The sequence below is a fragment of the Crateriforma conspicua genome (assembly GCF_007752935.1).
GTDB lineage: Bacteria > Planctomycetota > Planctomycetia > Pirellulales > Pirellulaceae > Crateriforma > Crateriforma conspicua.
The window spans coordinates 1,153,427-1,268,769 of sequence record NZ_CP036319.1 but is presented as its reverse complement, the minus strand read 5'-3'; the positions used below and the strand labels follow the sequence as shown (position 1 = coordinate 1,268,769).

The 115,343-nt window shown below is 59.4% G+C and carries 80 protein-coding genes and 1 riboswitch (2 of these 81 running past the window's edge); of the genes, 47 read left to right on the top strand and 33 right to left on the bottom strand.

Translation table 11 applies throughout. The features are described 5' to 3' along the window. The 5 genes from Mal65_RS04600 to Mal65_RS04585 form a co-directional block, all read right to left on the bottom strand. Window positions 1-1,052, bottom strand: the 5' portion of a protein-coding gene (locus Mal65_RS04600; protein WP_145294130.1) for a DUF1559 domain-containing protein. It extends 130 nt beyond the left edge of the window; the window shows 1,052 of its 1,182 coding nt (coding positions 1-1,052); its start codon is at window positions 1,050-1,052; its stop codon lies off the left edge, out of view. 224 nt (window positions 1,053-1,276) lie between these two features. Further along, window positions 1,277-1,447, bottom strand: coding sequence for a hypothetical protein (locus Mal65_RS26345; protein WP_165701066.1), 171 nt, complete (start codon window positions 1,445-1,447; stop codon window positions 1,277-1,279). Between the two features lie 254 nt (window positions 1,448-1,701). Then, the gene (locus tag Mal65_RS04595) at window positions 1,702-2,274 is read right to left on the bottom strand and encodes a DinB family protein (protein WP_196784563.1); all 573 of its coding nucleotides are present in this window, start codon (window positions 2,272-2,274) and stop codon (window positions 1,702-1,704) included. 193 nt (window positions 2,275-2,467) lie between these two features. Further along, window positions 2,468-3,259: an alpha/beta hydrolase gene (locus Mal65_RS04590; protein WP_196784562.1), complete on the bottom strand. Its 792-nt coding sequence runs from the start codon at window positions 3,257-3,259 to the stop codon at window positions 2,468-2,470. 50 nt (window positions 3,260-3,309) lie between these two features. After that, window positions 3,310-5,283 carry a sigma-54-dependent Fis family transcriptional regulator gene (locus Mal65_RS04585; protein ID WP_196784561.1) on the bottom strand — a complete coding sequence of 658 codons (1,974 nt, stop codon included), beginning with the start codon at window positions 5,281-5,283 and terminating at the stop codon, window positions 3,310-3,312. A gap of 346 nt (window positions 5,284-5,629) precedes the next feature. Between Mal65_RS04585 and Mal65_RS04580 the strand changes: the two genes are divergently transcribed. The 8 genes from Mal65_RS04580 (at window position 5,630) to Mal65_RS04545 (ending at window position 14,743) form a co-directional block, all read left to right on the top strand. Then, window positions 5,630-6,472: an enoyl-ACP reductase FabI gene (locus tag Mal65_RS04580; protein ID WP_145294125.1), complete on the top strand. Its 843-nt coding sequence runs from the start codon at window positions 5,630-5,632 to the stop codon at window positions 6,470-6,472. A 104-nt stretch (window positions 6,473-6,576) separates the two neighbouring features. Beyond that, on the top strand, window positions 6,577-7,170 hold the full coding sequence (locus tag Mal65_RS04575) for a thioredoxin family protein (protein WP_145294123.1): 594 nt from the start codon (window positions 6,577-6,579) through the stop codon (window positions 7,168-7,170). 133 nt (window positions 7,171-7,303) lie between these two features. Next, entirely contained in the window at window positions 7,304-8,293 is a 990-nt protein-coding gene (locus Mal65_RS04570; protein ID WP_145294120.1) for a prenyltransferase/squalene oxidase repeat-containing protein, read from the top strand. Continuing rightward, complete coding sequence (locus tag Mal65_RS04565) at window positions 8,283-8,987, top strand: ABC transporter ATP-binding protein (RefSeq protein ID WP_145294118.1); 705 nt, start codon at window positions 8,283-8,285, stop codon at window positions 8,985-8,987. The genes Mal65_RS04570 and Mal65_RS04565 overlap by 11 nt, the downstream gene beginning before the upstream one ends. Window positions 8,988-9,169: 182 nt before the next feature. Continuing rightward, complete coding sequence (locus Mal65_RS04560) at window positions 9,170-11,956, top strand: leucine-rich repeat domain-containing protein (protein ID WP_145294115.1); 2,787 nt, start codon at window positions 9,170-9,172, stop codon at window positions 11,954-11,956. Continuing rightward, entirely contained in the window at window positions 11,956-12,216 is a 261-nt protein-coding gene (locus Mal65_RS04555) for an RNA-binding S4 domain-containing protein (protein ID WP_145294112.1), read from the top strand. The genes Mal65_RS04560 and Mal65_RS04555 overlap by 1 nt, the downstream gene beginning before the upstream one ends. A 180-nt stretch (window positions 12,217-12,396) precedes the next feature. Further along, a complete protein-coding gene (locus Mal65_RS04550) occupies window positions 12,397-13,047 on the top strand; it encodes a hypothetical protein (protein WP_196784560.1) in 651 nt (216 codons plus the stop codon). Window positions 13,048-13,414: 367 nt separating this feature from the next. Continuing rightward, a complete protein-coding gene (locus Mal65_RS04545) occupies window positions 13,415-14,743 on the top strand; it encodes a tetratricopeptide repeat protein (protein ID WP_196784559.1) in 1,329 nt (442 codons plus the stop codon). 30 nt (window positions 14,744-14,773) lie between these two features. On the opposite strand, the gene Mal65_RS04540 is transcribed toward Mal65_RS04545, so the two are convergent. After that, the gene (locus tag Mal65_RS04540) at window positions 14,774-16,552 is read right to left on the bottom strand and encodes a hypothetical protein (RefSeq protein WP_145294109.1); all 1,779 of its coding nucleotides are present in this window, start codon (window positions 16,550-16,552) and stop codon (window positions 14,774-14,776) included. A 320-nt stretch (window positions 16,553-16,872) separates the two neighbouring features. Between Mal65_RS04540 and Mal65_RS04535 the strand changes: the two genes are divergently transcribed. Both Mal65_RS04535 and Mal65_RS04530 read left to right on the top strand, forming a co-directional pair. Beyond that, window positions 16,873-18,594 (top strand): BBP7 family outer membrane beta-barrel protein, encoded by a 1,722-nt coding sequence (locus Mal65_RS04535; protein ID WP_145294106.1) that lies wholly within the window; start codon window positions 16,873-16,875, stop codon window positions 18,592-18,594. A 579-nt stretch (window positions 18,595-19,173) separates the two neighbouring features. Beyond that, on the top strand, window positions 19,174-24,243 hold the full coding sequence (locus tag Mal65_RS04530) for an Ig-like domain-containing protein (RefSeq protein ID WP_145294103.1): 5,070 nt from the start codon (window positions 19,174-19,176) through the stop codon (window positions 24,241-24,243). A 39-nt stretch (window positions 24,244-24,282) separates the two neighbouring features. On the opposite strand, the gene Mal65_RS26340 is transcribed toward Mal65_RS04530, so the two are convergent. The 3 genes from Mal65_RS26340 to Mal65_RS04510 all read right to left on the bottom strand — a co-directional run bounded on the left by Mal65_RS26340 (window position 24,283) and on the right by Mal65_RS04510 (window position 27,771). Next, window positions 24,283-26,256 (bottom strand): DUF4129 domain-containing protein, encoded by a 1,974-nt coding sequence (locus Mal65_RS26340; RefSeq protein WP_165701065.1) that lies wholly within the window; start codon window positions 26,254-26,256, stop codon window positions 24,283-24,285. A gap of 234 nt (window positions 26,257-26,490) precedes the next feature. Further along, window positions 26,491-26,715 carry a DUF4339 domain-containing protein gene (locus Mal65_RS04515; RefSeq protein ID WP_174820133.1) on the bottom strand — a complete coding sequence of 75 codons (225 nt, stop codon included), beginning with the start codon at window positions 26,713-26,715 and terminating at the stop codon, window positions 26,491-26,493. Between the two features lie 282 nt (window positions 26,716-26,997). Beyond that, window positions 26,998-27,771, bottom strand: a complete 774-nt coding sequence (locus Mal65_RS04510; protein ID WP_145294097.1) for a DUF6690 family protein — start codon at window positions 27,769-27,771, stop codon at window positions 26,998-27,000. 201 nt (window positions 27,772-27,972) lie between these two features. Between Mal65_RS04510 and Mal65_RS04505 the strand changes: the two genes are divergently transcribed. Further along, window positions 27,973-29,241: an SAM-dependent methyltransferase gene (locus Mal65_RS04505; protein ID WP_165701064.1), complete on the top strand. Its 1,269-nt coding sequence runs from the start codon at window positions 27,973-27,975 to the stop codon at window positions 29,239-29,241. 179 nt (window positions 29,242-29,420) lie between these two features. Next, the gene (locus Mal65_RS04500; RefSeq protein ID WP_145294092.1) at window positions 29,421-32,177 is read left to right on the top strand and encodes a hypothetical protein; all 2,757 of its coding nucleotides are present in this window, start codon (window positions 29,421-29,423) and stop codon (window positions 32,175-32,177) included. Window positions 32,178-32,219: 42 nt separating this feature from the next. On the opposite strand, the gene Mal65_RS04495 is transcribed toward Mal65_RS04500, so the two are convergent. Beyond that, entirely contained in the window at window positions 32,220-32,966 is a 747-nt protein-coding gene (locus Mal65_RS04495; RefSeq protein ID WP_145294090.1) for an SDR family NAD(P)-dependent oxidoreductase, read from the bottom strand. Window positions 32,967-33,645: 679 nt separating this feature from the next. Here Mal65_RS04495 and Mal65_RS04490 point away from each other — a divergent pair. Beyond that, window positions 33,646-33,969 carry a hypothetical protein gene (locus Mal65_RS04490; protein ID WP_145294087.1) on the top strand — a complete coding sequence of 108 codons (324 nt, stop codon included), beginning with the start codon at window positions 33,646-33,648 and terminating at the stop codon, window positions 33,967-33,969. Window positions 33,970-34,145: 176 nt separating this feature from the next. Continuing rightward, on the top strand, window positions 34,146-35,456 hold the full coding sequence (locus Mal65_RS04485) for a hypothetical protein (RefSeq protein ID WP_196784558.1): 1,311 nt from the start codon (window positions 34,146-34,148) through the stop codon (window positions 35,454-35,456). Here the strand turns inward: Mal65_RS04485 and Mal65_RS04480 are convergent. Beyond that, window positions 35,450-35,686: a hypothetical protein gene (locus tag Mal65_RS04480; RefSeq protein WP_145294084.1), complete on the bottom strand. Its 237-nt coding sequence runs from the start codon at window positions 35,684-35,686 to the stop codon at window positions 35,450-35,452. The two genes, Mal65_RS04485 and Mal65_RS04480, sit on opposite strands and share 7 nt — an antisense overlap. Between Mal65_RS04480 and Mal65_RS04475 the strand changes: the two genes are divergently transcribed. Together Mal65_RS04475 and Mal65_RS04470 are read left to right on the top strand one after the other, a co-directional pair. Next, the gene (locus Mal65_RS04475) at window positions 35,685-36,998 is read left to right on the top strand and encodes a beta-ketoacyl-[acyl-carrier-protein] synthase family protein (protein WP_145294081.1); all 1,314 of its coding nucleotides are present in this window, start codon (window positions 35,685-35,687) and stop codon (window positions 36,996-36,998) included. The two genes, Mal65_RS04480 and Mal65_RS04475, sit on opposite strands and share 2 nt — an antisense overlap. A gap of 411 nt (window positions 36,999-37,409) precedes the next feature. Next, window positions 37,410-39,005 carry a SpoIIE family protein phosphatase gene (locus Mal65_RS04470; RefSeq protein ID WP_165701063.1) on the top strand — a complete coding sequence of 532 codons (1,596 nt, stop codon included), beginning with the start codon at window positions 37,410-37,412 and terminating at the stop codon, window positions 39,003-39,005. Window positions 39,006-39,107: 102 nt separating this feature from the next. Here Mal65_RS04470 and Mal65_RS04465 read toward each other — a convergent pair whose 3' ends face one another. From Mal65_RS04465 to Mal65_RS04455, 3 genes are all read right to left on the bottom strand, one after another. Continuing rightward, window positions 39,108-39,989, bottom strand: coding sequence for a PEP-CTERM sorting domain-containing protein (locus Mal65_RS04465; RefSeq protein ID WP_165701062.1), 882 nt, complete (start codon window positions 39,987-39,989; stop codon window positions 39,108-39,110). 252 nt (window positions 39,990-40,241) lie between these two features. Further along, window positions 40,242-42,257 (bottom strand): ATP-dependent helicase, encoded by a 2,016-nt coding sequence (locus Mal65_RS04460; protein WP_145294072.1) that lies wholly within the window; start codon window positions 42,255-42,257, stop codon window positions 40,242-40,244. A gap of 114 nt (window positions 42,258-42,371) precedes the next feature. Next, on the bottom strand, window positions 42,372-42,998 hold the full coding sequence (locus Mal65_RS04455) for a hypothetical protein (protein WP_145294070.1): 627 nt from the start codon (window positions 42,996-42,998) through the stop codon (window positions 42,372-42,374). 175 nt (window positions 42,999-43,173) lie between these two features. Between Mal65_RS04455 and ispD the strand changes: the two genes are divergently transcribed. Continuing rightward, the gene (gene ispD, locus Mal65_RS04450) at window positions 43,174-44,037 is read left to right on the top strand and encodes a 2-C-methyl-D-erythritol 4-phosphate cytidylyltransferase (protein ID WP_196784557.1); all 864 of its coding nucleotides are present in this window, start codon (window positions 43,174-43,176) and stop codon (window positions 44,035-44,037) included. Window positions 44,038-44,122: 85 nt separating this feature from the next. Further along, the gene (tyrS, locus tag Mal65_RS04445; RefSeq protein WP_196784556.1) at window positions 44,123-45,400 is read left to right on the top strand and encodes a tyrosine--tRNA ligase; all 1,278 of its coding nucleotides are present in this window, start codon (window positions 44,123-44,125) and stop codon (window positions 45,398-45,400) included. A gap of 9 nt (window positions 45,401-45,409) precedes the next feature. On the opposite strand, the gene Mal65_RS04440 is transcribed toward tyrS, so the two are convergent. Further along, entirely contained in the window at window positions 45,410-46,390 is a 981-nt protein-coding gene (locus Mal65_RS04440; RefSeq protein ID WP_145294064.1) for a hypothetical protein, read from the bottom strand. 397 nt (window positions 46,391-46,787) lie between these two features. Here Mal65_RS04440 and Mal65_RS04435 point away from each other — a divergent pair, with 397 nt between their 5' ends. Together Mal65_RS04435 and yidC are read left to right on the top strand one after the other, a co-directional pair. Continuing rightward, window positions 46,788-48,104 (top strand): amidohydrolase family protein, encoded by a 1,317-nt coding sequence (locus Mal65_RS04435; RefSeq protein WP_145294061.1) that lies wholly within the window; start codon window positions 46,788-46,790, stop codon window positions 48,102-48,104. A 217-nt stretch (window positions 48,105-48,321) separates the two neighbouring features. Beyond that, window positions 48,322-50,880 (top strand): membrane protein insertase YidC, encoded by a 2,559-nt coding sequence (yidC, locus tag Mal65_RS04430; RefSeq protein WP_145294059.1) that lies wholly within the window; start codon window positions 48,322-48,324, stop codon window positions 50,878-50,880. A gap of 28 nt (window positions 50,881-50,908) precedes the next feature. Here the strand turns inward: yidC and Mal65_RS04425 are convergent, their stop codons facing one another. After that, complete coding sequence (locus Mal65_RS04425) at window positions 50,909-51,988, bottom strand: aldose epimerase family protein (RefSeq protein WP_145304654.1); 1,080 nt, start codon at window positions 51,986-51,988, stop codon at window positions 50,909-50,911. 511 nt (window positions 51,989-52,499) lie between these two features. Here Mal65_RS04425 and Mal65_RS04420 point away from each other — a divergent pair. From Mal65_RS04420 to thrS, 13 genes are all read left to right on the top strand, one after another. Beyond that, window positions 52,500-55,529 carry a PSD1 and planctomycete cytochrome C domain-containing protein gene (locus Mal65_RS04420; protein WP_231131280.1) on the top strand — a complete coding sequence of 1,010 codons (3,030 nt, stop codon included), beginning with the start codon at window positions 52,500-52,502 and terminating at the stop codon, window positions 55,527-55,529. A gap of 9 nt (window positions 55,530-55,538) precedes the next feature. Continuing rightward, window positions 55,539-56,984, top strand: a complete 1,446-nt coding sequence (locus Mal65_RS04415) for a DUF1501 domain-containing protein (RefSeq protein WP_145294053.1) — start codon at window positions 55,539-55,541, stop codon at window positions 56,982-56,984. A 274-nt stretch (window positions 56,985-57,258) separates the two neighbouring features. Further along, window positions 57,259-59,064 carry a tetratricopeptide repeat protein gene (locus tag Mal65_RS04410; protein ID WP_165701060.1) on the top strand — a complete coding sequence of 602 codons (1,806 nt, stop codon included), beginning with the start codon at window positions 57,259-57,261 and terminating at the stop codon, window positions 59,062-59,064. A 232-nt stretch (window positions 59,065-59,296) separates the two neighbouring features. Further along, on the top strand, window positions 59,297-60,430 hold the full coding sequence (carA, locus tag Mal65_RS04405) for a glutamine-hydrolyzing carbamoyl-phosphate synthase small subunit (RefSeq protein WP_145304652.1): 1,134 nt from the start codon (window positions 59,297-59,299) through the stop codon (window positions 60,428-60,430). A 70-nt stretch (window positions 60,431-60,500) separates the two neighbouring features. Beyond that, window positions 60,501-61,199: a futalosine hydrolase gene (gene mqnB, locus Mal65_RS04400; protein WP_145294047.1), complete on the top strand. Its 699-nt coding sequence runs from the start codon at window positions 60,501-60,503 to the stop codon at window positions 61,197-61,199. A gap of 113 nt (window positions 61,200-61,312) precedes the next feature. After that, the gene (locus Mal65_RS04395; protein WP_145294044.1) at window positions 61,313-62,188 is read left to right on the top strand and encodes a 1,4-dihydroxy-6-naphtoate synthase; all 876 of its coding nucleotides are present in this window, start codon (window positions 61,313-61,315) and stop codon (window positions 62,186-62,188) included. Between the two features lie 87 nt (window positions 62,189-62,275). After that, the gene (locus Mal65_RS04390) at window positions 62,276-65,848 is read left to right on the top strand and encodes an FtsX-like permease family protein (protein ID WP_174820131.1); all 3,573 of its coding nucleotides are present in this window, start codon (window positions 62,276-62,278) and stop codon (window positions 65,846-65,848) included. Between the two features lie 4 nt (window positions 65,849-65,852). Continuing rightward, window positions 65,853-66,596, top strand: a complete 744-nt coding sequence (locus Mal65_RS04385) for a lipoate--protein ligase family protein (protein ID WP_196784555.1) — start codon at window positions 65,853-65,855, stop codon at window positions 66,594-66,596. 129 nt (window positions 66,597-66,725) lie between these two features. Next, complete coding sequence (locus Mal65_RS04380) at window positions 66,726-68,126, top strand: UTP--glucose-1-phosphate uridylyltransferase (RefSeq protein WP_145294040.1); 1,401 nt, start codon at window positions 66,726-66,728, stop codon at window positions 68,124-68,126. Between the two features lie 486 nt (window positions 68,127-68,612). Next, a complete protein-coding gene (locus tag Mal65_RS04375) occupies window positions 68,613-70,379 on the top strand; it encodes an HlyD family efflux transporter periplasmic adaptor subunit (RefSeq protein WP_145304648.1) in 1,767 nt (588 codons plus the stop codon). Beyond that, window positions 70,376-71,209 (top strand): ABC transporter ATP-binding protein, encoded by an 834-nt coding sequence (locus Mal65_RS04370; RefSeq protein WP_145294037.1) that lies wholly within the window; start codon window positions 70,376-70,378, stop codon window positions 71,207-71,209. Before Mal65_RS04375 ends, Mal65_RS04370 begins: the two co-directional genes overlap by 4 nt. 24 nt (window positions 71,210-71,233) lie before the next feature. Continuing rightward, window positions 71,234-72,565: an ABC transporter permease gene (locus Mal65_RS04365; protein ID WP_145294035.1), complete on the top strand. Its 1,332-nt coding sequence runs from the start codon at window positions 71,234-71,236 to the stop codon at window positions 72,563-72,565. A 275-nt stretch (window positions 72,566-72,840) separates the two neighbouring features. Next, the gene (gene thrS / locus Mal65_RS04360) at window positions 72,841-75,051 is read left to right on the top strand and encodes a threonine--tRNA ligase (RefSeq protein WP_145304646.1); all 2,211 of its coding nucleotides are present in this window, start codon (window positions 72,841-72,843) and stop codon (window positions 75,049-75,051) included. 239 nt (window positions 75,052-75,290) lie between these two features. On the opposite strand, the gene Mal65_RS04355 is transcribed toward thrS, so the two are convergent. The 3 genes from Mal65_RS04355 to Mal65_RS04345 all read right to left on the bottom strand — a co-directional run bounded on the left by Mal65_RS04355 (window position 75,291) and on the right by Mal65_RS04345 (window position 78,975). Then, entirely contained in the window at window positions 75,291-76,733 is a 1,443-nt protein-coding gene (locus tag Mal65_RS04355) for a trypsin-like peptidase domain-containing protein (protein ID WP_145294032.1), read from the bottom strand. Window positions 76,734-77,191: 458 nt separating this feature from the next. Further along, window positions 77,192-78,043, bottom strand: coding sequence for a glycerophosphodiester phosphodiesterase family protein (locus Mal65_RS04350; protein WP_145294029.1), 852 nt, complete (start codon window positions 78,041-78,043; stop codon window positions 77,192-77,194). Beyond that, complete coding sequence (locus Mal65_RS04345) at window positions 78,040-78,975, bottom strand: hypothetical protein (protein WP_165701059.1); 936 nt, start codon at window positions 78,973-78,975, stop codon at window positions 78,040-78,042. Before Mal65_RS04345 ends, Mal65_RS04350 begins: the two co-directional genes overlap by 4 nt. Window positions 78,976-79,205: 230 nt before the next feature. Between Mal65_RS04345 and leuC the strand changes: the two genes are divergently transcribed. The 3 genes from leuC (at window position 79,206) to Mal65_RS04330 (ending at window position 82,727) form a co-directional block, all read left to right on the top strand. Continuing rightward, the gene (leuC, locus tag Mal65_RS04340) at window positions 79,206-80,627 is read left to right on the top strand and encodes a 3-isopropylmalate dehydratase large subunit (protein ID WP_145294023.1); all 1,422 of its coding nucleotides are present in this window, start codon (window positions 79,206-79,208) and stop codon (window positions 80,625-80,627) included. Window positions 80,628-80,737: 110 nt separating this feature from the next. After that, on the top strand, window positions 80,738-81,331 hold the full coding sequence (leuD, locus tag Mal65_RS04335) for a 3-isopropylmalate dehydratase small subunit (protein ID WP_145294019.1): 594 nt from the start codon (window positions 80,738-80,740) through the stop codon (window positions 81,329-81,331). A 7-nt stretch (window positions 81,332-81,338) separates the two neighbouring features. Then, window positions 81,339-82,727 (top strand): BNR repeat-containing protein, encoded by a 1,389-nt coding sequence (locus tag Mal65_RS04330; RefSeq protein WP_145294017.1) that lies wholly within the window; start codon window positions 81,339-81,341, stop codon window positions 82,725-82,727. 49 nt (window positions 82,728-82,776) lie between these two features. Here the strand turns inward: Mal65_RS04330 and Mal65_RS04325 are convergent, their stop codons facing one another. Further along, complete coding sequence (locus Mal65_RS04325) at window positions 82,777-83,775, bottom strand: adenosine kinase (protein WP_145294014.1); 999 nt, start codon at window positions 83,773-83,775, stop codon at window positions 82,777-82,779. Window positions 83,776-84,071: 296 nt separating this feature from the next. Between Mal65_RS04325 and Mal65_RS04320 the strand changes: the two genes are divergently transcribed. From Mal65_RS04320 to Mal65_RS04295, 6 genes are all read left to right on the top strand, one after another. After that, a complete protein-coding gene (locus Mal65_RS04320; protein ID WP_145294011.1) occupies window positions 84,072-84,398 on the top strand; it encodes a prepilin-type N-terminal cleavage/methylation domain-containing protein in 327 nt (108 codons plus the stop codon). Window positions 84,399-84,542: 144 nt separating this feature from the next. Next, window positions 84,543-85,043, top strand: a complete 501-nt coding sequence (locus Mal65_RS04315) for a GspH/FimT family pseudopilin (RefSeq protein WP_231131278.1) — start codon at window positions 84,543-84,545, stop codon at window positions 85,041-85,043. After that, complete coding sequence (locus Mal65_RS04310; protein WP_145294005.1) at window positions 85,040-85,483, top strand: hypothetical protein; 444 nt, start codon at window positions 85,040-85,042, stop codon at window positions 85,481-85,483. Before Mal65_RS04315 ends, Mal65_RS04310 begins: the two co-directional genes overlap by 4 nt. Continuing rightward, window positions 85,480-86,016 carry a hypothetical protein gene (locus Mal65_RS04305; RefSeq protein WP_165701057.1) on the top strand — a complete coding sequence of 179 codons (537 nt, stop codon included), beginning with the start codon at window positions 85,480-85,482 and terminating at the stop codon, window positions 86,014-86,016. The genes Mal65_RS04310 and Mal65_RS04305 overlap by 4 nt, the downstream gene beginning before the upstream one ends. Before the next feature lie 10 nt (window positions 86,017-86,026). Next, window positions 86,027-86,407 (top strand): hypothetical protein, encoded by a 381-nt coding sequence (locus tag Mal65_RS04300; RefSeq protein WP_145293999.1) that lies wholly within the window; start codon window positions 86,027-86,029, stop codon window positions 86,405-86,407. 192 nt (window positions 86,408-86,599) lie between these two features. Next, complete coding sequence (locus tag Mal65_RS04295; RefSeq protein WP_145293997.1) at window positions 86,600-88,057, top strand: sulfatase family protein; 1,458 nt, start codon at window positions 86,600-86,602, stop codon at window positions 88,055-88,057. Between the two features lie 37 nt (window positions 88,058-88,094). Here the strand turns inward: Mal65_RS04295 and Mal65_RS04290 are convergent, their stop codons facing one another. Then, window positions 88,095-89,945, bottom strand: a complete 1,851-nt coding sequence (locus Mal65_RS04290; protein ID WP_145293994.1) for a UbiD family decarboxylase — start codon at window positions 89,943-89,945, stop codon at window positions 88,095-88,097. Between the two features lie 213 nt (window positions 89,946-90,158). Here Mal65_RS04290 and Mal65_RS04285 point away from each other — a divergent pair, with 213 nt between their 5' ends. Beyond that, the gene (locus Mal65_RS04285) at window positions 90,159-91,634 is read left to right on the top strand and encodes a leucyl aminopeptidase (RefSeq protein WP_145293991.1); all 1,476 of its coding nucleotides are present in this window, start codon (window positions 90,159-90,161) and stop codon (window positions 91,632-91,634) included. A gap of 14 nt (window positions 91,635-91,648) precedes the next feature. Here the strand turns inward: Mal65_RS04285 and Mal65_RS04280 are convergent, their stop codons facing one another. After that, the gene (locus tag Mal65_RS04280; RefSeq protein ID WP_165701056.1) at window positions 91,649-92,257 is read right to left on the bottom strand and encodes a TetR/AcrR family transcriptional regulator; all 609 of its coding nucleotides are present in this window, start codon (window positions 92,255-92,257) and stop codon (window positions 91,649-91,651) included. Window positions 92,258-92,442: 185 nt separating this feature from the next. Here Mal65_RS04280 and Mal65_RS04275 point away from each other — a divergent pair, with 185 nt between their 5' ends. Both Mal65_RS04275 and Mal65_RS04270 read left to right on the top strand, forming a co-directional pair. Continuing rightward, window positions 92,443-94,131, top strand: coding sequence for an efflux RND transporter periplasmic adaptor subunit (locus tag Mal65_RS04275; protein WP_145293986.1), 1,689 nt, complete (start codon window positions 92,443-92,445; stop codon window positions 94,129-94,131). Further along, entirely contained in the window at window positions 94,128-97,499 is a 3,372-nt protein-coding gene (locus tag Mal65_RS04270; RefSeq protein ID WP_145293983.1) for an efflux RND transporter permease subunit, read from the top strand. The genes Mal65_RS04275 and Mal65_RS04270 overlap by 4 nt, the downstream gene beginning before the upstream one ends. A gap of 4 nt (window positions 97,500-97,503) precedes the next feature. On the opposite strand, the gene Mal65_RS04265 is transcribed toward Mal65_RS04270, so the two are convergent. The 5 genes from Mal65_RS04265 to Mal65_RS04245 form a co-directional block, all read right to left on the bottom strand. Further along, window positions 97,504-98,730, bottom strand: coding sequence for an AAA family ATPase (locus tag Mal65_RS04265; RefSeq protein WP_145293980.1), 1,227 nt, complete (start codon window positions 98,728-98,730; stop codon window positions 97,504-97,506). A gap of 83 nt (window positions 98,731-98,813) precedes the next feature. Further along, entirely contained in the window at window positions 98,814-100,382 is a 1,569-nt protein-coding gene (locus Mal65_RS04260; RefSeq protein WP_174820130.1) for a secretin GspD/PilQ domain-containing protein, read from the bottom strand. 179 nt (window positions 100,383-100,561) lie between these two features. Beyond that, window positions 100,562-101,611: a Flp pilus assembly protein CpaB gene (gene cpaB, locus Mal65_RS04255; RefSeq protein ID WP_145293975.1), complete on the bottom strand. Its 1,050-nt coding sequence runs from the start codon at window positions 101,609-101,611 to the stop codon at window positions 100,562-100,564. A 366-nt stretch (window positions 101,612-101,977) separates the two neighbouring features. Beyond that, window positions 101,978-102,535, bottom strand: coding sequence for an A24 family peptidase (locus tag Mal65_RS04250; protein ID WP_145293972.1), 558 nt, complete (start codon window positions 102,533-102,535; stop codon window positions 101,978-101,980). A 365-nt stretch (window positions 102,536-102,900) separates the two neighbouring features. After that, complete coding sequence (locus Mal65_RS04245) at window positions 102,901-103,080, bottom strand: Flp family type IVb pilin (protein WP_145293969.1); 180 nt, start codon at window positions 103,078-103,080, stop codon at window positions 102,901-102,903. A 175-nt stretch (window positions 103,081-103,255) separates the two neighbouring features. Next, a riboswitch (cyclic di-GMP riboswitch) is annotated at window positions 103,256-103,365 on the bottom strand. Between the two features lie 263 nt (window positions 103,366-103,628). Here Mal65_RS04245 and Mal65_RS04240 point away from each other — a divergent pair. Beyond that, window positions 103,629-107,033, top strand: coding sequence for a hybrid sensor histidine kinase/response regulator (locus Mal65_RS04240; RefSeq protein WP_145293966.1), 3,405 nt, complete (start codon window positions 103,629-103,631; stop codon window positions 107,031-107,033). Window positions 107,034-107,060: 27 nt separating this feature from the next. On the opposite strand, the gene Mal65_RS04235 is transcribed toward Mal65_RS04240, so the two are convergent. The 5 genes from Mal65_RS04235 to Mal65_RS04215 form a co-directional block, all read right to left on the bottom strand. Next, window positions 107,061-109,064 (bottom strand): hypothetical protein, encoded by a 2,004-nt coding sequence (locus Mal65_RS04235; protein WP_145293963.1) that lies wholly within the window; start codon window positions 109,062-109,064, stop codon window positions 107,061-107,063. Between the two features lie 76 nt (window positions 109,065-109,140). Next, entirely contained in the window at window positions 109,141-110,409 is a 1,269-nt protein-coding gene (locus tag Mal65_RS04230) for a M16 family metallopeptidase (RefSeq protein ID WP_145293961.1), read from the bottom strand. Window positions 110,410-110,512: 103 nt separating this feature from the next. Then, window positions 110,513-111,772, bottom strand: a complete 1,260-nt coding sequence (locus Mal65_RS04225; protein WP_145293958.1) for a M16 family metallopeptidase — start codon at window positions 111,770-111,772, stop codon at window positions 110,513-110,515. A gap of 80 nt (window positions 111,773-111,852) precedes the next feature. After that, a complete protein-coding gene (gene miaB, locus Mal65_RS04220) occupies window positions 111,853-113,298 on the bottom strand; it encodes a tRNA (N6-isopentenyl adenosine(37)-C2)-methylthiotransferase MiaB (RefSeq protein ID WP_145293955.1) in 1,446 nt (481 codons plus the stop codon). Next, entirely contained in the window at window positions 113,295-113,486 is a 192-nt protein-coding gene (locus Mal65_RS04215) for a hypothetical protein (protein ID WP_165701055.1), read from the bottom strand. The genes miaB and Mal65_RS04215 overlap by 4 nt, the downstream gene beginning before the upstream one ends. Before the next feature lie 204 nt (window positions 113,487-113,690). On the opposite strand from Mal65_RS04215, the gene Mal65_RS04210 reads away from it, so the two are divergent. Then, entirely contained in the window at window positions 113,691-114,512 is an 822-nt protein-coding gene (locus tag Mal65_RS04210) for a carboxylesterase family protein (RefSeq protein WP_145293949.1), read from the top strand. 43 nt (window positions 114,513-114,555) lie between these two features. Here Mal65_RS04210 and Mal65_RS04205 read toward each other — a convergent pair whose 3' ends face one another. Further along, on the bottom strand, window positions 114,556-115,343 hold the 3' portion of the coding sequence (locus tag Mal65_RS04205; protein ID WP_165701054.1) for a vWA domain-containing protein. 238 nt of this gene lie beyond the right edge of the window; only the last 788 of its 1,026 coding nucleotides appear in the window; its start codon lies beyond the right edge, outside the window; the stop codon is at window positions 114,556-114,558.

Here is a 115,343-nt window from a genome sequence, read left to right as displayed (position 1 = left end):
GTCTGATCCCCCGCATCAATGGTGTCGCTGATGAAGTGGACGGATCCATCGGCCATGACCACGTGACAACCACCGGGGTGGCGGCTGCCGGCGGTGTAAATCCCAAACGTGCCGGTTCCGTTGCCAAGGCAACTTGGTCCATTGGGTGCCATCACGGTGTTGAAGCCGCTGAAGTGCGGCAGCCCATCATTCCACTGCAAGCCACGGGCGGTCCCCTGGTCGACGCCACTACGCTGCACGGTCGCCAGATAGAACTGTGGACGTTGCGGGTCCACCACCTCATCACGACAGGTTTGCGGAATCGTCCGCGATGCCAAACCAGAGACACGAATGGCGGCCCCGGCGTTGACTTCGCGGATGCCGGCGTCGGTTGCAAATTCGGCGATCGCGATCACATTGCTGGTACCATCCAGCATGTCACGGAACTTGTGCCAGTAACGACAACGGAAAAAGCCGCGGTTCCGTTCATCGCCCCAACCACCGTGGGTCCCGCGAACCGCGTCGCCGACACAGCCGGCGTAATTCAAGCGGGCACGTTCGTTACCACGCTGTGCACCGGAGTCGGTGGGACAGCGATAGGTGCTGACCTGCGTCCGCCATGGTTCATAGTGACCAACCCAGGACCGCGGCCCCATCGCGGGCCAAATGTTGTTCGGCGGCGGGTTTCCACCAGGATTCGCATCTTGATACGGCTGTGAGATTTGATCCCACAGCGGTTGCTGTTCCATGAATGGCAACAACGTGACCGTCCACGACAATCGCAAAGCGTTGTGGGTCCAGTTTGCACCACCGGTGTGCCCGTTGCCAAACGTCGTGTTTTTCTTTCCGGATGTCCCGTGGGACATGCTGGGAAAACCTTTGAACGCAGAATGATAGTTGTGCAACGCAAGCCCGATTTGCTTGCAGTTATTGCTACAACTCATTCGACGAGCCGCCTCGCGTGCGGACTGCACCGCAGGCAACAACAGCCCGACCAAAACACCAATGATGGCGATGACCACCAAAAGTTCGACCAGCGTGAATCCGCCGGCTGACGCGTTTTTGGAACGCATAAGAAAACCTTTTGGATAAGGAAAAAAGGAGGCCGAATCGGCCGAAAACAAAAAACTCGCTACACACCGCCGACCCAATTGGAAAAGCAAACCAAGATGCATGACGCTGATGAACACCTTGGAAAAACGCGGGCAGGTTCGCCGATCCACTTGGACGCTCGTCGCGACGTGGCGTCGATCAGTCCACAAAAAAACGGTCCCCGTTTGGGGACCGTTGTGGTGACTTAGCGTTCGCTGGGATCTTCCATCAGTGCTTCGTTTTCCATCTCTTCCTGATTGATCCTGGCCTCCTCCTCGGCCGTGGGTTCAGGCATCACTTGTGCCTCCGGTTCGCTGCAACCGACGGCAAACGCGGTCAGACAAGCTGCCGCACACAGACAGAAAAACTTCCGCATGAATCTAAACTCCGCTGAATAATTACGTTGCGGCCGGCACGATTCCGGGACCGCTAATGACCCATCGATGGACAGCGGTACCGACCACCGATCGGGCGGCTTGATCAAACCGCTAATCATCGAACCTAACGGCTACCGGAACCGCAAACAACGAAATCAGGGCGTGGACTCAAGATTTTTTGATGAAAACAGAATCAGCGACACAAAAACGACTTGCCAAATAGCCCAGCAGTGATTTCCGCCACTACCAACACTCAAAAACCACCCGTCTTGGCTTCGTCGTCGGGCGAAGCGACGTCACCGCGTTGCCGGACAATCTTGAAATGGTGGTCCATGTGGGCGGCGCAAACCCAGGCCAGACCTCGCACCGTGATCGGGCTGCCCCCGACATTGCCCCGCTGGTCCCATGCCTTGGGCGTTAACCGTCGCAGCAGCAGCAAATTTGCTTGCCGAAGGTGGCCGAGTTCGGTAACCAGTTGCCCGAAATTGCCCAGGCCGAATCGAGCGTCGGCGTAAGCATCCTGGTCCCAGGACGGCAAATCCGTGCGATCACCCGCCGCGACCCGCAGCATCCGATCGCCGAAGATGCGTTCGGCATCGACCAAGTGAGCAAACATCTGGCGGAGCGTCCATCGATAAGGCGGATCGACGGTGTCCAAGCGATCGGTCGACAAAACGCTGGCCAATTCACACATCTCGTGCAATTGTCCGGACATCAATTCCATCACGCACTGACCAGAAAAACCTTCGACCAAGTCGCGGTGGGCTTGGAGATCCAGATCGCCGTCGATCGGACGGCCCGATGTCACCGGTCTTTGACGATTCATCGTGTTCATTTCTTCGGCCCGAAAATTCATCGATCAGCCATTCGGCTGGAAATAGAAGCTAGCCCGTCACGGATCGGCCCGGGTGACATGAGCCCGAGTTATAAGGACCCGAATCATACGGCCCGAGTGTTACGAGCCCGAGCGATGGCGGTGTTCCCAGCGACCACGCCAATGCTGGCGTCTGATCCAATGCTTAGCGGCCGACCAAGTCCGCCAAGGCGACGGCCGACTGAGCCACCGCATCGATGTCGATCGTGTGGGGCCCATCAAAGGAATGCAGTGTCGCCGTGACATCGGCACCGGCCAACATTTCATGCAACGCCTGGGCACCTTGGAACGGCAGAATTGGATCCATGCGACCGTGCGACTGCAATACGCGACTTGCGTTCAGGCGGTCCAGGTGCTGGGTCCACTGTGGACGACAAATCAATGCCCCACTGAACTGTAGCAACAGTGGCGGTGGACCGACGTCCGATCGCAGGGCCGTGTCCATGGTCAGCATGGCTCCCTGGGAAAACCCGCCCAGCGCCCAAGGCCGGCCCGCGTCGCTTTGGATCGATTTGAAAACCTCCGCCAGCGTTTGGGCCAGTGCGTCGCGTGCTTGATCGATTCCCGGCGGGATTTCGTCGTACAGTCCGTCCAGACTGGTCGCCCCGGCCAGCTGTTGCAGACGGGCCATGTTCAGTGGCCACCACGCACGTCCGTCGGGCATCCCCATTTCGGCCAGCGTCAACGGAGCGGCGGGAAAGACGAACCGAAAATGGCCGCCGCGATCCCCCAACAAATTCAACCATTCCACAGAAAGCGAAGCCAAATCGTGCCCGGGCGCGCCATACCCATGACACAAAACGACCGGGATCGAAGGTTTCGGGCCACCATCAACCACGATGCAGTCCAGCGGTCCCAGCCGTTGCGGCTTCGGCTGGGGTGATGGAAACTTGGGGGCGATGGGTTCAGACGCGGAATCGTCAGCCGGTGAAGACACAGATCGATGCCGTTAAATCGTGTGGGGCGTGTGATGAAGGCCCCGCGAGTTTAGCCGCCCGAGGTCGACATGCCGAGCTGGCGCATCTTTCGGTACAGGTTGGATCGGTGCAGCCCCAGCTTTTCCGCCGCGGCGGTCATGTTGCCTCCCACCGATTCGATGACCCCGTTGATGTGACGAATCTGGAATTCCCGCGTCGCTTCGGTCAGCCGATCCAGTTCGCCATTTCCGGCATCCAACAGGCGGTTCATGCTGCTGCCGCCGCGGGAATTGATTTGACCGCCCCGTAACCCCAAATCGGGCAGCGAAATTTCGTCGCCGGTCGACAGATAGCACGCACGTTCCATCGCGTTGCGAAGTTCGCGAACGTTGCCAGGCCAACTGTAACGCAACATGCCGACCTTGGCGTCGTCGGCTAGCTTCAGATCGACGCGGCCTGCTTCGTAGCGGAACTGTTTCAAAAAGTGTTCCGCCAAAATCAGTACATCTTCGCCACGGTCGACCAATCGCGGCAGATTCATCGGAACCACGTTCAAGCGAAAGAACAAATCCTCGCGGAAACGCTGATTGCGGATCAAATCTTCCAGCGGCTGATTGGTGGCCGCGATGACACGGACGTCAACGGGGATGGTTTGGGTGCCGCCGACACGGACGATGACCTTTTCTTCCAACACCCGCAGCAATTTGGCCTGTCCGGCCAGGGACATGTCGCCGATTTCGTCCAGGAACAGGGTGCCGCCGCTGGCCGCTTCGAATTGACCGACTCGAGTCCGCCGGGCATCGGTGAACGCCCCTTCCTCGTGGCCGAACAATTCACTTTCCAACAACGATTCGACCAAGGCCGCACAATTGACCGCGATGAAGGGGCCTTCGCGACGTTCGCTTTGGAAGTGGATGTTTCGGGCCACCACTTCTTTACCGGTGCCGTTGTCGCCGCGGATCAGAACGGCCAAATCGCTTTGGGCGACTTTCGACGCATTTTCGCGGACCGCCCGAATCGTGGCATGCTGGCCGATCATCACCGAGGACGACGCGGCGTCCTTCAGCAATCGATCGCGGCTCTTAGCCAACTTCGTTTTCACTCGCAGTGATGTGATGGCGACAGCCGCGTGAACCGCCAAATCGGTCAACAAGGCCGCATCGGCGTCGGCAAAGGAGTCGTGTTGGTGATTGATGACCTCGAAAACACCCAGCACTTGGTCGCGTTCACCGACCATCGGGACGGCCAGCAACGATCGGGTCTGAAAGTTCAACGAAGCATCGATGTTGCGATTGACCCGGTTTTCCTTGTCCGACTTGTCGGTCCAGAAACACGGCTTTCGCGTCCGTAAAACTTCGCCGACGATGCCCGCATTGTCGGGGACTTCCAAGGTTTGCCCGTTGATGCCCAGGGCGGGACGCCCGACCAATACGCCGCGTCGCCGGTCCCACAAAAAGATGCTGGCGCGTTCACAGTGCAGCAATTGACAGGCGGTGTCGGCGATGGCCTTCAGCAGGGCTTCGTCCGATTCGGACTGTTGCCAGCGGGCGGACGCCTCCAGAACCAGATTCTGTTGCTCGATCCGTCGTCGGTGATTCTGGGATGCCTCGACATGAACCAGCATGCGACTCATCCAAGCCGCGGCGTCACCGATCATGTCCTGTCGCGCCCGATCGATCGCGCCATGAATGACCAGGGCGGCGGACTGGCGGGCGGAATCGGGCCCTTCGGACAGTGGGACCACACAGACGTCATCGTCGACTGAGATCCGCCCGGTATCCACGGCTTCGGAGATCTGGGTCAGGGGCAGGGTGTTGGCCAACGAACGCATCGAATCACCCGATTCGACGGTCGTCCCCGCGGTCGCGTCGACTTCCCAGCGTCCGTCGCGTCCGAGGACCAACGTGACGCTTTGGACCGCGAAAAAATCGCGAAATCCCGTCAGCACGTTCGAAAGGTACCGCGACCGCGCGTCTTGCGTGTCGGGAATATCCAGCAGGGCACCCAAAAGGTCTGCTGCGCCTTCAGCATTCACAAGTGACATAGATCGGCCTGCACGATGGGGTTGGCCACCTTGGGGATGTCCGCCGGCGCCGTCGGTCCGCAACAATCGCGAGCGGTGAGCGGCGAAATCGCTGGCCGCCATGGGGGCAGAAGCCGGTGTGGCGATTCGATCACGCATAGCAATGAGGAGCCAAGAAAAGGGAGCCTGAGACGACCGAGGATGGCCTAGTCGCGACAAGGATTGATTCGATTGCAACAATCTGGACCGGTTTTCCGATTCGCTCGGATGGTCGAGACCGACATCGGATCGGTATGTTGTTGAACCACCGCGAGGCCCGATGAGGCCGAGATCCATCGAATTTTCAGTTTGCCGGGACGTTTAATTAATGCAATTTCAAGGGAAAAAAGGACTGATTCTGGGGGTAGCCAACGACCATTCGATCGCTTGGGCTATCGCAAAACGGATCATGCAGCAGGGCGGCGTTTGTGGATTTACCCACCTGCCCGATCGCCCCGATGACGACCGTCAGCGAAACCGACGTCGGGTCGCCCAGTTGACCGACCCGGAGGAGAACGCGGCTTTCCTGCTGCCGATGGACGCGACAAAGGACGAGGACATCCGCACAGTTTTCGACGAAACGAAGGAGCGGTTCGGCAAAATCGATTTCATGCTGCATTCGATCGCTTTCGCCGACCGCGACGACTTGGCACGTGACACGATCAACTCCAGTCGCGACGGCTTCAAACTGGCGATGGACGCCAGTGTATATACGTTGATTGCGTGCGCCCGGGCGGCGCGACCTTTGATGACCGAAGGCGGCGCCATTGCGACGATGACATACTATGGGGGTGAAAAATGCGTCCCCGGCTACAACGTCATGGGTGTGTGCAAAGCCGCCTTGGACGCAACGGTCCGTTACCTGTGTTATGAATTGGGTCCTGACGGGATCCGCGTCAACGCATTGTCGGCCGGTCCGGTACGCACCTTGGCCGGTCGCGCCGCAGGTGTCGACGGAATGCTGCAGATGTACGAGCAGATCGCGCCGATGGGCCGCAACATCACGCACGAAGAAGTCGGCCGCACCGGCGCATTCCTGCTTAGCGATGACAGCGACGGCATCAGTGGTGACATCTTGCACTTGGACGGCGGATTCCATGCGATGGGAACGCCCGGACGATTGTTGTACCGCGTCAAGGAAATGCAGGATCAACTAGGTAGTCAGCAATAGTCCCCATGCACCGGGTGACCCAGCGTTGCTCCGGTGCGACGATTTGTTTCATTGACTTCGTATCGCCCGTTCGTTTCCTTCTGACCTTCAAGAGTTTCACGACGATGGTTCGCACCGCAAGCACGATGTTGCCGCTGGGAACAGCGGCCCCTGACTTTACGTTGCCCGAATGTGATGGCGGCACGGTCAGCCTGTCAGATTTTGCCGACAGCAAAGCGTTGTTGGTCGTGTTCATGTGCAATCACTGCCCCTATGTCAAACACGTCGCCGATGGCTTGAAACAATTGGCCGACGACTATTTGGGCAAGGGCGTGGGCGTCGTCGCGATCAGCAGCAACGACGTGGAAGCACATCCGGATGATTCCCCCGAGGCGATGAAGGCGGAAAAAGCCAATCGCGGCTACGCATTCCCGTATGCCTACGACGCCGATCAGTCGGTCGCCAAGGCTTATGCGGCCGCCTGCACGCCTGATTTTTTTGTCTTCGATGCCGATCACAAGTTGGTCTATCGCGGACAAATGGATGACAGCCGGCCGGGATCCGACGTGCCGGTGACCGGGCGTGATTTGCGGGCCGCCCTTGATGCGGTGCTTGCCGGCCGGCAACCCGATGCCGACCAAAAGGCATCGCTGGGCTGTAACATCAAGTGGAAGGAAGGAGCCGCCCCAGACTATTTCAACCCACAGGGTTCGGCTTAGGGCCCCGGCATCCAATAAGATCGGTCCCGCATCGTCCATTCACGGCGGCCGAAATGTCGGCGAACCTTTGACGACGACGCCACAGTCGCCCGGCCCGATCTGATCAAAACTTCCTCTGCTGATCGACCGCGTTTTGTCCAGCCCCACGTCGACCTATCTGCACGAACTGACGCTGCGACTTGCCTTGGGTGCCGCAAACCTGGACGCATCGCTGCGAAATCGCCATGCCGACTGGCTTGTCCGCCAACAACAAAGCGATGGCGGGTTCGGCGGTCGCGAAGGCGAAAGCGATCCCTATTACACCGCATTCGCGGTTCGTTCACTATGGATCCTGGGGCGTTTGGACGAAGCGATCGGATCACGTTGCGGGGAATTTTTGCGCGGACGCTTGGCCGGTCGCGAAGGGATCGTGGATCTAATCTCGCTGATCTTCGCCGCGGCGGTACTGGAACTGGCTTCCGGCGTGGTCGTCATCGATGACGATGATGACACATGGCGAAACAACGTCGATCAATTGCTGTGTCAATTGCGGACCAGTGACGGTGGCTTCGCCAAGAGCCCCGAAGGCCGCGCCGGCAGCACGTATCAAACGTTCCTGTCCGTGCTCTGTTACCAACTGTTGCAGCGCCCGGTCCCCGAATCCGACCGGGTGATCGACTTCATCCATTCACAGCATCATCCCGACGGCGGCTTTCTGGAGATTCGCGCGGCGAAACGAGCCGGTGTGAACCCGACCGCTGCCGCGATCGGAACGTTGAAGGCGTTGGACTCGCTTGAGGTCGCCGATCATGGGGACACGTTTGAATTCTTGGCCCAGCAACAATCCGACGAAGGCGGCCTGGCGGCCAATACCCGCATCCCGTTTGCGGATCTGCTGAGCACCTGCACGGGGCTGATCACGTTGATCGATCTGGGGCTGGATCCCGCCCGGCATCGCAACCTGATATCACTATCTAGAATCAACGCCTACGCATTGTCGATGCAGGCCGAAGGCGGATTCCACGGTTTCGCCTTGGATCAAACCGCCGACGTTGAATACACGTTCTATGGTCTGGCCACGTTATCGTTGGTCGCGATGACAGGGCTGGATTCCCAATCCGCCGAGGACCGGAATGTCCAATGACCCCACAACGACGCGGACGACATCCGAACTTGTCGTCCGCGATCTGTGCAAGAGCTATCCGACCCCCAGTGGTCCGCTGCATGTCTTGAAAGACTTATCGATGCGGCTGGATGCTGGTCAATCGGTTGCCGTCGTTGGGCCCAGTGGAAGCGGAAAAAGCACGCTGCTGCAAATCCTGGGCACGCTGGATCGTCCGGATTCAGGCGAGTTCCTGATCGCCGGCCGCGCACCCTTGGAATTGTCGCCGCGCCCTTTGGCGGCATTCCGAAACCAAAACATCGGCTTTGTTTTCCAAGACCACCATTTGTTGCCGCACCTGAATGTGATCGAAAACGTCTTGGTGCCGACACTGGCCGCCGGGCGCGTCGACGATACGCGGCAAACCAAGGCGATTGAGTTGCTGGATGCGGTCGGACTGGCCGATCGACGGGGACACTTGCCCGGTCAGTTAAGCGGCGGCGAGCGCGAGCGTGTGGCGATCGCCCGCGCGTTGCTGATGGAACCGTCGTTGATTCTGGCCGATGAGCCCACCGGGAACCTGGATCGGCGGACTGCGGAAACCATCACCCGGCTTTTACTGGATCTTCAAAAAGCCAGCGGAGCCATTCTTGTGACCGTGACTCACAGCGAAAAACTGGCCGAATCCATGGACAGCCAGATGGAATTGGTCGACGGACGGCTGGTCAGCCTTTGAGCCGGCGTCACAATCGTCACAGGCCGAAAGTTCGCACGAACGAACGCACCAGGAACCCCATCAATCCCCGACTACCCCGGTCGAGGTAAGTCGCGATGAATTAAGCTGCCGGACGATCCGCAGCCAGAGCGACAAGGGACGCGGCCGTTGCAGCCAAGAAAATGGGGTTTAAATAATTAGCGATGAGTAGTCGACGCAGCCGTCGCCGCAGGAGCCGAGGTTCCAGTCTATTTCGTTGGCGCCGCTGGAAGAATCCGATCCGGTTCGACCCGTCGGCCAGCGATTATCAGAAGGCAGCTTTCGAGATTGCTTTGGCCGTCACACTGGCACTGTTGGTGATTTTGAACTTGCCGTTCCAGCACGTCGCCGTGTTGACCGAAGGCCAGTACGACGCATCGGCCATCGAGTTTCCGATCAATGTCAGCACGCTGGAACCACCGTCCAAAGCGGGCTGGCCGTTCTCGTTCTATTCGGGTCACTCCTTCGGCGCCCAATCGATCGGTAAATGGAACCTGTTGAAACTGGCCGCTGATTTTTTGGTGGGCGTCGCACTGATGGTCGCCGTCGGTTTGTATTTTTGGCCACGGCGTCAACACCTACGACGCGCCAAACGATGGAAACGCAAAGCCACCTATTCCGTGGCCACCGCAGCCGCGGCGATCGCCATCTTTGCCTATTTTGCGGTGCTGCACGCCCATTACCTGTCCGATCAATCGGCCGCCAAGAAGTTGCGAGAACGCGGGCAAGTGGTCCAAATGGCATTTTTGCCAAGGATCGTCGCTCCGATCACTCCGGACTTTCTGGCACGTTCACGAATGCGGATCGTCTTGGCCAGTTTGGCCAAGCCGGATGACGACCTGCTGGACTTGGCTTTGCAGCAAAATGAATTGCGTTCGCTGCGGTTGTTCAGCGGCACCTATGACGAAGCCAAGCTTCGAAGGCTGCCGACACTGCGTTACCTGCAGGACCTGTCGGTTCGAAAACATGGCATTGCACCGGAGACGCTGGAGACTTGGGCGAATTGTCGAATCCTTTCGCAGATCAATTTGTCCGACTGTCCGGTTAGCGACGATTCGCTGCGTCCGTTAAGCCAGATCGAACGCATCAGCCGCCTGTGCTTGCTGGGGACCGACACGACCTACGGCGGCATCGGCGACGTCAAATCGTTGCGTCGCCGGATTCGTGAACTGATTCTGGAGTGCCCCGAATACGGCAGCGAGATCATTCAGGTCCGTGAATGGAGCAACCTGCGTCGCATCGCGCTTTTGCGGCGAAAAAATGGCACCAACCCCGATGTGCTTTCGATGTCCGTGGCGGACTGTCCGACGTTGGAATCGATCCTGGTTTCGCCTCGACAAAGAATCAGTTTTAGCGCCCGTGATCTGAGCGTTTTCCGTGGCGTCTACGCGGTCGACGACGTCGATTTGGGCAAGATCGTCCGATTCCGTGGCCCCAGCGGTCCGCCGGAGATCACGACCGCCGGATCCGATGGCAAACCATCACGCCCGCTGGCCCCCTGGGTCACCAACACATCGCTGTTCGACTGTGACGGATTGGAATCGCTGGTCTTGGACGCAAAATCGATCGGGATCTTCACAATCGAAAAGTGCAAAGATTTGAAATACTTGGTTCTGCTTGGATCCAAAGCGGGCTTGAGTCGCGACGCGGATGTTCCGCCGATCGATCGTGACGTTCGGCAAAAACTGCTGCAATCGTTGGCCGAGTTCAAGGATCCCGAACAGGTCGCGCTGCCGGGAATGAAACTGGACGACGTCAAGCTGGAACCGCTGACCTACAACGTCAACATCAAGCGGCTGGATTTGACCGGCGCCCAAATCGATTTGGCCAGCATGCGAACGCTGGAATCGATGATCGGGCTACAAGAGTTGAATCTGACCGCTGTTCCGTTGACTCCGAAAACGTTTGCCTGGATCAATCACGCATTCGCCAGTTTGGTCCGGCTGACGATCAGCCCCGAAGCGGCCAACGCCCTGGCATTTTCCGATCACGAGCATTTGGCCGAGATCCGCATCGGGGATTTCCAATCCATGCCGACACAGGTTTTGGGTTTGGTGCGTTTGCCGCGTTTCCGAACGCCGATGCTGTTGTCCGACCAATCACGCGAAGTCCGCATCAAGGACGTTCCGGAGCTTGGCGGGCTGGGCATCCCGAACCAGTGCGAATGCGAAATTTCCGGTGTCAAAGGTTTGCAGTGGTTCGCCAGTGGCGGCACCAATTGCGATGACACGTCGGTGTCCGAAGTTTTGCAGGCCGATCAGATGAAACGGCTGGCGATCATTCGTCCGGTCGCTGCGGCGGATTCGTTTGGCGGCATGAAGCAGATGAAACTGCTGCGTCAGGTTGACATCACGGGCTGTCCGCTGGGCGATGAATTTTTGAATTCGTGGGACGTCCCGGCATCGTTGAACACGCTGGTGCTGGATGAATGCCTGATCAGCGATGCCGCGATTCCCAACCTGTTGTCTTGTGGACAGTTGCAGGGCCTGGGACTGGCCAAGACCGATCTGTCGGAATCCATGCTTCAAGCACTGGGACGATTGGAACGTTTGAAGGCTCTTGGATTAAGCGGATTGGATCTGGACGGGATCGACGAAGCGGGGCGTCCCATCGGATCACCCGCATTGGAAAGCTTTGCGGGATTGGAAGAATTGCGTTATCTGGACCTTAGCGAATGCAAGTTGCCGTCCAACGCGATCGACGTCTTGGCGAAGTATCCGGCGCTGCGGGTGGTCAATTTGCGGGGTTGCGGTTTGTCCGAAGAAGCCTTGCAATCACTGCGTCTAGCGAAGCCGGACCTGTTGCTGGACGACGCTTTGGAATCGCACGACTTCTTGCGGCTGCTGCATCGTCCCGACGATCGCGACGATTCAGTGCCCGGATATTCCATGCCCGATTTGGACCGATCCCAGTTTCCCGCGCGGGATGCGTCGGATCGTGATGACAGCTGATGCCCGATTCTGATGACACCCCACGGTCCGATCCGCCCGAAACCACACCGGTGCCCCCGGCCGGCATCATTCGGCTGGACGACGTGCTGAAACGCAGCGGGTTGGTCGGCACCGGTGGCGAAGCGAAACAGTTGATCCAATCGGGCGATGTCACGGTCAACGGCGAAGTCGAAACACGTCGACGTAAACAGTTGTCGATCGGTGATGTCATCGAATTCTTTGACCAACGCATTGTCGTCACGCCACTGGAAGACATGTGAACGCCTCGTCCGCAGGCCCCCATCTGGGAAACTGTGCCGATTGACTACGACTTTTCGCTCGGGCAACCGGATCGTGGTTTCAGAATTTCGATTGTTAGAAAAGGTAGCCACCCGCGCCGGTCGATTGCTTGAACGTAGGTGATTGGACCCAACCCACCCCTCGAACGGAATCGATGCGGTATGAAAACCCAGTTCTCCGCCAAAGCCGCCGTCTTGACGCAACGATTCGGACGGATCGGATTGACCCGCCGCACAGTGCGTGTCTTGTTGCCGCTGACGCTGATCGTGCTGGGTGCATCCACCGCGTCGGCGGATTGGCACAGTTTCTGGCACAGCTTCCACATCAAATACGCCCGCAACCGTGCCTGGCCTGAACCGTTCACCGAAGTCGACGCGGCACAGACGATGGCACCGTTTGAGGTGATGAAACACAACGGGTGGCGGGCCCACAATACGATCGGACACGACCTGTTCCGACGGGGTGATGGTGCGTTGTTGGCGGCCGGACGCGAGCGTATCAAGTGGATCGCGACCCAGGCCCCCGAGCAACGCCGCGCGGTGTACGTCTTGCAAGGTGAAAACGATCAAGAAACGCAAGCCCGCGTGACTTCGGTCCACGACATGTTGCAGCGTTTGCACTTCAACGGTGCACCGCCACGAGTCATGGTGACGCACATCGAACCGCCGTCCGCTCCCGGACCTTGGGCGGAAAAGATTCACCGCGAATGGCTCAATCGCTTGCCCGCACCTGTCCTGCCGTCGACCACGGCGGCGGGAACATCGGGCATCACCACGGCCTCCGGTGCAAGTGGTGGTTCATCCGGCCCGTGATCGCGTGACGGGTTCAACCAAGACGTCTTGATCGGACGACCATGGCCGCGGCCGCGTTTCCCAGTTTTGGTAACGCGGTCGCGGCCTTTTTGGGTTTGTGTGGATGTTTCACGCGGTGCGCCCGTCGATGCTGTGTTTCCACGGCCCACCCCGCTGGGTGACGGTTCGGCATGACCGTGCGGGCGGTGGACGCGCAGACGGCGTGATCAAACCGCAGGAAAATTCTCACGCGTCTTGGCACAAAGAACCCGTTCAGGCTGAAGAATCAATCTGATTGCGTCGATTCCTACCAACGGTACAAATCGCGCCACGTTATCCAGGATGGGCAGCGTTCGCGGTGACGCGTCGCCCGGGGAATCGAATTCGCATGAAGAAGACTATTGCAACCAAACGCAGCACCGGCGTTCGCCGTGCGTGGCTGGCCTGTCTGTTGGCTTGTGGCACGGTGGCAAGCACCGGGTGTTCGACCGGCGGCATGTCGCTGGCATCGATGAACCCGTTTTCGCGAAAAGACACCACCGGTGCACCCCCGGTCGGATTCGACGGCAGCGAAGCGATTGCCAAGAAAGAGGAAAAGAACGTCTTTTCGACGGTCAGTTCGTCGACGCGGAATGCATTGAGCAAGACCGGACAATCGATCACCGGTGTGTTCACCCGCGATCAGGCCGAGGCCAATGGTGAAACGATTGCCGAAGACGATCCGCTTAGCCTGACCAACGAGCCGGACGATATCAGTTCGGAAGTCTATGTGGCCAACGGTCAGCTTTGGGAATCGACGGGGAACTTCCAGCGTGCGATGGAAGCGTACGACCGAGCCTTGGAAACCGATCCCAAGGATGCGGCGGCTCTGGCCAGCGTTGCCCGGCTGCATTTCCGGCAAAACAACCACACCGAAGCGGCCAAACACTTTCACCAAGCGATTCAGCAGAACCCCAAGGACGCCGGGCTGTACAACGATTTGGGGCTGACCCTTAGCCGGTTGGGCCAGCACGGCCCCGCGGTCCAAACGCTGCAACAAGCCTTGAATCTGGCACCGGGAACGTCGCGATACGTGAACAACCTGGCCAGCGTCCAGTTCGAATCAGGCGATCCCGCAGCCGCCATGAAGACGTTGGCGGAAGCCAATCAACCGGCCGTGGCCCACTTCAACATGGCGTACCTGTTTTATCGCAAGGGGCAAGTGCCCCAAGCAACCCAACAGTTGAATCTGGCGATGAAGTACGAGGCGGATCAGTCGGCTGACCCGTCCACGCGAAAGGCCGTCGAGCGTTCCAAGGAAATGCTGGCCCAGATCCAGCGTGGAACAACGCCCGGCAACACTCCCGCACAGCCGGGACAGCCGTCATGGCCGGGAGCCAGCGATCCGGAAACGCGTATTGCTGCGGCACCCGCGACGCCCACGGCGACCGCGCCCGCCGCACCTGCCCAGACGGTTTCCGCGCCGAAAACCGATGCGACAGGCCAATTGCCGACGTACCGGATTTCGCCCTACGGCGTGACGACGGTCCCGGCATCGGCCACCACGCCATCGCCGCAGCCAGCGGCCGCCCCGACGGCACCGGCTCAAGCTCCGACGACTCAAGCGGCACCGGCTCCGACCACGCCGACCGCGAACACTCAGGCGCCGCCGGCCGCATCGCAACCGTCGCCCGCCACTGGTGGGACCGAAGGCGGATTCGCTTTGCCACCGGGCTGACCGTCTGCTGTTGGGTCGGCACGGACCAGGCTACTGGGTCGTCAAGATTTCGCCCTGGCTGCCCGTCACACGGACGTCAATCTTCGCTTCGGCGGCGACGTCATGGACCAGCGTGACCAGCTTGGCAACGCGGTCACCCAAGTCACTGATCCGCTGCGACGCCTGCTTGACGGTGTCGCGTCGTTGCCGGATCTCCGCTCGCTGGCTGCCCGATAGCGACGACATTTCGATGCGATCAATCTGGGCCAGAAACCGGTCCAGCTGCACCGCTTGGCTGGCCACCGTTGCGGCATAAGCCTCCATCTGGCCGGTGGTCACTTCCAGCCACGGCGTCATCGGCCCCAGCCGAACGGCATACCGTGTCCGCACACTCATCTTGCTGCCGGTTCGGACATCCAGCCTGACCGCCAGCACGGGAAAGCCGAACCCGGCGGCCGGCAGGACTTCGGCATCGCTGGGGAATAAAGCCACCACACCACGGCAACGCCGGGGCGAAGCGTCTGCGATGGGCATCACCCAATGCGGGCTGACCGAATCGGGGGTTCGCACTTGGATTTCCAGCGTGGTTTCACGATCCAGATCCGCGGTGGAAATGTCAAAAGCATGCGTCTGGTCGGTCGAATCCAGCACGACGGCGATCGGATCGACGGGTTCGGCATCGCCTCCGGTCGCAGCGACGGGCAGATCGTCGGCGGAATCCTGTGGCATCTCATCGCCGTCGTCGACACCGGATTCTTCATCCCAGTCCGGCGGCAATGCCGTGGGATCGGCGACCGATTCACCCATCGTTTGGCCCATGTTTCCCGGATCGGGCAACACGTCGCCGCTGGACGACAGATTGGGACCGGTCAACAGGGGATCGTTCAGCCCCATGGTGTCGGCCGGGTCTGGCGGCGTTGCGGTGTCGTCGCCTTCGGCTGTCGGAGTGGAACTCAATGCGGGCGGCGTTAGATCCAATCCCGGTATCGGGCCGCCTGCCAGCAATTGCCCGGTCAAGTCGTCATCGTCACCGGGCACATCGGCCGAGTCCAAAGTTCGTGGGACGGCCGCTGGTTCGTCAAAGGATTCGACCAGCTCCATCGATTCCTGCGGCTCCGGCCCAGGGTCGGTCGAATCGATCGCGTTGGTCGACGCCCGGGCATCGGCCGGTTGCGTTTGGGAATCCGACGTCGGCGATGCGGGTCGTGTGGCGACGTAGCCCACACCGGCGATCACCAGCGTCGCCGCCGCAGCAGCCCCCCACTTCCCGGCGGACGATTTTCGGCGTTTTCCAGGCGATTCACTGTCCGTAACATCGGTCGTTGGCGTCGTTACGTCACCCGACTGAGCGAACGTCCAGGGCAGGGCATCGTCGGTGCCGGCCGAGTTTTCGTCACTGGCATCCGACGCGTCGTCGTCCGTCGGAAATGCAACGTCAGCCGGCTTGGTGTCTGCGGACAAGCGTTCCGCCGATCCGGCCGTTGAAATCGGTGTCGCATCCCCCGCGGAGTCGGCCACGCCCAGCGATTCGGCGAGCTTTTGCAACCACAGCCCGGAATCGGCAGCATCGATCGGACGCTGCGTGTCGGCCGGACCATCCAGGTCGGCGGAGACCGACAGCCGGCCGTCGCGCCGGATCGCCAAGTGGTCCCACGCATCTTTACCCGGCGGATGAATCGCGAAAACGGGATCCGATCGGTCGCGATCGGCCAGATCGCGGACCCACCGCTGAGCGACCGCTGGTGGCGGCGGCCCGAGCCGATCGATGGTCTGACGCAGGGTTTCGCGGGCACCGTTTTCGGCGGGACGGAGCGGATCAGAACGGGTCATCAAGCAGCTTGTTTCCAGGCGAAATTTCAGACCAGCCGCACTTCGCCCCGGCGGCGGGCGGTAACGATTTTAACGGCGGGCGACAAGAGCGATTGGCAGGACCGGAAAACTTTTCCCACCCGGATCTCGCGGAATAACCGAATCTCGGGGTCAGTTCGTGCCGATAAGTCCGCCTGAAGCGATTATTCGGCAACCGCCGCGACGTGCACCCACAGGACGTGGGTCTGTGCTCGGCGTCCCTGTCGTCAGTCGTATGGAAAAGCCTTCCGGATTTCGGGGGCTTCGCCAAGGGGGGAAACATTCGTGACGACCTGTGTCACGTGAGCATCGCTGAACGGATTCGGCGACGCCCGCGTGGCCGGTGCATGCTGCGACGTGATTCTCTGCTGGGCGAAGACGTGACCGGGCGCACATTTGTGGCGGCGGTGGCCGCGGAGACGTTTGCGATGCAACGAATGACTCAACAGAAACGATTAAACAGAGTGGCGAAGCCGAAACGGATTCGTCGTTGGTTGGGCGGCGGGATCATGGCGGTCATCGCCGTGGCTTGCTTTAGCACCGCAACGGCGTCACATCCGTCCGACCCGTCATCCGAAGTGGACTTCCTGGGCAGCGGATTCGCCAGCCCGGCCGGCTTGATGATGGCCCCTGGTGCTCCCAGCGGTGTCATGACGGCGGGAGGCATGCAGCCCATGGGACCGGCGGGCGTCCGCCAAGTCGGATTGCTTCAGGGCGGCCCCGGCTGGCTGAACTCCGGCTGCGATTCCTGTGATTCCATGGGATGCCAAAGCTGTGCCGGCGGCCCGATGATGGGCTGTGGCATGTGCGGCGGCGGCGGTTGCGGTGCCTGTGGCGGCGGCATGGGGTGTGGCCCCATGGGTTGCGGCCCGATGGGCGGCGGCTGTGGCATGTGCGGCGGTGCAGGCTGTGGTGCCTGTGGCGGCGGGGCATGCGGGCCGGGCGGCTTGATGGGCAATATCCCACGCTGCAACACCAGCACTTGGGACGCCCTTCGGTACCACTTGGGAACGTTCAATCCGGCCGCGGTTGTGGCTTGGATGGCCCCCTACACCGACGGCGGTTGCTGTTCGCAACGCTGGTACGACGTGTCGGTCGAAGCCCTGTTCCTGGGACGCAATACCAGCAGCCTTGGCAACGGCGGCGTGATCACGCGGCAAGGTGCCGGCCTGGGCGGCCCCGCCGTGTTGACCACCGACAACCTGGATGGTGGCGACCTGGAAGCCGGCATTCGCATCAGCGGTGCTTGGATCTTCGGCCCCGGCGGTAACTTGGAATTGACCTACATGGGCGGCCAAGAATGGGGCGGCTACGCACAGGTCAACGGAACCGACTTGTACAGCTACATCACCGATTTTGGCACCGACCCGCCCGGCGGTCTGGACGATGTCGACCGATCGACCATGCAGGCGGCTTCGTCGTGGGGCGATTTCCACAGCGGTGAATTCAACTACCGTCGTCGCACCGTCGGACCCTACTGTCGCTTCCAAGGATCGTGGCTGTTCGGTCTTCGCTACCTGCGATACGACAACGGCCTGGGCATCAACACGCTGAACGCCTCCGCATCGCCCAACGACTTCTTCAACGGCAGCGACGCCGTGAAGAACAATCTGTTCGGAGCTCAGATCGGCGGCGACTTGTGGTGGATGGTCATGCCGGGCGTCAGCCTGGGCATCGAAAACAAGTTTGCCTGGATGAAGAACGATATCGATTCGCAACTGACCGTCAGCTCCAATTCGCTGAACAACGGTGGTGCGGGCACCCAATCGTTCGCCCGCAGCGTCGACAAGGGCACCCTGGCGTACGAATTCCAGACCAAGTTGGTCTATCGATTCAGCCACAGCTGGTCCTTCCGATCGGCTTATTACCTGATCGCCATCGACGACGTCGGCCGGGCAGCGCTGGACGGCGACTATCTGCAGAACTTCGCCGTCACGCCCATCGCCAGCGGCGTGGACCCCGGCATGGACATCGGTTCGGTGGTCGTCCAGGGCTTCTCCTTCGGTACCGAATACATCTGGTAGCAACGGAAAACCGTCCGACGCTCCCCGACGTCGACGAACCGCCGACACCAACCAACGACGCGGCCGCGGGTTTTCCCGTCGCCGCGTCTTTTTTATTGCCACGACGCGTTGCCGCCGCGGATTAGACTGGCCCCCGTATTCGTCAGTGCCGCGGCATGTCCTGCAGCGTCTGGCCCAAAGATGCCCCACGACGGGGAGCATTCCCGCACCCCGATCCACCGGGTCCGAACCCCGGCGGGGGTGTAGGTTGTGACGAATTCACCGATTTAGCGGTGGATCGGGGAACTTTGGCCGGCCGACTACGTCGGACTTCAGGCTGTTCGTTGACACTAATACGGGTGCAACTAGAATCGCCCTTACCGCTTTTCTATCCACTGCATCTACCCCAAAGTGCCACAGTCGCTCAGTGATTCGATGTCACTGGTCACTCTGTTTCCCTTACCGGGACTGATCGACGCCGCACTCCGGGCCTATCCCCCTTCCACACAATCGCGACCCGATCGGCAAATCCGGTTCACCGGCCCCCACGAAGCCGCCGTTGAATCCGATCCTTGCCGTGACGCTTGGTAGAGACCCTCGATGATCAAACGAAGTGATTCGAAAATGCTGTCCGACAACACTTCTCGGCGAATCAATAAGAAGCGTCGCCGGGCCAAGGCGACCGGCAGCCAAGCGTCGGTGCGATCACGACGATTGTTAATGGAAGGATTGGAACAGCGTCAACTCTTGGCGGCGGAAGTCGTCGACATCCCGACGGTCGACCCCGCCTTGTTCGCGCCGCAAACGCCGATGAACGTGGGGACGGTTCCCGCCTTTACGGTGAACGAACCGGAACACCTGGGCGGTGCATCGAACGACTCCTTCGCCAGTGCGACCTTGTTGCCATTGGGCACGCTTCCCGGACAAGAACCGGTGATCGATGTCCAAGGATCCTTGCCGGTTTCGGCGACGGTCCAGGGCAACACGACCACGGACATCGATTTCTACGCGGTTGACTTGCGTGCCGGTGACATTTTGGACATCAGCGTCCTGGGTGCCGCGGGCCGTTTCAACGTGTTCTATGACAACGGCGCCCTTTGGTTCGGTTCCACCACCCAGCGATTGGGCGGCCCGGACAATTCACCGCTGATGACCCAGGGCAATGCGGTCGCCGCACAAGTGGTGCCGGAAGACGGACGCTATTACATCCAGATTTCGCCGTCCAGCACGATGTCGTCCTACGACGCGGGGCTGCGTGTCCACCGGCCGATCTCCGAAAGCTTGCCGGTCGGTGCGCAACAGATTCTGTACCTCGATTTCAACGGTGGCTATTTCCCTGGCACCATGTTCGGGCTGGGGACGCCCAACTTGATCGATCTGCCGGGCCTGCCCGAATCCGCCCCGCTGTTGAACATTGACATCCGTGACATCGATTCGCAAAACGAGTTGATCGATGGTGTTTTGGCGGAAGTCGAACGCGGCCTGGGTACGATCGCGACCAACGGAGGCAACGGCGACTTCAATGAAACCGGAGTCCCGGGCCAATACGCCGTCACCGTGCTGAACAGTCGCGACCACGCCGACCCCGGCTTTGACAACCCGTTGGTGACTCGAATCATCGTGGGTGGTGATTCGACCAGCAGCGGTTTTGCCACCATCGGCCTGGCCCAGTACGCCGACGTCGGCAACTTCGATCTCAGCGACACCGGCTTTGTCTTGCTGGACCAAATCTACGCCGCCGCCACGGCCTTTACGGTGGCCCCAACGGCCAGCGAATTGGACGTCGTCGCCCAGTATCTTGGGTTTGTGGTCACTCACGAAGCAGGCCACCTGTTCGGGTTGGAACACACCAATGGTGACAACCTGATCGGAAGTATCTCGGATGAAGGCCCAGGATCCTTCAGCGCCGAAGTCGCCACCGGTGTGGGACCGGACCAAATTTACGGCACCATCGATGACACCACGTTCGGCTTTGTCACCGACCAATTCAGCACCACCGAAGGCATCCTGATCGGTTATCAGCGTTCGGCCGAAGCGTTGGCCCACACCGTGGTCACCGGCACTCAGGGTGGAAGCATCACCGGCACTGTCTATAACGACCAAAATCGTAACGGATCGCTGAACAACGAACCCGGAATCGGCGGCGTGCCGGTCTTCGCCGACATCGACGGCGACGGTGAACGTGATGAACTGGAACCGTTGACGGTCACCGCCGCGGACGGGACCTACAGTCTGTTTGTGTCCCCCGGCACGTACAACGTCACGGCACTGATCCCTGACACCTTGGCTCCGATCACTTCACCCGCCCGATCGGTCAGCGTTTCGTTGAACCAGTCGGTCGGTGGCGTGAACTTTGGCGCCGTTCCGGTGGGCGAATCGTTCACCGGCCGCGTGTTCTATGACGACAACGGAAACGGCCAACTGGACGACGGCGAACGAGCTTTCCCCGGTGTCTATGTCTATGCCGACTTGGACGGCGATGACCGTCCCGACCTTGGCGAACCGCACGCCAAGAGCGGCGCCGACGGGACTTACACGCTGAACTTCCCCGCCGCGGGCACCTACACGGTCCGTGCCGTTGCCGAACCCGGTTTGGAATTGACCTACCCGGCCGACGGCGAACACGAAGTCACCTTCAACGGCTTGGTGACCAACGGAAGCAATTTCGATTTCGGTTATCGTCAATCGCTTGACTACAGCGACGCGGCTGCCAGCTATGGCACCGCCGCCCACGGTTTGATCAGCGGTATGAACCTGGGCGACTTGGTCGACCGTGACTTCAGCGTCTTCCAAACCGCATTGGCCAACGGCGACGACTTGGACGGCGCCGATGACGAAGACGGCGTGTCGCTGAACGGACCGATCAGTCCGGGCAACCAAGCGTCGATCACCGTCGACGTGACGAACACCACGGGACTGGCTGGCTATCTGCATGCTTGGGTCGACCTGAACCAAGACGGCGATTTTGCCGATGCCAATGAAAAGATCGTCAATGGCGTGCAACTGGCCGACGGTGCCCACACGCTGACCTTTGACGTGCCCAGCAGCATCGCTGTTGGCAGCACCACGGCACGGTTCCGCTACGCGACCGAACCCACCTTGGGACCGACCGGGACCTCGGCCGGTGGTGAAGTGGAAGATTATGTCTTTGACGTGATCCAAACCAGCGGCGTTGCCGTCGATGACGCGTTCAACGTGCCTCGTAACAGCAACGCGTTCCCGCTGGACGTGCTGGCCAACGATTTCCAAACCGCCAGCAACCCGCTACAGATCGTCAACATCAACACCGCCGGTACCCAGGGCACGGTGGTGGTCGCCGGCGATGGCCAATCGATCTTCTACAGCCCCCAAAACGGATTCCTGGGCCAGGAAGAATTCACCTACACCGTGCGTGACAGCTTCGGCAATATGGAGACTGCCAATGTCACCGTGAACGTCACCTTCCAATCGGACGTTCCGATCGCCGTCGATGATACGTTCGAAGTCCCACAAAACAGCAGCGATCGCCCGCTGAACGTCCTGGCCAACGACTTGGCCAGCACCGCCGGCGGACTGACGATCACCGGCGTCACCCCCGGTTCGGCCGGCGGTATCGTTTCGATCATCAGCGGCGGCCTGTCGATTCGATACACCCCGCAGCCTGGTTTTGCGGGCACCGAAGAATTCACCTACACGGTGCAAGACCCCTCGGGCAACCTGTCGTCCGCCACGGTGACCGTCAACAGCATGCCGGGTGCCCTGAACGACGATGTGGTCGACTTCACCTTGGTCACCTCCGGCTTGAACGGTGATCCGATCACCGACATTCAGGTCGGCGAAGAATTCAACCTGACCGTCTTCGTCGAAGATCTGACCAACCCGGTCGCGGGTGATCCCGAAGGTTTGGCTTCGGCATTCTTGGACGTGCTTTACAACGATCAACTGGTTTCGGTGATCGAAGAAGCCGGCATCATTTATGGTCGTCCGATCTTCAGCAATCCCAATGGCACCGGATCATTCACCCAAGGTGACTTTGATACACCGGGATTGATGAACGAAATCGGCGCGGTTCAAACCGATCTGAACCTGCAGACACACGACGAAGCCGTCCCGCTGTTCACCGTGCGTTTGAAAGCCGTCGCGCCCGGCGTGGCCGACTTTGTGGCAAACCCCGCCGATGAACTGACCAGCGAAACTGTGTTGGTATTCAGCGACACCGCCGTTCCGGTTCGCCAACAACGTCTGGGATCGACCAGCCTGAACATCGTCAGCGACGGCCAGCCGTTTGCGACCGCGGTGGACGATGCCTTCCTGGCCCAGTTGAACGACCAAGGCGGTATCCAAATCGCCAAGGACAGCATCAATGCGGACATCGTCGCAGGTGCGACCAACCGCTTGAATGTCTTGGCCAACGACAGCTTCGGTTCGACGGATTCGCTTCAAGAATTGACCATCGAAGCGGCTCCTGGACAGGGCATCGTCAGCATCAATGACAACGGCACGCCGGGCGACCTGACCGACGATTACATCCTTTACACCTCCAACACGAATGCGTCCGGCTTCGATTCATTCGTCTACGGATTTGTCGCCGGCGACGGCGTCCGCAGCACCGCACGTGTCGACCTGACGGTCGGAACGATCAATGCGAACGACCTTTTGGTCGGTGTCGATCTGGCGATCGTGGATATCGACGGCAACCCAATTGCATCGGACGAATCGGTCGAGGTAGGTGACGTGTTCGGCGTCCAAATTGACGTCGATGACTTGCGATCCGCCCTGGATTCGACGTTCGTCTTTGCCGCCTACACCGATTTGCTGTACAGCCAAAGACTGGTCACTCCGGCAACGGACCCCGCTGACTTTGCCGGTCAGACGGACATCGATTTCCGACTGGGCTTTGCGGTCCGCTACGGCGATGAAGACGGTAACCCGTCAACCGGATTCAGCAGCACCGCGGCGACCGGCTTTATCGATCGCCCGGGCGTGATTGATGAATTCGGCACCAGCGACCAAGACAACAACCCGTCGCCCAGCAGCTTCACCGATCCGCGTCGTCTGGCCACGCTGTTCTTCGAAGCCACCGCTGATGGCACGGCAACCTTCACCAGTTCGCCTGCCGATTCGTTCCCCTTCAGCGACACGCTGTTGTTCCGACGCGATAATCCCGTCCCGACGACCCAGATCGCGTTTGATTCGACTTCGATCACAATTGGCGGAGGCGAGGGCGAATCGCCTCGCCAGAACTCGACGATGCCTGTCGATGTCAATGATGACGGCTATGTGACCGCCATCGACGCCCTGTTGGTGATCAACGAAATCAGCCGCGGCTCATCCAGTGCCGAAGGCGAATCGGCTGGTTTGGCCAGTCGCTACTTCACGGACGTGACCGGCGACAATCGCATCACCGCTTTGGACGCCCTGCGAGTCATCAACCACCTGAATCGCACACCGCAAAGTGGTTCGGCCGAAGGCGAAGCCGCTCCGCGGACCGCATCAGTCGTCACGCCTGCATCGGAATCCGACAACGACGCAGTCTTCAGTGAACTGGGCGGATCGACTCGCGTGGTCGGTGGCGGCGAAGCCAACGATAACTCCGTTGCCGTCCCGCAACTGACTTCCGACAACGCATCGGATGGCGATGACGACGATGATTTGATCAGCGTCTTGGCGAACGACTTGGGCCAGTTCTGATTCGCTGAAGCATTGGGTCGGCGTCGACCGCCGGCCAATCTATCTCAGGTGCATCCACAAGTCACGCGCGGCTTGAACGTCATCGGCGTTCGGCCGCGTTTTTGCATACGCCAGTCGGTTGTAGGCATCGACGATTCGGCCGAACGGCCCGACCAAGGGTGCCAGTCTCGCGTCCCGGGATGCCTGTTGGCGCAAGCGATGTGCAAATTCGCTGGGCGTTTCGTCATCACGACGGGGCGAGACGTTTTCACGCATCCAAGCGTCGGCCGCGCCGAAGGTGGTGGCGATGATACGCTCGGCATCATTGTCGCGGCCCAGAGGATTGCGAAACTCTGAAAATCGACGCGGCGGTTCGAGCGAAGCCGTCGGGTCGTTGATCAGCAATTGCTCCAACGCGTCAGGTGCGTCCGATCGGCCAGCGAAAAGGGATGTCAACCAATCCCAAAAACGACGCCCATGCCGCAGCAGATAGAAGCCCACAAAGGCCAACAGCGCTAGCGGTAGCAACCACCGCACGGCATCCAAAAGTCCACGCACCATCGAGGTGACGCCGCCAAACGATTGGCTGGATCCGCTTTGGCCGGACGAAGACGATTCGTTTGAATCACTCGCCTCCCGCTGATTTGCATCTGCCTCCGCCGACTCTTCTCCACCTGACTCTTCTCCACCTGACTCTTCGCCACCTGACTCTTCGCCACCTGACTCTTCGCCACCTGACTCTTCTCCACCTGACTCTTCTCCACCTGACTCTTCTCCACCTGACTCTTCTCCACCTGACTCTTCTCCACCTGACTCTTCTCCACCTGACTCTTCGCCACCTGACTCTTCGCCACCTGACTCTTCGCCACCTGACTCTTCGCCACCTGACTCACCGTCACCTGAATCCCCGTCACCCGACTCCCCGTCACCCGATTCCCCGTCACCCGATTCCCCGTCACCCGATTCCCCGTCACCCGATTCCCCGTCACCCGATTCCCCGTCACCCGATTCCCCGTCACCCGATTCCCCGTCACCCACCTTTCCCGCCGGCGCTCCTTTCTCTGGCCGCTGGCCGCCCACTTCCTTTTCCGGATCTTGATCTTCGGATGTCGATGCGTTGCCTTCGGTTGATTTCTTCGCGGCTTCCTTTCCCCAGCCGAACCGACTGGCGGCGAAGTCCTTTGCTTCGGCAAGCGAGATGGGCGGGTCGCCTCCCGTGATGATTCGCCCCGGCGTGGGCAACAGGAACGCGGTGGCCACGATCGCAGCCACCAGCAAGGCACCGCCGCCAAGCCACCCCACCGTGACATCGACGGGCATGTCCACCCCGCGTTGTCGCAGGTAACGCCGTAATCCCAAGAAGCTGGTCGTCATCAGTAAAGCCAACGCGGCAAACAGATAGACGCCCAGGAATGTCTGCGCCGATGCGGAGGCTTGCGGATCCGAAATCCACACTTGGCCCAACCCGAACAACGGCAACGCGGCCAGGGCCAAGTACATGACGGTCCGCCCGGGTTGGTGCGTGCGTCGTTTCTTTCGTTGATTCGGTTGGGTGGCGACGGAAGATTTCGGATCCTTCTTGGCCGAATCGCTACTTTGAAAAAACAGTCGCCCGCTATCGATCAGCCCTTCGCCGCTGCTGTCTTTGGATTCGTCGATCAGTGTGCAATCGAAGACAATGCGGTCGCTGAGATAGACGATCAGTGCGACCAGAACGAAACCGACCACGATGGATCCGACGAACTGCGAAAGCACCAACACGCCGGCCGCCGACAAAGCCACCATGTAGCCCATCGCGTATTTGCGGTCTTGCTCGATCGCCAACCTCGCGACCGCGACCGATCCCATCGTAAAAAACAGAACGACCCATTGGACGCGTCCGGAATAGCCGCCGCGGTACAACAACGTGCACACGAACAGTGTCAGCGCGCTGATCATCAAGAAGATCAGGACCGGAGCGACGGCAATCGCCGCGTAATCGGCTGCCGTTTTGGACCGCTTGATCAACAGACTCGGTTCCCGCCGCAAGTTCACCGGATCGAAACTGCGGCGATGGCATCGAACAGGGTTTTACCCCATCAGGTCGATCGTTCCGCACCGTCCGCAGGCCCCGCCTGACAACCAAGGGGGGCAACACCAAATCTTACTGCGGACGAACCTCTGGCGGGACGATGCCCGAATCAGAATCGGCACCGAAGAAAATCCGCGGTGGCTGTCGGCGTTTGCCAAAGTCGCGCCGCGGAAGTTGCGTGAAAGGGTGTCGGCCGTCTAGTTCAGCGATGCATCGGGATGATGTTTCCGCCAGCGGATCAACGCCGGCTTGATGCTGGACATCGGGACCCACTTTTCGCGAGTCTTACAACTCCGCAACATCGTCGACGGCAAAATCTTGCCGGCATCAATCCGGTGCAACAGATCCGACTCCGAAATCGGGCCGACTGTCTTGGCCGTGCGGAACCAACGAGGCTTCATGTAGAACCATTGAGCACTCATCGCAAATCACCCTGTGCTAGATAGACGATTCTCTCTTCTTTCGCGGCAATCAAAATCCCGGCGATCGTCGCCGAACCGAGCGTTGATTGGCCCTGATCCTTCTATCGGTCATTAACACCGAACTAGACCGCCTAGTTCCGGCGTTAACGCGGTAAAACACATCCGTAACCGAAGTATGGAGTCAGAGAGAACCTTCAGTGTTTGCAATGCGGATTCAGCTTGAAGAAAAGCGACAAAGGACCGCACCTCCACTGGGCCAAAACCGCCCCACCACAACGGCGATCACCAACGTCCGGTGTTGCGATCGGCGTGGATGATCCGCTGTGCTTCTTCGCTGATCCCGTACCCCAAGTTGGGTTGGTTCAGTTCAATGAACACCGTGTACTTCTGGTGCACCGCGTCGGAGTAAACGACGGGGGCGTGAGTGAGCCGCAAGAACTGAACCGGCATGCCGTTCCAGCGTTTGGTGTACACACCGGCTTCCAAAGTCGGTTCAGGCTGCAAGCCATAGAACTGCGTCATCGCTTGGATCAACCGAGAAGGATCGCCGGTAAATCCGTGCAATTGGATGCGTTGAAGCACTCCGCCGTGATCGAAGTAATAGGTCAGTGTTCCGGCCATGTCGCTTGCCTGGGTCCCCGTCACGATTGGAACACGAAGGCCTTCCAATCGCGTGTCGGCCAAGACCGTGCTGACGCGAGCGAAACGCTCGATCACCCACCGATCATTGATGTCGAACCGCAGCACTTCACGCAGATCAGGGATCTGACCGCCCACCAGCGAATTGTCGTCTTCCAAGGCGGGCAATGATCCGCCAAGCTTGCGAGTCAAATCCGCTTCATAGCGATATCGCTGTGGATCTTGCGCCCGCAACGCTTCGACCTCATGATGCGAATGGATCGCGTATTCATCCGAAAAGTTGACCGTCGAACCGTCCGTCGAAACCATTTGCACGACGGCATCGGAGGCACCGCGACCAAGGTCGGTTTCGGTCACCACGTAGGGTGTTCCGGCGGCGGTGATGATAAGAGCTGCTAGCCTGGTGCGTTTGAACATGACGATGTCGTTGCAACGAACGAAGTAGGTTGGGAGAGAGGAGACGACGGCACGGGCGTCCGTGGACGATGCATCATCCACAGCCGAACGGGCGCTGCGGGTCATCGAATTGTTTCGGCAGCAAAGACGCGGCGACTGTGAATCATGTCACCCACCTTGCGTGACCGATGCGTTTGCGACCACCGTTACGACCCGAACAACATGATTTCCGAACAAGCTCACCAAGCGTTGGCCGCCCTTTGTAAGCAGCACCCCGACGGGAATATCCCGGCCTCCGGTGCATTGATTCGTCAACTGAAGCAACAGCTCGGTGGCGACGCGGTTCACCAATGCGTCGCCGTTGCCATGCTGCAACCGAAAGCCAGACGCAAGTTCGGCGATGGCATTTGGTGGGCCACCGAAAGATCGTTGCAACAGGCGACGCCATCGCAAGTTGCAAAAATCAAATCGAATTGGCTGCTTGATTCAGCCGGCCCGGAATGTCGAATCGTCGACGCCTGCTGTGGCATGGGCGGCGACACACTGGAATTGGCTCGTGCCGCAAGGGACCGTCGATGGAAATCGCCCGTCCTGGCGGTCGATCAGGACGAAACCCTGCTGCACATGTTGGAACAAAACGCCGCGCAATCGGGACTGTCGGACTGGGTCCGTCCACTGCAACAAGACGTGCAATCGGTTCCGCTGGACGATCGCTGCGTTCTGCATATCGATCCGGATCGTCGAGCCACGCCGGGCGGACGCACGGTTCATCCGGAAGCCTATTCGCCGCGGTGGGACGAATTCGTGCCTATCGCCGTGCAATCACGATCGGCCGCAATCAAATTTGCTCCCGCCGCACGATTGCAGCCTTTGATCGACGAGACCGAATCACTGCAACAGTGCCCGATGCACCGCAGCTGGTTCTCCTGGCGTGGCGACGTCCGGGAGCAAACGCTGTGGATTGGGTCCGTGGTCCAGACGGCGGGCTTGGCCGAATCATCCGTTTCGGCGGTGGTCGTGCGTGGCGACGGCAGCTTGCGCCACTTCGCACCCAGCGAATCCGAATCGGTGGACGAAAACGCGGTCCCAATCATTGCATCGATTGGCGAGGGCGATTGGATGGTCGATCCCGATTCTGCAATACGGGCGGCCGGGTTGACCACCGCGTTTGCACATCGAATCGGTGCCGGGCTGTTGCACCGGGCCAGCGGGTTTCTGTGTGTTCAAGACGCGGCACGGGATATCGCTGGCGATCTAGCCGGATTTGCGATTCATGGACGCGTGATCTGGGCGGGAACCGCCGACGATCGCAAGTTACGCAAGCTGTTGCGTCAAAACGATTGGTTCCCGCAAGCAATCAAGGTCCGCGGCACCGATCACAATCCCTCGTCACTACAAAAGCGTTATCGCGAATGCGGTCAAACGCCGATCACGTTATGGATTGGCCGCCAAGGCAAGCGGGTTTTCGCCGCGGCAACCGAAGTTTTGTGATGATCATCCGGCACAATCGCTACAGCCGATAAGCTTCGCGTGGTCACGTTGCTTTTTGGCATCATCCGACGTTGCGTTTTCGCATCATCGTCACCAACGGCGTGGTAGGTTTCGACGGCCGAACTCTGTTCGTCCCGAAAGCTTTACCAGATCGACAGGAATGTCCAAGCGCCGAAGTGATGAACGTGTCCATTGCAATCACCGCCGATACCCCGGAATCATCGTCGCGACGACGACGAGGGCTCCGGTGCATCGCCGTGTTGGTGCCGCTTTTGGTGGTCGCCGCGTTGGGAGGATGCAGCCGTCTTCGATTGCCGGCGGTGGATCCGACCGGCAGTTGCCTGTTCCAACCACTGCCCACCACGACATCTTTGGCATTGCCGTGCACCAATGGCGAAGGCTGTCAGTGCATGCGTTGCTTGTCGGGCATCGGAGACTGCTTGGGAAATTGCCCGCTATTCCAAACGCCCAATCCGGCTTTTGAAACTCCGGTCGATCCGCCCGATTGCTTGGAACCCGCACCGGCCGGTGTGGCGGCAAGCGACGAACCCTGCGTTCCCGGCCCCGGGTGCAGCGGATCCTGCGCCACCGGACCGCCGGCGGTTCTGTTGGGTGCCGAAATCGATTCCGATCCGGCAACCTTGCCCCAGCGTGGACAGCGCGGCTGCATTTTGCTGACACCCCAAAAGATCATCGCACCGGTCGGTGGTGAGGTGATTCTGATGTCCGGCATTTGTGGTACCGATGGCTACCTGCAAATGGGCCAGCCTTTGGAATGGATGCTGTCACCCGAAAGCGTCGGACAATTCATCGACGTCGGTGATGATGATCCAGGCTTGCTGCACAAATTGGCCGGCATCAAGACATCTGAAAAGAAAGATCCGGGCTTTGCTCGTGGTGTGACCAGCACCAAGGCTGCCTTGATCACCCGCGGCAATCTGGATCCGCGTGACGATGTGAAGTTGGAAAAGGGTCAAACCTGGCTTTCGATCAACAGCCCGACCGAAGGCGTCAGCCGCGTTACGGTGCTGGCCCCGGAAAGCGATTGCTGGGACCAACGCAAAGCGACCGCAACGATCTACTGGATCGATGCCGTCGTTCAATTCCCGGCAACGCAAATCGTCCCCGCGGGAAGCCCTGTTTCGTTGACCACGCGTGTGATGCGAAGCGAAAACAATATTCCCGCCAAAGGTTGGCGCGTTCGCTATCAGCTTCGCCAAGGCGACCTGGCACGTTTCGGTGGCACCGAAGGTTCCGACGTCGTGGAAGTCGAAGTCGACGAAAACGGCAACGCGACCGCCGAACTGCTGCCGATCGAAGGCACCTCCGGCACCGCCGATATCGACATCAGCGTCATCCGGCCCGGCGGGCAAACCGACAACATGCCGACACTGACCCTGCGTCGCGGACAAACACGCGTGACGTGGAGTTCCCCGCAACTGCGCGTCGAAGCGTTCGGCCCCGAAGTCGCCGGTTATGAGCAACCGTACGTGGTCAAGGCGATCGTGTCGAATCCTGGTGACCAACCGGTGACCGACGTGCAGATCACGCTGAATAAACCCGACGGCGTCGTATTGGGCACCCAAGACCAGTTCGCCGTGGTCACGCCGGGCCAAATCGTCTGGAACGTGCCTCGGATCGAACCCCAGACCGAGCTGGAAATCCTGGCCGATGTGACCGCACGCAACAGCAACATCCTGACCTTCGTCGCTCGTGGCGAACCCGGTTTGGCCTCCCAAGCCGCCGTGCGGACCAACGTTTACCAGCCATCGCTAAGTATCGAAGTTCGGCCGCGACAGGACCGCGTGGAAGTCGGCCAGACCGCGGTGTTTGACGTCCTGGTTCGTAACACCGGTGACCGTCCGCTCAGCAATGTCTTGCTGCGTGCCGAAGGCGACCAAGCCATGACTCACCTGCAAACCCAAGAACGTGTGGGTGAAAGCCCACGTGAAGAAGGACCGCTGCAGGCGGGCGGCGTATGGGAAAGCATGGTCGAATACGTGCCGTCCGAGCCCGGGCAACGATGCATCACGGTTCAGGTTACCGCCGACGGCGGGCAACGGGACGCCGCGGAATCATGCATCATCGCGATCAATCCGGTTCCGCCGACGCCCGCGATGTCGGTCACCCTGGAATCCAACGAATCGTTCACCGTCGGCGAAACGCGATTCTTCAACGGGCGTGTGACCAACACCGGTCAAGTTCCGCTGGAAGACGTCCGTGCCGTGATGGTGTTTGACCCGCAACTGCAATTGCAACAAGCAACGCGTGGTGCCGATCAGTCTCGCTTGGGCGAATATCTGGTTTCGTGGGCGATCGGCCGCATGGAGCCGGGCCAGTCGGTATTGCTGCAAGGGCAATTCCTGGTGATCGCACCATCGGATCGATGCCAAGTCATCTTCACCGCAGAATCCGACCAGGGGGCCCGTGGCGAAGACAGCCGGATCGTCCGCATCGCTGCGGGCGCCAACGCCGGTCCACCAGAATCGCCATCGGATCGCCCGGGTTTGCCGCCGACCGTTCCAAATACGAATCCACCCGCGGCCGGCAATCCGCAGGCCGGCGGCCCGCTTCAGCTGAACGTTCAACAACGTGAAATCAGCCCCCGGGCCAATCTGCCGATTCCCTACACGGTCACCATCACCAACAACACCACCGCCGTCGAAAGCGACGTGACCCTGGACATCATCGTCCCCGCGGGGGTTCGGGTTGAAAGCATCTATCCGACGCAAAATCCATCCGCCAATCAGTTCACCCGTTTCGGCGATCGTGTTTCGCCCGAACCGATCCGCAGCTTGTTGGCGGGTGAATCGTTGCAGTACCAGCTGACGGTGACCAGCACGATCCCGCAGGACTTTCAACTGGTCGTCGAAGCCACCAGCAACCGATCTTCGGCCGCCACCCGCGCCGTCGCGCAGACTCGCGTCACCCAGTAGCCCTCGAGCTCCGGTGCAATGCGATGCAACGAAAACTGCGTCTCATGATTTCACTGATTTGATCGACGACAAGCCGCCATCGACGGCAATCTCTTGTCCGGTGATCCAAGTCTGGTCGGGATGCAATAGCCAGACAATCAACGACGCGATGTCCGTCGCCGCGCCCAAGCGGCCCAGCGGGTGCATCGCCAGACTGGCCGCTGCGGCGCGTTCGTTGCCCCAGACTTTTTCGCTGACCGGCGTTTGGACCAGACCGGGTGACACCGTGTTGATACGAATTCCCGCGCCGGCGTAGGTCGCCGCGGCGGATCTTGCCAATGCAGCGACGCCTGCTTTGGCCGCGGCAATCGCTTCGTGATTGGCCAAACCAACGTCAGCCGCGGCGCTGCCCATCAGCACCACCGATCCACCACCACCACGACGCAAAATCGGCGCAACCGCTTTGATCAGCCCAAAGGCGGTGGTCACATTTTGGGCGATCGTTTCCTGATATTCGTCGAAACCCGTGATGTGTGCGGGTTTCAGCAACACCGATCCGGCCAGATTCACCGCCCCGTGTAGTCCGCCGTGGGTTTCCACACACTCCTGAGCCGCTTGGGCCAACGCATCCCAATCTTGGGCGTCGGCGACTCTGTGCGGTTGTCCCAGTTCCGTCGCCAAAGCCTGAAGAGGTCCGCTCGTCCGACCGACCAACATCAATCGGTGACCCTGAGCCACCAAACGACGACAAACTTCGGTACCGATGCCACCGGCGGCACCGACGACAAGCTGAACGGGAGACGATTCCATGGGGTTGGTTTCTGGGGCGAAGGGAAGCCGTTGGAAACACAAGCGGTGCAAAGGACAGGTTGGCTGCCCCATTACCGTACCGGGTGGGCAATCGCCGGCCCCTGATCCACCGACAGCCGACGTGTTCACGCTTGCGATCGGTGGCCATTCCCCCCCGCCATTGGTCGCATCTCCGGATGTAACGCCTGGTCGCATTGAAGCTTTCGATCCAACTGGCGCGCTCATTCGCACAACGACGTTCGTTTGCAGCAAGCCAATCATGACTGTGAAGCCGATGGTATCCGGCGCACCAGTTACACCTCGTACAAGGGCGAAACCGGGAATCGTCGTTTTTCGCTGGGCGTCGGTCCGATGCATTTAGGGAAGCGACGCTCGTCCGCCTTTTCGAATCTTGCCAGGACGTGAACCCAGACCTCCGATCAAGTCCACCCATTGCCGCGTCGGCGTGCGGGTGAACGGTCATGAACGGATCACGGTTTTCACACCGACGGCATCGACGGCGGCATTCGTAGTCCTGAGTGCTCCGCGGAACACGACCTTTGGGTGACCCTCCCTAACAGCCCATCTGGTTTACCAATCGCGAAGCCGACGAATGCCGCCGCCGACCGTCCTGGACGGATGCGGACGTCGATGAACGCCACCGATCGCACGAATCCCTCCCGCCGAAATCGGAGACACCATGGCCAAGAAAGACACATTTCGCGTCGTCACACGCGGCGGCGACGGATCGTTGTTGATTCGCGACTACCCGACGCTGGATCCGTTGATGGACCAGCACACGCAAATCGGAATCGACGATTGCAGCACAGACCTGGCACTGCGTGGCATGCCCGTGTTTCGCGGATTGATCGGTCCGATGCCCGAGGGCAAGCATGTGGTCCGCTACGAATCGCCCGACGTTTTCGAAGCCCTGACCAAAGAATGGGGTGCGACCAAGCCCAAACGTCGTCGACGCCGCGCGGCCAATAAAGATGCCGCCGAAACCACGGCCGCCGCATCTTGATTGGACGCAATCGACGAACGTCGAAACCGAAACCTTCATAACGCCAGCCCTGCCGACGAGCCTGATTCGTCGGCAGGGTTTCGTTTTTGATTCGTCTTGATTCGGGAATCGGGAAACTCGTATAGCCGGGGATGAAATCGTCCACCCGACACGCGAGATCCCCGGGAATCCCATCGATGCTTCGATCGGTCACGCTGCTCAGCCTCTGTTTCGCCCTGTTGATCGTCCTGACCGGCGAACCGACCGTGGCACAGAACTTCCAGATGCCCAGTAGTCCATCGGTGGGCAGCGAAGGCTTCACCAGCCGCGCTCCGGCCCCAAACGCCCAAGCGAATCCGGCTGCCAGCACCGCTCGGGCCCCCAGCACTGCGCCACAAGCCTCCCCACAAAGACCTCCCCAGCAACGCAACCAAGGCACCGCCACCAGCCAGTTGGGCCAGGGCGGGAACAACAACGCCTTGCTGGCGGCCGCCGCGGCCAGCGGAAAGCTGCCCTCCACCCACGGCCAGTACCTGGAACGATACGACTTGCGTCCCTACACGGGCTATCTGACCAAGATGGATCACCCGCAACAGGCGATCGTCGATTGGATCGTCCGCGAAACCGGCAGTGACGCTTGGTTCCACGAACCATTCGGCTACATGAGCGCAAGTCGCGATGAATTGCTGGTCTACCACAGCCCGGCCATGCACGAAGTGGTCAGCGGAATCGTCGATCGTTTTGTTGCCGGCGAGAAAGACCCTCAGGTTTTGCACCTCCGCGTGATGACCGTCGGCAGCCCCAATTGGCGCAGCCGAGCCCACTTGCTGATGCAACACGTTTCGGTCGATTCACCGGGGGTACAGGCCTGGCTTTTGACCAAAGAAAACGCCGCCGTGGTGATGAGCCAGTTGCGTGCCCGCACCGACGTCCGCCAAGTCCAAGCGTTGGACCTGATCACCCAAAACGGTCAGTCGCAAAAGCTGGCCAGCACCCGCGGGCGTAACTACATCCGCAACGTCCGCCCGGCCCCCACCGGATGGCCACCCTACGAACCGGAAACCGGCGAAATTCAAGAAGGCTATCGACTGGAACTCAGCCCGCTGCTCAGCGTCGACGGCCGGACCATCGACTGTGTGCTGAAAGCCGACATTGATCAAGTCGACAAACTGGTCCCCGTTGACTTGGACCTGCCCCTGCCCAATGCGCAAACGCACCGGGCACGAATCGATGTGCCGCAAGTCGTCAGTTGGCGTTTGCACGAACGGTTTCGCTGGCAAAGCGACATGGTCTTGCTGCTGTCGTGCGGCGTCGTGGCCAGCCCCGAACGTCAATCCTCACCGCTGCCATTCTTGAACACCAACGTGTTCACCGGCACAACGGTCGGTCGCGCTGACGCGCTGATGTTCGTCGAATTCCGGGGGCGAGCCAGCGAGAACCTGACCACCACACCGCTGGTCCCGCAAATGGCCAGCCAGCCGGGTGCCCCCAACCGCGGTCGTTACTGATTCTTGCCCCCGTTTTTGTCGCTGCCCCACCACACCTCCGCTGCCGTCAGCGATCTGCCACCGCATTGGGAAATGCTGTCGGTGGCCGTCCCGATCCGACCATTCCACAGATTGCCGCATCCCCGTGTGGCCCGCATGTGAAAATGACGTGGGATCGCTAGAATGCCCGCTTTGCCACGCTCGCGGCGTTGATCATCGCGGACCCGACGATTCTTCTTTGACACGTTCATGCACACCGATCCCTCGCAACGCATCGTTATCACCGGACTGGGTGTCGTCACGCCATTGGGTAACGACATCGAACCTTTGTTGTCCGGCCTACGCGAAGGCCGTTCGGGGATCCGCACGCTGACCCGTGTGCCCTTGGGCGTGCTGCCCGTCAACCACGGTGCCGAAGCGGCGGAGTTCACCGGCCACATCGACGATTACGGCCCCCTGGATAAAACCGTCAAACGGAACATCCGCAAGGGCAGCAAAGTGATGTGCCGCGAAATTGAAATGGGCGTCGCGGTCGCCCAGCGTGCGATGGCCGACGCGGGGTTCACCCATGAAGCCTTCGATCGTGACCGGACCGGCGTGGTCTATGGATGCGACTACATCATGTCGTTGCCCGATGAATACGCCGCCGGCATGAAAGCGTGTTTGGACGGTGAAGGCCAATTCAGCTTCACGCGTTGGGGCGAACAGGGGCTGCCGAAAGTCAATCCGCTTTGGCTGCTGAAGTACCTGCCCAATATGCCCGCCAGTCACATCGCGATCTACAACGATCTGCGTGGTGCGAACAATTCGATCACCGTTCGCGAAGCATCGGCCGGCAATGCGATCGGCGAAGCTTACTCAACACTGCGGCGGGGTCACGCCGACGCGTTGGTGGTCGGATCGACCGGATCACGGATCCACCCGCTGCGAACGTTGCATGCTTCGATGCAAGAATCCTTGGCATCGGACCGTGACGATTGTGAATCGATGAGCCGTCCGTTCAATCGCGACCGCGACGGCGGCGTGCTGGGCGAAGGTGCCGGCGCGATGATGCTGGAAACGCTGGCTCACGCGGAAAAACGCGGCGCCAAAATCCTGGGCGAAGTTGTCGGCTATGGAAGCAGTGCCGTCGGGCCGGCGGCGGGTGACGATTACCTGAAAACCGCAATCGTCAACGTGTTGCGCGCCGCTCTAGGAACGACCAGCCCGAACCAAATCGGGCATATCAACGCCCACGGCTTGGGCACACCGCAATCCGATGCGGGGGAAGCGGCCGCGATCGCCCAAGTCTTTGGCGACGCGTCATCCCAACCGCCGGTGACGACCGTCAAAGGCCACTTCGGCAACTTGGGTGCCGGCGGCGGAATGGTCGAAGCAATCGCCAGCCTTTGCTCACTGGGCGATGACCTGTTTCCGATCCGCAACTTGACCGACTTGGATTCGAACTGTCCGATCAATGCGGTCACCGGATCGGGAATCCCATCCGGCGATTCTTTCATCAGCGTCAACGTGACGCCGCAAGGCCAAGCCAGCAGCGTTCACATCCGCCGCTTCGCCGCCTAGTTAAGCGTTGTTGTTCTGAATCGCTTGGCCACCGTCGCGTGATCGATGCAACGGTGGCGTCTGGATCGATTAGTCCGATTGTGCCTGCGTCGTCGTGATTTAGGCGATGCCCATCGACTTTTCCGGTCAGCTTGACCGTGCCGCTGCGCCGATGCCTGTTTCTGAACCAGGACCAGTTCACGCCGCGTTGCAATGAAACCGTGGCGTCATGTGGCTAGGAAGCCGTGCTGTACCCACGACCGGAATGTGACTCCCTTCATAGGCGTGACATTCCAAGCAACGGAATCCTCGCTCGTGTCAAAGTCTGATCAACGCCCTCATCATCTGCGTCTCCACATCAACCGTGGCGACGATTCAACGACGATCGCCACTTCCACACGACGTCGATCTTCTCGACGCAGCGGATCCAAAGTGCGATCCGGATCTCACCTGGCCAACAACGATGCGATCGATCGTTTCCTGCGTGCCTACACGGACGTGACGGGCTGGCGTCTGGATGACGGCGATGCGGCCATGAAGGGATTGAAAGGCCCCAGTTTTCAACTGACCGCCGACGATGCGTTCGACGCGATGATGACCGCCGAAGACTTTGATTCGGGGATCCTGCCGGCAATCGGAAAAGCCGACGCCGAAAAATTGGCCGCCGCCGCAGCCGAACTGACGCGCCAATTGACCGACAGCCAAGCGGCCCTGCGTTGTCGCGAAGCGGAACTGGCGGTGCTGGAATCCAAGTTCGGACGTGCCAGCGTCAAAATTCCATCGATCGCCGATGAACTGCAACGGATCTTGTCCGACGGTGTGGCGGCAACCGGCTTCGACGCCGCCGCGTTGTACTTGCTGAACGAGGATACGACGGAGCTGAAACTTCGGTGCCTGTTCGGCCTGGATCCACGACGGTTGCTGGCCCCGCCCCGCGACCTGGCCGATTGCCGTGCGGATCTGGAAGCGATGGTGTGTGGCGTTTGTACAATCGAAAACCAGCACGCCGTCTTGATGGACACTTGGAACTGCCCGGAAAGCGAATTCGGTCGCGCGATCTGTGCGACTGTCAATGCGGATGACCTTCCGCTGGGAACGCTGTGGCTGTACGGCCAACAACCCGTCGACGAAATCAGTGATGCCCAGGCGGCCGCCGCACGCCTGACAGCATCGCAGATCGCCAATGAAATGAATCGTGTGTCCATCACGGGCGACGCACCAGACATTGCACCGTCGTCATCCGAATCTGGTCCGACGATTCGTATCGCCGACGTCACCGAATCAGCCACGGACAAACAAGTGACGGCGCGGCCCGATCGTGCCGACGACGCATCGCTGGCATCACACCTGAATCGCCTGGCCGCCTGGCAATACGAAACCTTGGCGATTGGAACGCGAATCAGCGAAGACTTGTATGTCGATGGATTGATCGAGTCCCCCAAAACCTGGGCCGTCGGATGGCATCACTGGGACGTCTTGCCCGACGGCATGGTCGCCTGGCTGATGGCCGAAGCGAACGATCCGACCACCGCCGGCGCAATGACCGCCGCATTCGCAAAGGCTGCAGCGATCGCGCACCTGGGATACCGACATGATCTGTCGGGACTGCTGCGACGTGTCGGCGACAGCTTGTGGCAAATGGGGGTCACCGGCCAAACCTGTTCGCTGATGTACGCCCGGCTTTCGCCTGACAGTGGCGAAGGTGAAATCGTTGCGGCTGGAAACTTGTCCGCCATGATCGGCGGTGCATTCGGCTATCGACCGTTGATCGCGGCGAACCATCGCCCGTTGGCGACCGATTTTGATCCCAGCTTTGCCGAATCTGAGTTTCAATTGCAGCCTGGCGAATCACTGTTGGGTTACAACGCAGGCCTTGTCGAATCCACCACCGCGGATCACCTCGGCGGGCTGCTTCGCAAGTCGTCGCGTGGCGGATCACGACGTCCTCTTGCACGCATCGCCAAGGACCTGGATGGCACCCGGCTTCTCTCCGAGCGATCCGCTGCCGTGATCACTCGCCGCGACTAAAGACTTTCTGTCGTCTTTCACCAGCGCACAAAAAATGGGCTCGCCGGAATCAACCGACGAGCCCTTGCTGTGCCTTAGCACGGTCAGCTTTTTGCCAACCGATCAAGCAATCTTCTTGCGACGCACGCGGCGTGCAACCCAGCCACCACCAGCCATCAAGGCAAACGCAAACGATGACGGTTCTGGTACCGCCGTTGCCGTAAAGGTCCCCGTTTGGAAATCATCAATGATGTAATTCTCTGTCACGCCTCCGGTCGGAGTTCCGCTGAACGTGATCTTCACGCGGTTGAAATTTCCAGGATCTGGTAACACTCCAGGACGCTCGTACCCAACAAATCGAGGGACCATTGAAGACCCACCGGTAATACCGAGATCCTCGTGGATGAGAAAATCGCCATCCGACCTAGTTTGCAGATACTGCACGTCAACTGATACGCCAGCCGAGACGATCAAGTCAAAAGCAACCGCGTCCATGTAGGCAGGATCTCCGGCAACGCCACCATCGGGTGCAGGAGTATTTCCGAATCGAAAATCGATAAACACGGTCTCGGGACCGGAGAAGACTGTGCCACCAGTACCGGTCACACCATTTGAAATACGTTGATCGGGTCCATCGAGCGGGCTACCGCCGGACGAAATCGCATTTCTACGAAGGACTGGGTTTGGGTATCCGCTACCTGATCCACCGTCGTTGAAGTAGACCCCACCCGCGACGGAGGAATCTTCGTAACTGAAGAAGATCGAGGGGTTCAACGAAGTCGAGTTCAATTGTGTCGTAACTTGTTGGACACCTTCGGGATTCTGGAAATTCCAACCGGAACCCAGACCATCCGTTTCGAATGTCACGACCTGAGAAGCAGACGTCGTCATATCGTTGATGTCGTCAACGATCCCCACAGATTCGCTGATCGCCCCTTGTGAGTAACTCGCAAAGAAAAGCGTCGCTGTGGCTGACAGTACTAGTGTCGAAAAATTCACTCTCATTGCTGGTCGTCTCAAAGCTGAAGATTTTGGGGGGGATGGCCGGCGAAGGGACCCCGTTCCATGCATCGACCGATGCTAGGAACTTAATCCGAGTTTGACGGCTATTCAACGCGACAAACGCCCCAAGCCGCAGGATGTGCTCACAAGAAAGTGATCGCGGGGTAAGATTTTCACGCTAGGCCGACACCCTGCCTTGCTCAAACCCCGCGTTTTACGCATTCATTTCGACGACAATCGGGCGTTTTCCAGGGTTTATCTTCTCTGAAAACCCGCACTTTTTTTTCGAAACTTTTTCGGATTTTCTGCCTTCCCCGTGATTTCGTACAGAAAGGGGCTGGGGACGGTCGGACGTGCTTTCCCCCATTTGCGGCGTGTCAGCGAAAGCGACAGCGTCAACTTCTCCTGCGCACGGGTGATGCCGACGTAGCACAGTCGGCGTTCTTCGGCGATGTCTTCTTCCACCCCGCTTTTGACGCTGCGGCTGTGCGGCAGGATGCCTTCTTCCAACCCCACCATGTAAACGACCGGAAATTCCAGTCCTTTGGCGGCGTGCATCGTCAGCAGCCAGACCGAATTCTTTAGAGCCAACTTGTCTTTTTCGTTCCCCATCTCGCGTCCCGACAACGCAATGTCCGCCAAGAATCCTGTCAGGTCCGCTTCCTCGCGAGAATCTTCGAAGGCCGAAACCGCGTTGGCCAGTTCGCCCACCGACGCCGAGCGAGCGTCCCGTTCGTTGGGGTCTTCATAGTTGCGGGCGATTTCATCCATGTAGGCGGTCCGAGCCAACAAGGTCTCCATCGCTTTTCCGATCCCCTCCCCATTGGCCCGATCAGTCACGTCACGCTGGATCGCGATCAAGTCGTTGATGCCGCGAAGTGCCTGGCTGTTCAAGCCTTCGATCGAATGGGCGTCATGCATGACCGACCAAATCGGCTGGCCACGCCGCACCGCATGCTCCATCAGCGTGGAAATCGTCTTTTTGCTAATTCCACGCGCCGGCTTGTTGATGATCCGCAACAGTGCGACCTCGTCATCCGGTTGGGCGACCCATTTCAAATAAGCCACAACATCACGGACTTCGGTACGATCGAAAAACGACTGTGATCCCAGCATCACGTAAGGCACGTCGGCTTTGCGAAGCTCCGTTTCGAACAACCGCGGCTGTTCGTTGGTCCGAAACAGAATTGCGATGTCACGTGGCTGGATGTGTTCGTTTTCGATCAGGTGCTTGATTTCACTGACAGTGACTTTGGCTTCGGCAATTTCGTCCTTGTGCTGCAGGATGCGCGGCCGTGGGCCTTGGGGCCGACTGGGCTTGAGAATTTTGTCGTGCCGATGGGTGTTGAAGGCGATCAAACGGTTGGCCATCTCCAGGATCGCACCGGTGCTGCGGTAATTGTCCTCCAGCCAGACCACTTTGGCATCGTCCCAGTCGTCCGCAAAGCTAAGGATGTGCGAGACGTCCGCGCCGCGCCAGGCATAGATCGACTGATCGTCGTCACCCACGACGCACAGGTTTCGGTGACGCATCGCCAAGTGCTTGGTGATCCGATACTGACACCCGTTGGTGTCCTGGTATTCGTCGACCAGCACATGGTCATACCGCCCGGCCTCTTCGTCACGAATATCGGGATGCTGGTCAAACAGCATTTCGGTGTGCAGCAACAGATCGTCAAAATCCATTGCCCCGCGAAGCCGCAAGCCTTCTTGGTATCGACGGTACCCCGACGCGGCGAAGTGTTCCTTGTCGGTCGACGCCACCGACGTCGATTCTTCCGGATGGATTCCCGCGTTCTTCCATCCGCCAATGATCGACAGCATGTCGGCCGGTTTGAGCGCCGTGTTGGGCAAACGCAGTTCGCGCAGAATCCCGCGAGCCAGCGATTCCTGGTCGCTGCGGTCATAGATGCTGAACTTCGCCGGAAACCCGATCGCCGGGGCGTGTCGACGCAGAATTTGAACACACTGGGCGTGGAAAGTGCTGATCATCGGCTTGGGCGGTGCCTTTTCACCGCGGCGTTTTCGCCGACCTTTGATTCCCAGCAATTCCGCCACGCGTTCTTGCATTTCACCGGCCGCTTTGTTGGTGAACGTCACGGCCAGGATGCGATCCGGCGCGGTGCCGTGCCGGATCAGATTGGCGATGCGGAAGGTCACCACGCGAGTTTTGCCGGTTCCCGCGCCCGCCAGCACCAACATGGGGCCGCTCAGCGTGCGCACCGCTTCGGCTTGCGGGGGATTCAACCCCGACAAATTGAATTCAGACAATTCGTTTGCCTTCGATCCGTCGTCGACAGTACCAAGCGGAAAAGGCGGCAAAGCGGTGACGTCATCACCGCCTGTACCGCCGCAAAGTCATCAGGGAAAAGCAGAAGAGACGGCCTATCGCAATCGATCACGATCCGGGACCAAGCTTGCCCCGCCGTTGGCCAACGGGATCAGCGTTCCCGTTTGCGGTTTGCGTGAATTCTGCATCGCTTGGCTGAACGGCACGGCGAAGCACACGAAGTTGCCGGTCGAAGTGTCCAGCACATACAAGACCGACGGTGCCAAACGTTGGTTGGCCGATCCCTGAAAGTTGGCCGCACCGGTCACCATGATGTACTTGCCACCTTTACCACCGGTGCCCAGCGCATCGTTGACGTTGGCCGTAAAACTGGCCATGAACTGGTTCAACCGAGGATAGATCACGTGGCACTGCAGCAGGCCGCTGTTGTGATCCAGTACGAACAAGCCTTCGGCGCGATCGCTGATCGGTCCCGTGGCGATGCTGTAATCTTCGCTAGCGACCGCGGCGGTCGCATCGATCAACGGCAGCGAATCCAAATCAACGGTCGCGTTCTGGGATTGCCGACCGGCGAAAAACGCGGCTCCCAATCCGGCCACGGCCACCAATGCCGCACCGGCAAACCACAGACGCCGAAGTCCGCCACAGCAACCGGTCACGGGGCTGGTCGGCTGGTCGCCGGGCATCGCGTCAACCACTGGCAATCGACTTGAGTCAGACATCGTTCGCTCGGCTCCGAAGAAAAGCGGGGACAGGGCAGGATTGTGGGTTTGAATTTCACAGGTCAAAGGTCGGCAACGTGGATTTCAGCCCGCGCCACAGTGCGGCTTCGCACCGCGATCGACCCCCGACATCATTGTATGGCCGCAGCGATCACTTTACGATTCGCGCCATTGAATGCAAACCCTGTCGCCGACCAACGCATGGCAAAGACCGACGATCGGCCCGCCGAACAGCCCCATCGAAACGATGCCAGACCGTGCCCCCGATGCCTCCGACGAACGTCCCGAACGGCCGAAGAGTGAATTTGACGCGACCGATCGATCGCAGCGAGACATCTGTGTGATCTTGCCGGCCGGCGGCAGCGGTCGTCGATTCGCGTCGTCGGACAATAAAGTCTTTGCGGCTTTGGCAGGGATCCCGCTGTGGATCCATACCGCACGGCGACTTTGCCGATCATCGCAAGTTTGCCAGCTGATCGTGGCGGCGTCCCCGACCGATCAGCCCACGTTTCGGCAGCACCTGGAACGCTGGCCGCTGCCACGCCCGGTCGAAATCGTCGACGGCGGCCGCGAACGATTTGACAGCGTCCGAAACGCGATCGCCGCCGTGGACACCGGCACGGCCAACTGGATCGCCATCCACGATGCCGCCCGACCGTTGGTCCCGACGTCGGACATCGCTTCAGTCTTTCGCGCCGCGCGAGAAACCGGCGCGGCCATTTTGGCCAGCCCCTTGGCCGGATCGATCAAGCGTGACATCGGCCAGGATTGCCGCAACGTCGATCGACGCGACCTGTGGATGGCACTGACACCCCAGGTTTTCAAGCTGGACTGGATTCGTGAGGCTTATCAGCGTCATCGCGGCTTCCCGGTCACCGATGACGCGGCGATGGTCGAAGCAATGGGGCGACCGGTGCAACTGGTCCAGGGGTCACCGGCCAACCTGAAAATCACCTACCCGGACGATCTCGCCGTCGCCGAAGCCCTGATGCGAGCCCAAACGCATGATGCCCCGAACAGCTCCGGTGCAACACACTGAAACCGAACCGCCGATCCATCGCCAGATGATTTGGCTCCGACGATCCGCTTCAAAAACGTACGCCTTTTAAAAGCACCTGATAACCGTGAACAGCCTGTTAGAAGATCTTCAGTGGCGTGGCCTGATCCACCAATGCACCGACCAAGACGCGTTGTCCAAATTGCTGGATTCCGGGTCGCAAACGATCTACATCGGCTTTGACCCGACGGCAACCAGCCTGCACGTCGGTGGGCTGATGCAATTGATGATGCTGCGTCGCTTTCAACGTGCCGGCCACCGCCCCATCGCCTTGGTCGGCGGCGCCACCGGCATGATCGGCGACCCCAGTGGCAAGAGCGAAGAAAGGAACCTGCAAACCGCCGACCAACTGGAACGCAACGTCGCGGGGGTCGAAGCACAGATGCGACAGTTCCTGGATTTCGACGGCGATGACGGCGCGATCCTGTTGAACAACTATCAATGGATGAAGGATTACAGCTACCTGGAATTCCTGCGCGACGTCGGCAAGAACTTTCCCGTCGGCACGATGCTTGGCAAAGATTCGGTCCGCTCGCGACTGGGCAGCGATGCGGGCCTGAGCTACACCGAGTTCAGTTACATGCTGTTGCAAGCCTATGACTTCGTCTACTTGGCCCAACATCACGGATGTCAAATCCAGGCCGGCGGAAGCGACCAATGGGGCAACGTCACCGCGGGGATCGACCTGGGCCGACGGATGCTGGGCAAGACGCTTTACGGATTCACCGCGCCGTTGCTGACGACCAGCGATGGTCGAAAGATGGGCAAGACGGAAAGCGGCGCGATCTGGTTGGATCCCCAGCGAACCAGCCCCTACGCGTTCTATCAGTACTGGATCAACGTCGAAGACGCCGATGTGATGAAGTGCATCGCGTACCTGACAGAAATTGAGCGTGAGGAATACGAATCGCTCAAAAGCGACACGGAATCCAACCCGGGCGCCCGCACCGCACAAAAGCGATTGGCCCAGTGGATGACTGAATTTGTCCACGGACAACAAGGTCTGGATTCGGCCCAACGCGCATCGAAAATCCTGTTCGGTGGCGAAATCGGCGACGCAGATGACGCTCAGTTGAAAGAGATCTTTGCGGACGTCCCCAGCGAAACGGTGCCCCGCGACCGCTTGGCGGGTGAAGGCCTGTGGATCGTCGAAGCCTTGCAGATCTCAGGTCTGGTATCCAGCAGCGGCGAAGCCCGGCGTGCGATCAAGGAAGGCGGCGTCTATGTGAACAACCAGCGCGCCGGCGATCAGCAGATGAAGCTGACCACCGATGACTTGGCAAGCGAATCGATGTTGGTTTTACGCCGCGGCAAACGCAAGTACTCGCTGTTGCGTTTCGAATAGCCGGACCGATCATTCGCCGCGGTGATACAAGCGGTTGAAACGGTCGGGATCAAACGGGTCGCCGACCGGCGGCAATCGCGATGGTTGATCCGAGCTTACTTCGCTTGTGAATTCCGTCGTCGATTCCTTTGCTTGCCAATCATCCCGGCCGGTCACTTCATCAGGCGCACCATCACTTGCACCGGAGTCAGTTTCCGGCGTGGGACGGTCGCGAATCCATTCTCGCAGACTGTCCACCAGTGCTTTTTCACTGGACTTGATCGGTGGTTGCCCGGCACCACCGTGCGCGGTTGTCGCCAATTCAATGAACGACGCACCGCCGGTGCGATCCAACAGAGCCAGCAAGCCGTCTAGATTGCGACGCGTGCCATCGGTCGATGGTCGGCGACCACCACCGGGTACGACCATCTTCCAAGCCAAATCACCGGTGTGGCTGTGACACCCACCACATCGGTTGATCAACAGCGGCTGGATCCGACGCGTGAACTGGATTTGTTCTTCATTGTGTCGGCGACTTGCAGAACGTCGACCGGGGGCCGCGATCGGATCGTCAGTGTGATAGGCCACCGGACGAATTTCCGGATCACCACCGGACCCATCGGGCGGCGTTTGCGAATCGGAAGCGGCAACCGCTTGGGCGATGTCATGTGTTTCAGCAGTCTGCGTCGCACGCAGCCGTCGAATCTGTTGTCGTAAAACGGCGACTTGGCGATTGCCGGGATCGAAGCGGTCGATTTCCGCAAGTGCCATCAGGGCATGGTGCCACAAGCCGTACCGCAAACACCATCGCGCGTCGGCCAAGCGGGTTTCGACACGATCACCGCGTCGATGAGCCACTCGGTACTGATAAATCTGTTCAATCGAATCCGCCCAGCATTTCACATTCTGGTAGGGCACCGTCAGCGAGGCGCCGGCGTCCTGTCGGATCTCCACCTTGGAACCGACCTGTTTCGCGACCCCAAAGATCACGTTCTCGTTGCTCAGCAACACGCAGGGCCGGGATTCAACGCCAGAAGCAGAATCCGACGATTCCAATTCCGCAGCGAATCCGGCAACACCGAAGCACAGCGAAAGGGCGCACAGAAAACCGGCGTGAAGTAAATCGAACGCCGTTGCGCATCGCCCCCTGCGGTCTTCATGTTGCGACGACGCGTCGGCTGTCCGTGGGAACGGGCGATGGCATGGCTGGTCGAGACGTTGGATCCGGTGCAGTTTCATGCACGGTGGCTATCAAACGATGGCGGTCGAAGTCAAGATTTTCTTGACGCTCGGCCGTTCAGCGTGCTGGTCTGTTCGACGCAGGTGACCGGACGAACCGCCATGCTTTTCATCAGGCCCAGCTCAGCAGGCCCAGCTCAGCAGGCACAGCTCAACAGGCACAGCAACGATGCACCTTTCCGGCCAACTGCTACGACTTCGCATCCCCGACCGTGGCCCCGATCGATCCGGCCAACCGGGCCACGCCACCGGTGGCGACAGTCCCGCCGATTCAGCACTCGACCGCCAAGTTCCGTTTGATTCACACCCCGTCGAACTGGTCCCCGGCCAAATCTGGATCCAGGACGGGCGGATCGAAAGCGTCACGTGGGGTCAAACCAGCAAAGATGCGGACCTGGGGGGGGATGACTGTGTGATCATGCCGGGGCTGGTGGACGCCCATCTTCACTTGCCGCAGTTCGACGTCATCGGTGCCCACGGGACCACGCTCCTTCGCTGGCTGAACGAATCCGTCTTTCCCGCCGAATCCCTGTGGTCCGCCCCCGAGTACGCCGCGGCGATGACCGAACGTGTGATACGACAACTGCATGGCGTGGGCACAACGGCGATTGCCGCCTACGCGACCGTTCACCACCAGGGGACGATGGCGGCCCTACGAACGGCCCAAAGGATGGGCGTGAAAGGAGTGATCGGCCAAGTCTTGATGGATCGCGACGCCCCCGAAACTTGGCTGAAAGATTCCGACCGCCAGATCGAAACCGCGGCGGAGACCTTGGACGCCTTTCCGCCCGGATCCGCGTTGTCAGCGGCCGTCACCCCACGATTCGCCGTCGCCTGTTCGATGGATCTGCTGCAGCGTGCCGGTGCGCTCGCGAAACAAACCCGAGCCATCGTGCAAACCCACTTGGCCGAAACGGTCGCCGAGTGCGATTTGGTTTCCCAGCGTTTCGATGGCCTGGATTACTCCAGCGTTTATGACCAGGCGGGACTTTTGCATCCGCGATCCATCCTGGGCCACGGGATCCACTTGGATGAAAACCAGAGGCGAAGGCTGGCGGATCGCGGTGCCCACATTGCCCATTGTCCGACGGCCAACAGTTTTCTGCGTTCAGGTGTGATGAATCTAGAAACACTGATCGAATCGGGCGTTTCCGTTGGCTTGGGCAGCGATATCGGTGCCGGGTACGAACGCAGCATGGTCCGCGTCGCCCGCGCAATGATCGAAGCGGCCGCTTCGATCGGCCGGCGATTTCCGACGGCAGCCCAGGCTTGGTGGCAGATCACCCACGGCAACGCCCGACTGATCGGCATGCCGCGCGGTGAACGCCTGTCGCCGGGCCGACCGGCCGACCTGATCATCGTGCGGCCGGATGACGATTGGCACAGTCGCCTCGCGGATCCGTTGGCGGGTCTGATGTTTGGTTGGGACGATCGCTGGGTCCGGCAAACGATCGTCGACGGCCGGATCGTCCATTCGTCGCGCTGAGCCACATCGGACGACATTCGCAGGCGGAGAAACGTGCAACCATCGGCCAAGGTATCGGGTTCGCCTTCCCAAGAACGGTCGGCCTGGACAGAATACCCAGCCAACATCCCTCGCTCGCGTGCGGGCCAGGTTGCGGCCGACCGTTCCCCGTTGCCCGCCACCGACCTTCCATCGGCCTCGCACGCTTCGTCCAAGCACCGCCCAATGCGGAGTCATTGTGGAACGCCGCCTGTTTACCTTTGTCCTTGCCTCCTCGGCGTTTTTCGTCGTCTACATGGGTCTGCGGATCCTGTTCGATGTCCAACCGCCGCCCCCCGCCAACGGTGATCCCGCCGGAGTGCGACCTGCCGCAGAATCGCTGGCCGACGCCGACACCCCATCGGATGCCGATGACGCGACGGCCCCCGAGATCGCCGACGGCGCGGAGACCGCCGACGACGCGGAGGCGACCACCGATTCCGATCCCCTGGTCGCGGCCGAAGCCGCGGACCAAACACAGGCCGAAGACGCCGAAGCGGTGGACCACCCCGGCCGCCAAACCTGGGCGTCCCTGGGGTCGATGGCCCCCGATTCGCCGTACTTCATGATGGTCACCCTGACCAACCGAGGCGGCGGGATTGAACGGATCGAGCTGACCGAGCGCAACGAAAACGGCCGTTTGAAATACCGCCGCGTGGACACCCGCAGCGGATACATGGGCTACCTGGCCGGCCAACCCGCGTCGCGGATCGATGGCGTCGCCGTCAACGTTGTGGGGCAGGGTACCCCGGCGGCGACCGCGGTTGCCGAATCAGGCGAAATCGGGCTGCGCGTCGGCGACGTTGTGATCGCCGTCGCCGGCACCCCGGTCACAACCGCCGATGAAATCGATCAAGCACTGATCGACACCGAACCGGGCGACGAAGTCACCTTGGAAGTCATCCGCGGAACGTCGCAAAACGATTCGGAAAGTGACAGTGCTTCGTCGTCAGATCAAACGCTGGTGTTCAAGGTCACGCTGACCGAACACCCATTGGATTTGGTTCGCTTGGCGTCCCAGGGTGGTCCGGAGCAGGTCCCCGGCAACCTGTCGCGACTGTCTTGCCTGCTGTCGCTTGAAAAAATCAATCGTAAATCCATCCCGGCCGGCGGCAGCCGAATCAATGGGATGCTGGACGCGACCGCTGCTTTGTGGGAAAGCGAAATCACGCGGGCCGACGAAGGCGATGCCAACCAACCAGCCGGCGATTTGCGGGCCGTGTTTCGGCTGCCCTTGTCGGCGACCGATCTGGACGACGCATCGTCCGGTCTGGAAATGCAACGCGGTTACACCGTGCGTCCCGGCAGCTATGACATCGGTTTGGACGTCCAGATTCGCAACCCCGGTGATTCGCCCCAGGAAGTCGCCTATCGCTTGGAAGGCGTCAACGGAATGACGCTGGAAGGTTGGTGGTACAGCAATAAAATCAGCCCGAACTGGGGCGGTGCGGCTGCCCGCGATGTCGTCTACAAGACGCCCGCGATGGGTCACGATTTGATCAGCGGTTATGCGATGCTGAAACAAGCACGCAACGAACCGCAAAGCCCTAACCACGTGATCTTTGCCCCCGACGGGGATGACCGATCCAAACAGCTCAGCTACATCGGCGTGGACGCCCAGTACTTCACCGTCGCTTATGTGCCCGGCGAAGGCGAAGCGATGAATTCGTTCCGCCGTGCGGTCGCGGGAATCGTCGCGGACCCCCAGGTGATCCCGGATGACCAAGAACGTGCCGTCAACGTTTCGTTTTATGTCGACAGCAATGTTGCCCAGTTGGGCCCCGGCGAATCACTGCAAGAACAGTTGGTTCTGTTCGCCGGCCCCAAGCGGCCCGAATTGCTGGCCAATTATGGCCTGGACGACACGATTTATTACGGCTGGTTCTCCTGGCCCGCCAAATTGCTGGCCGGTGTCCTGCACTTCATGTATTCGCTGATCGGCAACTATGCCGTGGCGATCGTCATGCTGACAGTTGTCGTACGTGGCATGATGTTCCCGTTAAGCCGCAAGGCAGCGATCAACGCTCAGAAGATGCAAGAACTTGCACCGGAGATGAAAAAGATCGCCGAAAAGTACAAGGACGACATGGAAGGCCGTCTGAAGGCCCAGCGGGAACTGCAACAACGCGTCGGGTTCAATCCGATGGCCGGTTGTCTGCCGATGTTCCTGCAACTGCCGATCTTCATCGGTTTGTATCGTGCACTTTCGGTCGACATCGAATTGCGACAAGCCGCGTTCGCTTCATGGACCAATTGGGCGTCCAACTTGGCCGGTCCCGACATGTTGGCCTACTGGGGCGATTGGTTGTGGGAATACCTTTCCGGACGCGGAACCGGATGGTTGGGGCCGTATTTCAACATCTTGCCGGTGGTCGTCATGGGCCTGTTCTTGATGCAGCAAAAGATGTTCATGCCGCCGGCAACCGATGAACAGACCGAAATGACACAGAAGGTGATGACCTACATGACTCTGGTCATGGGGCTGTTTTTCTTCCGTGTCCCCGCCGGGCTGTGCATCTATTTCATCACCAGCAGCCTGTGGGGCATCTGCGAACGCTTGATCGTTAAACGCACGATCCCGCAGGGCAAGCACTTTGACTCGGCGGTCTTGGAAGGCACCGCGGCACGTTCGTCGTCGTCATCCAGCCTGGCCGACCGTTTGCGACAGCAGCTTGCACCGGAGGAGCCACAAGCCGAACGGCCGAACAAACGCAAACGCCCGGTGATCACCCAAAAGGGCGGCAAAAAACGCCGTTGATCCTCGACCCACCCCCGTCATCGCGGACTTATTCTTTGACGGTGAACTTCCACTTCGTCGTCGTTTCGTAGGCCTTACCAGGCCGCAGAATCGTCGACGGAAATTCGGGTTGATTCGGGCTATCGGGAAAGTGCTGTGTTTCCAAGCAGAACCCGCCACGGTGCACGTAGGGTTGCCCCGACTTGCCCGTCAAACGACCGTCCAAGAAGTTGCCACAGTAAAACTGAACACCCGGTTCGGTCGTGGTGACTTCCAGCACGCGGCCGCTGATGGGTTCGTGAACGCGGGCGGCCAATGCCATGCCCTTGCCTTCGCGGTCCAGCACAAAGTTGTGGTCGTAACCCAAGCCGAACTTCAGCTGCTGGTGTTCCTGGCCGATGTCACGGCCGATTGCTTTGGCCTCGGTAAAGTCGAACGGAGTTCCGCTGACCGGTGCCAATTCACCGGTGGGGATCAAGGTTTCGTCGACCGGCGTGAATCGCTTGGCGTTGATCAACAACTCGTGATCCAAGATCGTCCCGCGACCTTCGCCCTTCAAATTGAAATAGGTGTGCTGGGTCAGGTTGACCGGCGTCGCCTTGGTGGTCGTCGCGTGATAGTCGATGATGATTTCGTTGTCGTTGGTCAGGGTGTAGGTCACCGTGACGTCCAGTTTGCCGGGATAGCCCTCTTCCATGTCTTTGGCGGTGTACCGCAACACCACCGCGTCGCCGCGGTCGGTGGACTTCGTTTCGGCGTTCCAAACGACTTTGTCGAATCCGATGATGCCCCCGTGCAAATGGTTCGGCGGATTGTTCTTCGCCAGCGTGTACGTCTGGCCGTCCAATTTGAACGTCCCTTCGGCGATGCGGTTGCCATAGCGACCAACGACGGCACCAAAGTACGGCTTGTCGACCGCATTGATGTACTTGTCGACACTGTCATACCCCAGTGCGACATCGTCAAACTTGCCGTCACGATCCGGGACTTTGATGCTGGTGATGATCGCGCCAAAGTTGGTCACGCTGACTTCCATGCCCGAGGAATTCTTCAGCGTGTACAGCTGAATCGAATCGAAATCAGCTTGCTGGACATCCGCCATCACCGGACCGGCGACCAGCGCCGCCATCAACACCAAGCACAGCCGCCGGCAAATTCTGGGCAGTACGACTGCCATGCGACGTGTCGCCGGTCGGGTGTTCGAGGACGCAGCCAAATCGAATTCGGACATTTTCAGTTTCGTCGATGATGTGGAGTCGTGGTCGGTGAATCGGATCGCGCCGCGTAGGACGGACCGAGCAGAAATCTGATTGTGGTTCGCTGGACACCGGCGTGCAACGCAGGCGAAAGCCACCGGGCGAAGCTGGCGAAAGCCACTGGGCAACGCAGTAGTTGACCACCTCGCCGCGGCAGGGGCTACACTGAAGGCACTGGTGGACGTCGGTCTTGGTGAACGCCCTAAGACATTCCCCACGCCGCTGCGAACGGCTTGGATGCAAACGTTTTGCCAGGCCCGATACGATGGATTGTCATCGTCCCACCCCGCCGACCCGCCTTGCTTCAATCCCTTCATGATACGATCGTTCCCGTCACGATCTCGACTGGCAATTCGGCCGAATCCCCTTGGGGGTCTGCTGGCCGTGTTGTTTGCCACCGTCACGACGCCAAACTCGATCACTGTGCGTGCGGAATCTCCGGACAACCGCCCCGTGGATTTCGCACAAGAAATCAGACCCCTACTTTCCAATCGATGCTTTGCCTGCCACGGCCCCGACGAAGCCGAACGGGCCGCGGGTCTACGCTTGGACACCGCGGAATCGCATGAAGACCTGGGGGGCTATGCGGCCATCGTCCCTGGGGCCCCCGATGACAGCGAGTTAATGCTGCGCATCACGTCGGACGATCCCGACATGGTGATGCCGCCAACGGAAAAGGGTTCGCCGCTGAGTGAAGAAGAAATCACTTTGCTGCGTCGCTGGATCGAAGCCGGCGCAACGTACGATCGGCATTGGTCCTACACACCGCCCCGGCCCGCGCCGGTTCCCGAGATCGCAGACGACGACTGGTCGGCCGATCCGATCGATCGTTTCGCTTTGCAGAAGATGCAACAACATAATCGACGCCCCAGCCCCCGAGCGTCGCGCCGCACACTGGCCCGTCGCGTCGCGTTGGACCTGACGGGGATCCCACCGACATGGGACCAGTCCGAGCGGTTCGTCCGTGATGACCGACCCGACGCCTATTCACGCTACGTCGATCGTTTGTTGGCCAGCCCAGAATTCGGAGAGCGCTGGGCGCGGCTCTGGTTGGACTTGGCTCGCTATGCCGATTCGGCCGGATACGCCGACGATCCCCCGCGCCAGATTTGGGCGTATCGTGACTATGTCATCGATTCATTGAACGCCAGTAAACCGTTCGATCAATTCACGATCGAACAGATCGCCGGCGACCTATTGCCCGACGCCGACACATCACAACTGATCGCGACGGCCTTTCATCGCAACACGATGACCAACAACGAAGGCGGCACGAATGACGAAGAGTTTCGTAACGTCGCCGTCGTTGATCGCACCAACACCACCTTCGCCGTCTGGATGGGGACGACGATGGCGTGTGCCCAGTGTCATACGCACAAGTTTGACCCGATCACCCAAGAGGAATACTTTCGGATCTTTGCGTTCTTCAACAACTCCGCCGATCAAGACCGCAAGAATGAATCACCGACGATCGAAATCATCACTCCGCAGCAACGCCAACAACGCGTTGACTTGAAGCAAGAAATCGAATCGCTGCAAAAACGGTTGCGGCAACCGTCCACCGAAATCGACACGGATTTTACGCGTTGGTTAAACGAACATCGGTCGGCCCCACGTTGGCAAACCCTAACGCCGATCGCCGCGGAATCGGAATCTCGATCATTGGAAATCCGAGACGACGGCACGGTCCGAGCGAATGGCCAAAAAGCGGATAAGGATCGGTACCGCATTCAGGTCAGCCTGGATCAACAGAACGCCCCGGCCGAATTCGACCATCTGCGTCTGCGGGTTCATCCAAAACAAACGGCCAATTTTGTACTGACATCTTTGGAGATCCGTACATCGACAGGTGAAGCGGTGGCGATACAAAAGGTCGCCAGTGACTATCACCAAGACGGCTTTGCCCCCGAAGGCATTCTGAATTCAGAAAAACCGAACGAACATGGATGGGCAATTGCCGGTCAAACCGGCCGCGAACACGACTTGACGGTTAGGCTGTCACGAACGCTGACACCGGCCGATGGGCCGCTGGAATTGGTTTTGACACAGCGTTCCAAGCACAAACGGCACCTATTGGATCATTTTTCGATCCGGGCGACCGCATCGGACGACGCCATGCGTTGGGCCGAATTGCCGATCGATGTGCGTCAAAAACTGCTGATCAAAGACGCGAATCGATCCGACGAACAAACCAAACGCTTGCGGGAACACCACCGTGGCATCACCCGTGTTCTGCGACCGACGCGACAGCGATTGGCCCAGGCCGAAAAAGAACTCGCCGCGATCCGGCCGCAAACGACGGTCCCGGTGATGAAGGATTTGCCGGCCGACAAACGACGTGTCACTCACATCCAGATTCGCGGCAACTATCAAAGCAAGGGCGATGTCGTCACGCCAGGAACGCCGGCGGCCCTGCATCCGCTGAAGCCACAGTCGTCCAAACCGACGCCCGATCGCATGGACTTGGCTCGTTGGTTGGTCGCCCCGAAAAACCCGTTGACCGCCCGCGTCATTGCGAATCGCCACTGGGAAACGCTGTTCGGTATTGGCATCGTTTCCACCAGCGAGGAATTTGGTTCGCAAGGCGAAATGCCTTCGCACCCCGAGTTGCTGGACCACTTGGCCAACGAATTGACGACCGGTGGCTGGGACCTGAAACGCTTGCTTCGACAGATTGTCACCAGCGAGACTTACCGTCAATCGTCCACCGTGGATGCGGTACTGGCGGCAACCGATCCAGACAACCGTTTGCTGAACCGCGGACCACGCCATCGCGTTCCGGCCGAAATGATTCGCGACCAAGCCTTGGCCGCCGCCGGTTTGCTGTCGCACAAAATGCACGGTCCGCCGGTTCGGCCGCCGCAACCCGAACTGGGGCTGAAGGCGGCGTTCGGCAACGACACCGACTGGACCACCAGCACGGGCGAAGACCGATACCGCCGCGGCCTGTACACGATGTGGAGGCGATCGAATCCGTACCCGTCGATGGCAGTTTTCGACGCCCCCAGTCGCGAGGTCTGCACCGTTCGACGCGACCGCACGAACACTCCGCTGCAAGCACTGGTAACACTCAATGACCCGGTGTACGTCGAAGCCGCGCGAGGACTAGCGTTTCGACTGATCACGCGACACGACAGCGATCTCCAGCGGGTCACCTGGGCGTTTCGACACTCGCTGGCCCGTTCGCCAACCGAAGCCGAAGCCCAGCGGTTGATCGGATTCGTTCATCGAATGCGACAGCACTACACCGACCACCCGGATCAAGCCCGACAGTTGACCCGCCCGGAACATTTGCCGCCGCCGATGGCGGGATCGAGCGTTGCGAACGATGAAATGGCAATCGCTGATCAAGCCGCGTGGACGGTCGCCTGTAATGTGGTGCTTAACTTGGACGAAGTCTTGATGAAACGGTAACGCCCTACGATGCATCCGATTTTTGAACGACTGCAATTGCAAACGCGGCGGCATTTCCTGTCGCATTCGACCGCGGGCATCGGGGCCGCCGCTTTGGCCAGCCTGGTCAACGGCGACGTCGCCGATGCGTCCAGTGACGACGGCGATCGACGCGAACAACGCCCCGGGTTTGGGGCGGCCAAGCGGGTCATTTATCTGCACATGACCGGATCTCCACCGAACCTGGACCTGTTCGATTACAAGCCCGCACTGCAGCAGCGTGACGGTCAAGATTGCCCGGATTCGTTCTTAGCCGGACGCGAATTCGCCTTCACCACCGGCGTCCCCAAACTGATGGGCACGCCACGTCAGTGGAAACGAGTCGGCAAGTGTGGGATGTGGATGTCCGACGCGATCGAAAAGCTGCACGACGTCGCCGATGATCTGTGTGTGGTGCATTCGATGCACACCGACCAATTCAATCATGCGCCGGCCGAATTGTTGGTTTACACCGGATCGCCGCGCCCCGGTCGCCCGTCGATGGGATCGTGGGTGACGTACGGTCTGGGCAGCGAAAACGAAAACCTGCCCGGCTTTGTGGTGTTGATCAGCAGCGGGGTCCAGCCCAACGGCGGCAAAGCTTCCTTCGGCAGCGGTTTTCTGCCGTCGGTGTACCAGGGCGTTCAATGTCGCAGCCAAGGGGATCCCGTTCTGTATTCGTCCGACCCGCCGGGGATGCCAAGATCGATCCGTCGCGCCAGCCTGGACATGTTGGGCGAACTGAATCAGATCCAAGCCGCCGAGATGGGGCACCCCGAAACGACCACCCGAATCTCGCAATACGAGCTGGCTTTTCGGATGCAAACGGCGGTCCCCGAAGTGATGGACATTCGCCAGGAAAGCCAAGCGACGCTGGACCAATACGGTGCGCGGCCGGGTAAATCCAGCTTGGCCAATAATTGCCTGCTGGCACGTCGGTTGGTGGAATCCGGGGTCCGCTTTGTCCAGTTGTTCGACTGGGGCTGGGACTTCCACGGGACCGGTGAAGCAACGGGGCTGACCAAAGGATTGACCGAAAAATGCGCCACGATGGATCGGCCGGTCGCCGCGTTGATCAACGATTTGAAACAACGTGGATTGCTGGATGACACGCTGGTGATCTGGGGCGGTGAATTCGGCAGGACTCCGTTCCGCGAAGGCCGAACATCCGGCAGCAAGATTCTGGGTCGCGACCACTACCCCGATGCGTTCACCATGTGGATGGCCGGCGGCGGTGTCAAAGGCGGTTTTGAATACGGCCAGTCGGACGAACTGGGATTTGGCGTCACCGAGCATCCCGTGCACGTTCATGATTTCCAGGCGACCGTGCTGCACTTACTGGGCATCGATCACGAACGATTGACCTACCGGTTCCAAGGGCGTGATTTTCGCTTGACTGATGTTCACGGCAATGTGGTGACGCCGGTCCTGGCCTGACGGGCATGCGGCTTGCCCAAGTAATCGTCTTCGCCCGGCTTGCCGGATCGGTCATAATGTGCCGGCCCGTTCGTTGCCGGTTCCTTGCGCAGACGACACGTCGATTTGACTTGTCCCGATCCGCCGCGAACGCCCAGCCAAATACCGATCGAACACTACTTCCCTTTTGGGTGACTTCATGCCAACGCGATCCGGCCACCAGCCAAGCGACTTTCCGAACGCCCCAATCCCCTCAGCGACCACGGTGATATTTCGTGACGTCCGAGCTTGTCTGATGGTGACGTTGTTGGGTGGGCTGGTTTGCGTTGCCGCCCCGGCGGTGGCTCAAGATGCGGCGACTCAGACCGACACCGGCGCTCAGACCGACGCCGGCGCTGAAGGCGCGATCCAAATCGATCCCCTGCCATCGCTGGACACCGCCCAAGATCCGGGCCAAGCCGATTTGGATGAAGCCGTCTCCAAACGGATCGACGCCAAAACGGCCGGTGAACTGGAATCCGTCGCCGCGTTGTTGGAATCGGCGTTGTCCAAAGGCCTGGGCGATGAAAACAGCCGCTTTGCCAAACAAATGCTGGGCAGCGTTCAGCTGCAACTCGGCCAAGGCCTGTTCGGAGCCATGATGCGAGGCGCCGGCGGGAACGCGGCGGCGGTTCGCTTGGAAGCCCTTGAACTGCTGAAGAAGGCGGTCGAAAACGACGACCAACTTGCCGACGCTCACGTCTTGATCGCTCAATTGAATTCCCCCGCGGTGTTCCCCGACGCCGATGGCGCGCTGGCGGTCCGGTCGATCACCAAGGCGATCAAGCTGTACGAAGACGACCCCAAGAAACAAAGCACCATGCTGGCGATGCGTGCGGGGCTGCGTGATGATCCGGAAAAGCAAATCAAGGACCTGAACCGCGCCTTGAAGTTGGACCCGAAAAACACCAAAGCCTTTCAAGCCCGAATCGTGCTGCGACTGGGTGACGGCCAAATCGACGAAGCCGTCGCGGATGTCCGTGAAATCCTGGACGACCAGCCGATGAACTTGGCGATCGTCGCGGCGGCCGTCGAACAATTGATGGATGCCGATCGCGATGACGAGGCGGTCGAACTGCTGACCGAGGCGATCGAAAAGCAGGCTTCGGACAACGACATCTTGGAACGGCTGTATCGCATCCGTTCACGAGTCCACACCAAGCGACTGGATCAAGAATCAGCGATCGTCGACTTGAACAAGTCGATCGAACTGCGTCCGGGCGACCCGCGCAAGCTGATCGAACTGGCCCAGCGTTGCCTGGAAAACGAAGACGTCACGGCGGCCAAGGGTTACGTGCAAGACGCGATCAACCTGAACCCGCGGGTGGCCGACTTGCCCGAAACGATCTTGGTCCAGTTCTTGATCGCGTCCCAAGAAAAACGAATTCCCGATGCCATCAACGAAGTCAAGAAACTGATTGATTTCCAGAAAGACGATCCGCAGCGTCAAGCCTTCTGGCAGGAACAGTTGGGCCAGCTTTACATGGTGGACGACCGCCCGCGTCAGGCGATCGATGTCTTCGAACAGATCTTGGAAATCCAACCCGAAAACACCAACGCCCTGCGATCGCGCGGCGACGCGTTGCTGGCGATCGGCGAACACCAAACGGCGATTCGAGACTACGAAGATGCTTTAAAAATCTTGCAGACCTCGGACACCGGACCGGCCGAAAACCTGAAGTCGACCGACATGGTGGCCCCGGATTACGCGGGCTTGATGAACAACTTGGCGTGGGTCCTGGCGACCAGCCCCAAAGACGAGGTTCGTGACGGCCAGCGAGCCCTGGAATTGGCACGCCAAGCGGCACGGCTGACGGATTACCAAAAGCCCCACATCCTGAGCACGCTGGCGGCCGCCCATGCCGAATCGGGAGACATCCCCAAGGCGATCGAATACAGCCAAGCCGCCGTCGACTTGGGGGCCGCCCAAGAAAACGACCAGCTGGAACAATTGCAGGAAGAATTGGATTCGTACCGCGCGGGCGAACCATGGCGTGAAAAACAGGAAACGGAAGAAAACGAAAAGCCGATCCTGAGCGCCGAAGACCTGATCGATATCTAACGGCCAGATCAACCTAACGGCGAACCATCGGCCGCTAGAGCGGTTCGTCGTGGGCCACCGGTTCGGGCGCGAACGTTTTTGCCACATTCGCGTCCCAACCACCGGCCGCGATCCTTCGATAAATCGCGATTGTCTGTTAGAACGTGATATCAGTACGCGCCGGGCCACGGTGCGATACGAGACCGTGGCCGCGTCTGAACAAAATCGAGAGATCCCACGCGAGAGCTATTGCATGCCGATCACCGCCAAACTGGCCTTGGAAGACGGTTCCGTGTTCCCCGGCCAAGCCTTCGGAGCCGAAGGCGAAGTCACCGGTGAAGTCGTTTTCAACACCGCAATGACGGGGTACCAGGAAATCCTGACCGACCCCAGCTATGCCGGCCAGATCGTCACGATGACGTATCCGGAAATCGGCAACTACGGCACCAACACGGTCGACGTCGAACATCACCGTCCGTCGTTGTCGGGATTCGTCATTCGATCCGAAAGCCGAATCCACAGCAATTATCGCAGCGAAGCGGCGCTGTCGGATTTCTTGAAACAGAACAACATCATCGGCATCAGCGGGATCGATACCCGCGCCTTGGTTCGTCGCATTCGAATCGAAGGTGCCATGCGAGGCGTTCTGTCGACCACCGATCTGGACGACGCCAGCTTGGTCGCCAAAGCCAAGGCCAGCGAAAGCCTGGTCGGCCGTGACTTGGCCAAAACCGTGATGCCCGCACAAGGGGTCCAGTGGGACGACCAACTGCACGAATGGATCACCGTCGATGAAGCCGGCCAGCAACCATCGGGCGACCAACCGCACGTGGTCTGCATGGACTTTGGCATGAAGTGGAACATCCCGCGGCACCTGCGTTCCCGCGGCAACCGCGTGACCATCGTCCGTGGTGATGTGTCAGCCGATGAAATTTTGGCACTCAAGCCGGATGGGCTGTTCATTTCCAACGGACCGGGCGATCCGGAACCGCTGTCGTATGCGAAACAAACGATTTCGGAATTGGTCGACAAGATGCCGGTGTTCGGCATTTGCTTGGGACACCAATTGCTTTCGCTGGCTTGTGGCGCCCAAACGTACAAGCTGAAATTCGGACACCGTGGTGTGAACCAACCGGTGCTGGATCTGACGACCGGCAAAGTCGAGATCACGACACAAAACCACGGCTTTGCGGTGGACGAAAAATCGTTGCCGGATTGCCTGGAAATCACTCACCGGCATTTGAACGATGACACCATTGCCGGCGTTCGACACAAGACATTGCCGGCATTCAGTGTGCAATATCACCCCGAAGCATCCTCGGGGCCGCACGACAGCCACTATCTGTTCGAACGATTTCAATCCAGCCTGAGCGGATCGCCGGCCTGAGCCTGGCCTGGTGATCCACCGCCGTCGATCGTCCCACGTTGTCGCGGTTCCGACCGCGGAGTCTGTCTGAATGAGCATCCTGGTCCTGGTGCCCACGTCGGCGGAATATCGGATGGTCGATTGGCCGGCCATCCGTCATTCAGCGGGACGTGATTTCACCACCGCCATCTGTGGTTTCGGCTTGGCCGCCGCGGGCATCGGCGCGATGCGACTGTTGGCCGAACAAACGCCCGACCATGTCTTCCTGGTCGGCTTGGCCGGCGGGTTCATCACGGAAACGGACGCCAATTATCCGGCGATCAAGGTCGGCGATGCGGTCGTCTTTCGTCGCGTAACCTGCCACGGCATCGGTGCGGGCATCGACATGGCCGCGGCCCCCGATCAGTTCTGGTCGGCAGATCAGATGGGATGGCCGCACCTGGAAATGGATGGCTCGGCCGTCACCGACCGACTGGATTTGGTCGTGCCCGATGCGGACGCCCGAACGATGGGCGAAAAAAAAACACTTCTGTCGGTAACCGCGGCATCGTCATCCCCGGATCACGCCCGGTGGCGGCGGAACACTTACCCGGACGCAGTCGCCGAAGACATGGAAGGATTCGCCGTCGCGGTCGCTTGTCGGGTCAGCCAGGTTCCACTGACGATCGTGCGTGGGATCAGCAATCCCGTCGGAAACCGCGACATCCGTACCTGGCAGACCGGTCCCGCGATGCAGGTGGCGGCCCGTCGTGTTGCCGAGCTGATCGCGGGCATAGAATCAAACGTCTAAGTCGGCCGCACGTCGTTCGAAGCAAAGCCAGGTCAGCCGCTTGAAATGGTCACGCGGCTTTTTGTGACGCTTGCCGCCCACACATCTCGCACCCGCCAACCGTTCAAAACAACATGGGCCACCCCATCCACATCGGCATTTCAACATGTCCGAACGACACGTTCGCATTCGACGCGTTGATGCGGAACTTGGTGGACACTCGAGGCCTGGATTTTCATTTTGAACTGCTGGACATCCAACAACTGAACGACGCTTTGCGGGCGGGACGCTTTGATGTCGTCAAAACCAGCTTTCATGCCGCGTTGTTATTGGCGGATCAATTGCGGGTCTTGCCGTCGGGTTCGGCGCTGGGATTTGGTGTCGGCCCGCTGTTGTTGGCTGCGCGGGACGGTGCCGTTCCCCGCGATTCGTCACAGCGGACACTGTGCCCGGGAATCGATACGACCGCGACACTGTTGATTCGGATTTTTTATCCATCGACGACACAGATCGACCATGTCGTCTTTTCCCAAATCATGCCGGACCTGAAGTCGGGGAAAGCGGATTTCGGCGTCTGTATCCACGAGGGCCGGTTCACCTGGCAAAACGAAGGGCTGCACCTAGTGGAAGACCTGGGACAACGCTGGGAACGCGAAACGAAGTGCCCGTTGCCTCTGGGCGGATTGGTGGCCAGGCGGTCTCTGGATGACGAATTGACGGGGCGGATCCAAGCTTGCATTGCCGATTCCATCGGTTGGGGGCTTTCCCATCGCGACGAAACGCTGCCGACCATGCGTCGTCATGCCCAGGAATTCGATGACGCGGTCCTGATGCAGCACGTCGATTTGTATGTCAACGACTGGACCGTGGACTTGGGGACGGTCGGTCGCCAAGCCCTGGCCACCCTTTCGACCTTGGCCCGCCGATCCGGTATCGTTGGCCACGACGCCCCTCCGATCGAAGTGTTCGAATCCACCGACGCCCGGCCGGCGCTGCCCGCAAAAGACTAGCCTTGTGGCAATCGCTTGATCGGGCAAACTCGATCGGCCGCGTCATCGCCATTTTGTCATCTGCACCATCAACACGAACCCGCCGCCATGAACACAACCGCCTTGGTCCCGTCCGGCAAGACCGGCCTTGGTGTGTGGCACATGCGTTTGGCATCGCTGTGGTATCGCGGCCGTGTTTCGATCGCTTTGGCGTTGGGTGTGGCCATCGCAACGGCGGTCATCGTGGGTGCATTGCTGGTCGGCGATTCGATGCGTGGCAGTCTGCGTGCGTTGACGCTGCAGCGACTGGGTTCGATCGACACCATTGTGTCGCCAGGTCACTTCTTTACCGCCGATGAAGTCGTTGATTCGCCGATCGGCGCCCAAGCAGTCTTTCTGTTCCCGGCCGGCGTCGCGGAATCGCAACCGTCCGATGATGGACCGACACGCCGCAGCGGATCCGTTCAAATCCTTGGCATCACGCCATCGTTTTGGCAGCTAGGCGAACCATCCGATGCACCGGAGACCAATCCCGACGACCAGTCCGTGGTACTGAACCGTGCCTGCGCCGATGAACTGGGGGTCGGTGTGGGCGATCAGATCACGATTCGGCTGCCCATTGAAAGTGCCGTCCCCGCCGACAGTCCACTGGGCCGACGCGAATCCGAAACCGAAGGACTGCCACGCATGACGGTTGCCGCGATCGTCGACAACCGCGGACTGGGCCGTTTTTCTTTGTCGGCCAGCCAGACCACGCCGCTGTGCGCCTACCTGAAACGCGAATTGATCGCGGACGTCCTTGACCGGCGGGGCGCCGCCAATCTGTTGCTATCCCCCCAACCTCTGACACGAGACGATTTGAGTTTGGATCTGGGTGACCTGGGTCTGAAGCTTTCACGCGTCACCGCGATCCGGCCTCAAAACGCCGACCCCGATGCGGAACCGGCTTTTCAATACGATTCGCTGACCAGCGAGCAGTTGTTGATCGATGACGTGATCGTCAACGCCGTCACCGACGCTATCCCGGGCGCGGCAACGCCGGTGATGACGTATCTGGCCAATGCGATTGAAAAGCTGGATGACGCAGGCAATGTCGTCGCGTCGGTTCCCTACAGCATCATCACGGCAATTGACTCGACCGATTCGTTGCCGCTGGATTACAAAAACGAAACGGGCACGACCGCATCGGGGCCGGAAAACAGCGACACGACGACGGATTCACGACCGTCGCCGATTGTCATTAATGACTGGGCCGCCGACCGACTGAACGCGAAGGTCGGAGATCGTTTGCGGATCGCTTACTACGAACCGGAGGTCGATCGCGGTCGTGAAGTGGAGCGTTATTTTCCGGCGGTGGTGACACAGATCGTCCCGATCACGCGTCCGTCGCGACCGTACCGCCGCAATCGTGACGCGGCGTATGACGAACCACCGACCGTGTACAACGACCCGGACCTGACGCCGACCGTCCCTGGTGTGACCGACCAAGAATCAATCAGCGATTGGGATTTGCCATTCGAGCTGGAACGAAAGATTGAACCGGAGGACGACACCTACTGGAACGAACACCGTCTGACCCCCAAGGCGTTTATCCCGTTGAACGTCGGTCGACGTTACTTCGCCAGCCGATTCGGTAAGACCACCAGCCTGCGAATCGCGACCGCCCCGCCGCTAAGTGAACCGGAATTGAAATCCCGCATTGATGCGGCTGTTCTGAAAGTCGCCGACCGGGTCGGATGGCGGCCGATTCCGATCCGCAGCGAACAGTTGAGTGCATCTCACGGCACGACACCGTTTGACGCATTGTTTTTGTCGCTCAGTTTTTTCGTCATCGCCGCCGCATTGATGTTGATCGCGATGTTGTTCCGCTTGGGCCTGGGCGAACGCTTGAAAGAATTGGGAACTCTGTTGGCCGTCGGTTGGCAGCAACCCCAAGTCTCTCGTCTGATCTTGGGCGAAGGCTTGCTGGTCGCAGCGATGGGCGTGCTGATCGGAATCGCGGGCGGCTTCGCGTACGCCTGGCTGGTCCTTTGGGGGCTACGCACGGCATGGGTGGGCGCGGTGACGGTTCCGTTTCTGCACTTCGATTGGACACCGACCAGCCTTGCGCTCGGCGGGATATCCGGCTTCGCCGTCTCCGCTGCAACGCTTTGGTTGTCGGTCCGCAGTCTGAGTCGAATCCCCGCGACCGACCTACTTCGCGGGCGGGACCAGGCGTCCGATTTGCTTCACGCCGACGCATCGTCTTCCACCAGACGTTGGATCCGCTACCTGGTGATCGGCTGTGTCTTGGCGGCAATCGCGGCATCGATTGGCGGTTTGACCGCCGGCGGGACCGCGGCGGCCGGTGGTTTTGTTGGTGCGGGGATGCTGTTGTTGTTGGCCGCACTGGCCGCGGTCTATTCGCATTTTCGCTTTTCGTCCGCCGGCGAAAATTCATCAGCCGCGGCAGGTATCACGCCGGGGCCCGGCGGCCTGACCGCCCTGGCCACCCGCAGCGTCGGCCGAAACCCGCTGCGCAGCACATTGACGATCGGTTTGATGGCGACGGCGACGTTTTTGATCATCGCCATGTCAGCCTTTCAGCTGCGTCCGACCGACGAGGGCACCGGCGGATTTGATCTGATCGGGACATCCGCCCAACCGCTTTACCGCGACATCAACTTGGTGGAAGTTCGACAGAACTGGTTCGGGCAAGACATCGACCGGTTGGCCGATGTCGACATCGTGGCGATGCGTCAGCGTCGCGGACAGGATGCCAGTTGCAACAACCTGTACCAGGCCACGCAACCCACGATTTTGGGATTACCCGAAGACTTCGGAACCACGGTCACCGCCGGAACGTCCGAAAGCTCCGGTGCAAGCACTCGCTTTGCATGGGCCGGTCACGACGGGGTAAAAGACGACGCCAGCCCTTGGACGCTGCTGAACGAAGCGGCAACTGGTACGGAGGACGATCCGATCCCGGTGATTTTGGATCAAGGCACCGCGATGTGGAGTCTGCAGATGCGGGGCGGCGTGGGCGAAGTCCGGTCGTTCGACTATGACAACACGGACGTCCATTTCCGCGTCGTCGGACTGCTAAGCAACTCAGTCTTGCAGGGAAAACTGATGATCGGCGAAGCAAACTTCCAACGCTTGTTCCCCGATGTCAGTGGTTATTCCAGCTATCTGGTTCGTGTCCCCGATGGGGAGGACGTCGCCGAAGTATCCGCCATTTTGGAGAACCGTTTGGGCGACTTGGGGATGGACCTGTCATCGACGAGGTCCGTCTTGGCGGGCTTGTTGGCCGTTCAAAACACTTACCTCAGCACGTTTCAAAGCCTGGGCGGCTTGGGGTTATTGCTGGGAACCATTGGTTTGGCGGTGGCACAGTTGCGGAGCGTTCTGGAACGACGACGCGAACTGGCTGTATTGGGGGCTCTCGGTTTTCCGCGTGGAAAGTTGGCCCGATTGGTCATGACCGAAACGGTGACGTTGCTGTTGATCGGGCTGGGCTGCGGAGGCCTGTGTGCCGCTTTGGCCGTTTTGCCGTACGGAATCCTTAGCGGATTAACGCCGCCGATTGTCGGCCCGATCGTGATCGTCATCGCGATCCTGATTTTGGGCAGTCTGGCCGGACTGATGGCGGTGGTACGCGTGATTCGCATGCCGCTGTTGGATGCGTTGCGAGGATCATGACGCTGTGATTCGATTGTGTTTGACGGGGCCACCGCTTTGCCCGCGCGGCCAACTAGCGATGGACGAAGCCGTCTTGAATCTGGCGGATGCTTCGCGGCATCCGCCCGCGTTGCGGACATGGCAGTTCGATCGCCCGGTGGTGGTTTTGGGGCGGTCGTCGAAATGGGCCGTCGAGGTGGATCATGGATACTGTGATCGCCAGAACATCCCGGTGCTGCGGCGTGTCACCGGCGGTGCGTCGGTGGTCGGCGGCGCGGGATGTTTGATGTACAGCGTGGTCATCAGTCTGGAAGAACATCCGCATCTGCGGCATGTCGACGCGGCCCATGAATACGTGATCCGCCGTGTTTTGACCGCTGTGCAGCGACAGCAACCCGACGCCCAGTGGCAAGGCATCTGTGACCTGACGTGGCAAAATAAGAAGTTTTCGGGAAACAGCCTGCGAATCACCCGTGGTCACTTGCTGTACCACGGGACGATTTTGCACGCTGCGGATCTGGACCAGATCGCCTCATGCCTGGCCGTCGCACCACGCCAGCCCGAATATCGCCAGGGTCGCCGACACCGCCAGTTCATCACCAACGTCCCTTGCGAACCATCCCGATTAGCCGAAGATTTGGCCAACGAGTTTTCGGCACACCAATCGCTGACCGTTGCAACCGACGATTCATCCGACCCACGCGTCGCCATGACCGACCAGCTGCGTCGCGAACGATACGATTCGGACGCCTGGCATCAACGGCATTAACGGCAACCGATGCAACCTGCAGCGTCTGGGCCCCGGATTGATTCGCATCGTCGGTTCGACAGGATGTCGCCGGATGAATGTTTCGACCTTGTCTTCTTCCCATTCTTGTTGACCCCTTAGCGCAGCCCGATGGACAAAACGCAACTGACCGCCGCCCTGGAAGCATTCGACCAGCAACACATCCTGCGGCACTGGGACGAACTGGATGATGCCGGCAAGGCACAGCTAGCCGAACAGATTCAGGACATTGACCTGTCCTTGCTTTCCAAGCTGGTTGCTGACGAAGACGAAAAGCCGGACTTTGCGGCGATCGCAAAAAATTCAGATCCGCCACCGGCGGTGGGTGCCGACGGGTCCGGTGTCGATTGGTCGACCGACGATGCCCGCGGGGCCGGCGAACAAGCGATCCGCGAAGGCAAGCTGGCCGCAATCGTCGTTGCCGGCGGCCAGGGCACCCGCTTAGGTTTCGATAAACCCAAAGGTATGTTTCCGGTCGGCCCGTTAAGCAATCGGACGCTGTTCCAAGTTTTTGCCGACCGCATCGCCGCGACATCCAAACGCTATGACGTGACGATCCCCTGGTATGTGATGACCAGCGAAGCGACCGATGCGGCGACGCGACAGTATTTCGAAGACAACGATTACTTGGGACTGTCTCGTGATTCGGTTCGAATCTTCAAGCAAGGCACCATGCCGGCGGTTGACGCTGAATCGGGCAAGTTGTTGCTGGCATCGCCCGGCAGCTTGGCGCTCAGCCCGGACGGTCACGGCGGGACGGTGGCCGCGCTGGCACGCAGCGGATCGCTGGACGACATGGAAAAACGTGGCGTGCAGTACCTGTTCTATTTCCAAGTCGACAATCCATTGATTCAACTGATGGATCCGACGTTCATCGGCCATCATTTGCTGGCCGATAGCGAACTGACCAGCCAAGTGGTTCGCAAACGTTACCCGACCGAACGCGTGGGCAACGTGGTCCAGGTCGGTGACCGCATGCAGATCATCGAATACAGCGACTTGCCCGACGAAGCCGCAGAAGCGACCAACGACGACGGCTCGTTGCGATTGTGGGCGGGCAGCATTGCCGTTCACGTTTTCAACGTCGACTTCCTGCGTCGTGCCAGCGAATCGGCCGAAGCGTTGCCGTTTCACCGGGCCAACAAGAAGGTTCCTTACTTGGACGAATCTGGCCAAATGGTCAAACCTAATTCGCCCAACGCGATCAAGTTTGAAAAGTTTATCTTCGACTTGTTGCCACAGGCCCGTCGCGGGATCGTGGTCGAAGTCGTCCCGGCCGATGCATTCGCACCGGTCAAGAACGCCGAAGGTGCTGAAAACGACACGCCCAGCTTGGCTCGTCGGGCGATTTCGGACCTGCACAAACGCTGGCTGCGACAGGCCGGCGTCAGCGTTGCCGACGATGCGACGGTGGAGATTTCGCCAAGCTTTGCGCTGGACGCCGATCAAATCCGAGACTCGGCCGCCGACTTGGGCAGCATCGACGGCGACCAATTCTTGACTCGGGACTAAGCTGGTTTGGCTTTGGCGTTTTGGCAAAACCGCCACGTCGGCAGCCTCGCTTTGTCGGTGATTTCTCTAAAGCCGCCGGTCGCCAGATTTGGCCGGACTGCTCCGAGGCTGGGTTCCCGGTGCAACAGGGGCAGCATCATTCCGGTGCGACGCCCCCGCCGGGTCGGTCATGATTGATACAAACTGCCGCCGAACGCTCGATCGACCGGATCGCTTGGTCGATTTGGCGCAGAAGTGGTTGTATCGGGGCCGCCCGTTTCGACTAAGATCGTTGGGTTCGCCCGATGCGGGCTTTTCGCCCCGACAAAATGACGCAGAAACGGCGAAACCAAATGAGCACGGAGGTGTTTGAACACTTACGGCTCGGTTTACTTGGTCCTTCCCCCTCCTCCTGCCCCCGCCACTGTCATGCCGCTGATCCGCCCACGGGTCGTCGCTCCCGTACTTGCGACACGTCGATTGGCCGATTCGCGACGCGGCGGTCTGATGACCGCAGTTGTCGTGTTGCTGGTCCTTGTCGGCGTGTCAGGGTTTCTGAGTTACAAGTTCTACTTTGGCGCGGAAAAGACGATCTCCCTGGATGATCTGATCACAACGCCCGTCAGTCGCGGCAGTTTCGATCACGTCGTATTGGAGCAGGGCGAAATCGAAAGCAGCAGCAACATCGAAGTCATTTGCGAAGTCAAATCTCGCGGCACCGGCGGGACACCGATTTTGTGGGTGATCGACGAAGGTGCACGGGTCAAGAAGGGCGACAAGCTGGTCGAACTGGATTCGTCATCGATCGAAGAATTGCTGAACGCCTCCAAGATCTCGGTGATCACCGCCGAAGCCAGTGTCGCGACGGCGGAAGCCGCGGTGGAACAAGCCAAAATCGCCCGGCAAGAATACCTGGAAGGTGTCTTCAAGACCGAAGAACGAGCGATTAAGAGCGAGATGGCGGTCGCCGAACAAGAACTGCGAAAGGCCCAACTGGCTTTGCAGTCCAGCGAGCGACTGGTCGCCAAGGGATTGGTCAAATCGCTGCAACTGGAAGCTGACAAGTTTGCCGTCGCCAATGCCAGGAACCAGCTGGAAGCCGCCGAGGGTCGGCTTCGCGTGCTGCAAAACCTGACTCGCCAAAAAATGCTGGTCCAGTTCGACAGCGATATCGAAGCCGCGGAGGCCACCCTTGGCGCCGCGCGAAGCGATTTGATGGAGAAGGAACGCGAGTACAACGACCTACAAAAGCAACTGGACGGCTGCGTCATGTACGCTCCGGCCGACGGCGTCGTCGTGCACGCCAACAAGTTCAGCAGCCGCGGTGGTAACGCCGAATTCGTCGTCGAAGCGGGGGCCAACGTTCGCGAACGCCAAGCGTTGATCAATCTGCCCGACCCCACACAAATGCAGATCAAATGCACGGTCAATGAATCTCGCATCACCTTGATCCAAGCCGGCATGCCCGTGCGAATCCGCATCGATGCCCTGCCGGGGACCGATTTGCGTGGCGTCGTGACCAAGGTCAACCGGTATGCCGAACCCGGTAGCTGGTTCAGCAGCAGCGTCAAAGAATACGCGACCATCGTCAAAATCATCGATCCGCCGGACAACATCCGAACCGGCATGACCGCCGAAGCCCAGATCTTCGTGGAACAACTGGACGATGCGTTGCAGATTCCGATCCAAGGTCTCTACGAACATGGTGGCGAAATGTATTCGCTGGTGAAGACCGGCGAAATGGATTTCGAAACTCGCCAGGTCGATGTCAACGCGACCAACGACACCATGGCCAGCATCAACAGCGGGCTGGAAGAAAACGAAATCGTCGTGCTGAACCTTCGCGAACACTTGAACCTGATGGATTTGCCGGAGCTGACAGCCGAGGACAACAGCGACCTGAAAGAACTGCGTGACGAAGACGCCGCCCGAAAGGGCGATTTCGATGGTCCTAGCGGCCCGCGCGCCGGCGGGTCCGGTGGTCCAGGTGGCCCTGGTACGGGCGGGCCTGGTGGACCTGGCGGTGGCGGTCCCGGTGCGGGTGGTCCCGGCGGCGGTGGTGCCCCCGACATCAACACGATTGTCACCCGCAGCATGGAACGCAACGACACCGACGGCGACGGTCAGCTGTCGGCTGAGGAAATCCAAGCGGTCGACGGTCGATTCCGCAGCCGTTTGGAATCCGCCGATGCGGACGGTGACGGCGTTGTGACTCGCGCCGAACTGACCAAAGGCCTGCGTGCGACCATGGGCAGCGGAGGAGGCCCGCAGTGAGCTTGAGCGATGCATACGGGACGACGACCGAGCCGGGCCCCGTCAGTGCGTCCGGCAAATCCGCCGACGCCCCACGGCGACTGGCCACGTCGATCCGCGACCTGACCAAGGAATACGTGCTGAAAAGCGAAACCGTCCGTGCGCTACGCGGGGTTTCGTTTGACGTCCCCGAAGGCGATTACGTTGCCATCATGGGACCGTCGGGTAGCGGCAAGTCTACGCTGTTGAATCTGCTCGGTTGCCTGGACAAACCGACCAACGGCAGCCTGCTGTTGGGTGACGACGATATTTCCACAATGACCGACGACCAGCTGGCGGAAATCCGCAGTGAACGGATCGGGTTCGTGTTCCAGTCGTACAACTTGATCCAACAATTGACGGTGGTCGAAAACATCCAGGTGCCGCTGTTTTACCAGGGGCGCATCGGTGCCAAGGAACGTGATCGTTCGATCGAGTTGGCCGAGCGGGTTGGGCTGGCGGATCGGTTGGATCACCGCCCCAACCAGCTTTCCGGGGGTCAGCAACAGCGTGTGGCCATCGCCCGCAGTTTGGTCAACGATCCCTATTTTGTCCTGGCCGATGAATCCACCGGTAACTTGGACTCGATCACGACCGAAGAAATCTTGACGCTGTTCGAAGAGCTGAACAAGGAAGGTCGGACCATCATCATGGTCACGCACGAAGACGATGTGGCCGATCGTGCACGGCGGGTGATTCGCTTGAAAGACGGAATGCTGCATAGCGACACGGACAATTCCGAAGAACATCGGCAACAGGCGCGTGATCGCCAGCGTGCCAATGTCGAACTGTTGAAACAACGCGAACACTAGTCGTCTGGCCAAGAGTCATCCGCCATGCAATGGATCCGAACGCTTCGCCTGGGCATCAAAACGTTGATGCTGCACCCGCTGCGAACCGGCCTGACGATGCTGGGCATCCTGATCGGGGTCTGGGCCGTGATCGTGCTGACCGCGATCAGCCAAGGCGCCAGTGATCAAGTCCAACGCCAGATCGAATCGCTGGGTGCCAACACCATCATCATCCGCAGCGTCAAACCGCCCGCCGAAAAAATGGCGGGTCAGCGTGCCGCCGATTATGGGCTTTTGCGCAGTGACCTGGATCGCGTTCTTTCGATGGTTCCCACCATCACCCAGGCGACACCGATCCGTGAAATTCGTCGCCAATTCATTTATGGCGATCGCACCGTCGACGGACGCTTGGTGGGGTGCACCCCGAACTATTCCGATGTCAATCACTTGGTGATTCGCGAGCGGGGCGGCCGATTTCTGACCGATGCCGATCGCGTCAAGGCCGACACGGTGTGCGTGATCAGCGCCGGTGTCGCCGAGAAGTTGTTCCCGTACGAAGAACCGCTGGGTAAGCGGATCTACATTCCCGAACACACCGATTACTACCGCATCGTCGGCGTGCTGGAACACCGTGAAGCATCCGCGGCCATCGGCGGCAGCCTGGATTCCCAAGACTTTTCCAAAGACATCTACGTCCCCATCGAAACGGTCCGGCGACGGATCGGGGACACGGTCGTTTCGCGGCGTGGCGGTCAGTTCGAAATCGAAATCATGGAGCTGAACCAGATCACACTGCAGGTGGAGCGTCTGGAACAGGTGGAAGCTTCCGCGGCCATGGTCAAATCCATCATCGGTGAAACCCACGACGAAATGGACGACGTGGCGACGGTGGTCCCCAAGGAATTGCTGGAACAGGCCCGCAACCTGCGTTTGATGTTCCTGGGAATCGGGATCTTGATCGCCTGTATTTCGCTGATCGTCGGCGGTATCGGGATCATGAACATCATGCTGGCCAGCGTCACCGAGCGGACCCGCGAAATCGGGATCCGCCGCGCTTTGGGTGCGAAGCAGCGTGACATCGTCCAACAATTCTTGATCGAAACGATCGTCCTGTCCTTTGCCGGTGCGTTCCTGGGTATTTTGCTGGGCTTTGCCGGACCGCTGATGTATCGCGGGTTTATCTACGTCGTCAGTCGCAGTTTCCCCGACCAGTTTGCGGCGTTGCCCGATGCGATTCGCGAAGCGGAACCGACGATCGTTTACGCGACCATCCCGATCGCGGTGGCCATCGCCGTGTTGGTCGGCCTGGTCAGCGGGCTGTACCCGGCGATCCGGGCAGCCAAAATGAACCCGATCGACGCCCTGCGTCACGAGTAAGGGATTTCCGCACGCACGTCCTGATCGTGCGAACCGGTCGGCCGTCCAATGGGTCATCGATGGTGGCGTGGGACCGATCATGCGTTGAAACGACGATGTTGCGGCTTGTTCATCGCCGTCGCACGCGGCATCGTGTCGTCAGTCGTCTTGGCATTGGATGAAGGTTGCCGCAACGGGATTGACGCTGGCCGCGCCGAATCATCATCCTTTCTGGTGATCCGCGCCCCCGTAACGCGCGGACAGATTCGATGACCACCCAACCGGCCCCCAATTCCATGAGCACGGCTTCCGCTTCCAACATTCAAATTCAACTTCCCGACGGCAAACTGCTGACGCAGCCGACCGAAACGACCGCGATGGACGTGGCTTTGGGAATCAGTGAGGGGCTGGCGCGCAGCGTGATTGCCGCGGAAATCGATGGCCGTATCATCGACGCGGACCGGCCTTTGGGTGACTTTGCCGATGACGATTCGCCGGTGCCCCTGAAACTGTTGACCTCACGCGACGCATCGGCACTGGACGTTCTGCGCCACAGTGCCGCACACGTGATGGCGCGGGCCGTGATGCGTTTGTACAAAGGCGTCTCGCTGGCGTTCGGCCCGACGACGTCCGGAGGCTTTTATTACGACTTCGATCTGCCCGAGAAAATCAGCGAGGATGATTTTCCCAAGATCGAAGCCGAAATCAAAAAGATCATCAAGGAAAAGGAACCCTTTGAACGGTTCATCCTGCCGCGCGACGAAGCCCGTTCGCTTTGTGAAAGTCTGGGCCAAGATCTGAAAGTCGAGCACATCGACACCGGATTGGCCGACCAATCGACGGTCAGTTTCTATCGCCAGGGCGAATTCGTCGACTTGTGCCGTGGGCCTCACATTCCCAATGCGGGCAAGATCAAAGCAATCAAGCTGATGAGTGTCGCCGGCGCGTACTGGAAAGGCGACGCGTCGGGACGACAGCTGCAACGTTTGTACGGCACCGCGTTCTTTGACAAAAAGGAACTGAAGCACTACCTGGAACAACTGGAAGAAGCCAAACGCCGCGACCACCGCGTGCTGGGCAAACAGCACGGGTTGTTCGCGATCAATCCCGAGGTCGGCCAAGGGCTTTGTCTGTGGCTGCCCAAGGGGGCTCGCGTGCGTGTCGCGTTGGAAGACTTCCTGCGCAAGGAACTGCTCAGCCGTGGCTACGATCCGGTGTACAGCCCGCACATCGGTCGCGTGGACTTGTACGAAACCAGCGGTCACTTTCCCTATTATCGCGACAGCCAATTTGCACCGCTGTTCGGCAGCGAAGTCGGCGGCATGCTGGACGCGTGGAGCGAACGGCTGGAACGTGGCGAAATCGATGCCGACGGCGAAGACAAATTGATCGCCGCGGCCGAAGTGTTCGGCGTCAAGTTGCCCGATTACAAGCCGTCGATGTCGGCGGACAAGAAACGCGAGGTGTTGCATCGCTGGCAAGTGGAGCATGAACGGTATCTGTTGAAACCGATGAATTGCCCCCACCACTGTCACATTTTCGCCGCACAGCCGCGTTCCTATCGCCAACTGCCGCTGCGGCTGTTCGAATTCGGTACCGTTTACCGGCACGAACAAACGGGCGAACTGAACGGGCTGTTGCGGGTCCGCGGATTGACCCAAGACGACGCGCACATCTTCTGCACGCCGGACCAAGTCGAAGCCGAATTCCGTGCGACGATCGATTTGACCAAGTTCGTGCTGAAGTCCGTTGGCTTGGACAATTACCGCATCCAGTTGTCACTCCGCGATCCCGACAGCAGCAAGTACGTCGGTTCGGAAGAAAACTGGGATCGTGCCGAAGCGGCGCTTCGTGGCGTGTTGGAACAGTCCGAAGTGAACTTCAACGAACAGCCCGGCGAAGCCGCTTTCTACGGACCCAAAGCCGACTTCATGGTCAGCGACTGTATCGGCAGGTCGTGGCAACTGGGCACGGTCCAACTGGATTACAACCTGCCCGAGCGATTCAAGCTGGAATATAACGGCAGCGACAATGCCGCCCACCGACCGGTCATGATCCACCGTGCACCGTTCGGTTCGCTGGAACGATTCACTGGCATGTTGATCGAACACTTTGCCGGCGCGTTCCCGATGTGGTTGTCGCCCGAACAGATCCGCGTCTTGCCGCTAAGCGACAAGTCCGCCGAATACGCGGTCGCGGTCGCCAAACAGTTCGACGACGCGGGGCTGCGTGTGACCGTCGACAACAACGACGGAAAGATCCAGGCGAAGATTCGCAACGCCCAATTGGACCTGGTCAATTACATGGCCGTTGTCGGGCCCAAAGAAGCCGAAGCGGGCAAGGTCGCGCTGCGTGACCGGATCGACGGCGAACTGGGAACGATGCCGGTCGCCGAAGCGATCGCAAGATTGACCCAAGAAGTCAAAGATCGGGTCGTCCGACAAGCGGTTCAATCCGGCGTCCCGGCGGTCGCCGTTGATTCGGGCCAGACCGGTCACGAGTATTGATCGATCGCGTCAGTCTTGATCAAGCGAATCCGATTTGCAGAACCGATTCGGCGTCACAATCCGATGCCGCGTCGGTATCCCGGCTGGGTCAGCAAGTCGATGTGTGTGTCGGGCACACGTCGCGGTCGGTGCATCCGTAACACCCACGATTGCCCGCTTGGCGGACGTGGCGGGGATTGGGACACACACGTTGCGATTCGGCTTGCCCCGGGATTCCCGCGGCACCGGATCGACCGGCCTTATCGCGTCGCCGTGCTGCGACCGTTTTGTGCGGCCAGCTGCAGGTGACCGTAAAGCGTTTGATTGCGGCGAACGATGTAGAATTTCGCACGCGGTCCGGGCTGCATTTCCGGGTGTCGCAAGATGTCGGCCAAGTCTTTCAGCCGTGCGGTTTGCCACTCGTGAATGCCCAACAGGATGTCACCCGAGGCGATGCTTTGTTCGGCAGCCGGGGAACCGGGACGCACCCGAGTGATATACAGGCCGCCGCCGTAACTGGTTCCCAAGCGGCGATTCAGCTGCTGCATCGATGATGCCGCCATCGGCTTGGCTTGGATGCCGATCACGCTCCAGGCCAGTTCTTCGGTCGTCTGGGGCTTGGCGATCGACCGTCCCGACTGGTCCAAAGCAAACATCATGTCTTGGCCTTCACGCTGGACTTCGATTTGAATCGATTCCCCAGGCTCGGATCCCAAGACGGCCAGCACATAATCCAGTTGATCGTCGACCTTGGTTGAACCGACGCGGACCACGCGGTCGCCCGGCTTCAGTCCTTCCCGTGCGGCAGGGCTGCTGGCGGTGACATCGGTGACGGTGACTCCATCGCCATCGCGGGGTCCGCCGTCGGTTCGAATTCCAAGGGCAACACGCTGAGCATTGTGCTGCTTGATCATTTCGGTCACCGTTTCGACGACTTGGTCGATCGGCAAGGTGAACGCGATCTGTGACGCACCCACACGAACGGCGACGTTGACTCCGATGATTTCGCCATCGATGTTCAACAACGGCCCACCGGAATTACCCGGGTTGATGCCGGCACTGATTTGAATCAGATCGACGTAGTCCTGGGTCTCGTTGACCGGAACATCGCGGTGCAGGGCGCTGATGATGCCTTGGGTACATGTGTGGTAGTACCCAAACGCGTTACCGATGGCAATCACAGTTTCACCGACCATCAGGTCTTCGCTGGTGCCACGCGGAATGGTCGGCAACGGTTTGTCGGTGTGGACCTTGATCAACGCCAAGTCATTGCGAACGTGCGAAGCAATCAAGTCGGCGTGCGTGTTGGTGCCGTCTTGTAACGTCACGCGAATGTCGTTGACGTCTTCGACCACGTGATAGTTGGTGATCACGTAACCACGGGGGTCAACGACGACGCCGGTGCCCATGCCGTTGACTTGCCGGAACGAATCCTGGCTGTTGGCCCCGACCATGCCGGCCGCGGTCGTACGAACGGTCTTTTGGCCATGGATATTGACCACCGCCGGTGAAGCGCGACGGATCGCGCGGACCGTGGGCGTCATCCGTGCGTCAGAAATCGATTCTTCTTCGGCAGCATGACAGGACCGCTGTGTTTCCAGGCCGGCCGGGGCGCCCACCGATGACACGATCGACGTGGTCGACGCGAGGATCATGCCAATGGCAATCCGCCGTGCCAGGGACAGCTTTGTGGTCAATCGCATAGATCCCCGCACCTACCGCATGCAGCCTCATTGAATGTCCGCCCGAAGACCAGACCTGCGGCCCGGCTTCGGCCGACCTACGGGGTTTCCCGCCGGCCGGCAAAATCGCGTGATGGAGAATCCGGCTCAGCCGACATCCCCGTCACGGGCCTTTGCATCGGTACATTCCGCTCAGACGCTTGATGCCGCTCAGAGTGCCCCGCAAGGTTTACCAGGCTTAACAACGAAGCCGCGACGACGGGTCCAAAAGGGTGGCTATGAACGGCCACGGGGCGGATATTTCGGGCGAATCAGGGCACTTTGATTCAACCGCGTCGGTCACACAGTCCGCCTGCAAAGAGACGCCCACCGACGGGAAACTGGCCCTCCGGTAACAGGACCGCCAAGCGGGGCGAAAGCACGCCCCGCGGACCCTAAGATTTGATTTCGCCGGCGACGGCCCTTTAGCGAACGACCCTCTAGCGAACGGCGGGGCCGACCACCGCGGGGACGTTGGTCGTCACCCCTGATGCCCCGAGCCGGGCGAAGTACTGCGCATCGGCCGGATCGTCGATCGTCCAGACGTGAAAATCGTCGCAGCCTCCGCGACGAAGCTCTGCGATGAAGGCGTCATCAATGACGTCGCGTTTGCCGTGCATGCCCACACCGTCGGCCGACGTTTCTTGCACGGTTTGCGCGATCTGTGCCGCGGTGGGTCGAACAACACCGTCGTCTCCCTGACGAAAACTGGTCAGCCAATGAACGGGGATCTGGGGCAACAGTTCCTTGCACTTGGCGACCGTGTCTGCCTGGAACGCGATGATCAACAAATCGATCTGGCCGTGATGCAGGCGGTCCAATTCGGCTTTCAGCGGAGCAACGATTTCGGGACCGACCTTCAGCTCGATCACAAAACGCTTGCCTTCCGGCACGCTTTGATAGACCTGTTGGAAAGTCGGGATGACCGTCCCGCGAAACTCGGGTGCTTTCCATTGGCCGTATTCCAGGCCGCGCAGTTGGTCCAGCGTGCAATCCTTGACGACCAACTTCTTGCCGCCGGTCCGCTCGGTGTCCTTGTCGTGGTGACAGACGATTTGTCCGTCGATGGTCAGATAGAAATCGCCTTCGACACCATCAGCCTGTTGTTCGAATGCCAATTCGAATGCGGGCAGCGTATTTTCAGGGGCGTCGGCCGATGCGCCGCGATGGGCGATCACCAACGGTGTTTCAGCAATGGTCGGATGAACAGTCACAAAGGCAAGCGTGATCGGCAGGGCGAATCGCAAACACGCCACGGCGGGGCGGCACAAAATCGTCGTGTCAAAGATCATGGGGTCCAGCGTTTCCAATAGTCCGCCAAGGAAAACCGCAGGTCGTCACGGTGTTTGTCGATCGACCGGTTCAGCTTGTCGGCAAGTTTCTCGTTCAGTTTGTCCAGCCAGAATCGCTTCAAATTCCGTTCGACGACCGTCCCGATTTCCTCGGCCACTTCGCCGCCGACGTGGCTGACCCGATGCAGGTCAAACGAAACCAGTGTCAGCTTCGCGGCCGCCACATGCGGTGCGATCACCAGGGCCGGCGGAAGTTCGGTGTAGTCGGTCGCGAAATCAACGCCCATGGTCGCATCAATACGGACCTGCATGTTGCCATGCGTGGTCAAGCTGTACCATTTGACGCCCAGATTCCAGCGCTGCAATTGTGCCGTGAAATCCAGTGGCGCCGATGCAACCACATCAATCCACCACCGTTTTTCTTCTTGTCTTAACGACCGGACCTCGATCTGAACGGGCAACCGTGATCCCGGGCGGTGGTCGCGGGCCCAAGCGGGCCGGTCGGTCTGTCCAGGTGAAAAGATTTCATAGCGGAACCAGCGGCCGTGTTCCTGATCGTGCCACTTGCGATGGGTCCGCAGCTTCAGCCCGTCCAGTTTCATGTCGACACCGGCCCAGACACGCTTCACGCGTCCCCAATCCTTGTCACCTCGGTACACGGGCGGCAATTGGCCCAGGCCCCAATTGACCAACCACTGAACCGAATCGCGGACTTCGGTGTCCGAAACCACGGCGGGTGAACCGGCGACCGAAGAATCGATCGCTTGTTGGCCCAGCGACAGACGCCGATTCCCGGCGATCCAGGCGGCCGCCAAGGCGACCAAGCGGCGACGATTCAGCCAGGTCGTCAGCGGGTTTCCCCTGACAGCACGGCCGGGCGGATCCGAGACACGCGAGCGGTCGCTAGGCACAGAATTCGGTGATCCTGACACGGCATCGGACTCCTTGTTTCGCTGACAGTCGGCCACGCTTGGGCGTGTATCGCAGAAGCCCGCTGGGGGTGTCGAGCCCGCTGTTGTCGACCTCGCCACGCCGCGGCAAACCGCTCGGCGTCCCGATTGACCCAAAATGGCCGTCCGAACGGCCGTTGACATCCCGCCACTGACAGTTGACAGTTGCGGGAATCCTTCCTGTTTTTCCACCCGGAACCGACCATCGACCCATGCCCGACGGCTCATCGTCCACACCGCAGACCCTTTTGGACAAAATCTGGGACCAGCACGTGGTCCACCAACCGGAAAGCGGTCCCGCAATTCTGTACATCGACCTGCACTTGGTCCACGAAGTCACCAGCCCCCAAGCGTTCGAAGGCTTGCGGATCAACAACCGCAAAATCCGACGCCCCGAACGCACGCTGGCCACCCCGGACCACAACGTTCCGACGACCGACCGCAGCCTGCCGATCGCCGATCCGATCAGCAAGAAGCAGATCGAAACCCTGCGTCAAAACTGCCAAGACTTCGGCGTCACCCTGTTCGACATCGGCGACGTCCGCCAAGGCATCGTCCACGTCATCGGCCCGGAAAACGGCTACACCCAGCCCGGCATGACGATCGTTTGTGGCGACAGCCACACGGCGACCCACGGGGCCTTCGGCGCACTGGCCTTCGGCATCGGCACCAGCGAAGTCGAACACGTGATGGCAACCCAAACGTTGCTGCAATTCAAACCCAAGACGTTCGAATTGCGGGTCGACGGCGAATTGGCCCGCGGCGTGACCGCTAAAGATTTGATCCTGTACCTGATCGGGCAAATCGGCACCGCCGGCGGCACGGGATACGTCTTGGAATACACCGGCGATTGCGTCCGCGCTCTTTCGATGGAAGAACGCATGACGGTGTGCAACATGTCGATCGAAGCGGGTGCCCGCGCCGGCATGATCGCTCCCGACGAAACCACGTTCGAATACCTGCGTGGCAAACCCGAAGTCCCGCAGGACTTCGATGCCGCCGTGCAGCGTTGGCGCCAATTGGTGACCGACCCCGGTGCGTCCTACGATCGGTCCAACGTTTACCAAGGTGCCGACATCCAGCCACAGGTCACCTGGGGAACGAACCCGGGCCAGGTCCGCAGCATCACCGATCCGATTCCCGACCCGGCCGACTTTGACGATCCGGTCGAACAAAAATCAACCGCCCAAGCACTGCAGTACATGGGGCTGACCGCCAAGACGCCGATGACCGACCTGACGCTCGATCGGGTCTTCATCGGGTCGTGCACCAACGCCCGCATCGAAGACCTGCGTGCCGCGGCAGAGGTCGTCAAAGGTCATCGCTGCAGCGATCGCGTCAACGCGATGGTCGTTCCGGGCAGCGGCCAGGTGAAGACTCAGGCCGAAAAAGAAGGCCTGGACAAAATCTTCCGCGAAGCGGGCTTCGATTGGCGGGAAGCGGGTTGCAGCATGTGCCTGGCGATGAACCCCGACAAGCTGTCACCGGGCGAACGATGCGCCAGCACCAGCAACCGGAATTTCGAAGGCCGGCAAGGCAAAGGCGGACGGACCCACTTGGTCAGCCCCGCGATGGCAGCCGCCGCAGCGGTCGAAGGTCATTTCGTCGACATCCGCCAATGGGATTATCGATAGGCCGAAATGCCACAGCGGCCCGATCGCGCATTCGCCCGGGCCGTGATTCGCCCAGCACGGCAACTTCCGCCGCTTCAATCGTTCGCAACCACAACCGTTTCCGATCCGACATGCAAAACTTCACCATCCACACCGGCGTGGTCGCGACCCTGGATCGCGCCAACGTCGACACCGATCAGATCATCCCCAAACAATTCCTGAAGCGTATCGAACGCACGGGATTCGGCCAGTTCTTGTTTTATGACTGGCGTTATCTGGACGACGGCGAAACCCCCAATCCGGAATTCGAACTGAACCGCGTCAACGTCAAAGGCGCGTCGATCTTGGTCGCCGGACCTAACTTCGGCAGCGGCAGCAGTCGCGAACACGCCGTTTGGGCGTTGGACGATTACGGCATCCGTTGCGTCATCGCGCCTTCGTTCGCCGATATCTTCTTCAACAACTGTTTCAAAAACGGTTTGTTGCCGATCGTCTTGCCCCAAGCCGATGTGGACGAACTGTTCCAGCGGACCGAAGCTCATTCGCCGTATCAATTGACGGTGAACCTGGAAGACCAAACGATCACCGACAACAAAGGCTTTGATCGTTCGTTCGAAGTGGACGAAAGTCGCCGGCACAAACTGTTGCACGGCCTGGACGATATCGCTCAAACCTTGCAGCACGAAGAAAAGATCACGGCCTACGAAAACGCGCGGACTTGGTGATCCGGCTATGCTCGGACGATTCGTCGCGGTGGTGTTAGCCGCTCTTCAACTTGTAAGCATCACGGACGCCGCCGAACCAAAAACCCAAGCCAGCGGACAGACCGCCGGCCAAACGTGGTCGATTGCCCAGACATGGGAAATCGACGACGTGCCGGCCTCGTTTCGAGTCGGCTTTTGTTTGCTGACCAACGGCACGAATCAATACGTCGCCTATTACAACGAAGACCATCAAATGGTGGTCGCGTGTCGTCGCCTGGACGAAAACCAGTGGGATCGTGTTGTCTTACCCAGCAAGGTCGGCTGGGACAGTCATAACTACATCACAATGGCGGTTGATAACCGGGGAAACCTGCACGTTTCGGGCAACATGCACGCTGTGCCACTGATTTACTTCCGCACGGATGTTCCCGGTCAGATTCAAACACTGCGGTCAGCGGCAATGACCGGGGAAGACGAAGATCGGTGCACCTATCCGCGTTTTTTGCAGGATGCCAACGGGAACCTGCTTTACACCTATCGTTCCGGTGGCAGCGGCAACGGGCGGCGTTTGTACAACCGATTCGACAGCGAAACCGGCCGCTGGCATCGGTTTCTGGACGTTCCCCTGTTCGACGGATTGGGGCAATGCAACGCCTATCCGATCGGACCGGACCAAGGGCCCGATGGCCACTTTCATGTGTCCTGGGTTTGGCGAGACACACCCGATTGCGCGACCAACCACGACCTTTCCTACGCACGCAGCGTGGACTTGAAACACTGGGAAACCGCCCACGGTCGACCCCTGCGATTGCCCCTTACCCCTGATCAGACGGCTGCGGTCGTTGATCCAGTTCCGTCCGGTGGTGGGATCATTAACAGCGGGATTCGGATGACATTTGACCGGGGAAACCAACCGTTGTTGGCGTATCACAAACGTGATGCCAATGGACACATGCAGGCGTATGTTGCGACGCCTCGCAAGGACCGCTGGCTGTCACATGCGATCACCGATTGGGACGAACCCATTTTGTTTGCCGGTCGTGGATCAATGCCGTTCATCGGCATCAAAGTCTCCACACCAAAGGTGGTCGACGAAAAATCAATCGTTGTCGGGTTCCAGCATCAAGACCACGGCAGTGGCCGAATCGTTTTGGATGCGGAAACTCTGCGTCCAGTCGATCGGAAAGTCACGATTGAACGTGAATTTCCACCAACACTTAGCCGAGTGCGGATCGCCTTTCCCGGCATGCAACATCGCTTGGCAACCGACATTGGCGCATCACCTAATGCCGACGAACGCTATGTACTGCGTTGGGAAACCCTGGGGTCGCATCACGACCGTCGGCCGCCCGACCCGCTGCCGCCGCCAAGCAAGTTGCAACTGGTGCGACTGGTTCGCGCGGCGACGCGGGATTGATCCGAATCAGGAACAGGTCGGGCGGAACCCAACCACCTCTACGTTTGTTCTAAACGGGCAGCTTGCCGAAGCTTTCGATTTCTTCGGCGGTGAATTTCTGTCCCAGTCGCGCGCCCATCTGCGACACGATGCGAGCCGCCGCGTGGGAAGCCAGGTGGCCGGCCTGACGCCAATTCATGCCGCTGGTGATGCCGTACAACATCGCCCCGGCGTACATGTCACCGGCACCGGTGGTATCAACGGCGTCGACGACAACGCCTTCGATCGGAAACGCTTCGCCACCGTGCATGATGATCGAACCCTTCGGTCCCAACGTCAGGGCGACGTTTTCACAGTGCTCATGAATCTTGCCCGCCGCGACGATCGGATCCTCTTCACCGGTCAGACTCTTGGCTTCTTCTTCGTTGCAGAAGAACAAATCGACCGGTCCGGTGATCAAGTCCCAAATCTCGTCACGGATCATGTTCACCAGAAACGGATCACTTGCGGTAAACGCGACTTTGACGCCGTGCTGTTTCGCCAATTCCATGGTCCGGTAAGCGGCCTGCTTGGTGCCATCACCGGGCAACAAATAGCCTTCGACATAGACATACTTGGATTGCCGAATCATGTCATCGGTGACGTCTTGGTCGCTGAGCGTCGCCGAAGCCCCAAGGTTGGTCAGCATCGTTCGCTGTGCATCCTCGGTGATCAGGATCGCACAGGTACCGGTCCGCACGCCTTCGGTCGGTTCGACATCGATACCAATGCCAAGTTTCCGCATATCGTCCAGAAAGAAGTCGCCGATTTCATCCTGGCCGATCTTTCCCAGAAATGCGGCGGACCCGCCAAAGTCGGCCAAGGCCACGACGGTGTTGGCCGCCGACCCGCCGGCGCAACGATTCAGGGGCGTCCCGTCGACCGCTTTCAACACGGCCGCTTGGCGGTCATCGTCGACCAGCGTCATGACCCCCTTATCCAATTCCAGCTCGGACAAAATCGCGTCACCGACACGGGCCTGGATGTCGACCAAGGCGTTGCCCAGGGCGAACACGTCGTACTTCGTCATCAAACAATCAATCGGGTTTTCGGACCGGACGCTCCACCAACCGGCACGGGAAATCGGGCGGCGACGATGGACCGGCGGAGCGGCGGTGAAGATCGTCGGCCTAGAAACGTGACGGCTGGCAGCCTAGTGACATCCGCCGCCGACATGAAGGGATGGACACCACCAGGGCGAGGGCAGATTTCCAAAATTTTGGCCGACATGCTGAATTTTTGTGACCTAGGTTTCGAGTGAACGCAGATCTTCTGCGGTCTTCTCACACGCCTAGTCGAAACAAAAATCACCGGAGCATTCATACCATGAAACGCTGCAAAAAGTCAGGTTTTTCGCTGCTTGAAGTCATCGCCGCCGTCATCATCCTTGCCGTCGTTGCAGCCGCCACGGTGGCAACGGTCGCACCGATGCGGGCCAAGAGCGAAGAAAAGATGGACGTCCAAACCAAGGCTTCGTTGGACGCGATGAGCCAAACCTATTTCCTGGAAAACCAAGCCTTTCCCCGCAGCGTCAACAACTTGGTGACCTCGGGCTATCTGAAGAACGATACCCAGGCGGAACAAGACTACGTGCGAGGGTTGAGCCGCAAATGGAAAGTCGACCGCAACACCGGTGAGTGGACCGAACGCTAAGACCGCCTCTGGCGAATCTTTGCCCCACACATCGACGAAAGAAGTCCGCCCTGGGCATGTCTGGCATCTCCGTGTCCGGACGGTCCCTGTGGCGGACTTTTTCAATTCATGGTCAATCCACAGGCTCTGTCCCGCTTGCCCGGCATGTTGTTTCGAACAATGAACCACACGCACCGCACGACCGATCCGGCGCCCGCTTTGCGGCACCCGCCAAAGCATCGACGTGTCGGCATGTCGTTGATCGAAGTCACCATGATCTTGATCGTCATCAGTGGTGTTGCCTTGATCGGGATGACACAACTGGACGGACAATGGTACGCCCGACGAAACGTTCGCGGCGACGCCGAACAATTGCGTCAGGCACTGCGCACGATTCGCAACACCGCGATCGAACAACAAGCCGATGTTCGGGTGACCATCGATACACGCAACGACCAGTGGCAGATTGACCAAGCCGCTGGACCAATGGGACCGGCCAAACAATGGACGATCGCCCTGCAGTCAACTGCCAGCCTGCGTCCGACCCGAAACAACGTGACCTTTTACCCGACCGGTTCGGCCGATCGCGACGTCCAACTGCGTCTCAGTGACGGCACCGTGACCGACGAAGTCCGCATCACCGCCGTTTCAGGAACGATCCAATGACCCGATGTCGTTGCAATCATCGTCGCGGCGCCACGCTGATCGATGTCGCCGCGGGCAGCATGCTGCTGGCGGTCGTCTTGATCCCGTCGGTCAAAATGCTTCAGCAGAACGAAAGCCTGCACCGGAGATCGTTGCTTCGCGAAACGATGCTTCATGAAGCCGAACAGTTGCTGGAACAATCCAAAATCCGCCTGACCGATCCGTCGGTCTTCGATTCGACATTCCGGCGGAGCCGCCCCGTGGTTCAAAACCTTAGCTTGACCGCAACGGACGGTCCGTCGCTGCGTGCGACATTGACAACCGCCGCTGACGCGACGCTGCCCGCGGGAATGGAAGTGATCACCATCGATGCTCTGGTGTGGCGAGACGTCAACAACAATCGACGTTGCGACATTGATGAACCGGCCGAATCCTTGCGAACGCAAAGGGCCGCGCCATGACGACACGCAAAGTAGTGCATTGCGAGACAACGCCGGGCCTTGCAAAGGCCTGCCCACCGACGGGACCTGTCCGCCCACCTCGTGCCGGCATCAGCATCCTGGAAGTGATCGCTTGCACCATGATCGTGGCCGTCATGATGGTCCCGATCGCCGGCGTGATGCGCTCAAGTTCTCAGGCAATCGCCCGTGCCCAAGGCGACGGCAGCATCGAAAGCCAGGGTCGACGTTCGCTGCGATGGCTGGCAGATCAAATCCGTATGAATCCACACACTCAAGTGGTTTCCGGGGGACGTGCCTTGCGGATCACGACCCTGGCCGGTCGCACCGCCTTGGTTCGCATCAGTCGCAGCCAGTTGGTCATGGACGATGGCATCGCCACCACGGTACTGGCGGAATCGGCCAGTGCTTTTCGTGCAACCGAATTGAAATCGACCGCGACGGGCAATCCGGTCGTGGGGTTGGAATTGCAACTGGACATTCGCGATCCGGCGACTCGGGTTACCAAGTCGGCCGCTATGACGGTCGCCTTTTAGGACCACCAACATGCCTGCGCACCGCCAACAATCGACACTTCGATACCGTCATCGCCAGGGCGGTGCGGTTTTGCTGTGCACCTTGGCCGCGGCTGTTCTGTCGATCAGCGCGATTGCCATCCTACGTGCCGGCACCCACCAACGCGGGCGCATCGACAGCCTGCGTTCGGCGGCCCAGGCTCGCCAAACCGCTGCCGGCCTGATTGCCCGTGCCGAAGCTTTTGTGCAACAAGACACCGCCTTTGCGGGCAACGTGGTCGATCCTACGGCGATGATTCCGGGTTCCTTCGCCGTGGTGACCAATGATGGCATGGGCAATGTGACCATCGCCGCCTATCTGTATCCCGGTGCAACCGCTGCGGCGGCGGCCAAACGCATCACGCTGCCCTGATCTGGTCGGCCAAACGGCGGGTTTGCATTTGACGAGATTTCCCCGTCGCGACGGCTGGTCTGTTATCTTCACAAGTCACCCGCGACGCGATCATCCGTCACGGTCCGGTATCGACACTGCATTCGGCTGACGCCAGTCCCCGTCTTCGTTGCCCCGCCTTCTTCGCCCCACCTCCATCGATCAATACTTGCCATGATCTTGCGCCCCAAGGTTTGCTTGTACACGCTCGTTTTGTTGTCTTTGTCCACCGGATTGCTTTGGCCCAGTGCGACATCGACACAGGCACAAGACGCTTCATCGCCCAACTTTGTGGTCTTCATCGCCGATGATGCCGCCTGGGACGACTTCGGTACCTACGGCAACGAAACGATCCGAACGCCCAACATTGATGCGCTGGCGGAGAACGGCCTGCGGTTCGACCGCGCCTATTTGACGTGTTCGTCGTGCAGCCCCAGTCGCTGTTCCATCCTGACCAGCCGATACCCACATGCGACCGGCGCGGGCGAACTTCACCTTCCTTTGCCGGCCGATCAAGTGATGGTCACCACACCACTTCGGGAAGCCGGCTATCACACCGTCGCCGCCGGAAAGTGGCATCTGGGAAACGATGCCAAATCGCAGTTTGATCGTGTCTTGGATACCAATGGTGGCCCCGGCAACAACGGTCGCTGGGTCGAAGCGGTTACCGATCGTCCGGCGGACCAGCCCTTCTTTGCGTGGTTGGCCAGCAGCGACCCACACCGCGGGTATCAGCCCGGCGCCGTGGATCCGCCACACGATCCGGCCAACGTTCGCGTCCCCGCAATTTTTCCCGACACCCCAGCCGTTCGCGAAGACATCGCGTTGTACTACGACGAGATCAGCCGTTTCGACCAGTACATCGGCAAGGTGGTTCAAACCCTGGACCGGCAAGGCGTGCTGGACAACACCGTGGTGTTTGTCATCAGCGACAACGGCCGTCCGTTCCCGCACTGCAAGACGCGTGTCAACGTCGACGGCGTGCGGACACCGCTCGTGGTCCACTGGCCGGCCGGACTGAAAGCCACAGGATCAACCCAAAGTCTTGTCAGTGTGATCGATCTGGTCGCGACCATGGTGGATTTGGCAGGCGTCGACCGACCGTCGACCTTCCAGGGCGTATCAATCCGCCCAATCCTGAACGACTCCGATGCAACGGTTCGTCGCTTTGCGTTTGCCGAACATAACTGGCACGATTATCGGGCACGAGAACGAGCCGTGATCACGCAGGACCACCTGATGATCCGCAACGACCTGCCCGAGTTGCCCGCGACACCGCCGGCGGACGGGGTTCGCAGCGCCACATACCAGGAAATGCAGCGACTGCGACGCGAAGGTCGCCTGACGGGACCGCCCACCGACGTTTTCGTGATCCCGCGACCACGTCTTGCCCTGTACGACGTCGCCGCCGATCCGCATTGCTTGGATAATCTGTACGATCGCCCGGCCATTGAATCGGTGCAGCAATCATTGCGATCGGCGTTAGACGCCTTTGCCGACCTGACCGCCGACCATTTTGACGGCAACGCCGAAGGTCTGACGCCAGACGGATTTGATCGCGAAACCGGACTTCGGTTACCCGCCAATCAGCGATCATCTGGCAGCAAGCGCAAGAAGCCCGCCGCAAAGTAGCCATTCGCGATTCGCCCACAGGCCGTGACGATGCCGCTTACAAGTAACGTGCCAGCGGTCCGCCACGAGTCGCCCGCGCGTCCACCTTGGCCGTCACCTGGGGATCTTCGATCAGCGGCGGTGCGTGAAAGTCTTTGCTTCGGGCATCGATCACCAATGGCCCCACGCACCCCCAATGCTTGTGAACGATCGCGGCGCCGACCCCGGCGATGTCGACCGCGGGATTGCTGCGGGTGAACGTCAGCCAAAGCCAGTTGTCGATCGTCTTTGCGGCGAAATCCGAATCGTCGACGACGGTGATCAGCGGCCAGTCACGCAGCGATTCGTCGGGCTGTCCGCCTGGGCCGCCAGCCAAACTTTCGCACAGCCGCCGCAGATCGTCGGCCGCCGAGTCCACACCATGTCGCGGACCGCAAATCGCCAGCACGCCCGGTATAACAATCCGAGGATCCGAAAACCCATCAGGTAGTTTCAGGTCCGCGGGAACCTCCGTTCCAAGCGTTCGCACCGGAGCCCCCGTCGCAGCAACGACGACTTTGGAACCTTGATTGAATCCATGACCGCTGTAATCCAGCGTGTCGATCGTGGTCTTGGTTTGGAAGTGCAAGTCACGACGCCAATCAACGCGGCACAACATGTGATTCATGAACGATGCGATGTCGTGAATTTCCAACGTCTGATCGGGATCGTCGGTAATCCATAAGTATTTGGCCAACGACAACTGACCATTGCCCAAAATGGCATTCGCCTGGGTCAGTAATTCCTGAGGCTCGCTTCGTTCCATGTAGGGCATGTAACGTTCGCTGCCGATGGCCAACAACAGCGGATGGACGCCGGCCGCATCGACCGCGTGAACCGCCTTTACCCCCGGAATGACCGTGGGGATGATCGGATCGGTCAATTCGTGAATCAGCTGACCAAACGTGGTGTCTTCCTGAGGCGGACGCCCGACCACGGTGAAAGGCCAGATGGCGTCATTGCGGTGCCAGACGTGCTGGACACGAAGCACTGGGTAATCGTGCCGCAAACTGTAATAGCCCAAGTGGTCTCCAAAGGGGCCTTCGGGTTTGGTGCGACCGGGATCAATCGTTCCCACAATCGCAAAATCAGCATCGGCATAAACTGGTGCGTGATCACCCACGATCATGCGAATCCGGCGACCGGCAAGCGCCCCGGCAAACGTCAGTTCCGTCAATCCTTCGGGCAATGGCATCACCGCCGCCAAAGACATCGCCGGGCTGCCGCCGACGGTGATCACGACCTTTAACGGTTGGCCCAGGTCGAGCGCACGGCGGTGGTGCACCCCGATGCCGCGATGGATCTGATAATGCAATCCGGTTTCACGATCCGTTTCGTAATCGTTGCCGTTCAGCTGGACCCGATACATTCCCAGATTGATCTTCATCAGATGATTCGGTTGATCCGGATCACTGCTTAGGACCTGTGGCAGCGTTACAAAGGCACCACCGTCATCGGGCCAGCATTTGATCGGCGGCAATTTGGACAATGCCGTTTGGTGTCCCATCACCGCGCCACGGCGGACCTTACGAGGCAACATTCGCAAAGCCGTCACGGGAACACCGGCGTAACGTAGCGGCCGTTTGGGCAACGCGGACGGATCCACCTTCATTTCAATCAGCCGGCGAACCGATTCCAGCGTGCTGCGAAACAGATAGCGTGCCTGGTCCAAGGAACCGAACAGATTCGAAACCGCAGGAAACTCAGTCCCCACCAAACGCTGAAACAGGATCGCGGGACCCCCGTTGGCATAGACGCGGCGCTGGATCTCCGCAGCCTCCAAATGGGGATCCACCGGATCGTCGATCTCGATCAACCGACCGCCGGCACGAAGGTCGTCTACAACGTCACGGGTACTTCGATGCTTCACGATCGGGAATCTCTTGCACGTACTGTCGATCGCCCCCGTGTTTGTCTTTCACCCGCGCCGCCAACTGGCGGATTTAATCAGGGGGGGAGCTGGCTGTGATAACCGTTACCGCGGCGCTACACTAACGCGTCGGTGCCCCCGTTGCGATGCCCGGATCCGTTTCACCGTGCAACTTTTCCGACGCCGATTGCCTTTGACGCCCCTGCCGGTCCTATGCCCAACAGCCTTCCGTTGCCCACGCCCAAATTGAACGCCGTTTCTGACCTTGATGGTCGCTGCGATTGCCTGGTCGTCGGTGTCATATCGGGCACCGATGCCATGCGGCAGACGCCTAGCGTTTCGGCGACGCAGCGGCAACTGATCGACGACTGGATCGGGCGAGGTGAAATCAGCGGCAAATGCGGCGAAGTGTTCATGGTCACCACCGGCGATGCCGATGTGCCGCTGATCATGACCATCGGAACGGGTGCCAAGCAACAGCGGTCCGATGGATTCGATCTGGCTGCAACGGCAATTCGCAAACTGACCAAACGTCAGCGTCAACGCGTGGTGATCGACGCCGCAAGCTTGGCCGCCCCCGAAAACGTCGATGCCGTGGTTGCCGGTGCTTTGGCCGGGTGTGAAACGCAGGGCATCTATCAACAGGGTGACACGCCCCAATTCTATGTCCCGACACAGATCGACTTCTTGGGTACCGGTCAACGACAAGTGGCCACGGGAAAGATCATCGGGGACGCCGTCAATCGGTGCCGACGTTTGGTCAATGAACCGGCGGGCATCCTGTATCCCGAAAGCTTCGCCGCTCGGGCACAATCGTTCGGCGGCGAGGTCGGGCTTGAGGTCGAAGTCTGGGACGAACACCGTTTGGAATCCGAAGGCTGTCGTGCGATCTTGGCCGTCGGCCAGGGTTCCGCACGCCGACCGCGACTGGTCATTCTTCGGCACAACGGGGCCGCCGACCCCAATGAGGCGCCGATCGCACTGGTCGGCAAAGGCGTCACGTTTGACAGCGGCGGTCTGTCGCTGAAACCCAGCGAAGGCATGGTCGACATGAAGTGCGACATGGCCGGTGCGGCCACGGTTGCCAGCGTGATGCGCGCAGTGGCCCAACTGAAAATCCCACGGAACGTCATCGGGTTTTGCGGGTTGGCCGAAAACATGGTCAGCGGGTCCAGCTACAAACTGGGCGACGTGATCGAAACGCGGCAAGGCACGACCATTGAAATCTTGAACACCGATGCCGAAGGTCGTGTCGTGTTGGCCGACACGTTGGATGTCGCGGTCGGACACCAACCACAAGCGATGGTCGATCTGGCGACCCTGACCGGTGCCTGTATGGTCGCATTGGGGCGTGAAGTCACCGGCCTGATGAGCAACCGGGATGACCTGTGCGGCGAAGTTCGTGTGGCGGCGGATGCCGAAGGCGAACCCGCCTGGCAATTGCCCATGTTTTCGCTGTACGACGAGAAGATCAAAAGCAAAGTCGCGGACATCAAGAATGTCGGCGAAGGACGCTGGGGCGGTGCTATCACGGCGGCCAAACTGCTGGAACAATTTGTCGGCGATACCCCGTGGGTTCACATGGACATCGCCGGCCCGGCATTCGCCGATTCGCCGCTGCCCCATCGCGATGCCGGAGCAACCGGGGCGATGGTCCGAACGCTGTTGCGCTGGATCCAATCACGCTGAAACCACCACGGTGATTACGATTCCGGGCCGTAGGCATTCGCGATCACTCGCGCGCAGTCACGAACATACGTCTTCGGACTGACTTGATGCACCTGTTTGTTGACGCCGATCAAACGGGGCCAGAATTCGTATTCCATCAACATTCCGATGAACTGCGAACTGGCCACCTTGGGACGCGGGACGTTCAACATTCCCGCGTTCTTTGCATCGGCGAACCACTGCGTCAGCTGCATCGTGATCGCGTTGGTCGTCTTCTCCAATGCACCGCTGGCATGCGGAGCGTTCATTAACCGGGACAGCACCACCCGCGCCAGATCTTGGAACTCGGGTTCCCCGATCGCCGCAAAGATGTTGTCACCGATGGCCCGCAATTGCGATTCGGCCGACTTCTTTGATTCGAACTCGAATTCGGGAATCACATCGGCAAGCTCGGCGATCCGCTCGATGATGACCGCGAACAAATCTTCTTTGCCGGAAAAATGGTTGTACACCGTCCGCTTGGACACCCCGGCGGTGGCAGCGATCTGGTCCATGCTGGTGTTATCAAACCCCCGCCGCTGAAACTCCTTCACCGCAGCTTCCACGACCGATCGCCGCTTTCGATCGGTAAGCTTCTCCGCCATATCCCGCCCCATCTTTCGCCTTGCCATAACTAAACCGAGTAGTATACTTTTCGGCACGACGAAAGTACACCGCTCAGTTTACTTCGTCGACTCCGAGCGGTGGCGTCTGCTGTTCCGCTGACCGCACGCGACAGGTTGTCGCGGCTTCCATTGTTTCGCCATTTTGCGTTGACTGAAACCGTTTCATGCATGGAAATCTTGGGCCCCGGTGGGCAATCGCGACGGTCTTTGTGTTGGCGGCCCTGGGCTGTGAAGAACCGCCATCCCTGCCGACCGAGAAAACGCCCCTGCCGGTCAGCGTCATGACGCTGACGCGGAGCACGCCGGATGTTTCTTTTGCCGCATCCGGCACCGTAAAGTCTTGGAAAACAGAATCCATCGGCTTTGAGATTCCCGGTCGGGTCCAGTGGGTGCTGGAGCCCGGCCAGAACATTTCCGGTCACGTCGAAGACGCCGACGGCAACGTGATCGCCGAAGGCACGCCGCTAGCAAAGATCGATCCGGCCCGATATGAGGTCGCCGTTGCGTCGGCGGAAGCCGATTTAGAAGTCGCCAAACTTCAGGAGGAGATCGCGGAGATCCGTTTGAAGGAAACGTTGCCCGCGGACATCCGATCGGCCGAAGCGGATTCGAAGCTTGCCGACGATGAATTCAAACGGGCATCCCAGCTGCGACGCCAAAGCGCGATCGCCGAAGCCGAATACGACGCAGCCGCCAATCGGGTCGCCCAAGAAAAAGCGAGGCTGTCGTCGCTGAATTCGACACTGAAACAGGCGTCGGCTGAACTGCGATCGGCCAAAGCCAACGTCCAACGTGCCCAGCAAGCATTGGCCGATGCACGTCGTGATTTGAAAAACACCGTTCTATACGGCGGATACCGAGGGCAAATTTCCGAAGTCGACGTTGTCCCAGGCAGCGTTGTCAGTGCGGGATCCCCGGTTCTGAAACTCCAGATGATGGACCCGATCAAAATTGAAATTGAGGTGTCCGCCGAACAGTCACGACGTCTGCGGCGCCGGCAACAGGTGCCCGTGACGTTTACCGACACGTCGGGAAAGCCACAAACCGTTTTTGGTCTGGTGTATGTCATCGATCCCAGTGCGGATCCGGCCACACGTACGTTCACGGTCACGTTGTTGGTCCTGAACTCGCAATACCGCGATCCGCTGCCGAAGGGAATCCAAGGCAAACATGTCGCCCGCACACAAGACGTCTGGCCGCTGGACGTGAATTCGATCATCGGTGTCGAACCGGGGACTCATCTGGTCGAAGAACAGGCGATCGAAACCGTTGATGGGCAACACTTTGTGTACCTGATGACCAATGCGGTCAAAGGCCAGTCGATCCCGGACATTGTCAAACTGCAGCGTCGAGAAGTCGAAATGCTGCCACTGCGGATCCCCTACCTGGGCAACTGGGTGTTTCGCCAAGTGCGTTTTGTGGAAACGCCACCTGGGCCCGACAGTTTGTTGGCCGGCGCACTGGAATTCCCCGACGAAGACAGAGATCAATGGAACGGCTGCAATTTGGTGTTTGACGCCGGTCCCCAGTGGATGCTGCGTCCGGGCGATCTGGTCAGTGTGAACCTGTCGACTCGCAAAGCCGAGGACGGATTTTTCGTTCCGCTGGACTGTATCCACGAAGAATCCGGCACCACGTCGCTGTTCGTTCTACATCGCGAAGGGGACCAGGAGATCGCTCACCGCGTGAAGGTCAACGTGATTTTGCCCGATCACGTCGAAGCGGGGACGATGGTGCAAGTACAAGCGATTGAACCGGAGTCCATCACCGCAGGGGATCAAATCATTGTCGGAGGCGTCCACTATCTGAATGACGGCCAGGTGGTCACGGTTCGTAAAGGAGAATCGTGGTGAATCTGTCTGCGTTATCGGTCAAATACCGTCCAATCGTCTTTTCGCTGATCATCTTGATGATGGTCTGGGGGACGATCACGTTTTTCACGATGCCACGTCGCGAGGACCCCGAGTTCACCATTCGTGTTTGCGTGGTCACGACCAGTTGGGCGGGTGCACCGGCCGAAAAGGTCGAAGAACTGGTCACCGACAAACTGGAAGAGAAGATCGTCAGCTTGGAGGAGGTCGAAACGATTCGATCGACATCCAAAACGGGCCAGTCGATCATCTTCGTTGAATTGAACGACGACATTCACCCGTCAGATATCCAAAACGTTTGGGACAAAGTTCGCGCTCGGGTGGAACAGGCCGAAATGCCGGAGGACTCCGTCGAACCTGTCGTCAACGACGAGTTCGGTGACACGGCGGTTCTGCTACTGGCCGTCCACCAAAAACCGCTTGAAGGTGATGACGACATTCCGCCGGAAAACCGTTATACACCGCGTCAGTTGGAACAATTTGCCGAGCTGATCGAAGACGAATTACGGTTGCTGTCCGGTGTGGCCAAAGTCGAAAAATTCGGCATCCAGAAGGAAGCGGTTTATATCCAAACGGATCTGGGAAATTGGGCCCAGCAATCGTTGACCACATCACGATTGAAGCGGTTGGCGTCGGAGCGGAACATCATCAAGCCCGGCGGGCAACTATCCACCGACGATGGTTTTTTCACCGTCAAACCGGGCGGCGAGTTTGACGCAATAGACGAAATTCGACAAATCGCCAGTGTCGTGCGAAGCGACAAGGATGGCGATGAAGGCAACAGCGTCACGCTGTCCAATCTGGGACTGACCGTTCAACGATCCTATGAGGATCCGCCGGCGTATCTTTGCCGATTCGGCAATCGTGATTATGCGACCACGGCGGTAACGGTAGCGGTCACGATGCAATCGGGGTCAAACATCATCGACATTTGCCAGCGCAGCCTGCAACGCGTCGACGAACTGACGGAGATCGAACAACGATTGCCCCCGGACGTGGTGGCGACCGCCATTTCCAACCAAGCGATCAATGTCGAATCGAAAATCTCCGACGTCATCGTCAACGTGATCGAAGCGATCCTGATCGTGGTGCTGGTCGTCTATCTAGTGGTCGGGGCACGAACCTCACTGGTGATGGCGGCGAACATCCCTGTCGTCGTGATCACATCCGTGGCGATGATTTCGATGATGCATGTCCAGCTGGAACAGATTTCTCTGGCTGCCATCATCATTTCGTTGGGGCTGTTGGTCGACAACGCGGTTCAGGTTTGTGACCAGGCAAGATCCAATCAGATCGCCGGGCTGCCACCATTTCGTGCGGCCGTCGAAGGCGCCAACACGCTGGCGATTCCCATGTTGGTCGGAACGCTAACAACAATGGCGGCGTTCATTCCGATGCTGTACGCATTGAAGGGCGGGGCCCGCGAATATGTGTACAGTTTGCCGGTGACGGTGGCGACGACGCTGGGAATCAGTTGGCTGATGGCCATGACGTTCTGCGTGGTCTTGGCGGGGCTATTCATTCGAGCACCGAAAAATCACGCGCCCGCATCGCCACCCATTCGTTGGTACATGCTGCTGCGGAACCGATTGCCGGAAACACTGCGGCGTCTTTTCCCCCAACCATCGACTGCCGGCGAATCGACGATCCAACGTTTGTATGGCCGTTCGCTGAAGTTTGCGCTGCAATACAAATGGTCGACATTGATTTTCACGCTGATGGCCAGCATGACCGTCTTCATGTTGCCGGTCAGTTCCGAATTTTTCCCGGAGGCGGCACGCGACCAATTTGCGGTCGAAGTCGAGTTGCCCGAAACGGCCACGATTCAGCAAACCGATGCGATCACTCGTGAAGTCGAAGACGTCATTCGACGGCTAAGTCCCGTGTCGCCCGACCAACAGATCGGCGAACGACGGGAACGCTTGAGTGTCATGCGAACGTTGGTCGGCGGTGGGGGATCGCGTTGGAATTTGACATGGGAACCGGAACCTCAGAACCGATGCTATGCCGAGATCCTGGTTCAAACGACAAACTGGCAATACACGGCAGATTTTGTGGAAGAAGTCCGCATTGCCTGTCATCAAGGTCGCCCCGACTTGGGCATCGAACCCATCGTCGGCGCCCGAGTGGTGCCGCGAAAGCTCGCGCTCGGGCCACCGGCGGATCCGTTGACCTTCCGGATTATCGGAAATGGATTCGCCGATCCGGCGATGCTGCGAAGCATCAGCAACCGGGTCAAGGCAATGGTCAGGCAACAACCGGAAACCTGGAACGTTCACGATTCGTGGGGAACCAACGGGTACCAGATTCAGGTGGATGTCGATCGTGACCGAGCCACCTTGGCGGGAGTGACCAATGCCCAGATCGCCGAAACGTTGAACAGCTATTACTCCGGATTGAAACTGACCACGTTTCGCGAAGGCGATCACCAAGTCCCGATCTACTTCCGTTTGCGACCGGAGGGTCGACAGTCGGTCCGCGGCCTACAGGAATCTTTTGTCGAAGGCGACGCCGGAAAGGTGCCGCTGGAATCATTGGCCGACTTTCGGTTCTCCTGGCAACCCGAAAGGATCGAACGGCGGAACATGAACCGGACGATCGAGGTTTCGTCACGTGTGCTGCCCGGGGTGCCGGGTAACGACATCGTGCTGCGTGTGTGGCACAGCGATGCGATGAAAAAGTTGAAGGACGAATTGCCGGCCGGTTATGACATCGAACCTGGTGGTGCCTATGAAGAAAGCATCGAATCGGGCGGCCAGATGTTGCAGTCGTTCGGTTGGTCGTTCGTGCTGATCGTGTTGTGCCTGGTGTTCCAGTACAACGGCTGGGCAAAGCCATCGATGGTTTTATGCACCCTGCCGATGGCGTTGGTCGGGGCTTACCTTGGCTTGGCGTTGACCAACAACACCTTAGGGTTCATGCCGCAATTGGGCATCCTGGCGTTGTGCGGGATCGTGTTGAACACGGCGATCATCTATATCGAGTTTGCCGACATTCTGATTCGAGAACACTTTGCGTCTTCGTCAAAGCCCGATGCCGAACAGAAGATCGACCACGACGTTTTTCATCAGTGTCTGATCGATGCTGGCAAACAACGGATGCTGCCAATTTTCTTGACCACCGCGACGACCGTTGGCGGTTTGTTGCCGTTGGCTATTTCGGGCGGACCGCTTTGGGTGGGCTTGGCCTGGTGCATGATCAGCGGACTGATTTTGACGACATTCCTGACGCTGTACGTCTTGCCCGCTTTGTATGCGGTCCTGGTCGAAACCTTTGGAATCCGCCCGGTCCCGGTGGAGTCCACGGAACTGGACACCGTGGCGACGTCCGCGTTGCCGCAACCGTCGTGATCGATCAGGCCTTGGCCGACTTGACCGGCCAGAATCGTTTCCAACCACTTTCGTTGGCGCCCGCCGCTTCGTCGCCATCGACGGCCTCGGTGCTTTGAGGCGGCTCAACGATCTTGTGCGCCATTTCGCGATACGCTTGTGTGATTGCGGCCTTGGGGGCTTGGGTCACCAAAGGCACGCCGTTGTTGCGGACCTCGATCATCGTGCGATAGTCGTTGGGCAACAGAGCAAAGATTTCACGGCCGAGAGTTTCCTTGGCCTTCTTCAGACTGATCTGGCCGCTGTCCAAGCCGGCGCGGTTGACAACGATTTCGACTTTGTCTTGCAAGCCTTCGGTTTCGTCGAAGCTCATCATCAAACGAACGACGTTTCGCAGACAGGGCAAATCCAATTGGGTGACCAAGATGACACGGCTGGCCGATTCGATCGCCACCATGTCGATCGGGCTGTACGTTTTCGACAGGTCGACAATCAGGTGCGAAAACGAAGCCTTCATCAACCCCATGACCTTCCGCAAGCTTTCCGGATCGATCACTTCGGTGTCGCGCAGTTCAACCGGTCGCGGCAACAGATACAGTCCGCTGGAGTGCTTGGTCAGCGACTTTTTAAGCAACTGGATGTCCAGACGCGAAATGTTCTGGACCACATCGGCCAGGGTGTAGTCGGGAATCGCATCCAAAAAGACGTCGGCATCCCCCAGGGCCAGGTCCAGGTCGACCAAAGCCACGCTGTTCTTGGGGTCTTCGGCCAGTACACAGCCCAGGTTGACTGCGACGCTGGTCGTCCCCACCCCACCGGTCGCACCGGCGACGGCGATGATTTCGCTGCCACGACCGCCACGTTCGGCGGAACCAAATTTCTGCTGGCTGACACGCTGTAGTGCCGATGCCAGTTCTTCTTCGCTCAGTGGCAGCGTCAGAAATTCACGAGCACCGCTTCGGATCGCGGTCAGAATCAGTTGCCCGTCGTTGCTTTCACTGGCGGCCAAGATCACCGTGTCGGGCGATGACCGGGACAGTCGCGAAATCAGGTCGATGGCTTTGTTTTGGTCCGAGTCCAGGTTCACCACGCCGACATCAGGCGACGTTTGGTCGACGATATCGGGAAAGAATTCGTAGCGTGAACAATCGGCTTCCAACCAAACCGTTTCTAGCCCCAACAACATCGCTTTGACGGTTTCACGAGTCGAATCGTTGGGATCGACCAGTGCGAGTCGCAGTACGTTGCTCATGGATGCGGGCTCAATTCAATTGGGTTTCAAATTCAGAATCTCTTTCGGCTTGTTCGACATCTCGAACCATCAGCCGCGACGACTCATTCGCCTGGCGACGAAATCACGACGCCTTCGCCGACGACCGTGGGCATTTCCCCGGGGGCATAGACACCCGGCGGCAGGGTTTCGCCCGAAACGATCGACCCGCCCGATGACGTCATGTCACCTTGCATGGCGGTGGGGTGACCGTTGACCATGATCGATCCTTCACGGCAATCTTCTTTGCATTGGTGGCCCATCAAGTTGGGCGTTTCGATGTAGCCGTCGAAGTACAGTTCGCAATCGGTCGGCGACATCGAATTCAATCCCGGTCCGCCCGGCGGGACTTCGCAGGGATCCATCGCGTCGACGATCTCGGGCGTGACCATGATCAGCAACTCGATTTCGTTCTTGCGTTCACGCACCCGGCGGAACATGGTTCCGATGTAGGGCAGTTCGCCAAAGAACGGTGTCGATCGGACATAAGCATCCACACGGCTTTGCAGCAAACCGGCGATCGCGATCGTTTGACCGGCATCCATTTCCACGGCCACATCGACGTAGCGTTGGGTGAAGGCGGACACGCTTAGACCGTTCACGGTAACGCTGCGTGATTCATCGGGTTCGGAAACTTCCGGTCGAACTTCCAAGCGAACCCGCCCCGGGCCGACGACGAACGGCAGGAAGTCCACGGAGGTTCCGTATTCTTCGTATTCGACTTGGACGGCACCATTACCGGTGGGCACGACGTTGGGAACGCGACCGCCGACGGTGAATCGTGACGGGCGACCGTGAGTGGCGACCACCGTGGGTTCGGCCAACAATTTCAACAGGTTGTTTTGACGCAACGCCCGAATCAAAGCTTCGAAGTTGGCGTTGGCGAAGAAGAACCGGTTGGTCATGTCGCTGACCGCACTGTCGGACGGGTCCAGCCCGGTGCCGATGCTGTTGGCAACGTTGGACAGGGTCGTCGGGCCTTGGTGATAGAAACTGGTACCGTCGGAGATACTCCAGTCGATTCCCAAGTCCCGCAGTTTGGTTCGTGACACTTCCATGATCTTCGTGTGCAGCATGATTTGCTGGACGCCGGAGACTTGGATGTTATTGACCGGGGCGGTGTAGAACTGTTCGACGATGGCCATCGCACGATCGACGTCATCCACGCTGGTGACGAATCCACTGACGACAGCACCGCTGCCGATCGGCATCACCTTGAGCGAAGCCAAAGGCAACTGGGACTCCAAGATGCCTTCGACTTCCCGCGAATCGGCCAGGACGATCACATCGACGGTGTACAGTTTTTCGTCGGTGTCCCAGATGTTCAGCTGGGTGGTGCCGGGCTGTTTCGCAGAGATCTGAATCTGGTTTTGCGAAATCGGTTGGGCACCAACGATTTCTTCGTTGTGGACCTGGAACTTGGGGATGCGTTCTTCCAGTGTCAAGATGCGGCTGCTTTTTACCAGCATCTCGATTCGTTCGACGGCCTGCGTGATATTGGTATTCACGCTGGACGCCGTCGCGGTGACCAGACGGTCGCCTTGTGCCCACGTCGATCCGGGAAGGATCGCAGCGGTGACGAACAGACAACCTGTCAGAATCAGCTGGTTCGCTGGCCGAAGAAACGTTTTCATCGCGTGGTGCATCCTTGCTTGACCTGTCGGATCCTTCCAACATTCCGCCGGCACGAACAGATGTGGAATCCGTGTCGTGCCGCCAGGTGGTCGATGGCGATTAACGGGTAAAGGTTAGATCCGGCCGATCGCAACCGACCGGATCAAAATTTCGCATCAATCAAATTTCACTCAGGCGATCATCGCCCGAGCAAGTCATCGGCGTCGTCGGCCGTTCCGGCTTCCTCGGCGGGAGGCTGAAAGAACGGGCTGGCTTCGCCGTTTAGGTAACTGTATTCGTCGTCTTGCGGGTTCGGCGACGTGGCGGTCGCGGCCGGAGCCGCAGGTGCCTTGCTTTCATCGCCACCGGTTTCGCTCAGGATGTGAGGCATGTCGTCTCGGCCGGTCCAGCCGTACTGCGTGATCTTGCCGCCGGACAACTTCTGCATTTTGAAGTTTTCGGTTGGTTCGACTTTGCGAGTTACAACTGTTCTCGGAGCCGGTTCGACTTCCTCTTCCTTCGTCTCGTTGGCCTTGGCGTGGTCAGCAATCCACTGCAAGAACTGCTGACCCGGATCCTCACGGTCGCCATCGTTTTCGTAATCGGTAAGGTTTCCCAACGTCAGGCGAATCTTGCCCAGTTCCGAGGCCCAGGTCCAAACCTCGGCATCGGTCTTTTTGATCAGCAACGAGATCGTCTTGGCGGCCTTGGTCGCTTCATCGTTGTCTTCACGCTGAGTCTGTCCGTCCAATGCGAACACGCGGACACCGCGTAGGATCGTCTTGGCGGTCGTTTCCGGAACGACATCGCTTTTCTTGAAGTATCCCATCACATCGACACGGTCGCCGGGGCGGACCAGGTTGGCGACCGCGTTTTCCGGGTCGGCTTCCATCGCCACGACGGTGTAGCCGCGAGGGATTTTTTGGGACGATCCGTTGGAATCGTTCATCAACTTGACCGGCATCACGGGTTCACCAGCGTAGAAACGCTGGCGCGCGTACTTGCCTTCCAAGTCGTCCAGGGTGCTGGTCGCGCCTTCGGGAATCCGATCGGCGGGCCATTGTTCTAATTTGATTTTTTCGCCTGTGATTTCCTCGGCAACGTCGATCGCCTTGGTGGTCACGAAGATTTCCACCATCTTGATCTCACTGCCTTGCGAACTTTGGGCTTGCATCCAATGGCTAAGCCCGACAGCAGCGATCGCACCGCAAACGCAGGCAACCAGCAGGACGAGAGTTTTATTACGCATGATTCGTTCGACAGTGGTGTTCAGGGTTGGTCCGGGAAACACGTTGTTTCCGGATAACGGTTCGCATCAAAACGAAGAACCGCACCGAACCGAATGAACGCGATCTGACGCTTCTGTGTATTCGGTGAGGTCCCGGCGACATCTGCACCCCATACGCTAGATGGGATATTGTCGCCCCGCTTGGCAGACTTGCCGCAACCGGCAATGTCAACCAAAGCTTCCCAGCCTGACCGTTTCTTGCGTGAAATTCGCGTCCTCAGGCGGCGGACGCGTCGCATGTTCGTGTTCGGTTCAGCACGACGACGCGGAAACGTAAGTCGTCGTGTGACTCGGTGTTTCACGCCTCCGGTGTTGCCACCGTTGGTGTCAAATCAGCATTCCGGCGAAGGCGAAGTAGATCACCGAACCGATGGCCATCGGGATGCCATAAGGCAACAGGGTCATCGTCGGCTTTCGTTCGCGGGCGATCGCAGCCAACTTGCTTGGGCGGCGAACGGTCTTCCACTCTTCCAGGATTTGCATCGCCATCGCGTAGTGCTTGAAAGCTTTTCCGCTACGCAGAATCATGACCGCGGCGATCAATCCGCCGGCCAGTGCACCAGCGACGAACAGCTTCAGGCTGATCAGCGATCCCAGCCAAGCGCCCGTTCCGGCAGCCAGTTTGACGTCGCCCGCGCCCATGCCGCCGACATTACGCAGCAGCAACAGTGGCATCGCACCGATGATGGTGCCCAAAAAGCTCCAGCCCAATCCGCCAACGCCATCGGCGTAGCACCAGTAGCACCAGCCGCTGATGATGAACGGCAGGTTCAGCCAGTTGGGAACCTTCAAGATCATGCCGTCGATGACGGCGGCGACGATCAGCACAACGCTGACGAACCAGACGATCCAGTGGTCGGCAATACTTTGCAGTAACGTGTCCATGTTATGTTTCCCCGTAACGATGGCGATCCGAACGGTTGTGGATCGATGGTTTGTGTTGTCCCCGTGACAGCTTGATTTTTTTGTTATCGCGGTCCGATCAACCAAGTGAACATCGCGAACAGCAGCGTCACGACGCAGCAAGCCAGTTGCCAGGCATAGGCGGCGGCATCGGCGGGAAGCAGCGGATAGTTCATGGTGGGATCTTTGCGAAAGGCCAAGGAACAAAGGCCAAACGAGTGACCGGGATTCGAAACGACCGGCGCGGACCCAATCGTGGCCCGCACCGGACGTCGTATTCAAACCCGCATGCGAAGGTCCGAGTCGCCAAACAAGTCGACCCGGCCATCCGCAATGCAGAAGCGAAATCAGTTACCGGCGATTGCGGTACCGACAGCGTCGAACTTGGTAGCAGCGTTGGTACCGACGGTACCGACAGCGGCCAAGCAGACCACGACGATCAACGCCAACATGACGGCGTACTCAACGGCGGTCGGTCCATCTTCTTCCTTCAGGAAGTTCACAAAGCTGGTAGCGAAATTCTTCATTTGTCTTTCTCCAGGAGTGAGTGCGGCCCACAGGGGGACCACAAACAACGACGAAAACGGTTGACCCAACGCGGGTCAATCCGGTCGAGTGGGCAGCCTCATCTCCGACTCTCGTCTGACATGCCTTGGCGGCGGTCTCGGCCGGATACACATCCGAACCATGACAACCGTTTCCCTCGGCAACCCGGCTTTCCTGAGGCTACGCCGACAAATCGCTTTGCCGGCTCACCCACGGACCCGTGGTTTTGCGCGATCATCCTCTCGGACGTCTTGCCTTTGTCAGGGAGCAAGGCTGACCAAGCCCCGACGTTCGGCATCGACCGACCGACAAGACTTAGCGATTGGACCAAGGACTGGCCCGCTCACTCTCTAAAGGGACACTACGACACGTTTTCGACGTGGGTAAAAAAGACGGGTCCCGCAAACCCTGCGGGCAACCGAATCGATCCGTTTGTGACTGTTGTGACGGCCAAGACAGGTACAATGGGGCAATCGGGCGTCGGCAAGGGTTCGTCTTGCCCGGCAAATCGCGATGACGACGACGGCTGATGAATCGACTGACTTCCAATTTGTTGCGACCGTCACGTTGGCGGTACCGACCACTTCCCTGGGTCATTCCGGCGACCCTATTGGCGACCATCGATGGATTGTCGCCGCCGTGGCTGCATGTCTGTGTGGTCGCGACCTTTGTCGTGCCGCTGGCGTGGAGCTATCTGCCCCGTCGCCATATGCCGTTATTGATGACGTCGCTGTTGCTGGCGGTCGTCATCCCGGGCTTGGCCCCGATGATCCGCAGCGCCGCGGCATCGGCCGAATTGATCGGTGATGCCGGCGGACCGCACGAAACGACCTGGATGTCGTCGATCGAAGGTTTCGGCATGGAACGGGTTTGGACCATCCTGGCCCTGCTGGCGCTGTGGTGGTTTCACTACCGATTGCAAGACCGACGACGACGACGCTTGGCCCTGCGTCGATCGCTGCAACAGCGGGTGTTCCGGCGCACCCAACAAGTGCGACGCGCCAACCGTGCCCTGCGCAACGAAGTCATTCGTCGCCAGGAAACGCAACACTTGCTGGACCAAAGCGAAAGCACGTTCCAAGCGTTGATGGAACGGATGCAGTTGCAAGTCAGCCGAAAGAATCGCGACGGCGTGGTGACGTACGCCAATGAGATCTACTGTCGCAACCTGGGCCGGGATCTGAACGAAGTGATCGGGTCAACCGATGACGACTTGTTCGCACCGGAGATCGCACAGAAATACCGGTCCGACGATCTTCGCGTGATGGATTCAGGGCAAAACGTCGACCAGATCGAGCAACACCCAACGCTGGACGGCAAGACCGGCTATGCCCAGGTGTTCAAAGCGCCTGAATACGACCGCGACGGCAACTGTGTGGGAATCCAGATCATTTTCTGGGACGTGACGCGCAAGTATTTGGGCGAAATGGCCCTCCGTGCTAGCGAAGCCCGCAAGAGAGCGTTGTTCGATTCGGCCGCCGACGCGGTCGTTCTATTGGACGCCCATGGGATCGTGGTCGAAGCCAATCCGGCCGCCACGATTCTGTTCGGCGACGGAATGGTGGGACAGCGTTTCGAAGACATCGCAATGCCTTTGACCGGATCCATTTTTGGTTCACCGAACTTCAGTGCACGCAATCGTTGGGCCGCAATCCCTCGAGCGGCACGACACGAGTTGACGATCGTCCGCAAGGATGAATCCGAATTCGAAAGTGAAGTCGCCGTTCATACGATTCCCGTCGGCGATGAACAGGGATGCGCGGTCATCGTCCGTGACGTCACCCTGCAAAAACGTGCGATCGAAACGCTTCGCAGTGCCAAAGCGGCCGCCGAAGCCGCCAACCGCACCAAGACCGAATTCATGGCGGGCGTCAGCCATGAATTGCGGACGCCGCTGGGCGGGATCACCGGCCTGATCGATTTGCTATCCAAAACAGAACTGACGCCGCGGGGACATCAATATGTTCAGATGATTCGACAAAGCGCGCAGTCGCTGAGCGACGTGATCGAAGACATTCTGGATTTCGCCGCCATCGAAGCCGGGCGTGTGGAGATCGCCCCGCGTCCGTTCGACCTTCACGACTGCTTGAACAACGCATTCAAATCGTTGGCCGTCCGGGCCGCCGAAAAACCACTTCAATTGATCTTGTCGATTCAGCCGGATACGCCGCGGGATGTGGTCGGTGACCCCAAACGCATCCGCCAAGTCTTGATCAACTTGATCGGCAATGCCATTAAGTTCACCCCGCTGGGCGAAGTCCGCGTGCGACTGTCCCTCGAAAGCGACCCTGACGTCGCGGGATCACGGCCATTCTTCTTGATCGAAGTCGCCGACACCGGAGTGGGCATTCCCACGGAAAAACAACGTGCCGTTTTTTCCGCGTTCGAACGAGGCGAAGTCGGAACGAAACGATCCTTTGGCGGAACCGGGTTGGGGCTGTCGATCAGCGATGGCTTGGTGCGGCGCATGGGCGGACGAATCGATTTGGTCAGCCAACCCAATGTCGGCAGCTGTTTCAGTTGCCGATTGCCATTGCCGATCCAGTCGTCCAGCGATCCCAAAGACAATCACGAAGATGCACCGCATCAGGCACAGAGCAGCCCTCCGCCGCTGGCCTCGGATGCAACCGCCGTGATCCAGACGGGCGTCCCCAACATGGATTCGGCGATCGAAGAAACCGTGGACTTTTTGGGTATCAAACGATTGAACCTGAAAGACACGCCCAGCTTGAAACAAAACGGTCGTATCACTTGGATCGTTCGGTGCAGCGGTCCCACGTCATGGCAACGCTGGGTCGATCGCACTCGGGACGACATCATTTGGATCCAAGTCGTGGGTGTCGACACACCGCGAATGGGAACCCGCCGTGAAATTGCGTTGAATGAACCCGTCACTCCCGATGAACTGATCGAAACCCTGCGGTTTCTTTGGGATCCTGACGATCCGGATGGCACACGTCGACTGTCGCCGCCACGCTTGGAAGAAACGACCACCGACCGATTCGATCTTTCGCCCGCTTGGTCCGAAGATTCGACTGATCCGGTCACATCGGCCGCGCCGACCGAAGGGCATCTGTTGCTGGTCGACGACAGCGAAGTCAATCGATTGGTGATCCGGCAACAGTTGGAACAGGCGGGATATGCCGTGACGACGGCGGTCGATGGCCAGGCGGCAGTCGGTGAAGCGACGGCTGGAAACTTTGATTGCATCTTGATGGACCTGCAGATGCCCAAGATGGATGGAACCGAAGCGACGGCGGAGATCCTGAAATACTTTCAAAAGCGAAAACGTACGCCGCCGCCGATCATTGCACTGACCGCGCATGTCACGGCGGAGCATGAAACGATTTGTCAAAACGCCGGCATGTCCGGCTTCGTCACCAAACCGGTCGACCTGTCCACGTTGGTCGCCACCATCCGCGGACTGACCGATCCCGACAGCGTGCCCGACCAAGAATCAAACGCGGATCAGCAGCAGTCGTCTCAAGTCGAACCGCCCGATACGTCCGCCGAGGACCAAACCACATCTGCGGCGGAACAACCTGACGCGTCGCAAACGAATCACGACGAGGGATCGATCGACATCGACACGATGAAGCAGCGGTTGATGCGGCACAGCGCCGGAAGCGAGGAAATCGCGGTTTCGCTATGCGACGCTTTCTTGGAAGAAGTGCCTGAACTTTTGCGTCGCGTCGACCGCCACCATCGCCAGGGACGCTTTGCCGAACTGACACGTGCCGCTCACACGTTGAAAAGCTGCCTGCGGTATGTTGCCGATGACGAAGATGTTCGCCTGGCGGCGGAATTGGAGCACGCGGCGAAAGAAGAACAGACGACCGATGCCGAACACCTGGATCAATTACGTGAGGTCAGTCAACGTTGGATCGACCGGGTCCAAATGTTGAAGGAAACACTTGGGGCCAACGCGTCTTAAAAGAAAAAGCCAGACCGACGTCGGCCATCAAATCTTGCGAATGAATTCTTCGGCGTAGCTGCGAACTTCACTGCCGTTCAAAACGTGAACCATCCGCAGTTGTTTGACCTGTTCATCGCTGAATGATCCCAGCGGAACGTGCACCAAATGTTTCTTGAATCTGCGTGCCAGTCGTCGGAATCCCGCACCGGGCGGCAACGCGGATAACAAAACGATTTGACCGCTGTTGCTGTGTAAACATGCGGCCGCCAACAAGCGTTCTTCCAACGTCTCGGTGAAATCCAACCTTGGATCCAGCCAGACGTCGGGAATGATGATCGGCGGATACAAGAACAGGGCACCGCCATAGACGGACAATCCGATCCCGGGGCCGACCATTTCGCGCCGAAAATCGGTGGCAAACAGTGCCAACGTTGATTCCGTTTCGTGTTCGGCAAACCAAGTCGTCCGCCATGGATAGTCACGTGGATCGGCCGGACTGTCAAACAACATGACACATGCGTCCAACGTTCCGCGGCTGGGCGGAATGACTTTGACATAGATTTCTTTTTCGTACCAATGCCGCAACGTGTCGCGGATATCGATGCCGTCCTTGACACTGGTGGTGAACTTTTCGGTCCGTGCCAAATCATTGCCCATGATGGCTTTGGCCCGTTCAAACACTCGTGTCCGGAAGTTTTCGATCCGCAAATCTTCCGGCGGATAGCTGCATTGGCTGTACGGGTTCCACTGATAAGCCCAGCGTTGTTTGTCGTTGGTGCGTGGACGTCGTTGCAACTGAAGCGTTCGCCATGTCATGGGCGGTCCCGGCAATCGGTTGACCATCGACACCGTTTCACCATCGGCCAATCGTGCCTGGTCAATGCCCAGCGTCGCAACCGGCAACCCCATCGACGTGGCCGATTCGCCGTCGAACGGATCGACGTAGGGGTAATCGTTGGCATTTTCGGCAACGTGCACCGCGAACTGGTCACCCAAGATCTGCTGTGCCGCGGTGACGATCGTGACCAGGTCCGGTGTCATCCGTCGATGAATCAACGACAAGTTTCGGATGTACTGCAGACACTTGGACAACAACAACGGCGTCACGTTTCGCGCCCGGTTGCCCAGTTCGCTGCGATAGGAAGATCGGGCGGCGATCAACAGTTCTTTGACGCCGTCGATCTGCAAGTCTTCGTCGTCTTCCAGTTCGCTGCGGGCACGTTCGTATAAACCGGTGATGAAGGGCAGTTCACCGAACAAAAATGTCAGCGTCCTGGGATCAACCGCGTAGCGAACCGGCGGTTGAACATCGTCATGTTCGGGCAACACCATTTGGGTCGCCGAACGGTCATCGGCTTCGGCGTCGTCATCCATCAAGTGATAGGCTTCGCGGACCCACGGCCAGTGCAGCACACTGGTGACGAACAAAATCTTTTCGCACCGCTGTTCCAATTGACGCAAGCGATGCGCCATGTGAACGATTCGGTTTCGCGTTTGTTCATCCGGCGGTCGCGTGATAAAGGGCAGCAAAGCCGCGGCGAATCGTTCCGGGGACACGTGTCGGACGGCGTACGGATCAGGCATCACCGATGAATACGGCCAAAACGGATCCGTTTCCAAGTCGACGTAAGCCCGCGCGATGTGTTCGCCCATTGCGGCGCGAATCGCCATGATCACCGGCTGGCACGGGTCGATCGGCACATAGCTGACCGGTTGGACCATATCGAAATCGTCTTCATCATCGTCGTCGTCCTCCCAGGCGGATTCTGACCATGACGACGCTTCGCCCGACGGATCGCCGTAATCCCCATGTGGCTGAATCACGATCGACGGGCTGGGCAAATCCAAGACGGCGGATTCGACTTGGTCGCGAAACGACGGGGGCAACGGCAACGCCACACAGTCGTATTCTTCTTCCAGCAACCAGCGACGAACGGTCAACGCGAATTGACCGCTGCCGTGAATGACGGGCAATACAGCAATTCGATCCCCCATCCGCAACAGATCGGGCACCGACGGCAGCGATGATGATGAATCCGGCGTCGACATTCGGAATCCTGCAACAGACACGTGCATGGTGCGTCTTGGACGACGGCAATGCCGCCCCGACGCGATGTCGTTCAGCTTATCCGACGGGTTCGGTGTCGGCAGCAGCCAATACCCGAGTCACGCTGGTGGGCTGTAGGTATTTTTCAGCGGCGTTCATGACGGCGGCCAAATCCACCCCCCGATACAAATCCAGCAATTGATCGGTGCTGACGTATTCGCCACACGTCAACCAGCGACTGCCGATTCCGAACAAACGGTTTCCGGGGCGTTCGCTGGCCATGATACAAGCCGCAGATGCTTTGCCGATCGCTTGCTTCAGTTCATCGTCGGTCACCGCGAACTGTTCCGGCCGCTGGACAAGTCGCCCCAGCAAATCGTCCATCAATTGTTCGCAAGAATCCAATTCCGAGGGGGGGCAAACCAGATAGCTGAAAATCGCCCCGTCGTCGATGAATTCCTGAGGCCACATCGCGGCGACTTCCGCGCGGCCGGTGTCGATCAATTCCCAAAACAGTCGGCTGCCGCCGTCATCAGCCAGCACCGACAACAACATTCGTGCCGCGTACCGGTCGGCGTCTCGCATCGACGGCCCCGGCATCATCTTGACCAAGTAGGCCTGCGACGCGTCATGAATGGGCAAGCGTGATTCGTCCGACACACCATCGGGAACGGTGTCGGCCGGATCGGCCTTGGGCGTCGGGCATTCCGGACGTTGCGACCACGACGCGGTCAACGTCGCGACGTCATCGACCAGTGAATCAAAATCGACGTTCCCGGAGGCTGCCAAGACAATGTTCTCGGGCCGATACATTCGATGGAAATACGCACGCATGTCGGCCGACGTCATCGCGGCGATCGATTGCGGGGTACCCAACACGCGACGGCCAAGTCCGCGGGGAGTGAAGTGGTTTTCCATCGCGCGTTCAAACGCACCAAAGGGCGGCTGATCTTCGTACTTGGCGATTTCTTCCAAGATGACTTGGCGTTCGGTGTCAAAGTCTTCGTCCCGCAGGGCGGGCGAAAGCATGTCGGTCAACAATTCGACCAAGCGATCTTGAAACTTGGGCAACACCGCGGCGTAGTAAACCGTTTGTTCTTCCGTCGTGTAGGCGTTGCTGTTGCCCCCCAATTCGTCCAGTTCGCGATTGACGTCGGCGGCCGATCGTTTGTCGGTTCCTTTGAACATCATGTGTTCCAGGAAGTGGCTGAGCCCCGCTTCGCGATCGACTTCGTCTCTGGCACCGGCGCGGACAAAGTAGCCCATCGCCGCGCTGTACCCACGTCGGTCGACTTCGGCAACGATCCGCAACCCGTTCGGCAATTCGGCTTGTTTGAATTCTGGCATTCGATTTGTCTTTGGTAACGCTATCGGTCAAGACGCGATCATCAGGGTGATTCGTGATGGCTCGGACGTTTGCACGAGTTCCGAACCATCACCGCCACAACGATCAGGCGTCGTCCGCTTCGACTTGCAGATCGTCGGGCCCGAGAACAACGATGCGAAAACGTCCCGGCGGATGGTCTTGGTAATACTGCCGGATCTGGTCCAGCGTTAGCGATTCGATTTCGGATTCCAATTGCCGCAACGACATCAACCGCCCCAGTTGGTACCAATCGCTGACCAAGGATGACGCCCGCGATGAACTGGATTCCTGTTCCATGATCAGGTTGCTTTGGATTCGGACTTTCCAGCGATCCAGTTCCGCCTGTTGCAAATCATCGGTCAGGTTCCGGATTTCCCGCAGCGTCACGTCCAAGGTTTCTTGTGCACGTGGTGGTGTCGTTCCCGCGTACCCGAAAACGCCCGCGGTCTGTTTCAAAGAGTTGCAGCTGAGCGAAACCGTGTAACACAGCCCACGCTGTTCGCGGACACGGTCGAACAACCGACTGCTCATTCCGTCACCCAGAATCCCGATTCCGGCACGCATCGCAAAGTAGTCGTCGTGACCATAGGGAAGCGAATCGAAAGAAAACCCCAAATGCGTCTGGTTGCTGTCGGCGGCGATGTGTTCGCGGGCTGGATGCCCATCGGGCGTCATCGGCGGCTTGGCGGTTCCGGTCTTCCAATCCCCAAAAAGTTGCTCGGCCCAGTCGATCACCCGGGATGCATCCACTTTGCCGGCAACTGCCAAGATCGACTGACCGGCGTGATAGTGACCGGTGAAGTAATCGCGGACGTCGTCTTGGGCGATTTGACCGAGTCCGTCGATGGTGCCGCCGGCGCTGCGACCCAGCCGTTCTCCGTATTGCAACTGACGCACGCGGCGCATGACTTTCGACGCGGGTTCGTCTTCGATGGCACGCAATTCCTGCATTGCCATCATCCGAGCGTCATCCAACTGGTCGGCGGGCAAGTGCGGTCGCCGGGCGACGTCGGCGTACAGTTCCATTGCTTTGTGCAACGAATCGGCCGGCATCGCTGCGTTGAAACTGGTCAACCGATTCGAAACTCCGCTGGATCGATCGATCCCCAGTGCGTCTTGAATCGCCACCAAGTCACGGCTGCTGTGGGAACCGGCACCGCGCTGGACCATTTCGCAAACGATCGACGCCAAGCCCGGCCGATCGTCCGGTTCCGATTCGGTTCCCGCCGCCATTGACAACGAAAACGCGGCGGTGCGTAACCACGGCATCGGCTGGACCAGCACGGTCATGCCATTGGCCAAGGTGTGGATCACGCATTCATCGACAGTTATCGCATCAGACATATTGAAATAGATTCACAAGAAAAGAACCGACCAACCGACAAGCCATTGCACCGGAGAATCACCAACCGTCCAGTAGAGGATCAGACACCGATGCTGACCACATCGACAGTTTTGACACGACCGATCAGGGTATGACAACTGGCGTCGTCCACGACGATGTCCATCAGTTGCCCGGCTTGGCGACGGTTGCCATCGAAGACGACGATCCGGTCGCAAATGGTCCGTCCCGTCATTTGGATCAATGCCGATGCGTTGTCTTCATCGCCATCGTCGGCCTGTGCGTCGTTGTTCATTTCCCGCAACGCTTTCTTGCTGGGGCCTTCGACCAGGACCTCGACTTCACGACCGACAAACTTCAAGTTGTCTTCCTTCGCGATTTCATCCTGGACGGCCAACAATTCATTGTTGCGACGTACTTTGACGTCCCGCGGAATGTCGTCCTCGAAGCGCTGGGCCGCCTTGGTTCCGCTGCGGACGCTGTACTGGAAGATAAAGCTGTTTTTGAATCGACAGCGACGAATCAGATCGACCGACTTTTGAAAATCTTCCTCGGTTTCGCCACAGAAGCCGACGATAAAGTCGCTGCTGACCGCGGCTTCGGGCAGGAACCGTTCGATACGTTCCATCATTTCCAAGTAATCACCGACGGTGTAACCGCGTTTCATTCGCCGCAGCACTTCGTCGCTGCCGCTTTGCGCGGGAACATGCAGGTACGGCGAACACTTGGGCAAATCGGCGACGGTCCGCAACAAGCGTTCGGTCATGTCCTTGGGATAGTTCGTCACGAACTTTAAACGTTCGATCCCATCAATCTCGTGCAGATCGATCAGCAGGTCGGCCAGATCGGACGTATCGTCGCCGTCGCGATACTTGTAACTGTTGACCGTTTGCCCCAGCAGTGTGATTTCACGGCATCCCTGATCGGCCAAGACCTTTGCTTCCGCCAAGATCTGTTCGGGCGGTCGTCCCTGTTCGGGTCCGCGGGTGTTGGGCACCACACAGTACGTACAGAACTTGTCGCAACCGATTTGAATCCGCAGATAGGCCTGGAAAGGCGTCGGCCGCATGCCGGGATCACGCAACGGGTCGAACGTTTCGTGGCTGCGTGCGACGATCGACTGCTTGCCATCTTTGCGTGCCAGCGAAACCGCCATCTGACGTCCTTGGCCCGATTCGATGCGCTGCAGCATTTCGGGAATCGTGTGCAATTGGCCGGGGCCGACGACCAAGTCGACATGCGGGGCGCGACGGAAGATCGTTTGCTGGTCCTTTTGCGCCATGCACCCCATCACGCCGATCGTCTTGTCGGGCTGGTGGTCTTTGACGTTCTTCAGTTTCCCCAGGGCACTGTAGATTTTTTCTTCGGCGTGTTCCCGCACGCTGCATGTGTTGTACAGAACGCAATCGGCTTCCTTGGCCGAATCCACCACGGTGTAGCCGTGGCGTTTCAGATCGGCGATCACCATTTCGCTGTCCAGCACATTCATCTGGCAGCCCACGGTATGGATGAAAACGCGTTTGGTCATTCTTTGGTTTCGTCGGTGGTTTGGTCGTCGTCGGGCAGGTTGCGTTTGACGAAGTCGCGAAGAATTTCAACCAAGGATGTTTGTCGCCGGTTGGCCGAAGCCGCCAACAGCCCGACGGCGATCGCGACGCCGACCGCCCACAGCACGACGCTGGTGTTGAAGGCCGACGAGGATTCTTGCGCGAACATGGACGCCAGGATACCCACGGACGGTCGATTTTCGGTAGGGCTTTCGGGGAATCCGTTCGGCCGGCCCCCCGGTGCTGGCGAACCCAACGCGGCCGTGTCGACTGCGATACACTGCGAAAAATTGAACCGCCGAGTCGCCCCGCGTGTTCGCCCAAACGTGCCGGCCCGACTTGGCGTCCCACCGCCGCCCGGAGCCCAACCATCGTGCACCACATCTTCGACTGCAACCAGCCACGTCTTCGCCGCAGCATTCTTGGATCCATCGTCGTGACGGGAATGTTGGCAGTCCTGTTCGCACCGGCGGCGTCCGCCCAAGACGCCGGGCGGCGGGCCACCGAAAAATCCGAACAGCCCCAACACGCCATCGGTGACCAGCAACAAGCGTCGTTGAAAACAAGCGACGGCGGCGAAATCCAGTATCTGCTGTCGATCCCCGACGACTTCAAAGGCGACAAGATGCCGATGATGCTGTTCTTGCACGGGCGCGGGGAAAGCAACGGCCCGCTGTCGCTGGTCGCGAAATGGGGTCCGCCGATGAAGGCCGCACGCGGCGATGCGATGCCGTACCTGCTGGTCAGCCCGCAGTGCCCGCGCGAAGATCAATGGCGAAGCCCGACGCAACAACAACGTCTGGTCGAATTGCTGGATCACATCATCCAGCAGCATGACGTCGACACCGACCGGATTTATCTGACCGGACTCAGCATGGGCGGGTATGGATCTTGGACGCTGGCCTGTGGCCATCCCGATCGCTTTGCCGCGGTCGTTCCCGTCTGTGGCGGCGGCGAACCGGAAAAGGCGTCCGCTTTGGTGGATGTTCCCGTCTGGGCGTTTCACGGCGACCAGGACAAAGCCGTGCCGTTTGAAAAAAGTGTTGATATGGTCGACGCGATCCGCCAGGCGGGCGGTGAAAAGATCCGCTTCACCACGATGGAACACATCGGCCACAACTGTTGGTCGGCCACCTATGCGACCCCGGAACTGTACGACTGGATCAGCCGCCATCGGCTAAGCGACCGCCAATAACGTCGCCACTCGGTCATGCCGTTTTCCGGTCGGCCATGCCGTTTTACAGCTTTCGCACATCGACGTATTGGTACTGGCCCCCGTTCTGGCCGGCCAAGTCGATCAGAAAGCTGTCGGTCGGTCGCGACGGTTCGGTGCCGAATTCGATGGCGTGAATCGTGGTCCCGCTTTCGACCGCCCGCTGGCGAATTTCACGCAACTGGGAAGACGACAACCGCGGGATCCGGGCGTCGGTCAGAAAAAAGATCACGTCAGGACGCATCCGCAGGGCCATTTTTAGTGCCACGCCGTGCTCGGTGCCTCCGAATGCACGCATGGACCGAACGTAGTTCTTGGCCGCATCGACCAAGTTGGACTGGCCTTGGATCAATTGGACGGAACCGCCGGATTGAAAGGCGGTGGGTTTGTCGTTGTAAAAAACGATTTGAAACTGCTGCAATTCTGACAGCGTCCCCAGACTTCGCAGCAGTTCCGACTTGGCGGCTTTCAGCGGCCGACCGCCGTGACCATTCATGCTGTCGCTGCGATCCATCACATAGACAAAACGTGACCCGAAACCGCTGACGCCAAACAGGGACGCCTTTTTCTTGGTCAGGTTTTGGGGCCGCCCCTGGCCGTTGTCGCCGGCCAAGTCGTCGCCGTCCACGTTGCTTTCACCGGCCAATCCGGTTCCCGTGACGGGCCGCGCGTCTTCGGTCAACTGTTTCAGCACGCCCGCCATATCGATGGGCGGGGCAAAATCGGCGGGTGGGGCGGCGGAGCTGCTGGACGACGCGTCGGTACTGGCATCGGGCGTCGGTTCGGTTTGCAGTTCCGCGGCATCGGTGTACC

Coding starts and splice junctions, on each gene's coding strand:
- Mal65_RS26345 (WP_165701066.1), bottom strand. CDS start 1,447: ATGCGGAAGTTTTTCTGTCTGTGTGCGGCAGCTTGTCTGACCGCGTTT.
- Mal65_RS04595 (WP_196784563.1), bottom strand. CDS start 2,274: ATGAATCGTCAAAGACCGGTGACATCGGGCCGTCCGATCGACGGCGAT.
- Mal65_RS04585 (WP_196784561.1), bottom strand. CDS start 5,283: ATGTCACTTGTGAATGCTGAAGGCGCAGCAGACCTTTTGGGTGCCCTG.
- Mal65_RS04580 (WP_145294125.1), top strand. CDS start 5,630: ATGCAATTTCAAGGGAAAAAAGGACTGATTCTGGGGGTAGCCAACGAC.
- Mal65_RS04575 (WP_145294123.1), top strand. CDS start 6,577: ATGGTTCGCACCGCAAGCACGATGTTGCCGCTGGGAACAGCGGCCCCT.
- Mal65_RS04565 (WP_145294118.1), top strand. CDS start 8,283: ATGTCCAATGACCCCACAACGACGCGGACGACATCCGAACTTGTCGTC.
- Mal65_RS04560 (WP_145294115.1), top strand. CDS start 9,170: ATGAGTAGTCGACGCAGCCGTCGCCGCAGGAGCCGAGGTTCCAGTCTA.
- Mal65_RS04555 (WP_145294112.1), top strand. CDS start 11,956: ATGCCCGATTCTGATGACACCCCACGGTCCGATCCGCCCGAAACCACA.
- Mal65_RS04550 (WP_196784560.1), top strand. CDS start 12,397: ATGAAAACCCAGTTCTCCGCCAAAGCCGCCGTCTTGACGCAACGATTC.
- Mal65_RS04545 (WP_196784559.1), top strand. CDS start 13,415: ATGAAGAAGACTATTGCAACCAAACGCAGCACCGGCGTTCGCCGTGCG.
- Mal65_RS04540 (WP_145294109.1), bottom strand. CDS start 16,552: ATGACCCGTTCTGATCCGCTCCGTCCCGCCGAAAACGGTGCCCGCGAA.
- Mal65_RS04530 (WP_145294103.1), top strand. CDS start 19,174: ATGATCAAACGAAGTGATTCGAAAATGCTGTCCGACAACACTTCTCGG.
- Mal65_RS04515 (WP_174820133.1), bottom strand. CDS start 26,715: ATGAGTGCTCAATGGTTCTACATGAAGCCTCGTTGGTTCCGCACGGCC.
- Mal65_RS04510 (WP_145294097.1), bottom strand. CDS start 27,771: ATGTTCAAACGCACCAGGCTAGCAGCTCTTATCATCACCGCCGCCGGA.
- Mal65_RS04505 (WP_165701064.1), top strand. CDS start 27,973: ATGATTTCCGAACAAGCTCACCAAGCGTTGGCCGCCCTTTGTAAGCAG.
- Mal65_RS04500 (WP_145294092.1), top strand. CDS start 29,421: ATGAACGTGTCCATTGCAATCACCGCCGATACCCCGGAATCATCGTCG.
- Mal65_RS04495 (WP_145294090.1), bottom strand. CDS start 32,966: ATGGAATCGTCTCCCGTTCAGCTTGTCGTCGGTGCCGCCGGTGGCATC.
- Mal65_RS04490 (WP_145294087.1), top strand. CDS start 33,646: ATGGCCAAGAAAGACACATTTCGCGTCGTCACACGCGGCGGCGACGGA.
- Mal65_RS04485 (WP_196784558.1), top strand. CDS start 34,146: ATGCTTCGATCGGTCACGCTGCTCAGCCTCTGTTTCGCCCTGTTGATC.
- Mal65_RS04475 (WP_145294081.1), top strand. CDS start 35,685: ATGCACACCGATCCCTCGCAACGCATCGTTATCACCGGACTGGGTGTC.
- Mal65_RS04480 (WP_145294084.1), bottom strand. CDS start 35,686: ATGAACGTGTCAAAGAAGAATCGTCGGGTCCGCGATGATCAACGCCGC.
- Mal65_RS04465 (WP_165701062.1), bottom strand. CDS start 39,989: ATGAGAGTGAATTTTTCGACACTAGTACTGTCAGCCACAGCGACGCTT.
- Mal65_RS04455 (WP_145294070.1), bottom strand. CDS start 42,998: ATGTCTGACTCAAGTCGATTGCCAGTGGTTGACGCGATGCCCGGCGAC.
- ispD (WP_196784557.1), top strand. CDS start 43,174: ATGCAAACCCTGTCGCCGACCAACGCATGGCAAAGACCGACGATCGGC.
- Mal65_RS04435 (WP_145294061.1), top strand. CDS start 46,788: ATGCACCTTTCCGGCCAACTGCTACGACTTCGCATCCCCGACCGTGGC.
- Mal65_RS04425 (WP_145304654.1), bottom strand. CDS start 51,988: ATGGCGGCGCTGGTCGCCGGTCCGGTGATGGCGGATGTCCAGCAAGCT.
- Mal65_RS04415 (WP_145294053.1), top strand. CDS start 55,539: ATGCATCCGATTTTTGAACGACTGCAATTGCAAACGCGGCGGCATTTC.
- Mal65_RS04410 (WP_165701060.1), top strand. CDS start 57,259: ATGGTGACGTTGTTGGGTGGGCTGGTTTGCGTTGCCGCCCCGGCGGTG.
- carA (WP_145304652.1), top strand. CDS start 59,297: ATGCCGATCACCGCCAAACTGGCCTTGGAAGACGGTTCCGTGTTCCCC.
- mqnB (WP_145294047.1), top strand. CDS start 60,501: ATGAGCATCCTGGTCCTGGTGCCCACGTCGGCGGAATATCGGATGGTC.
- Mal65_RS04395 (WP_145294044.1), top strand. CDS start 61,313: ATGGGCCACCCCATCCACATCGGCATTTCAACATGTCCGAACGACACG.
- Mal65_RS04390 (WP_174820131.1), top strand. CDS start 62,276: ATGAACACAACCGCCTTGGTCCCGTCCGGCAAGACCGGCCTTGGTGTG.
- Mal65_RS04380 (WP_145294040.1), top strand. CDS start 66,726: ATGGACAAAACGCAACTGACCGCCGCCCTGGAAGCATTCGACCAGCAA.
- Mal65_RS04375 (WP_145304648.1), top strand. CDS start 68,613: ATGACCGCAGTTGTCGTGTTGCTGGTCCTTGTCGGCGTGTCAGGGTTT.
- Mal65_RS04365 (WP_145294035.1), top strand. CDS start 71,234: ATGCAATGGATCCGAACGCTTCGCCTGGGCATCAAAACGTTGATGCTG.
- thrS (WP_145304646.1), top strand. CDS start 72,841: ATGAGCACGGCTTCCGCTTCCAACATTCAAATTCAACTTCCCGACGGC.
- Mal65_RS04355 (WP_145294032.1), bottom strand. CDS start 76,733: ATGCGATTGACCACAAAGCTGTCCCTGGCACGGCGGATTGCCATTGGC.
- Mal65_RS04350 (WP_145294029.1), bottom strand. CDS start 78,043: ATGATCTTTGACACGACGATTTTGTGCCGCCCCGCCGTGGCGTGTTTG.
- leuC (WP_145294023.1), top strand. CDS start 79,206: ATGCCCGACGGCTCATCGTCCACACCGCAGACCCTTTTGGACAAAATC.
- leuD (WP_145294019.1), top strand. CDS start 80,738: ATGCAAAACTTCACCATCCACACCGGCGTGGTCGCGACCCTGGATCGC.
- Mal65_RS04330 (WP_145294017.1), top strand. CDS start 81,339: ATGCTCGGACGATTCGTCGCGGTGGTGTTAGCCGCTCTTCAACTTGTA.
- Mal65_RS04325 (WP_145294014.1), bottom strand. CDS start 83,775: ATGACGAAGTACGACGTGTTCGCCCTGGGCAACGCCTTGGTCGACATC.
- Mal65_RS04320 (WP_145294011.1), top strand. CDS start 84,072: ATGAAACGCTGCAAAAAGTCAGGTTTTTCGCTGCTTGAAGTCATCGCC.
- Mal65_RS04315 (WP_231131278.1), top strand. CDS start 84,543: ATGTTGTTTCGAACAATGAACCACACGCACCGCACGACCGATCCGGCG.
- Mal65_RS04310 (WP_145294005.1), top strand. CDS start 85,040: ATGACCCGATGTCGTTGCAATCATCGTCGCGGCGCCACGCTGATCGAT.
- Mal65_RS04305 (WP_165701057.1), top strand. CDS start 85,480: ATGACGACACGCAAAGTAGTGCATTGCGAGACAACGCCGGGCCTTGCA.
- Mal65_RS04300 (WP_145293999.1), top strand. CDS start 86,027: ATGCCTGCGCACCGCCAACAATCGACACTTCGATACCGTCATCGCCAG.
- Mal65_RS04295 (WP_145293997.1), top strand. CDS start 86,600: ATGATCTTGCGCCCCAAGGTTTGCTTGTACACGCTCGTTTTGTTGTCT.
- Mal65_RS04285 (WP_145293991.1), top strand. CDS start 90,159: ATGCCCAACAGCCTTCCGTTGCCCACGCCCAAATTGAACGCCGTTTCT.
- Mal65_RS04280 (WP_165701056.1), bottom strand. CDS start 92,257: ATGGCGGAGAAGCTTACCGATCGAAAGCGGCGATCGGTCGTGGAAGCT.
- Mal65_RS04275 (WP_145293986.1), top strand. CDS start 92,443: ATGCATGGAAATCTTGGGCCCCGGTGGGCAATCGCGACGGTCTTTGTG.
- Mal65_RS04265 (WP_145293980.1), bottom strand. CDS start 98,730: ATGAGCAACGTACTGCGACTCGCACTGGTCGATCCCAACGATTCGACT.
- Mal65_RS04260 (WP_174820130.1), bottom strand. CDS start 100,382: ATGAAAACGTTTCTTCGGCCAGCGAACCAGCTGATTCTGACAGGTTGT.
- cpaB (WP_145293975.1), bottom strand. CDS start 101,611: ATGCGTAATAAAACTCTCGTCCTGCTGGTTGCCTGCGTTTGCGGTGCG.
- Mal65_RS04250 (WP_145293972.1), bottom strand. CDS start 102,535: ATGGACACGTTACTGCAAAGTATTGCCGACCACTGGATCGTCTGGTTC.
- Mal65_RS04245 (WP_145293969.1), bottom strand. CDS start 103,080: ATGAAGAATTTCGCTACCAGCTTTGTGAACTTCCTGAAGGAAGAAGAT.
- Mal65_RS04240 (WP_145293966.1), top strand. CDS start 103,629: ATGAATCGACTGACTTCCAATTTGTTGCGACCGTCACGTTGGCGGTAC.
- Mal65_RS04235 (WP_145293963.1), bottom strand. CDS start 109,064: ATGTCGACGCCGGATTCATCATCATCGCTGCCGTCGGTGCCCGATCTG.
- Mal65_RS04230 (WP_145293961.1), bottom strand. CDS start 110,409: ATGCCAGAATTCAAACAAGCCGAATTGCCGAACGGGTTGCGGATCGTT.
- Mal65_RS04225 (WP_145293958.1), bottom strand. CDS start 111,772: ATGTCTGATGCGATAACTGTCGATGAATGCGTGATCCACACCTTGGCC.
- miaB (WP_145293955.1), bottom strand. CDS start 113,298: ATGACCAAACGCGTTTTCATCCATACCGTGGGCTGCCAGATGAATGTG.
- Mal65_RS04215 (WP_165701055.1), bottom strand. CDS start 113,486: ATGTTCGCGCAAGAATCCTCGTCGGCCTTCAACACCAGCGTCGTGCTG.